Source organism: Affinirhizobium capsici, assembly GCF_977018625.1.
Genome location: NZ_CDRNXD010000003.1, coordinates 1 through 113825, shown reverse-complemented (window position 1 = coordinate 113825; position 113825 = coordinate 1). Strand labels below are relative to the sequence as shown.

114 protein-coding genes and 1 pseudogene (1 of these 115 running past the window's edge) are annotated in these 113825 nt (G+C 58.1%); 65 read left to right on the top strand and 50 right to left on the bottom strand.

Annotated features, from left to right (window positions below):
- Together AC0JZ1_RS03205 and AC0JZ1_RS03200 are read right to left on the bottom strand one after the other, a co-directional pair.
- Positions 1–199, bottom strand: the 5' end (the start) of a protein-coding gene (locus tag AC0JZ1_RS03205) for a glutathione S-transferase family protein (RefSeq protein ID WP_471881014.1). Its footprint begins 488 nt before the window's first position; the window shows 199 of its 687 coding nt (coding positions 1–199); it begins with the start codon at positions 197–199; its stop codon lies beyond the left edge, outside the window.
- A 38-nt stretch (positions 200–237) separates the two neighbouring features.
- Entirely contained in the window at positions 238–915 is a 678-nt protein-coding gene (locus AC0JZ1_RS03200; RefSeq protein WP_471881013.1) for a class I SAM-dependent methyltransferase, read from the bottom strand.
- 110 nt (positions 916–1025) lie between these two features.
- Here AC0JZ1_RS03200 and AC0JZ1_RS03195 point away from each other — a divergent pair, with 110 nt between their 5' ends.
- Positions 1026–1490, top strand: a complete 465-nt coding sequence (locus tag AC0JZ1_RS03195) for an Rrf2 family transcriptional regulator (RefSeq protein ID WP_063947960.1) — start codon at positions 1026–1028, stop codon at positions 1488–1490.
- Positions 1491–1566: 76 nt separating this feature from the next.
- Here AC0JZ1_RS03195 and AC0JZ1_RS03190 read toward each other — a convergent pair whose 3' ends face one another.
- The 3 genes from AC0JZ1_RS03190 to AC0JZ1_RS03180 form a co-directional block, all read right to left on the bottom strand.
- Positions 1567–2298: an SDR family oxidoreductase gene (locus tag AC0JZ1_RS03190; protein ID WP_471881012.1), complete on the bottom strand. Its 732-nt coding sequence runs from the start codon at positions 2296–2298 to the stop codon at positions 1567–1569.
- A 54-nt stretch (positions 2299–2352) separates the two neighbouring features.
- Positions 2353–2901 (bottom strand): flavin reductase family protein, encoded by a 549-nt coding sequence (locus AC0JZ1_RS03185; RefSeq protein WP_471881011.1) that lies wholly within the window; start codon positions 2899–2901, stop codon positions 2353–2355.
- A 72-nt stretch (positions 2902–2973) separates the two neighbouring features.
- Complete coding sequence (locus AC0JZ1_RS03180) at positions 2974–3723, bottom strand: SDR family oxidoreductase (RefSeq protein WP_471881010.1); 750 nt, start codon at positions 3721–3723, stop codon at positions 2974–2976.
- A gap of 236 nt (positions 3724–3959) precedes the next feature.
- Between AC0JZ1_RS03180 and AC0JZ1_RS03175 the strand changes: the two genes are divergently transcribed.
- On the top strand, positions 3960–4895 hold the full coding sequence (locus tag AC0JZ1_RS03175) for a hypothetical protein (protein ID WP_471881009.1): 936 nt from the start codon (positions 3960–3962) through the stop codon (positions 4893–4895).
- 19 nt (positions 4896–4914) lie between these two features.
- Here the strand turns inward: AC0JZ1_RS03175 and AC0JZ1_RS03170 are convergent, their stop codons facing one another.
- A complete protein-coding gene (locus AC0JZ1_RS03170) occupies positions 4915–5895 on the bottom strand; it encodes a helix-turn-helix domain-containing protein (RefSeq protein WP_471881008.1) in 981 nt (326 codons plus the stop codon).
- Positions 5896–6035: 140 nt separating this feature from the next.
- Positions 6036–6767, bottom strand: a complete 732-nt coding sequence (locus AC0JZ1_RS03165) for an SDR family oxidoreductase (RefSeq protein WP_471881007.1) — start codon at positions 6765–6767, stop codon at positions 6036–6038.
- A 71-nt stretch (positions 6768–6838) separates the two neighbouring features.
- On the opposite strand from AC0JZ1_RS03165, the gene AC0JZ1_RS03160 reads away from it, so the two are divergent.
- From AC0JZ1_RS03160 to AC0JZ1_RS03150, 3 genes are all read left to right on the top strand, one after another.
- On the top strand, positions 6839–7495 hold the full coding sequence (locus AC0JZ1_RS03160; protein WP_022557112.1) for a TetR/AcrR family transcriptional regulator: 657 nt from the start codon (positions 6839–6841) through the stop codon (positions 7493–7495).
- A 78-nt stretch (positions 7496–7573) separates the two neighbouring features.
- Entirely contained in the window at positions 7574–8491 is a 918-nt protein-coding gene (locus AC0JZ1_RS03155; protein ID WP_471881006.1) for a LysR family transcriptional regulator, read from the top strand.
- A gap of 163 nt (positions 8492–8654) precedes the next feature.
- Entirely contained in the window at positions 8655–9680 is a 1026-nt protein-coding gene (locus AC0JZ1_RS03150) for an MBL fold metallo-hydrolase (protein WP_471881005.1), read from the top strand.
- 181 nt (positions 9681–9861) lie between these two features.
- On the opposite strand, the gene AC0JZ1_RS03145 is transcribed toward AC0JZ1_RS03150, so the two are convergent.
- The gene (locus AC0JZ1_RS03145) at positions 9862–10749 is read right to left on the bottom strand and encodes a LysR family transcriptional regulator (RefSeq protein WP_471881004.1); all 888 of its coding nucleotides are present in this window, start codon (positions 10747–10749) and stop codon (positions 9862–9864) included.
- Between the two features lie 157 nt (positions 10750–10906).
- Between AC0JZ1_RS03145 and AC0JZ1_RS03140 the strand changes: the two genes are divergently transcribed.
- From AC0JZ1_RS03140 to AC0JZ1_RS03095, 10 genes are all read left to right on the top strand, one after another.
- The gene (locus tag AC0JZ1_RS03140; RefSeq protein ID WP_471881003.1) at positions 10907–11803 is read left to right on the top strand and encodes a DMT family transporter; all 897 of its coding nucleotides are present in this window, start codon (positions 10907–10909) and stop codon (positions 11801–11803) included.
- 534 nt (positions 11804–12337) lie between these two features.
- Positions 12338–12583, top strand: a complete 246-nt coding sequence (locus tag AC0JZ1_RS03135) for a hypothetical protein (RefSeq protein WP_471881002.1) — start codon at positions 12338–12340, stop codon at positions 12581–12583.
- Between the two features lie 116 nt (positions 12584–12699).
- A complete protein-coding gene (locus AC0JZ1_RS03130) occupies positions 12700–13842 on the top strand; it encodes a cysteine desulfurase family protein (protein ID WP_471881001.1) in 1143 nt (380 codons plus the stop codon).
- 34 nt (positions 13843–13876) lie between these two features.
- Entirely contained in the window at positions 13877–14803 is a 927-nt protein-coding gene (locus AC0JZ1_RS03125; protein ID WP_471881000.1) for a DUF4007 family protein, read from the top strand.
- Complete coding sequence (locus AC0JZ1_RS03120; protein WP_471880999.1) at positions 14800–18129, top strand: hypothetical protein; 3330 nt, start codon at positions 14800–14802, stop codon at positions 18127–18129. Before AC0JZ1_RS03125 ends, AC0JZ1_RS03120 begins: the two co-directional genes overlap by 4 nt.
- Before the next feature lie 2 nt (positions 18130–18131).
- On the top strand, positions 18132–18971 hold the full coding sequence (locus tag AC0JZ1_RS03115) for a phosphoadenosine phosphosulfate reductase family protein (protein WP_471880998.1): 840 nt from the start codon (positions 18132–18134) through the stop codon (positions 18969–18971).
- A gap of 115 nt (positions 18972–19086) precedes the next feature.
- The gene (locus AC0JZ1_RS03110) at positions 19087–21243 is read left to right on the top strand and encodes a DEAD/DEAH box helicase family protein (protein ID WP_471880997.1); all 2157 of its coding nucleotides are present in this window, start codon (positions 19087–19089) and stop codon (positions 21241–21243) included.
- A 10-nt stretch (positions 21244–21253) separates the two neighbouring features.
- The gene (locus AC0JZ1_RS03105) at positions 21254–21484 is read left to right on the top strand and encodes a hypothetical protein (RefSeq protein WP_471880996.1); all 231 of its coding nucleotides are present in this window, start codon (positions 21254–21256) and stop codon (positions 21482–21484) included.
- On the top strand, positions 21481–23610 hold the full coding sequence (locus AC0JZ1_RS03100; RefSeq protein WP_471880995.1) for an AAA family ATPase: 2130 nt from the start codon (positions 21481–21483) through the stop codon (positions 23608–23610). The genes AC0JZ1_RS03105 and AC0JZ1_RS03100 overlap by 4 nt, the downstream gene beginning before the upstream one ends.
- Positions 23611–23612: 2 nt before the next feature.
- Positions 23613–24068, top strand: coding sequence for a hypothetical protein (locus AC0JZ1_RS03095; protein ID WP_471880994.1), 456 nt, complete (start codon positions 23613–23615; stop codon positions 24066–24068).
- 38 nt (positions 24069–24106) lie between these two features.
- On the opposite strand, the gene AC0JZ1_RS03090 is transcribed toward AC0JZ1_RS03095, so the two are convergent.
- From AC0JZ1_RS03090 to AC0JZ1_RS03075, 4 genes are all read right to left on the bottom strand, one after another.
- Positions 24107–25153: a hypothetical protein gene (locus tag AC0JZ1_RS03090; RefSeq protein ID WP_471880993.1), complete on the bottom strand. Its 1047-nt coding sequence runs from the start codon at positions 25151–25153 to the stop codon at positions 24107–24109.
- A gap of 3 nt (positions 25154–25156) precedes the next feature.
- On the bottom strand, positions 25157–26923 hold the full coding sequence (locus tag AC0JZ1_RS03085) for an ATP-binding protein (protein WP_471880992.1): 1767 nt from the start codon (positions 26921–26923) through the stop codon (positions 25157–25159).
- A gap of 1 nt (position 26924) precedes the next feature.
- Positions 26925–28400: a DEAD/DEAH box helicase gene (locus AC0JZ1_RS03080; protein WP_471880991.1), complete on the bottom strand. Its 1476-nt coding sequence runs from the start codon at positions 28398–28400 to the stop codon at positions 26925–26927.
- A gap of 313 nt (positions 28401–28713) precedes the next feature.
- A complete protein-coding gene (locus AC0JZ1_RS03075) occupies positions 28714–29862 on the bottom strand; it encodes an RHE_PE00001 family protein (protein ID WP_471880990.1) in 1149 nt (382 codons plus the stop codon).
- A 513-nt stretch (positions 29863–30375) separates the two neighbouring features.
- Between AC0JZ1_RS03075 and AC0JZ1_RS03070 the strand changes: the two genes are divergently transcribed.
- A complete protein-coding gene (locus tag AC0JZ1_RS03070) occupies positions 30376–31293 on the top strand; it encodes a recombinase family protein (RefSeq protein WP_471880989.1) in 918 nt (305 codons plus the stop codon).
- Here AC0JZ1_RS03070 and AC0JZ1_RS03065 read toward each other — a convergent pair.
- From AC0JZ1_RS03065 to AC0JZ1_RS03055, 3 genes are read right to left on the bottom strand one after another with little or no spacing between them, the layout of a single operon-like run.
- Complete coding sequence (locus AC0JZ1_RS03065) at positions 31280–32344, bottom strand: TniQ family protein (protein ID WP_471880988.1); 1065 nt, start codon at positions 32342–32344, stop codon at positions 31280–31282. The two genes, AC0JZ1_RS03070 and AC0JZ1_RS03065, sit on opposite strands and share 14 nt — an antisense overlap.
- Entirely contained in the window at positions 32341–33237 is an 897-nt protein-coding gene (locus tag AC0JZ1_RS03060) for a TniB family NTP-binding protein (protein WP_471880987.1), read from the bottom strand. The genes AC0JZ1_RS03065 and AC0JZ1_RS03060 overlap by 4 nt, the downstream gene beginning before the upstream one ends.
- A gap of 17 nt (positions 33238–33254) precedes the next feature.
- Positions 33255–34892 (bottom strand): Mu transposase C-terminal domain-containing protein, encoded by a 1638-nt coding sequence (locus AC0JZ1_RS03055; protein WP_471880986.1) that lies wholly within the window; start codon positions 34890–34892, stop codon positions 33255–33257.
- A 229-nt stretch (positions 34893–35121) separates the two neighbouring features.
- Between AC0JZ1_RS03055 and AC0JZ1_RS03050 the strand changes: the two genes are divergently transcribed.
- Genes AC0JZ1_RS03050 through AC0JZ1_RS03040 form a run of 3 tightly spaced genes read left to right on the top strand, consistent with a single transcriptional unit; the run spans position 35122 to position 38089 of the window.
- Positions 35122–35508 carry a hypothetical protein gene (locus AC0JZ1_RS03050; RefSeq protein WP_471880985.1) on the top strand — a complete coding sequence of 129 codons (387 nt, stop codon included), beginning with the start codon at positions 35122–35124 and terminating at the stop codon, positions 35506–35508.
- Positions 35505–36743, top strand: coding sequence for a methyltransferase family protein (locus AC0JZ1_RS03045; RefSeq protein WP_471880984.1), 1239 nt, complete (start codon positions 35505–35507; stop codon positions 36741–36743). Before AC0JZ1_RS03050 ends, AC0JZ1_RS03045 begins: the two co-directional genes overlap by 4 nt.
- Complete coding sequence (locus AC0JZ1_RS03040) at positions 36740–38089, top strand: cytochrome P450 (RefSeq protein WP_471880983.1); 1350 nt, start codon at positions 36740–36742, stop codon at positions 38087–38089. The genes AC0JZ1_RS03045 and AC0JZ1_RS03040 overlap by 4 nt, the downstream gene beginning before the upstream one ends.
- Here AC0JZ1_RS03040 and AC0JZ1_RS03035 read toward each other — a convergent pair.
- Positions 38039–38515 (bottom strand): thiol-disulfide oxidoreductase DCC family protein, encoded by a 477-nt coding sequence (locus AC0JZ1_RS03035; protein ID WP_471880982.1) that lies wholly within the window; start codon positions 38513–38515, stop codon positions 38039–38041. The genes AC0JZ1_RS03040 and AC0JZ1_RS03035 overlap by 51 nt on opposite strands.
- Positions 38516–38812: 297 nt before the next feature.
- Between AC0JZ1_RS03035 and AC0JZ1_RS03030 the strand changes: the two genes are divergently transcribed.
- On the top strand, positions 38813–39961 hold the full coding sequence (locus tag AC0JZ1_RS03030; protein WP_471880981.1) for a site-specific integrase: 1149 nt from the start codon (positions 38813–38815) through the stop codon (positions 39959–39961).
- 821 nt (positions 39962–40782) lie between these two features.
- On the opposite strand, the gene AC0JZ1_RS03025 is transcribed toward AC0JZ1_RS03030, so the two are convergent.
- The gene (locus tag AC0JZ1_RS03025) at positions 40783–41031 is read right to left on the bottom strand and encodes a hypothetical protein (protein ID WP_471880980.1); all 249 of its coding nucleotides are present in this window, start codon (positions 41029–41031) and stop codon (positions 40783–40785) included.
- Between the two features lie 205 nt (positions 41032–41236).
- Here AC0JZ1_RS03025 and AC0JZ1_RS03020 point away from each other — a divergent pair, with 205 nt between their 5' ends.
- Positions 41237–41437, top strand: coding sequence for a hypothetical protein (locus AC0JZ1_RS03020; protein ID WP_471880979.1), 201 nt, complete (start codon positions 41237–41239; stop codon positions 41435–41437).
- A 24-nt stretch (positions 41438–41461) separates the two neighbouring features.
- Positions 41462–42244, top strand: a complete 783-nt coding sequence (locus AC0JZ1_RS03015; RefSeq protein ID WP_471880978.1) for a serine hydrolase domain-containing protein — start codon at positions 41462–41464, stop codon at positions 42242–42244.
- Between the two features lie 117 nt (positions 42245–42361).
- Here AC0JZ1_RS03015 and repC read toward each other — a convergent pair whose 3' ends face one another.
- The 3 genes from repC to repA form a co-directional block, all read right to left on the bottom strand.
- Complete coding sequence (repC, locus tag AC0JZ1_RS03010; protein WP_471880977.1) at positions 42362–43606, bottom strand: plasmid replication protein RepC; 1245 nt, start codon at positions 43604–43606, stop codon at positions 42362–42364.
- Positions 43607–43762: 156 nt separating this feature from the next.
- Positions 43763–44758 (bottom strand): plasmid partitioning protein RepB, encoded by a 996-nt coding sequence (gene repB / locus AC0JZ1_RS03005; protein WP_471880976.1) that lies wholly within the window; start codon positions 44756–44758, stop codon positions 43763–43765.
- Positions 44759–44842: 84 nt separating this feature from the next.
- Entirely contained in the window at positions 44843–46033 is a 1191-nt protein-coding gene (repA, locus tag AC0JZ1_RS03000) for a plasmid partitioning protein RepA (RefSeq protein ID WP_035211168.1), read from the bottom strand.
- Positions 46034–46410: 377 nt separating this feature from the next.
- Between repA and traI the strand changes: the two genes are divergently transcribed.
- Genes traI through trbI form a run of 12 tightly spaced genes read left to right on the top strand, consistent with a single transcriptional unit; the run spans position 46411 to position 56724 of the window.
- Entirely contained in the window at positions 46411–47049 is a 639-nt protein-coding gene (gene traI / locus AC0JZ1_RS02995; protein ID WP_471880975.1) for an acyl-homoserine-lactone synthase, read from the top strand.
- Complete coding sequence (gene trbB / locus AC0JZ1_RS02990; protein WP_471880974.1) at positions 47046–48017, top strand: P-type conjugative transfer ATPase TrbB; 972 nt, start codon at positions 47046–47048, stop codon at positions 48015–48017. The genes traI and trbB overlap by 4 nt, the downstream gene beginning before the upstream one ends.
- Positions 48007–48417 (top strand): conjugal transfer pilin TrbC, encoded by a 411-nt coding sequence (gene trbC, locus AC0JZ1_RS02985; RefSeq protein ID WP_471880973.1) that lies wholly within the window; start codon positions 48007–48009, stop codon positions 48415–48417. Before trbB ends, trbC begins: the two co-directional genes overlap by 11 nt.
- Positions 48410–48709 (top strand): conjugal transfer protein TrbD, encoded by a 300-nt coding sequence (locus AC0JZ1_RS02980; protein WP_471880972.1) that lies wholly within the window; start codon positions 48410–48412, stop codon positions 48707–48709. The genes trbC and AC0JZ1_RS02980 overlap by 8 nt, the downstream gene beginning before the upstream one ends.
- A gap of 10 nt (positions 48710–48719) precedes the next feature.
- A complete protein-coding gene (locus AC0JZ1_RS02975) occupies positions 48720–51182 on the top strand; it encodes a conjugal transfer protein TrbE (protein WP_471880971.1) in 2463 nt (820 codons plus the stop codon).
- The gene (gene trbJ, locus AC0JZ1_RS02970; protein WP_471880970.1) at positions 51154–51963 is read left to right on the top strand and encodes a P-type conjugative transfer protein TrbJ; all 810 of its coding nucleotides are present in this window, start codon (positions 51154–51156) and stop codon (positions 51961–51963) included. The genes AC0JZ1_RS02975 and trbJ overlap by 29 nt, the downstream gene beginning before the upstream one ends.
- Complete coding sequence (gene trbK, locus AC0JZ1_RS02965) at positions 51960–52193, top strand: entry exclusion protein TrbK (protein ID WP_471880969.1); 234 nt, start codon at positions 51960–51962, stop codon at positions 52191–52193. The genes trbJ and trbK overlap by 4 nt, the downstream gene beginning before the upstream one ends.
- Positions 52187–53377 carry a P-type conjugative transfer protein TrbL gene (gene trbL, locus AC0JZ1_RS02960; RefSeq protein ID WP_471880968.1) on the top strand — a complete coding sequence of 397 codons (1191 nt, stop codon included), beginning with the start codon at positions 52187–52189 and terminating at the stop codon, positions 53375–53377. Before trbK ends, trbL begins: the two co-directional genes overlap by 7 nt.
- 15 nt (positions 53378–53392) lie before the next feature.
- Positions 53393–54055: a conjugal transfer protein TrbF gene (locus tag AC0JZ1_RS02955; protein WP_471880967.1), complete on the top strand. Its 663-nt coding sequence runs from the start codon at positions 53393–53395 to the stop codon at positions 54053–54055.
- A gap of 16 nt (positions 54056–54071) precedes the next feature.
- On the top strand, positions 54072–54923 hold the full coding sequence (gene trbG, locus AC0JZ1_RS02950) for a P-type conjugative transfer protein TrbG (RefSeq protein ID WP_471880966.1): 852 nt from the start codon (positions 54072–54074) through the stop codon (positions 54921–54923).
- The gene (trbH, locus tag AC0JZ1_RS02945) at positions 54923–55402 is read left to right on the top strand and encodes a conjugal transfer protein TrbH (RefSeq protein WP_471881042.1); all 480 of its coding nucleotides are present in this window, start codon (positions 54923–54925) and stop codon (positions 55400–55402) included. The genes trbG and trbH overlap by 1 nt, the downstream gene beginning before the upstream one ends.
- Positions 55403–55413: 11 nt before the next feature.
- The gene (gene trbI / locus AC0JZ1_RS02940; RefSeq protein WP_471880965.1) at positions 55414–56724 is read left to right on the top strand and encodes an IncP-type conjugal transfer protein TrbI; all 1311 of its coding nucleotides are present in this window, start codon (positions 55414–55416) and stop codon (positions 56722–56724) included.
- Between the two features lie 141 nt (positions 56725–56865).
- On the opposite strand, the gene AC0JZ1_RS02935 is transcribed toward trbI, so the two are convergent.
- Positions 56866–57303, bottom strand: coding sequence for a winged helix-turn-helix transcriptional regulator (locus tag AC0JZ1_RS02935; RefSeq protein ID WP_471880964.1), 438 nt, complete (start codon positions 57301–57303; stop codon positions 56866–56868).
- A gap of 101 nt (positions 57304–57404) precedes the next feature.
- On the opposite strand from AC0JZ1_RS02935, the gene AC0JZ1_RS02930 reads away from it, so the two are divergent.
- Positions 57405–58316, top strand: a complete 912-nt coding sequence (locus AC0JZ1_RS02930) for an NmrA/HSCARG family protein (RefSeq protein ID WP_471880963.1) — start codon at positions 57405–57407, stop codon at positions 58314–58316.
- 353 nt (positions 58317–58669) lie between these two features.
- On the opposite strand, the gene AC0JZ1_RS02925 is transcribed toward AC0JZ1_RS02930, so the two are convergent.
- Entirely contained in the window at positions 58670–59587 is a 918-nt protein-coding gene (locus AC0JZ1_RS02925; protein ID WP_471880962.1) for a LysR family transcriptional regulator, read from the bottom strand.
- Between the two features lie 127 nt (positions 59588–59714).
- Here AC0JZ1_RS02925 and AC0JZ1_RS02920 point away from each other — a divergent pair, with 127 nt between their 5' ends.
- The 6 genes from AC0JZ1_RS02920 (at position 59715) to AC0JZ1_RS02895 (ending at position 65882) form a co-directional block, all read left to right on the top strand.
- Positions 59715–60335 (top strand): FMN-dependent NADH-azoreductase, encoded by a 621-nt coding sequence (locus AC0JZ1_RS02920; protein ID WP_471880961.1) that lies wholly within the window; start codon positions 59715–59717, stop codon positions 60333–60335.
- A 220-nt stretch (positions 60336–60555) separates the two neighbouring features.
- Positions 60556–61395 carry an alpha/beta fold hydrolase gene (locus AC0JZ1_RS02915; RefSeq protein ID WP_471880960.1) on the top strand — a complete coding sequence of 280 codons (840 nt, stop codon included), beginning with the start codon at positions 60556–60558 and terminating at the stop codon, positions 61393–61395.
- Between the two features lie 223 nt (positions 61396–61618).
- Positions 61619–62611: an SDR family NAD(P)-dependent oxidoreductase gene (locus tag AC0JZ1_RS02910; protein WP_471880959.1), complete on the top strand. Its 993-nt coding sequence runs from the start codon at positions 61619–61621 to the stop codon at positions 62609–62611.
- 38 nt (positions 62612–62649) lie between these two features.
- Positions 62650–63591: an alpha/beta hydrolase gene (locus AC0JZ1_RS02905; RefSeq protein ID WP_471880958.1), complete on the top strand. Its 942-nt coding sequence runs from the start codon at positions 62650–62652 to the stop codon at positions 63589–63591.
- Positions 63592–63844: 253 nt separating this feature from the next.
- A complete protein-coding gene (locus AC0JZ1_RS02900) occupies positions 63845–64792 on the top strand; it encodes an alpha/beta fold hydrolase (protein ID WP_471880957.1) in 948 nt (315 codons plus the stop codon).
- Positions 64793–64961: 169 nt separating this feature from the next.
- Positions 64962–65882: a helix-turn-helix domain-containing protein gene (locus AC0JZ1_RS02895; RefSeq protein ID WP_471880956.1), complete on the top strand. Its 921-nt coding sequence runs from the start codon at positions 64962–64964 to the stop codon at positions 65880–65882.
- Between the two features lie 28 nt (positions 65883–65910).
- Here AC0JZ1_RS02895 and AC0JZ1_RS02890 read toward each other — a convergent pair whose 3' ends face one another.
- Both AC0JZ1_RS02890 and AC0JZ1_RS02885 read right to left on the bottom strand, forming a co-directional pair.
- A complete protein-coding gene (locus AC0JZ1_RS02890; protein WP_471880955.1) occupies positions 65911–66507 on the bottom strand; it encodes a hypothetical protein in 597 nt (198 codons plus the stop codon).
- A gap of 220 nt (positions 66508–66727) precedes the next feature.
- Positions 66728–67072: a DUF1330 domain-containing protein gene (locus tag AC0JZ1_RS02885; RefSeq protein ID WP_471880954.1), complete on the bottom strand. Its 345-nt coding sequence runs from the start codon at positions 67070–67072 to the stop codon at positions 66728–66730.
- A 127-nt stretch (positions 67073–67199) separates the two neighbouring features.
- Between AC0JZ1_RS02885 and AC0JZ1_RS02880 the strand changes: the two genes are divergently transcribed.
- Positions 67200–68135: an AraC family transcriptional regulator gene (locus tag AC0JZ1_RS02880; protein ID WP_471880953.1), complete on the top strand. Its 936-nt coding sequence runs from the start codon at positions 67200–67202 to the stop codon at positions 68133–68135.
- 363 nt (positions 68136–68498) lie between these two features.
- On the opposite strand, the gene AC0JZ1_RS02875 is transcribed toward AC0JZ1_RS02880, so the two are convergent.
- Positions 68499–69452, bottom strand: a complete 954-nt coding sequence (locus AC0JZ1_RS02875; protein WP_471880952.1) for a GlxA family transcriptional regulator — start codon at positions 69450–69452, stop codon at positions 68499–68501.
- Positions 69453–69566: 114 nt separating this feature from the next.
- Between AC0JZ1_RS02875 and AC0JZ1_RS02870 the strand changes: the two genes are divergently transcribed.
- A complete protein-coding gene (locus tag AC0JZ1_RS02870; protein ID WP_471880951.1) occupies positions 69567–70337 on the top strand; it encodes a DJ-1/PfpI family protein in 771 nt (256 codons plus the stop codon).
- 155 nt (positions 70338–70492) lie between these two features.
- Positions 70493–71263: an alpha/beta fold hydrolase gene (locus tag AC0JZ1_RS02865; RefSeq protein WP_471880950.1), complete on the top strand. Its 771-nt coding sequence runs from the start codon at positions 70493–70495 to the stop codon at positions 71261–71263.
- A gap of 78 nt (positions 71264–71341) precedes the next feature.
- Here the strand turns inward: AC0JZ1_RS02865 and AC0JZ1_RS02860 are convergent, their stop codons facing one another.
- On the bottom strand, positions 71342–72154 hold the full coding sequence (locus AC0JZ1_RS02860; protein ID WP_471880949.1) for an SDR family NAD(P)-dependent oxidoreductase: 813 nt from the start codon (positions 72152–72154) through the stop codon (positions 71342–71344).
- 104 nt (positions 72155–72258) lie between these two features.
- Between AC0JZ1_RS02860 and AC0JZ1_RS02855 the strand changes: the two genes are divergently transcribed.
- Together AC0JZ1_RS02855 and AC0JZ1_RS02850 are read left to right on the top strand one after the other, a co-directional pair.
- Positions 72259–72630, top strand: a complete 372-nt coding sequence (locus AC0JZ1_RS02855) for a winged helix-turn-helix transcriptional regulator (protein WP_471880948.1) — start codon at positions 72259–72261, stop codon at positions 72628–72630.
- A gap of 63 nt (positions 72631–72693) precedes the next feature.
- Positions 72694–73335 carry a LysE family translocator gene (locus AC0JZ1_RS02850; RefSeq protein WP_471880947.1) on the top strand — a complete coding sequence of 214 codons (642 nt, stop codon included), beginning with the start codon at positions 72694–72696 and terminating at the stop codon, positions 73333–73335.
- On the opposite strand, the gene AC0JZ1_RS02845 is transcribed toward AC0JZ1_RS02850, so the two are convergent.
- A complete protein-coding gene (locus tag AC0JZ1_RS02845) occupies positions 73315–73926 on the bottom strand; it encodes a TetR/AcrR family transcriptional regulator (RefSeq protein ID WP_471880946.1) in 612 nt (203 codons plus the stop codon). The two genes, AC0JZ1_RS02850 and AC0JZ1_RS02845, sit on opposite strands and share 21 nt — an antisense overlap.
- A 136-nt stretch (positions 73927–74062) precedes the next feature.
- On the opposite strand from AC0JZ1_RS02845, the gene AC0JZ1_RS02840 reads away from it, so the two are divergent.
- The 6 genes from AC0JZ1_RS02840 (at position 74063) to AC0JZ1_RS02815 (ending at position 80712) form a co-directional block, all read left to right on the top strand.
- Positions 74063–74467, top strand: coding sequence for a RidA family protein (locus AC0JZ1_RS02840; protein WP_471880945.1), 405 nt, complete (start codon positions 74063–74065; stop codon positions 74465–74467).
- 130 nt (positions 74468–74597) lie between these two features.
- Positions 74598–75488, top strand: coding sequence for a helix-turn-helix transcriptional regulator (locus AC0JZ1_RS02835; protein ID WP_471880944.1), 891 nt, complete (start codon positions 74598–74600; stop codon positions 75486–75488).
- A gap of 136 nt (positions 75489–75624) precedes the next feature.
- Positions 75625–76137, top strand: a complete 513-nt coding sequence (locus AC0JZ1_RS02830) for a (2Fe-2S)-binding protein (RefSeq protein WP_471880943.1) — start codon at positions 75625–75627, stop codon at positions 76135–76137.
- Position 76138: 1 nt separating this feature from the next.
- Positions 76139–77134, top strand: a complete 996-nt coding sequence (locus tag AC0JZ1_RS02825) for an FAD binding domain-containing protein (protein ID WP_471880942.1) — start codon at positions 76139–76141, stop codon at positions 77132–77134.
- Between the two features lie 41 nt (positions 77135–77175).
- Positions 77176–79602, top strand: coding sequence for a xanthine dehydrogenase family protein molybdopterin-binding subunit (locus AC0JZ1_RS02820; protein ID WP_471880941.1), 2427 nt, complete (start codon positions 77176–77178; stop codon positions 79600–79602).
- An 87-nt stretch (positions 79603–79689) separates the two neighbouring features.
- On the top strand, positions 79690–80712 hold the full coding sequence (locus tag AC0JZ1_RS02815; protein ID WP_471880940.1) for a zinc-dependent alcohol dehydrogenase family protein: 1023 nt from the start codon (positions 79690–79692) through the stop codon (positions 80710–80712).
- An 86-nt stretch (positions 80713–80798) separates the two neighbouring features.
- Here AC0JZ1_RS02815 and AC0JZ1_RS02810 read toward each other — a convergent pair whose 3' ends face one another.
- From AC0JZ1_RS02810 to AC0JZ1_RS02780, 7 genes are all read right to left on the bottom strand, one after another.
- Complete coding sequence (locus AC0JZ1_RS02810; RefSeq protein ID WP_471880939.1) at positions 80799–82382, bottom strand: FAD-dependent oxidoreductase; 1584 nt, start codon at positions 82380–82382, stop codon at positions 80799–80801.
- A 230-nt stretch (positions 82383–82612) separates the two neighbouring features.
- The gene (locus AC0JZ1_RS02805) at positions 82613–82813 is read right to left on the bottom strand and encodes a hypothetical protein (RefSeq protein ID WP_471880938.1); all 201 of its coding nucleotides are present in this window, start codon (positions 82811–82813) and stop codon (positions 82613–82615) included.
- A 190-nt stretch (positions 82814–83003) separates the two neighbouring features.
- Complete coding sequence (locus AC0JZ1_RS02800; RefSeq protein WP_471880937.1) at positions 83004–83954, bottom strand: alpha/beta fold hydrolase; 951 nt, start codon at positions 83952–83954, stop codon at positions 83004–83006.
- 44 nt (positions 83955–83998) lie between these two features.
- Positions 83999–85132, bottom strand: a complete 1134-nt coding sequence (locus AC0JZ1_RS02795; protein WP_471880936.1) for an epoxide hydrolase family protein — start codon at positions 85130–85132, stop codon at positions 83999–84001.
- Positions 85129–86184 (bottom strand): ankyrin repeat domain-containing protein, encoded by a 1056-nt coding sequence (locus tag AC0JZ1_RS02790; RefSeq protein ID WP_471880935.1) that lies wholly within the window; start codon positions 86182–86184, stop codon positions 85129–85131. The genes AC0JZ1_RS02795 and AC0JZ1_RS02790 overlap by 4 nt, the downstream gene beginning before the upstream one ends.
- Positions 86174–87205 carry an NAD(P)-dependent oxidoreductase gene (locus AC0JZ1_RS02785; protein WP_471880934.1) on the bottom strand — a complete coding sequence of 344 codons (1032 nt, stop codon included), beginning with the start codon at positions 87203–87205 and terminating at the stop codon, positions 86174–86176. The genes AC0JZ1_RS02790 and AC0JZ1_RS02785 overlap by 11 nt, the downstream gene beginning before the upstream one ends.
- 157 nt (positions 87206–87362) lie before the next feature.
- Positions 87363–89018: a thiamine pyrophosphate-dependent enzyme gene (locus AC0JZ1_RS02780; protein WP_471880933.1), complete on the bottom strand. Its 1656-nt coding sequence runs from the start codon at positions 89016–89018 to the stop codon at positions 87363–87365.
- 306 nt (positions 89019–89324) lie between these two features.
- Here AC0JZ1_RS02780 and AC0JZ1_RS02775 point away from each other — a divergent pair, with 306 nt between their 5' ends.
- Positions 89325–89885 carry a TetR/AcrR family transcriptional regulator gene (locus tag AC0JZ1_RS02775; protein ID WP_471880932.1) on the top strand — a complete coding sequence of 187 codons (561 nt, stop codon included), beginning with the start codon at positions 89325–89327 and terminating at the stop codon, positions 89883–89885.
- A gap of 759 nt (positions 89886–90644) precedes the next feature.
- Here the strand turns inward: AC0JZ1_RS02775 and AC0JZ1_RS02770 are convergent.
- From AC0JZ1_RS02770 to AC0JZ1_RS02750, 5 genes are all read right to left on the bottom strand, one after another.
- Entirely contained in the window at positions 90645–91427 is a 783-nt protein-coding gene (locus AC0JZ1_RS02770) for an alpha/beta fold hydrolase (RefSeq protein ID WP_471880931.1), read from the bottom strand.
- Positions 91428–91525: 98 nt separating this feature from the next.
- Positions 91526–91951: a cupin domain-containing protein gene (locus AC0JZ1_RS02765; protein WP_471881041.1), complete on the bottom strand. Its 426-nt coding sequence runs from the start codon at positions 91949–91951 to the stop codon at positions 91526–91528.
- Positions 91952–92071: 120 nt separating this feature from the next.
- The gene (locus AC0JZ1_RS02760) at positions 92072–93412 is read right to left on the bottom strand and encodes an FAD-binding oxidoreductase (RefSeq protein WP_471880930.1); all 1341 of its coding nucleotides are present in this window, start codon (positions 93410–93412) and stop codon (positions 92072–92074) included.
- 630 nt (positions 93413–94042) lie between these two features.
- Complete coding sequence (locus AC0JZ1_RS02755) at positions 94043–94918, bottom strand: helix-turn-helix transcriptional regulator (protein WP_471880929.1); 876 nt, start codon at positions 94916–94918, stop codon at positions 94043–94045.
- Positions 94919–95153: 235 nt separating this feature from the next.
- Entirely contained in the window at positions 95154–96011 is an 858-nt protein-coding gene (locus tag AC0JZ1_RS02750) for an alpha/beta fold hydrolase (protein WP_471880928.1), read from the bottom strand.
- Positions 96012–96140: 129 nt separating this feature from the next.
- Here AC0JZ1_RS02750 and AC0JZ1_RS02745 point away from each other — a divergent pair, with 129 nt between their 5' ends.
- Positions 96141–96698: a TetR/AcrR family transcriptional regulator gene (locus tag AC0JZ1_RS02745; RefSeq protein ID WP_471880927.1), complete on the top strand. Its 558-nt coding sequence runs from the start codon at positions 96141–96143 to the stop codon at positions 96696–96698.
- Positions 96699–96879: 181 nt separating this feature from the next.
- On the opposite strand, the gene AC0JZ1_RS02740 is transcribed toward AC0JZ1_RS02745, so the two are convergent.
- Both AC0JZ1_RS02740 and AC0JZ1_RS02735 read right to left on the bottom strand, forming a co-directional pair.
- Entirely contained in the window at positions 96880–97314 is a 435-nt protein-coding gene (locus AC0JZ1_RS02740; RefSeq protein WP_471880926.1) for a hypothetical protein, read from the bottom strand.
- Between the two features lie 295 nt (positions 97315–97609).
- Positions 97610–97966 (bottom strand): winged helix-turn-helix transcriptional regulator, encoded by a 357-nt coding sequence (locus tag AC0JZ1_RS02735; RefSeq protein WP_471880925.1) that lies wholly within the window; start codon positions 97964–97966, stop codon positions 97610–97612.
- A gap of 98 nt (positions 97967–98064) precedes the next feature.
- On the opposite strand from AC0JZ1_RS02735, the gene AC0JZ1_RS02730 reads away from it, so the two are divergent.
- Positions 98065–98655 (top strand): malonic semialdehyde reductase, encoded by a 591-nt coding sequence (locus AC0JZ1_RS02730; RefSeq protein WP_471880924.1) that lies wholly within the window; start codon positions 98065–98067, stop codon positions 98653–98655.
- A gap of 210 nt (positions 98656–98865) precedes the next feature.
- A complete protein-coding gene (gene traR, locus AC0JZ1_RS02725; protein ID WP_471880923.1) occupies positions 98866–99570 on the top strand; it encodes an autoinducer-binding transcriptional regulator TraR in 705 nt (234 codons plus the stop codon).
- Between the two features lie 9 nt (positions 99571–99579).
- On the opposite strand, the gene AC0JZ1_RS02720 is transcribed toward traR, so the two are convergent.
- From AC0JZ1_RS02720 to traA, 5 genes are all read right to left on the bottom strand, one after another.
- Positions 99580–99888: a transcriptional repressor TraM gene (locus tag AC0JZ1_RS02720; protein ID WP_471880922.1), complete on the bottom strand. Its 309-nt coding sequence runs from the start codon at positions 99886–99888 to the stop codon at positions 99580–99582.
- 316 nt (positions 99889–100204) lie between these two features.
- A complete protein-coding gene (locus tag AC0JZ1_RS02715; RefSeq protein WP_471880921.1) occupies positions 100205–100831 on the bottom strand; it encodes a TraH family protein in 627 nt (208 codons plus the stop codon).
- Positions 100832–100843: 12 nt separating this feature from the next.
- A complete protein-coding gene (locus AC0JZ1_RS02710) occupies positions 100844–102136 on the bottom strand; it encodes a conjugal transfer protein TraB (protein ID WP_471880920.1) in 1293 nt (430 codons plus the stop codon).
- Positions 102057–102587: a conjugative transfer signal peptidase TraF gene (gene traF / locus AC0JZ1_RS02705; protein WP_471880919.1), complete on the bottom strand. Its 531-nt coding sequence runs from the start codon at positions 102585–102587 to the stop codon at positions 102057–102059. The genes AC0JZ1_RS02710 and traF overlap by 80 nt, the downstream gene beginning before the upstream one ends.
- Positions 102584–105886: a Ti-type conjugative transfer relaxase TraA gene (traA, locus tag AC0JZ1_RS02700; RefSeq protein ID WP_471881040.1), complete on the bottom strand. Its 3303-nt coding sequence runs from the start codon at positions 105884–105886 to the stop codon at positions 102584–102586. Before traA ends, traF begins: the two co-directional genes overlap by 4 nt.
- A 230-nt stretch (positions 105887–106116) precedes the next feature.
- Here traA and traC point away from each other — a divergent pair, with 230 nt between their 5' ends.
- The 6 genes from traC (at position 106117) to AC0JZ1_RS02670 (ending at position 109827) form a co-directional block, all read left to right on the top strand.
- Positions 106117–106413 carry a conjugal transfer protein TraC gene (traC, locus tag AC0JZ1_RS02695; RefSeq protein ID WP_471880918.1) on the top strand — a complete coding sequence of 99 codons (297 nt, stop codon included), beginning with the start codon at positions 106117–106119 and terminating at the stop codon, positions 106411–106413.
- Between the two features lie 4 nt (positions 106414–106417).
- Positions 106418–106633, top strand: coding sequence for a type IV conjugative transfer system coupling protein TraD (traD, locus tag AC0JZ1_RS02690; RefSeq protein ID WP_471880917.1), 216 nt, complete (start codon positions 106418–106420; stop codon positions 106631–106633).
- The gene (gene traG, locus AC0JZ1_RS02685; protein ID WP_471880916.1) at positions 106620–108563 is read left to right on the top strand and encodes a Ti-type conjugative transfer system protein TraG; all 1944 of its coding nucleotides are present in this window, start codon (positions 106620–106622) and stop codon (positions 108561–108563) included. Before traD ends, traG begins: the two co-directional genes overlap by 14 nt.
- A 15-nt stretch (positions 108564–108578) precedes the next feature.
- The gene (locus AC0JZ1_RS02680) at positions 108579–108776 is read left to right on the top strand and encodes a hypothetical protein (protein ID WP_092587938.1); all 198 of its coding nucleotides are present in this window, start codon (positions 108579–108581) and stop codon (positions 108774–108776) included.
- Between the two features lie 148 nt (positions 108777–108924).
- Complete coding sequence (locus AC0JZ1_RS02675; protein ID WP_471880915.1) at positions 108925–109257, top strand: WGR domain-containing protein; 333 nt, start codon at positions 108925–108927, stop codon at positions 109255–109257.
- 216 nt (positions 109258–109473) lie between these two features.
- On the top strand, positions 109474–109827 hold the full coding sequence (locus AC0JZ1_RS02670; protein ID WP_230808815.1) for a thermonuclease family protein: 354 nt from the start codon (positions 109474–109476) through the stop codon (positions 109825–109827).
- Positions 109828–109863: 36 nt separating this feature from the next.
- On the opposite strand, the gene AC0JZ1_RS02665 is transcribed toward AC0JZ1_RS02670, so the two are convergent.
- Entirely contained in the window at positions 109864–110037 is a 174-nt protein-coding gene (locus tag AC0JZ1_RS02665) for a hypothetical protein (RefSeq protein ID WP_230808755.1), read from the bottom strand.
- Between the two features lie 230 nt (positions 110038–110267).
- Between AC0JZ1_RS02665 and AC0JZ1_RS02660 the strand changes: the two genes are divergently transcribed.
- The 3 genes from AC0JZ1_RS02660 to AC0JZ1_RS02650 all read left to right on the top strand — a co-directional run bounded on the left by AC0JZ1_RS02660 (position 110268) and on the right by AC0JZ1_RS02650 (position 111538).
- Positions 110268–110444, top strand: coding sequence for a hypothetical protein (locus tag AC0JZ1_RS02660; protein WP_471880914.1), 177 nt, complete (start codon positions 110268–110270; stop codon positions 110442–110444).
- Between the two features lie 125 nt (positions 110445–110569).
- Positions 110570–111067 (top strand): GNAT family N-acetyltransferase, encoded by a 498-nt coding sequence (locus tag AC0JZ1_RS02655; RefSeq protein WP_471880913.1) that lies wholly within the window; start codon positions 110570–110572, stop codon positions 111065–111067.
- Between the two features lie 321 nt (positions 111068–111388).
- Complete coding sequence (locus AC0JZ1_RS02650) at positions 111389–111538, top strand: hypothetical protein (protein WP_167364002.1); 150 nt, start codon at positions 111389–111391, stop codon at positions 111536–111538.
- Positions 111539–111657: 119 nt separating this feature from the next.
- Here AC0JZ1_RS02650 and AC0JZ1_RS02645 read toward each other — a convergent pair whose 3' ends face one another.
- The 3 genes and pseudogenes from AC0JZ1_RS02645 to AC0JZ1_RS02635 form a co-directional block, all read right to left on the bottom strand.
- Positions 111658–111966, bottom strand: coding sequence for a DUF736 domain-containing protein (locus tag AC0JZ1_RS02645; RefSeq protein ID WP_018326263.1), 309 nt, complete (start codon positions 111964–111966; stop codon positions 111658–111660).
- A 350-nt stretch (positions 111967–112316) separates the two neighbouring features.
- Entirely contained in the window at positions 112317–113225 is a 909-nt protein-coding gene (locus AC0JZ1_RS02640) for an ArdC family protein (RefSeq protein ID WP_471880912.1), read from the bottom strand.
- A gap of 269 nt (positions 113226–113494) precedes the next feature.
- A pseudogene (locus AC0JZ1_RS02635) lies at positions 113495–113825 on the bottom strand (hypothetical protein); the annotation flags it as partial.

Sequence of the window (113825 nt, the reverse complement as noted above, 5' to 3'; positions counted from 1 at the left end):
TGACGGTGCCATCGGCATGCCTCAGGATGGGAAGAGATCCCATGGGAGTAAGAGCCCCGATCTCGGGCGGAGGCATTTTTGCAAGCCTATCCGGCTGCGCATACACTGTCATGTCGACGCCCTCAGGCTGCTTTTCTGCCAGGTAGATATTCACCCTTTGCGGATAAGGCCCAAAGGCGAAATTGAAGATTTCGATCACGGCGCATCCTTCACATCTAAAGTGCTCTATACGGAGCGTCAGGCAGTCATGACCCAGCCTCGGAACGAAAGAGCGGCGTAGAACAGGCTTGGATGCTTGAAGCCAGCTTCGCGAAAGCATGCTTCTTCCCGGTCCTGCGAAAGCAGCGGCAGCCGCTCGGCCATCGCCTTGGCCGAGGCTGCTGCCTGTCCGGGCGCCGAAGTCGGGCCCGCGGCAAATTCCGCAGATCTCTCAAGCCAGAGATACGCTTGTCCATCGATCTCAGTGTGATGGGCAGCAACCAAAACGCCGCCCGGCTTCAGACGCCCGCGGATCTCCCGGAGAGTCTCCAGCCGCTCACGCCTATCGAGGAAATGCAGGGTCAGGAGGCAGACCGCCCCATCGAAGGGACCGGCGGGTGCATCAACCGCTGTTCCGTGAATAAGATGCGTTCGCTCGGCGCAAATCGATGTCGTATGTCGAGCGATGTCGAGCATGGCAGGCGAAGGATCGACGCCGGTAAATCGCCAGTCCGGTCGCATCTCCGCCATTGCCCGGATCTCCAGGCCGCCGCCGGCACCCACGACGAGAATATCGGCAGGACCCCGCGCCTGTTCGGCAAGAAGCAGCGCCGCCATTTTGTGAAGGTCTGCAAGCCCTGGCACCTTGCGCGGCGTCTCAAGGACGTAGTCGCTCACGGCCGCCGGATTGAGGAATGGATTGGGATTGCTGCGCATGACAAACGGCTTTCTGTATCAGTTGAGGATACGTAACATGCTTTCGCTTCTTGTATCAAGTGGTGCTACATGATGTGCAGGATGATGATCGCATGGACCGAGGCCGGGCAATGAACAAGGATACGAGACTTTCTGACGTGCTGCATGTGCTATTGCACATGGCGCAGGTGAAGGAACCGCTGACATCGGAGGTTCTGGCCCGAAGCATGGGTACCAACCCGGCGGTATTCCGCAGGACGATGGCGGGTTTGCGTCGCGCCGGTCACGTCATGTCGGGCAAGGGGCACGGCGGCGGCTGGCAACTTGCGCGGCCCCTTAAGGAGATCACGCTCTTAGCCGTCTATGAAGCCCTGGAGCGGCCAACGCTCTTTGCCATCGGCTCGCGTGGCAGGCATCCGGAATGCAAGATCGAAGAGGCCGTCAATTCGGCGCTGGCGGAGACGATGCGGCGGGCGGAAAGCCTGCTGCTGGAGCGATTTGGCCAGGTGACGCTCGATCAACTGATGCCGTCTCAGGCAAAGGCTATATCCTCACCTTGCGGCAGTACCGTGTCCGCCACGCCGCACGGGGACTGAGTAGACCCGCATCGGCGTGCGTCACAACGCGAGCGATGCTGCAGGACCACAGCAGAGCCGGATGAGGTGCCGGGTTTCAGGCACTGGCCGTCGGTCGAACGACGATGTCGCTCGTGTCCACCTCGTCAGGCTGGTCTATGACATGCATGATGGCCGCTGCTATCGCCTCGGGCTTCAAAGCGATCTGGCGATAACTCTCCATGGCCTGCGCCGCCACCGGATCGGTGATCGTCTTGGCCAGTTCAGATTCCACCACACCTGGATAGATGCAGGTGACGCGGAGCTTGTCGTTCTCCTGGCGCAGCCCGTCCGAGATCGCGCGAACTGCATATTTGGTGGCGCAGTAAACGGCGGCCGTCGGCGAGACGGCAAAGCCGCCGATCGACGAGATATTGATGATCTGACCGGATCCCTGCCTGTTCATCAATGGCAGAACCGCTGCAATGCCATAGAGGACGCCCTTAATGTTGACGTCGATCATCCGGTCCCACTCGTCCACCTTCAGAGATGCCATGGGTGACAGCGGCATGATGCCGGCATTATTAATGATCACGTCGATCCGGCCGAACTCCTGCACTGCCGCATCCGCGAACGACCGGACGCTCTCACGAGAAGTCACATCAAGGCTTCTGTAGATTGCACTACCCCCGGCAGCGGTAATGTCCTCGGCAAGCTTTTCGAGACGATCCGTTCGTCTTGCCCCCAGCACAACGGCAGCGCCTGAAGTGGCGAGAGTGCGCGCGGTCGCTTCGCCTATCCCGCTGCTCGCTCCGGTGATAAGGACGATCTTGTTGGCGATGTTCGTCATCGGATATTCCTTCCATGGTGGTTTCAAATGAGGCAACGGCCTGGCGCACGGTGCTCACGGCAGGTGACGCCACTTGACCATACGGTGGTTCAGGTCGAGCGTGCCGTTGTCGACGGCGAAGGTCCCATCCCCGCGATGGTGCAGGGTTCGCCGTTCCGTCCGGCTTTCGTTGAGCCAGATCCTCTTCGCCTCAAGGATGAAGAGGTTGTAGGGATCGAGCAGCCTGTCATCGATGACGGCGCATTCGATGTTGGCCAGGCAATCTTCGAGAAGCGGAGCTGAGACCTGCTTCGCTGGCCTGGTCTCGAGGCCAAATCTCTCGAACTTGTCGACATCCGCGCCGGAGCAGTTTCCGATATCGACGACGGTTTCGGCCAGATCCAGTCCGGGCACGGCGATCACGCATTCACCGGTGTTACGAAGCGCCTGATAGCTGTGATCCCACGGGCCGATCACACATCCGATGAGCGGCGGATCGTGCTGAATCATCATGTGGAAACCCATGGTCATGACATTGGGCCTGCCGTTGTCGAGCGTCGATACCATCACGATCGGGCCAGGTTCAAGCAGGCGATAAACCTGCGATGCGGGTAGTTCCTTCATCTCGATCTCCTTCGGGCATCTGGATCTCCTTCGGGACCCCTGCGCAATGGCAGGGGCCAAAAGGGCGGTGCATCACCAACCCTGTTCCACGGGCAGGACGAATAGCTCGGCAACATCGACATGCGCCGGGGCCTGCGCAGCAAAGACGATGGTGTCGCCGATGTCCTCACCATTGAGGAAGGTCATCTGGCCGGCGAGGTCATCCATCTGCTGGCGGTAGCCGGGATCGGTGATGTGATCGTAGAGCTCGGTTGCGACAGCACCCGGCTGAACGCAGGTAACCCGGATATTGTGCTTCGGCCCCACCTCCATGCGCAGGCCATCCGAAAATGCTGCGACTGCATGTTTGGTGGCGCAGTAGACCGACAGTCCCTTGAAGATCTTGCGGCCGGCAATCGAGGACATGTTGAAGACATGACCTGAATGCTGCTTGATCATCTGCGGCAGGACGGCGGCCGTCGTGTTGAACAGGCCCTTCACATTCACATCCACCATCCGGTGCCATTCATTGACCTTGAACTGATCGATATCGGAGAGCGGCATCAGGCCTGCATTGTTGACGAGGATGTCGATTGCACCGTGGGTATCGATCAGCGTCTTGACGCCTGCTTCGACCGAGGCCGGATCGACCACGTCCATCTGCAGAACCAGAGCTTGACCACCGTTGGCTCCGATCTGCTGCTTGATATCCTCGAGCTTTTCGGTGCGGCGGGCGGCAATGCCGACCTTGACTCCGGCCTTCGCGAGCTTGATGGCGGTGGCAGCGCCGATGCCGCTCGAGGCGCCAGTTACGAGTGTAATCTTTCCATTGAGGATAGTCATCGTCTTCACTCCTTGTCTTGGCCACCGATCAGGCGGCGGTTGCATGTTGACAAGGAAGAAGATGGGGCGGACGGCAGGCCCCTTCTCTCGTGCTCTTGCTCCGCCTGTTGCGATCTTGCGCGAAAGTTCGCGATCGCCAGGAGATGGTGTTATGCGTAGCTACGGGAGACAAAGAGGCGGGCCGCTGTGCACCTGCAAGCGGGCGGAATGAACTGCGACGATAAGGAACTGAAGGCATGCAAAATCTAATTTGCCTGACCTCCGATAACAGCGCTGCCGGATATCTCAAGGCACATCATTCACGCTCTACATCCCAGCCGCAGATCGTCTCTTTGCCGCTCCGGCTGATCCGTACGCCCCTGGCATCCGAGGCCGCGAAGCTGGATGAGGCCTGCGTCCTGTCCCGCCTGGATGCCGCCGATCGCGCAGAGATCTACGTCGACCCCGATCCTAACAGTCAGCTTCTCATGGCCCTGCTACTGACCAGGGCCTATGCCGCCAGGCTGGATGGCGGCAAGATCCATCTCCGGCATGGACCGTTGCGATGGGCCCATGTGGATGCCGGCACGCCGCCCGATTCCGTGGCACTACCGGTCGAAGCGGATGGCGCGCATATGGCCGCCGCAACAGCAATCTGGTCCGCCTATGCCGCTCCGTCGCCCGAGGCGTGGTTGAGTCTTTCGCCTGAGGATCTGGCCCATTTTCCCGCCATGCATCAGGCGTGGGACGCGTTGCTGGACGATCTTCCGCGCGCCGATACCGGCCTCGGCGCGTGCGAGCACCTGGTTCTGGAGAGTATCGTCGCCAGGCCACGCCGAGTCGGTGATATCGCGCGCGTCTTCGCCCAATCTCCGTCACCGCTGATCGCGCTCCCGCAGACCGTTGCGCTGCTCAGTTCCCTGGCCTCCGGCGCGGCTCCGCTCATCGAGGGCCTCAACGGGCGACTTGGCGAAGACGACTTCGCCGATGATGTCGATGCCTTGGACGCCTTTCGCGACAGCCAGCTGGCATTGACGGCTCTGGGCCGCAGCGTACTCGCCGGCGAAACGGATATGGTGAAGGTCCGCGGCATCAATCGATGGTGGGGCGGAACACAGCTGAAGGGTCACACCTGCTGGCGATGGGATAACAGGTCGCGCATGCTCATTCCACCGGCCCGGCCCGAGATGTGAAACCGGGGCAGCGACGCGGTCAGCGCTTGCGATACTGCCTCGGAAGCAAGCCGGTCTCGCGCTTGAATACCTGGGCGAAATGGCTCGGGCTCGAATAACCGACCGCGATACCGACCCTGATAATGCTGAGATCCGTCTCCTGCAGGAGCTGCTGTGCCCTGGCGATCCGCTGGCGAATGAGATGGCGCGAGGGTGAGACGCCGGTTGCTTTCTTGAACAGGCGGCTGAAATGGAACTCGCTCATTCCGGTCGTGGCCGCAAGTTGCGCCAGGTTAAACGGTTCGGCCAGATGTTCCTCGAGATGCGCCATGGCCCGCCGCAGCTTGTAGCCGGGCAGCGCGGCCTGCCGCCCCTCCTCACTCGCGCCGGTGGCGTAATTGCGGATCAGATGCACGGCAAGGCTTTGCGCGATCCCCTCGACATAGAGTTGGCTGCCCTTGCCTTCCGACACAAGCTCATGATGGATGAGCTGCAGAAAGTGGGTCAGCTGCTGGTCTCGCCCACCGGAGATATCGCGCAGGGCTGGTGCTGCTACGCAGCCGAGAACATCGCAGGCCACGCGCTCGAACAGGGGGACTGACATATAGAGATGCATGACCTTAAACGGATCAGATCCCATGGCGCGCCATCGCATCTCGTAGGGCCGGTCCGTGCGGGTCAGGAAGAAATCGCCAACCTTCACATGAGCGCTCGACCACTCTCCATCCAGATCGCGTTCCTCGACCACCGCCTCGCCCGACATGATCCAGACGATCAGCGGCTCGGCAACTGCCGGCACCAGAAAAGCGTCCTGATTTTGCTGCCGCGTGTAGATCTGGACGAAGAGATCGCTCCACGCGAGACTGTCTCCGGTGAGGAGCGTTCGGCCGGTGATGAACTGCTCCAGACCGCGTGGCGACGTCCGCTCCGGCACAGTCTTTTCCGGCAAAGGCGCGCCTTCGCAGACGGGTCTGACGGCACCAAACGCCTCCGAAAGGGCAGGAGCTGATATTTCGGTCATGGCCTCTTCTCTTGGTGCGATCGGTCTGTTTTCCACCAGCGTGCTGCCGGTTAATGCGCAAGTCCGAGACTTGTTGCGGCCAGGTCGGCGGACGTCCGAGATTGGTAGGGTCGCCAAGAGCCGGCCCTGGCGTGGCACAATTACCAGGCGACGGGGCCCTCCGGTGCGACGAACTGGCCGGAGACGGCGCCATCGCCCAACAGCGCATATTGCACCGGCAGCCGCGCACCTTCTTCCGGAGTCATGTAGCCATTGCCGCCGGTGAGATCGGTCTGGACATAGCCCGGCGCAATCGAATTCACGACAATAGACGTGCCCTTGAGTTCCGCTGCAAGCTGCACCGTCAGCATGTTCAGCGCCGCCTTGGAGGCATTATAGCCGATCAGCCGCGCCTCATAATAGGGCGATGTCGGATCGCCGTTGACCTGAAGTGAGCCGAGCGTCGTGGACACATTGACGATGCGACCGGCCGCGGATTTGCGCAGCAGCGGCAACATGGCCTGCGTGACGGCTAGGCTGCCGAGGAAATTCGTCTCCATCAACCTTCGGGCCGCAGGGACAGTTCCAAGCGTCGGCGGACCGTCCGCGCCGTCGACGATGCCGGCATTGTTCACGAGAATGTCGAGCCGGCCATGCCGCGCTGCGATCTCCTCGGAAGCGGCGGAGATGGTCTTTTCGTCATTCACATTAATGACAATCGGCTCCACCGCGAGGCCGCCTCGCTCCAGTTCATCCGCCGCGGCCCATCCCCGCGCCCTGTCGCGGGCGCTCATCAACACCATGACACCGGCTTGCGCGAGTTGCCGTGCGATCTGAAAGCCGATGCCTTTATTGGCGCCCGTCACGAGCGCGATTTTCGTTCTATCCATCATAAATCACCTTTGCATATTGGGAGCATGCACGGCTAAATATATGAAGAATCATTCGCCTTTTGGATTCGCATATGGACGTCTCCCCACCACGTCATCTCAAAGCCCGCAAAACGCCGCGTCAAGCCCGTTCTAGCTCGACAATCGATGCGATTTTCGAAGCCACCATTCAGGTTTTGATCAAGGAGGGAACACATCGTCTGACGACCACGCGGGTCGCCGAGCGCGCCGGGGTCTCGGTCGGCACCATGTACCAATACTTCCCGCACAAGCAGTCCTTGCTCTACGCGCTCAACGAACGCTACCTGGACAGTTTGGCAGAGCGAGTGGAAATGACCTGCCGCAAGCTTCATGGCCGGTTGACCGCTGAAATGGTCGAGGCGCTCATTACCGCGTACTGGGAAGCAAAAATGGAGCGCAGTGATGTTACGCGCGCGCTCTACAGCTCTGCGGTCGAGTTGGACAATGAGGCGTTGATTGATGCGTTCGCAAGACGCATGGATGCCGCGACCAAGGCGATGCTGTTAAGCGCCCCAAATGCTCGCTACAGCGATATCAGTCTCGTCAACTTGACACTTCTATCCGTCATCTTCGGAACGGTCAGGAATGTCTTCGAACGCAACCTGCCACCTTCGGACCAGGACGCCATTCGTGATGAGATGAAACGCATGTGTCTCGCTTACCTCGCTGTGGCAGGGGGTGAGATGCAGGCGCCGATCCAAGTGGTTTGATGACCGCGGTTGGCTACCACCGTCTTCACACCCTGGCTATTTTTGGACGTGATCACATAGAAGTTTAGGAGCCTGCTCTTGGTACACCGCGTCGGACAATTGGAGATCGCCCTCCTCCTTGCACTGGATGCGTTGTTGCAAGAAGAGAATGTGACACGCGCTGCAGCAAGATTGAACATCACGCAGTCTGCACTGTCGGGTCGTCTCAACAAGCTCCGGCATCTATTGAACGACCCGCTGTTTACTCCAGCTTCGACCGGGAGGGGCATTGTTGCCACGCCCCATGCGCTGGCGCTCAAACCCGAGCTTGATCAACTCATTGAACGTCTCAAGCAGTTCGGGCGAAAGGCTTATATTTTCGATCCAGCCTCAAGCGATCGGATGTTCACGATCGCGGCATCCGACAATCCCGCGGCCATCGTCGCTCCCGAGCTTCTTTCGCTCGTTCACAAGCAGGCTCCCGGTATCAACATCAGATTTGTTTTTCCGGATCGCGGCCACATAGGACGGCAGTTAGAGAGCGGCGATGTTGACCTTTATATCGGCGCTGCAAACGATGCACCTCTGGACCTGATCGGCCGTAGGCTATTCACCGACGAGCTCGTGACCGCACAGCGAATAGGTCATCCGCGTGGCCGAGGACCATTGTCTCTCGACGAGTTTTGCGCCTATGAGCATCTATTAATCTCGTCCAACGGGGGAATGTTTTCAGGCGTGATCGATGAGGTTCTGGCTGAGCACGGTAAAAGTCGAAGAGTTTCTGTTTCGGTGCAAAGCTACGCGCTCGCGCCCCTGATTGTCGCCGGAACGGACTGCCTATGCACGCTGCCAAAGCGCCTGCTGGAGCGCTTTTCGCATAGCCTTGATCTGTTCAAGCCGCCAATCGAACTCGGCGAGTTTGCTCTTAAGTATTTCTGGCATCCTCGCATGACGTCTGATCCGGCGCACCAATGGCTGCGAACCATCGTGGCTGACTCATCTGCAGGTACATCCTGAGTCCGGTGATCCTCTATGATCATTTACAGCGATAGGTCGCATCGCCGGTTCTGATTGGCGCCCTGCCCGGATCTGTCAAATATTCCGAACGGCCCCACCAAATGACCTGGTGTTGACGCCGCGGACGACTCCCGGTCTCGGCGCAATAAGTCAACACACGCACATGGTGTCGGTCGTCCAATTCGACAGCCACGTTGAGAGAAATAAACCGATGCGCATAAAAATGCCTGTGATTTTCGCCGCTGCAGCATTCGCCGCAGCATTATCTGCTCCTGTGTTTGCCGGAGAGAACGTAACTGCTATCGCAAACTATCAGCAGGTTACAGACAGTTATAGTTTCCCCCTGGGAGATTTCCGTATCACTGCTCTTTCAGATGGAACTGTGCCCCAGGACCTGTACAAGCTGCTGACCGGCACGTCGCAGTCCCATACCAAGGAGCTGCTTGATAAGGCATTCCTGGCAAACCCTGTTGAAGCATCCATCAACGTATTTCTAATCCAGAGCCCAGGCAAAAACATTCTTGTGGATACCGGCTCCGGTGATTTGTTTGGTCCGGCGAATGGCGGAAAACTACTGGACAGCCTTGCAAGTGTAGGCGTCACAGCTGATGACATCTCTGACATACTCATTACACACATCCACACCGATCACACCGGCGGTCTGGTGCGAAATGGTCAACCCGCGTTTCGCAATGCCACCGTGCACGTCGGCGCGCCGGATCTGAGCTTCTTCCTCGACTCGTCGAACGCAAAGAAGGCAGTATATCCTGAGAGTTATTTTGACGAAGCAGCAAAAACGATCGGTGTCTATGAGCGGCTCGGCAAGGTGAAAACCTTTGGAGACGGCGAAACGATCCTGCCGGGCGTGCGGGCGTCTCTTCACCCCGGGCATACACCGGGCAGCGCCTTTTTTACCGTCTCAAGCAGAGAAAAATCCCTCACTTTCATTGGCGACGTGATCCATGTTGCGGCCGTGCAGTTTCCAGACCCGAACGTAACGATTCTTTATGATGTCAAACCGCAACAAGCCGCTTTAGCTCGGAAGGATGCTTTCGAAGATTTCGCTGAACAGCGCCAGCTTGTTGCGGCCCCGCATCTCCCCTTCCCCGGCGTTGGCTATATTCGTGCAGAAGGGCCGGATACGTTCTCCTGGCACCCCCTCGAATACCGAAACCGCGCCGGCAACTAAGAAGCGGTTCTGATGAATAAGTAGTAACGAGCGTGCCGGTCTGTTCTTACCGGCCCTCTTAGCTACGTCTCGCTAGAGTGGGAAAGTTCACCTTGCCATATGTGAAACGATCCTCCAATTAACCCCGCCGAGGGCCGCGCCTGAGATAGGAATTGCGAACCATGAAAACATCTCGCGGAGATCAACCCGCAAGCGCCAATCCGCCCTGTCGGGTCGTGTCCCTCTTGATCTCGGCCACGAGGCTGTCCAAGGCGGCATTCCTCAATTTACGCGCTCGACGCACGATGTAGGCTAATGCGGGTGGCTGCGGAAGCCATTCTGTCATGATTTTCATCTCGCCGCGGATATGCCGATCGCTCAACAGCGCGACGCCCATAGCCGCGTTGACGCCGGAGACGATCCCCGCGGCACTCGAACATTCGAAGACTGTCTCAAGCACCGCGTCGTCCTGGCCGATGTCGAGCGCCCACTGTCGGTAAAAGCATTCGTCATCGAACGACAAGAATGGGATCGGGCGGTCGACCGCCAGCACCAGCTCTGGATGCTTGACCCAGTGCAGTTGCTCCCTAAACAGCACGATGTCCGTTGGGCGGACCTCATGGCTGAAGACCTGGATGATCGCGGCGTCGAGCTCACCCCGTTCGAGCATGGCGCGCAGGACCAAGCTCATGCGGACTTTCGTGCGAACGGTGACGTTGGGGTGTAGCCGCCGAAACCGGCCCAGGATGCGGGCGAGATCGGTGCAGGCCGTATCCTCGGTCAGGCCAAGCGCCAACCGTCCAGCCAGTGGCGTCTTCGAGAGGCTGAGCAAGGCTTCGTCATGCAACTCCAGAATACGGCGGGCGTAATCGAGAAGGTCTTCTCCGGCGGCGGTGAATATTGGCCCCCCGGGCTTGCGGCCGAGCAGTTCGCAATCGAGGCTGATCTCCAGCCGCTTGATCTTGTGGCTCACCGCAGACTGTGAAAGCCCCAACACGACAGCCGCCTTGGTGATGCCGCCATGTTTTCGGATCGCCGAAAGCGCCCGCAATGAGTCGATCTCCAGTCTGCGTCCGTTGACTTCCTTCAACGCCCTCTCCGCTCGATTTGTTCGCAAACTACCCTACCACAATTGGCTTTTGAGATGACACAAATTTCAGACATGTCATCGCGTCATCGATATTTGTCATGTGCGCTTTGCGAGAGATGGCCCTACGATTCCCGCGTAAAGATACCCAGAGGGCGCCATGGCCAACATTTTTCCCACTTCCGCAGCGCCGAAACGGCACCCTCTGCTCTGGCCCTTTTTGGCGACACTGCTGATCCTCGGCTGGAGTTCGGGTTTCGTCGGCATCCGTTACGCGAATGAGCAAGCCAGCGTCATGCTTCTCCTGTTTTGGCGGACGCTCCTGTCGGGTCTGATCCTGCTTCCCTTTGCACTTTCGATCGGACCAAGTCTGTCTTTGAGGGTGATCCGGGATCAGGCCCTCTTCGGCATCATGTCTGTTTTCCTTTACCTCGGTGGCTTTGCGCTCGCGATCGAGCAGAGGGTTCCCACGGGTCTCGTTGCATTGATCTCCGACCTCCTGCCGCTCGCGATCGCCGCCCTATCCCAACCCATTGTCGGGGAGCGTCTTTCACCAAGGCAGTGGATAGGCACAGCCATCGCCGTCGTCGGCGTTCTCATCGTGTCCATCGACAGCCTCAGTATCGGTTCGGCTCCGCTTTGGGCATACGGCGTGACTGTGGGGTCGATGCTCATCTTTGCGTTCGCCTCGGTGCTGCATAGGAGACGTCGACATCAGACAATTGCTATCCATCAGATCCTTTGCATTCAAACCTTGACCGGATCAGTCCTGTTCGGGGCATGTGCGGCGACGCAGGGGGGCCTTACGCCGCCGATGACCGTCGAGTTTGCGCTCGGGATAATCTGGCTCGTGTTGATCGCGACCTTCCTTGCTTACGCCGTCTATTACACCAGCCTGCGACTGTTCCCGGTGGCCAAGGTCAGCGCTGCTATCTATCTCAGCCCACCGGTGACGATGCTATGGGCCTGGGCACTATTTTCAGAACCTCTAACGATCGCCATGTTCATGGGACTTGCGGTAACGCTGGTCGGCGTATGGATGACATCGCGATCGTAGGTATCAGCCCAATTCGAACAAAAGGGTTGAGGGAGCAACCGACGCCACCTCTTCGAAGGGTAGCCCGGGGAGGCTCAACAGGTTGTCCATGTAGAATGACAATTTTGAGTCAAGAAGGGGAAGTTACGCCTTGAAAGGATTCGAACCTCTGGCTCACTAATCCGAAAGTGCCAACTAGCTGGAATCCATCATAATGTGCTTTATTCATGCTACCGACGACGCGATCCACTTACTCTAATAGAACCCATTATGCGTGGTCACTGACGAATGGTGCGACGATGACCGATTTTTACGAACAAAACAGATAGCGAGATCAATCAGTGGATCGCGAACTTTGAAAAGCGTGGACTTACGGAAGCAAACCTTTAATATGAACTCTTGGAGGAGCGCGGCCGTCGCTCCGGCGGTCGACAAAGATTAGATCTCGAGAAATCGCTGTCGGCGCTCAAGCGCGCGGCTATCGCAGGGATCTGTATTACCTATGGCGATCTGGCGAGGGCTAGCAGAGTCGAGGGGATTAAGGAGCGGCATCAGATGAACTGCAAACATGGTCATCTCGATCGGCTTCTGGAAATCTGCCATGCACGACAACTCCCACTACTGACGGCGATATGTGTAAATCAGAGTGGCATGCAGGATGGTGAGCTGGAGAGGAATGCTCTTTCCGGTTTTGCCGAAGGTGCACGTCGCATCGGTCGCTCATTTGCCGATGAACTGGCTGTTCACCATTCCTGCCGCGAGGAGTGTTGGACGTGGGGTCGGATGCATCAAACCTCCTGATTTCTCAGGCTGGCTCGTCAAACAAGACCGGCCGTCGCGTATGGGTGAGTTGAGCGCTGGAACAGCTTCTTTCACCGCATTACAATATGTTCCAGTTATTCATCGTGAGTCCTGCCTTGACCTCCATCTATCTAGACGGCCATTCGACCACTCCCCTTGCACCCGAAGCGTTTGAGGCAATGTCGCCATGGTGGCACATACAAGCCGCCAATTCTCATTCTCCCCACCTTCGGGGCATGATCGCATCGCAAGCAGTCGAGACAGCGCGCGAGGAAGTTGCAAACTTGGTTTCGGTCGCTTCACAAGAAATTACGTTTACGTCAGGTGCGACAGAGGCAAATAACATCGCCATTAGAGGACTAGCACTGGCGGCCCTTGAGCGTGGCCTTACACGTCGTCGGATTGTTGTTTCCGCAATCGAACATAAGAGCGTCCTGTCCTCAGCCTATTCTCTTAAGAAGCTCGGCTTTGACGTCGTCGAGGCCCCTGTCACTTCGCAGGGCGTGGTCGATCTTGACGAACTTTCAACGTTGATCAATGAAGATACCTTAATGGTGTCCGTAATGGCAGTGAATAACGAGATTGGGTCAATTCAACCCCTTGCTCAAATTACGAACCTTGCACGCGCTTTCGACGCCTTAGTGCATGTGGATGCCTCGCAGGCCGCCGGGAAGGTCGCAATCGACGTATCAGAATTCGACCTGGCGAGCCTCTCGTCTCACAAAATGTACGGGCCAATGGGGATCGGCGCCCTCTTCGTGTCGGCCGCCTCAGCCCTGCGGCCGTTGCCTCTGCAACTCGGTGGCGGGCAAGAGGGCGGCATTCGCCCTGGAACGGTTCCAACGCCTTTGACGGTCGGTTTCGGAATGGCTGCGAAGGTGGCCCAATCTAGGCTGTCCGCCGACCACCGTCATTCTTCCGAGCTAAGCATCCTTCTCTTGAAAGAGCTACAGGACCGGCAGACAGCTTTCATCGAGAATGTGCCCGTCGTGATGCGAGTCCCTGGCAGCGTCAGCCTGCGGTTTCCTGGAATTGAGGCAGCGTCGTTAATAGGAAAAATCGGAGATAAACTAGCAATATCAGAGGGTTCTGCCTGCAACAGCGGTCAGATTAGCGAATCGCATGTGTTGTCTGCTATGGGGCTCTCGCAGGAACAAGCTTCAGAAACTGTCCGGATATTTTGTTCCCGTTACAACACACACGAAGAAATTGTGCAGGCGGCACAGCTTCTCGCCACCGCAGTCCGAGATTGCCGTTGACCACTGGCAGTGCTCTCCAGTAGCATCACCGACCATGGATGACCTTCTTGACCTTACCACCACTATTCGCGTCTCGGGACACGAGACTTTTCCCTTGCGCCTGCTGTGGCTTAAGAAGGCGTTCGACGTAGCCTCCGCTCCGGGGGGCATAGACCGACGTGTTTTCCATGAACAAAGCGCGATTGCACGCTTTGGAGTTGGCAAGAACATGGCATTGTCGATGCGGCATTGGGCGCTCGCAGCCAACGTCTTGCACGATGGCGAGAGTCATCTCACTGCCACCCCTTTCGGGCGGCAGATCTTCGAGAACGAGGGATTAGACCCGTTCCTTGAGCACCACTCTACGTTGTGGCTCATTCACGCGCAGTTCGTTTCGACACCCGACGTGGCGACAACATTCTACTACGCATTCAATCGAATCAATCAGTTAACGTTTTCTCGCGATGAGCTTGTGCAGGCCATGAGCGCCGTCGTCGCGCAACGTGGTGGACGCGCGACTGCCGACACTCTGAAACGTGATGTCGAGGTCTTCGTGCGCAGTTATGCACCCCGGAGCAGCGATCACGGGGAAGAAGCCTCTGAACCTCTCCTTGTCGAGCTCGGCTTGCTGCGCGAGCTTCGATCGAGTGGCCAACTGGAGTTTATACGTGGGCCAAAGAACACACTCTCAGACGGCGTCTTCGCGCTTGTGCTGAAGAGGTTCTGGCAACGTCACCATCCCACCGCCCCGACACTGTCGGTCGAGCAGGCGCAATATGGTCCGGGGTCACCGGGGCGTGTTTTCAAACTGGATGAGGATAGCCTCGTGCTTAGGCTGATGCGGATAGCGGACATCACCGATGGCGCAATGGCCTGGACCGATACAGCCGGGCTGCGTCAGGTCGCTTTAAAGGGCCACCTCACGTCGATCGAGGATGCGTCGCTCATTGTGTCTAGCTACCATCGGCGGGTGGCAGCATGAAAAGGCTCGCGGATGTTGTCACGGTCGAACGTCGTTTTGCATTGTCGGCTCGCCTCGATACCGACCTGAACGGCACGCCGCCCCTCACCGGTTACGTGCTGCAAACGAGCGTGCGCAAGTCACTCAATACGATGCTGAGTGGCTTGATCGAGGGCGGACAATACGCTTTTACGTGGACGGGACCGTATGGCGGCGGCAAATCATGCGCTGCGCTGCTCGTTGCAAACCTTGTCGGAGGAAATAGAAAACAACTTGCTCTTGCGGAGGAGATTGCCGGCGCCGAGCTGAGCATGTCTTTTTCCAAAGCTTTTGCCGGACGCGGGAAATCCTGGGCGATTCTGGCGCTAACCGGCCGTCGCACAAGTCTTTCGAATGCCCTCGTAGAGGCTGCGGCAGAGACATTCGCCTGGAGCGAAGATGTCAGGGCGCGTGTAGCAATGGACGACCGGGCCCTGATCGACGCGCTGGAACAAGCCGCTGGGAAAAAGGGCGGCTTGCTGATTGTCATCGATGAACTCGGCAAATTCCTGGAACATGCGATGAGCGATGGGGGCGATGTCCATCTGCTCCAGGATCTCGCCGAGCGGGCAGCCCGGTCTGAAGGACGGCTGGTCGTTATCGGCATCCTTCATCAGTCTTTTGAGCAATATGCCGGCCGCTTGAACCGGAGCGCGCGCGATGAATGGGCCAAGGTCCAAGGCCGCTTTCAAAACGTGCCCTTTGTAGCCCAACCAGACGAAGTCGCAGCCCTCTTAGCACGGGCAATTCGCTGCGATGAACGCCCGCAGGCATCAACTGAATTGGCATCGCGTACGGCACTGGCCGTTTCGCAGCGCCGGCCGGTCGATGTAGGCCTCATAACCAAGGTGCTCTCAGAAACCTGGCCGCTTCACCCTGTCAGCGCTCTGTTGCTCGGACCGGTTTCTCGGCAGAGGTTTGCACAGAACGAGCGCAGTGTATTCGGCTTTCTGTCCTCCGCCGAGCCGCACGGTTTTCAGGCTCACCTCCAGTCTCGCGAAACCGGAACCAATGCGTTTTACGGACCCGACCAGCTTTGGGACTACCTCGTCGCCAATTTCGGAACCGCGCTGTCGGTGGGCCCAGACGGCAACAGGATGACTCTGGCTATTGAGGCCGTCGAGCGGGCCGCCCTGCAGGGAGCGCTTGCTGCGAGGTTGACAAAGTCCGCAGCTATTATCGAACTCTTCCGCAATGGGTCGGGTCTTGCAGTCTCCGACGACGTTCTGACGCTTTGCGCACCGGATGCAACTCAACAGCAGGTTCACGACGCACTGGAGGACCTCGTCAATCGAGCCATTCTCATTCGGCAGCCACGCCTCGGTGGCTACGCCCTGTTTGCCGGCAGCGATTTTGATCTGGATGAGGCAATAGCAAAGGTCGGCGACAAGCTCGATTCCGGCATGTTCACCGATCTGCCCGCGCGCCTTGGCGTTGGCCCCATTGCCGGCAAGAGCCACTACTTCAACAGCGGTGCTCTGCGGGTATTTGACGTCATCTTGCAATTTGCCGATGACGTCACGGGCGATCCGAAGCCGTGGGCCCAAAAGACCGCGACTACCCTCCTCAAGCGCAAGCGAAATTCGTCCGGCATTCTTGTCCTATTAGTGCCGGATCCGACAACATTTGATGCCGAACTCGAGGCAGTCGCCCAGACCTTGAGCTTGGAACTCGATAATATTGGCTTGCTTGGTGCAGTCGCGGCGACGGATAGCATTTCGCGGCTCAGGGATTATGCGACCGATCTTTATGCGCTCGATCAGATCGAAGCATCTCATCCACGACTGGAGGGCGACCGGATCGCGAGGCGCGAGCTGACCGCGAGAAAGGCTTTTATCACCGATACGGTCCGAAGTGAGTTGTTGGAAGCCTTCTCAGTCTCTTCCTGGTGGTCATTCGCGGAACGTCAAGAAAGCCTGGCCGGCAAGAGCCTGAGTGTCGTTGCCTCTTCACTTTGTTCCCAAGCCTTCCACAGCGCGCCAATCATTAAATCAGAGTTACTTTACCGAGATAAGCCGTCTTCAAGTGCGATGGCGGGACTGCGCAACATCATGCATGCAATGGTGGCAAAGCCCGACGCTCAAGATCTCGGCATCGAAAATTATCCTGTCGAGCGCGGTCATTATCTGACGGTATTGGCGCCTTTAGGCCTTCACCGGCAGGACGACAGCGGCGTTTGGCGGTTCAACGATCCGGACGAGAGTGACGCCGGAAGGAGCTTGCTGCCGGCTTGGAAGCTCTTGTCGGAAAAGACCGTCAACCTCGGAGAGTTGTTTGATCTCTGGTCACGACGGCCTTACGGGATCAAACGTGGTGTGATGCCGATTCTGGCCATGGCTTACTTGCTCGCCCATCGAAGCCTCGTTGCCGTTTATGTCGATGGACTCTATCAGGCGGCTATTGACGATGTCGTTGCAGACCGCCTGCTCCAAGATCCCTCTGCGATTGTCTTTCGTCGCATCTCCCGCTCGAAACGAGACGAAGAGTTCGTCCGACAGTTGGCTGCACTCCTTTCAACCGAGCAGACTCCCGTGGAAGCTGAAGCCCTTCCGGTGGCTTCCGCGCTGTTTCAGCGCTTCCACGCTCTTCCACTTTGGGCCCAACGCACTTCACAGATCGACGAGAAGATCCGAAAAATTCGTGACGTTGTTCTGAAAGCCAGCGACCCTGAAGCGCTGCTGTTTTCCGACCTTAATCACGCTTTGCAGGGGGAAACCGATCCCGCAGTTGCCGTCGCCGCCGCATTGCTGAAGGCGGAAACCGCATATCCGGCGATGTTGCACGACGTGACACGGCGGCTTGCTGAGCATCTTAGCGTCAACCCCGAAACATTCGAGGGAATAGGGTTCAGATCGTCCACAGCGGCAGGCGTCTCCGGTGACCTTCGATTGGAAGCTTTCATTATGCGTGCAGGGAGTTTCGAGGGTGGCAAGGGAGACATTGAAGGCTTGGCAAGTCTTCTTGTGCACAAACCCCCACGTAACTGGTCGGATCGCGAGCAGGAACAAGCGATGTTCGAGCTGGCCAAGCTTGCGCGTCGCTTCCGCGATGCCGAAGCCTACGCCGCCGTTAAGGGCCGCGCTCCGACAGCAAAGGCGATTTCGGTAATGATCGGACTCGATCCGAGCGAGAAACCTATGTTCCACGCGTTCCACGTTTCGGACGAAGAATTCGCTCAAGCCGATAACGTCGCCGAGGAGCTCTTGGAACAGCTGAAAGCGAAAGACCTCCGCTCAGCCGTGTCATTGGCTGCTTTGGCCCGGATTGTCGAACGCCTTTCGGCCGGACAGGAGGTCGAGGGGATTTGAGCATGACGAACGAACGGCATATCCTCGGAATTTCAGGCGGACGTGATAGCGCAGCCCTCGCGGTTCACATGCGTCAGACCCGCCCGGAGGTTGACCTCGAATACTTCTTTACGGACACGGGTAAGGAGCTTGAGGAGGTTTACTCATTCCTCGATAAGCTTGAGGGTTTCCTCGGAAAGCCGATCATTCGCTTGAATCCGGATCGCGACTTCGACTTCTGGCTCAAGGAATACAATCATTTCTTGCCGTCGCCCAAGACAAGATGGTGCACCCGGCAACTCAAACTGCGGCCCCTGGAACAATGGTTGCGCAGCGATCTGGAGGCCGGCGTGACCATTCATTCCTATGTGGCAATTCGTGCTGACGAGCCGAGCCGCGAGGGTTACCAGGCCACGCATGGTAACATGCGTGTTCATTTCCCGCTGCGCGATGACGGAATCAACCGCGCCGGCGTCATCGAGATGCTGGAAAGCGCTGGGCTGGGCGAGCCGGAATATTATCGCTGGCGGACCCGCTCGGGATGCACCTTCTGCTTCTTCCAGCAGAAGATCGAATGGGTCAGGCTCTTGCGCGAGCACCCCAAGGCCTTCGAAGATGCGCGCAGCTATGAGAAAACTGCTCAGGATCACGGTTCCCCCTTCACCTGGAGTCAAGGCGAAAGCCTTGAAGAACTGAGCCGACCAGAGCGCATAAAGATGATCGAGCAGGAATTCGAAACCCGCCGGACCCGTCTTTTGGCGCGCCGCCGATCCAATCCTCTCGCCGGATCGCAGGGCCTGACGGTGGATGACATTTACGGTATCGACGAGAGTTCTGCTGGCTGTGTCATTTGCCATAAGTGACAAGAAATGGCGCTAGCGTTGCCTGCCGACCGCTCCCGGAGCGGTTGAAAGCATTTGATATCTGCTGACGCCATGATAGTATCTCCCGAAACATTCCGGGTTGGGGGACTGCCGGTTGAACGTTGTAAATGAGCTGTCGGCCATACAACGGCTGGAAGATGCTGAACCGATCTTTTTTCTTCCTGGCGATGACTTCCTTGAAGCGCTTATCCCGGCAATTGCTTGCAGCAGCTATCTCGACTGCATGATGGGCTTTTTCTCTAGCTCTTCGCTTGCCGAGATTGCGCCTGGTCTAGCGACCTTTCTGCGACACTCCGACAAGCCGTTGCGTCTGGTTGTCAGCCCTTTCGTTTCCGAACGCGACCAAGAGGCATTGCGAGAGGGACTCACCTCCGCAGAAATCCTCGCTGCAGGGCTGTTTGCCGATGGTGTGCCCGACGCTCAAGACTTGTCGCGCCACACCCTTACCTGTCTAGCTTGGCTGATCAAACAGAAGCGCCTGGATTTTCGCGTGGCGATCCAAAAAAATGGCTTGTTCCATCCAAAAGTCTGGCTGCTGGGAATTGGTGAAAAACGGCTCGTCTTTCATGGCTCCAGCAACTTGACAGGGGCTGCGCTCCGCCGAAACAGAGAACAGGTTGCGCTTGCCCGCGCCTGGATGGACACGACGCAGGACAAGACCGAGCGTCGCGTGCGACGAGAGTTCGATGATGTTTGGGGCGGCCACGACCCTGATTGCGTTGTCGTGCGTCTTCCTGCGGCAATCGAAGAAAAGCTACTATCGGACTACGGAAACGGAAGTCAGCCGACTGAGGAGGAAGCAACGGCCCTTTGGAAACGGGCGAGGAAAGCGGCTGCTCCTGTAGAAGATCCATTCCCTGCTGTTTCTGGCGGTCCACCATCGCCGGATGCCGGATTCCACATTCCTGATTGGCTGGAATACGAGACTGGCCCGTTCAAACATCAAGGTGCTGCGGTCCAGGCATGGTTAGCGGCCAACCGGCGCGGCATTCTTGCTATGGCGACCGGATCCGGTAAAACACTTACGTCGCTTATCGCAAGCTACAAGTTACATCAGGATGTTGGTCCCCTGCTGATCGTAATTGCCGCACCTTATGTGCCGCTCGTCATGCAGTGGTGCGACGAAGCCGCGTTGTTCGGCATTCTGCCGAAGAACCTGTCGGATGGTGGTGGTCCAGCTGATCGAAGGCGGCTCATCGGTGAGGCAGGTCGCAATCTCAAGCTCGGACTTGCGAGCGTTGAGGTTCTGGTGGTCAGCCACGACATCTTGACAGACCCGGAGTTTCAATCGCAACTTGCTCGTCTAACGGTGGGCAAGCTTCTGATCGCCGATGAGGTTCACAATCTTGGCAGCGCAGGTTTCTTGAGCCGCCGCCCTGAATTTTTCCAATATCGGCTTGGTCTGTCAGCAACACCTGTCCGCCAGTATGATCCAGAAGGCACGGACAGGCTCTTCGAATTCTTTGGACAGCCGTGCTTCGAATTCAGCCTAGAAGAGGCCATCGGTGTCTGCCTCGTTCCCTACGACTACTACGTCCATCTCGTCTCCCTGACGCAGGAAGAGATGGACGAATTCGCGGCGCTTTCTGAACAGATCAGGCGCCTCTCCTGGAAACTTGCCTCCGGCGAAAGCGACCCGCAGCTCGACAATCTTATTCGCAAGCGGCGATTGATTGTCGAGATCGCAACCAAGAAGCTCGAGGAGCTCGAACGACTTCTTGACTCCGAGCGCGCCAGCGAGCTGGGCTATGAGCTCATCTATGCGACCGACAAAGCACCGCGGCAGCTTGAGGCAGTCAATGGGATCCTCAGGGATCGTGGCGTTCTTTTTCATCAGCTGACATCGGAAGAGACGCGCGATCGCAAGGGGACGGGGAAGATACTCAGTTATTTTCAGTCGGGAAGCCTGCAGGTACTGACGGCCAAGCGTGTCCTCGATGAAGGGGTGAACGTTCCGCAAATCAAGCGTGCTTATATTCTGGCGAGCAATACCGTTGAACGACAATGGACGCAGAGGCGCGGGAGAATTCTCCGAAAATGCGATGCTGTTGGCAAAAGCCACGGCGTCATACATGATTTCGTGGCAATGCCGCCGGCCGAGATGCTGGGCGATGAGGACGCCAAGCAGTTGGCAAGGGGTGAACTGAAACGCGTGCAGGAGTTCGCGAGGCTATCGCGAAATTTCGGGGCTGCTGATGGGCCGATAGCAGCGCTTGAGAAGCTTCAAGAATACGCATTCGACCTATCCTGAGGGGGAAATCTTGGATTCAAAACGTGTCGTTGACATCATTCTGGAAGAGGCTCTCAAAGTTGAGGAGCGATTTCCCGGCTATCGCGAGGAAATGAAAACCCTCGTCGCGGAGATCGTCAGCATCGAGCGGAAGCATCGTTTCGTTCACCGTAATGTTCGTAAGGACATTGCCGACCAGATAAACAATCTAGGCAATGAGCTTGCCACAAGACTTGCGCAAGAGCCGGGAGAAACGAAATGAAACTTCTGCGAGCCAGGTTCGAGAACTTTCGCCTTCTTCGTGACCTCGAAATCCAGTTTTCCACTGACCCAGCGAGGAACCTCACCGTCATTCGGGCAGAAAACGAAACAGGCAAGACGACGATCCTCACGGCCATGCAATGGGCATTCTTCGGCGACGACGCATTGCCAGGCGAAGCCAAAAGCTACCGTCTTGGGCCCATTGACTGGCCATCACGGTCCTGTCCGATCGAAGTCCACGTCGATTTCGAAGTGACAATCACCAAACGCGCAGGTTTTGCGACCGAGGAGCGACGCTACCGCGTCATTCGTCGCGCCGTCGAAGCGCTGGATCAGACCAAGTGGACCCGGGGCGAGTCGACCTTGGAGATGTACGAGCTGACAGGTGCCAGCGGATCCAAACGCGAAGATCACCCGGAAAACAGGCTGCGGATCGAGTTGCCGCCGGAACTTCGGGAGATCTTCTTTACCGATGGCGATCGTGCATTGAGCTTTATTGAAGCAGACAGCATGACGATCAAGCGTAAGCGCGTGGAAAACGCGATCAAGGCTCTGCTCGGTCTCTCCATCGTGGAAGAGGCTGGCAAGCACATCAAGGCTGCGGGCGCCGATATCAATAAGCAGGTCAAGGAGACAAATGCCAGCGAGCGTGTTCGGCGTGCCTCCAAAAGGATCGAAGAGCTCGACCAAGACATTGCTGATAATGAAGCAGTCCTGACGAAAGCTATCGACGAGCAGACCCGTGCCGAGGAATATTTTGAGAAGCTGACTAGGCAGATCGAGACCGCTTTGAAGGCAGGTAACAAGGCAGAACTGGTCGAAGAGCTGCATGGGGTGCAGGCGCAGCTGAAGCGTGAGAAACTGAGGGAGCTCACGCTTGCCCGTGAGCTGGGAGATCTCATCAAAGACCAGCTACTAGCTCGACAGCTTCTGGCCGGTCACATCGAGAAAGCCACGGAACAACTCGATAAACTGAGGGAGCAAGGTGACATTCCGAACCAGGCAATTCCGGTCCTGCTGGAACGGCTGAAGGAAGGCACCTGCATCTGCGGGGAGCCGCTGTCGTCTCACGAGCCGGACGCGGAACGTCGCAAGAAGCATATAGAGGCTTTGGTGGAACAGAGCCGCAGCGCAGACGCGGCAAAAATGCTGATCACGGAGCTCTATTTCGGGGCGAAAACACTGATGGAGCCGCTGCCTACAAACGGATGGAAAGCGCGCTACACCGCTCATCTCGAAAACCGAAAGACAGTAGGCGCGGCGATCAACCAGCTCAACAGCCGCGAGGCTCAAATCGAAGCAAAGATGGCGGCAATTCCTGATATCGACGTTCAAGCGCTCCAGACCTCCCGCAAGGCTGCCCGGCGCACTGCAGATGAGCAGGGAGAAATCACCGCCAGAACCCGCTTTAAGCTCGAGCGCGCGAAGCTGGAGAGGGCGGAAGCGGTCGCCGATCGCGACAAGGGCTTAAAGGAAGGCGTGAAGGGAGATCGGCTCCGCAGCGAGTTGCTGGTCTCCCAAGATCTCTGGCTGATCTTCGATCGCGCGCTGGCACGTCTGAAATCAGACGAGCTGCAGCGCGTCAGCGGATTGATGAATGACATCTTCCTCGACATGATCGGTGCTGATCCGGACCAGGGTGCGATTATCCGACAGGCCGCTATTAGCGCCGAGTTCGACATCGTTGTCGTCGGACCTGATGATCGACCGCTTAACCCGGATAGAGACCTGAATGGAGCCTCGAGACGCGCGCTGACGTTGGCTTTCATTTTGGCGCTGACGCAGGTCAGTGAAGTCGAAGCCCCCAACATCATCGACACGCCCTTGGGGATGATGAGCGGGTATGTGAAGGCTTCGGTCCTTAGGGCCGCAATCCAGCACAGCGCTCAGTTGGTGCTTTTCCTGACACGGTCCGAAATCGCCGGAACTGAAGCGATCCTCAAGCAATATGCGGGCGAGGTCGTCACCCTGACAAATCCGGCGCATTACCCGACCATGTTGGTTCATCAACCCAAGACAAACACCAGGCAGATCGTCAAGTGCGGATGCTCGTATGACCAGGAATGCGATGTTTGCGCCCGCAGGATGGACGTTACCATCGAAGATCAAGAAGCGGAGTTCGCGTAACCATGAGCAGCAATACGAACCCCTTCCTGAACGCCGAAATCAATGCTCCGAATGAGTTTCAGGAATTCTTCCAGCGTTATTCTCAGACCACCGGTGCGAGCACGGTCAACGATTTCGATCGAAAGCCGTTTCCACGCATGGTCGATTTCTGGTTTCTAGCAATCGGCGTCGCGGTAAAAAAGGGATTGAAACCGCTGGATCTAAGCGGGGTGGCGACTTACAAGGCCGCGGAAGGCGCCGCGATCTCGTCGCCGGAATGGCGAATTCACGCCCTGAAGCTAGTTGCCATCGGGCAGACTGGCGACCCGTCGATTGTGACGGATGGCCGAGCTATGATGCGCATCGCGAACGGTCTGGCTTTCGCCGGAATGCCACATCTCATCGAGGTCCTTGAGGAAAATCTTGATGATGAAGCCTTTGGTCTCTGTGACTCGCTCGTCGAACTTCTTGCAAACTGACCGCCGTCATGAGCTTCTCTTTAAGGCTGCCGGAGTCGTCAAAGGCTGTCGATATAAATCTCGAGTGTAGAAACAGGACAGGTTATCACCCCTTCTCCGATGAGAAGCTTCATGTGATCGCCGGTAATCAACACTGTCGCTTGTCCGACTGAGCGAGGGCTCTCACTGCCTGCATACTTCACGAAAAGCTCCAGTGTGGTCGCCCCGATCGGCCAGACATCAAGACTGAATCCTGCTTTCGCCCGTGGCGTCAGTCTAAAGTCAACTTCCTCGGATTGGCCCGGGCCAACGATAAACTTCGAAAAGGGCCGGTTCTCACCACGCATGATCATACGGTCGGGTGCATAGAGCATGCGGAGGCTATCCGATCCCGCCTGTACCACCAGCCATTCAATAATAGCGGCTCCCCTGCCGGCATTGAAAACCGTCAAAGGTAGTCCCAAGGTGAATGCTCGGCTTCCGGGCGCCGGCGGCAGTAGATCAAAACTGCCCCAAAGGACCTCGCAATTGGAGGCAAGCCTCGTCGCCAGGGCTTGCGGATATGACGATGTAATCCAGTGAAGCAGCCAACCATCAAACGCCTCTCGACCGACCTCCTCTCCGGTGGATGAACCATTGAGGAGGCGCGCCGCGCAGATATTGACGAGTTCCTCACGTATGCCGACGGGAACCGTGTCGATTCCCTTGTTCGCAAGATACTTATCAAGCTTGGTCACGGCCTGCTCGGTCAAATCGAGCAGACTGATGGAACTCGGCGTTGGCACATCTACGCCGTTGAAAACGTTGGTTTTGAATACGCCCGCAGCAACCGGGCCGGCAAGCTTCAGCTCGTAGGCGTCAGCGCGACCGGATGCCTTTAGGTCGTTTACCCATCCTTCGACGTCGGATTTCCCGATAACGTTCTTCGATGACTTGACCTGAACAAAGCGCATGCGATCGGCATATCGCCATAGGATATCGACCTTGTCATTCGATGAGTCTGGCTCGATCGTCACGGCTTTCCACTCGTGATCGACCGCGACGGCATCCAGCAGAGCCACCAGTGTCTGAATGGCAAAGCCGCGAATTGCCTCACGACCTCCCATGGCCTAACCCTCGTCGGCTTCGAAGAAGTCTTTGGCCATGCGTCCCCAATTCTGGCGGACCTCTTCCAGATATGAACGCAGTTTCTCGCTCCCAGCCTCGTCTTCCATTCGAGCCCAGGCAATCATCATGGAAAGGACCTCTCGCGCGAGCGGATTGACATCAGTCTCCTTCTGGAACTCAGCGAACACCTTGCTATGAACTTCGTGCCGTGTATTGAAAGTGAGCTGAATAATGCCGCCTGCGGACGAAACGTCGAACATGGCCGGCGTCGACAGGTCGGCATGCCGAACACGGAACTTGGTATGTTTCTTGACGTAATCGACGGCGATTTCCCGCGCCACCTTCTCATCGACGCCGTCTTCAAGGATATTGGCGATCAGCGATAGCGTTCGGACCTCTTCCGTTTCCTGTTCCTGCTTGTCACTTTTACCTATGTCGCCGATACGCTCGCGCCGCTTGTTAACGGATTGTGTCGCGGAGACCTCCACCTTTGATGCAAGGGTATCGGCTTTGCGGATTACCGTCTCAGTTTCACGCATCCTCTTGATCTTGCTGCGCATCGCGTTGAGTAGTTTTTCTACCTCGTCGCTGATGTAGTACATTGGTAGGCGAGGATCCCGCTCGTTCTCCAGCATGCGCTTGTAGTCGGCAGGAGCCATATCCTCGGCCTCTGCGTCGTCATCGATTGAAAGGCGTAGAAAGCCCGTCGCGGCTTGTTTGTTGTTGGTGACCCCAAAGAGATCATCAAGTGCGGGTGGAAACTCAACTTCGATGCCCCACCAACGCTCGCGGGGATCCGCGACCTCAAACGACTTGTTGAGCTCCAATTCGCGGTCAGCACGCATGACCGAAATTCCTTGATTTCGTTTCGCATGCTTGCCGATCTTGCTGTTACCACCAGAGGCGCGAACCTCCGGGGAACAAATCGAACCTCGGATCACTACTTCATGCGCTTGTCCCCGGAACCCGACCGATAGCCTTTGCGTCGCTTCGGAAATGAATGCCGGCCGTTGGTCGTACGGCTGCTCGCAATTAGTCCCGGTCATAAGATAAAGCGGGTCGTTTGGCCGGACGAAGCTCTCCCATTGCGATATAAACTCGCCGTGGACCGCATTGTAGGCCGCGAGGCGCAGCCTGACCTCGTTTCGCTTGATGAATCGACGGTAGATCCGACCAACCATGAACTCGACATGGCGAAGCAGCGTTGTGCTCTGCTTCCAGCTGACGCGATCGAGGTTGCTCCAGACAACTAAGGTTCCATTTTCAGAAATCGGATTGAGCAGGAGTTTCAGCCACTCGGACGGAACAGTGGATGGAACGGGCTCCGGAACTTCTTTCAAGACGCCATCGGCAATCTCGATGACGTCAAGATAGGACCACAATACCCGTCCGTTTTGCCATGACCATACATCGACGCGGGTCGCCTGCGAGATTGACGAATTGGGCAACCCCATGCCGAACTTTCCGATGCCGGTGTGCTTGCTCTTGTCAAGCCGCGTACCGTTTCCGAACTGCAAAGCCTTGCGCAGCACCTCTGCCGACATGCCGCCGGCGTTATCGATGACCCCGATTTTGGAGATGCGTGGACGCGCCCCATCCCTGTGTACTTCCTCCATGCAGATGATTTCCACCTGGGTGCCGCCGCCATTTTCCAATCCCGATTGCACGGAATTGTCGATGAGCTCGGCAAGGGCGTGGGCAGTATCGCGATAGCCCGAGCTGCGCATGGCTGAAATCGAGAGATTTTGCGGTATAACTGGAAACGACATTTCAATCCCCTGCGCCCAGCCTGCTCCAGCTGGCTAGATTGTCGATTAGATTCAGATATCGCGGTACCGGGTCGCGAACAGCGTAGACTTTGATGGGAGAAAGCAACTTCTTTCGAGATGAAGCCAACCGCCCGATCACTTCGTAGAGGACGGCGCTCGAGACCAGAGGTTTCCCAATGACAACGGCGGTGATGTTGTCCAACTTTTCCGAAGAAACGAGCGCGCCATGAACACATAGGATTTGCATGTGTTCGTCGGAGTTGAAACGGGTTACCTCAACACTTCGCTGACTGGAAGCCATTTCGTCGGTCAACGCCATTGCCGGCTTTCCCTTCAGCGAAAGCATGCTCGCAAATAGCCGGGCTTGCATTGCCGTTGCGGCGTAGAAGACGATTCGATTTTCGACGGAAGCCAACGACAGAAGCTCACTGAGCAAGGTCTTGTTCCGTTCGGCATGCTCTGACAACAGGGCAACCGACGTCGCCGGCAAAGCGACTGGGTCATCTCCACCATCAAGTTCCGTCAACGGGGAACCTATGGCGAAGACCGCGATAGGGTCTGTTTCTCCCGCAAGCTGCAAGGCTGCCATGGGCTCGTCGTGGTCAATCTCGACGATTTTGCCGCCGAATGCGTCCTTGAGGGCCTTGACCGTCATGTTTTGCTCAACGGCGAGAGCCGGCGCCGCGCAGATGCCAATAAGCTTGGCGTCGGAACTCGGTATCATCAGCTCAAGGATACTTCGGACAGATGCGAGTTGAACCTGGGTGGCATCTCCGACAACCACGTATCTTGTCTTTTTTCCAAAATCGCGGAAAACTTGGTCCACATCGGTTTCGGCCTCGCGCCATTTGTCGGTCGCCTCCGCAAGGCTTGCGATATCGGCAATGACGATGGCGTTGGAGAGACCATCGAGCAGGGGAAAGCTCGTGCCTCCAAAAAGGGTATAGGTGGTGAGATCGCGCAAGCCGAGCTGATACCAGACTGATTCGAGCTCGTTTGCTGCCTCTTCCGCCAGACACTCATCCGGGGCGAGCCAAAAAACATTCCCGCCGTCCTCGTCGGATCGGAATGCCTCTAGCACTGCGGTGACGACCGAGCGGAGCTTTCCTGCACCAAACGGCATGTGCACCAAGACCTTGCTGCCGGGCAGATGAAGTTCGCGTCGAAGCTGCCGATATGCCGGCCCCTGATAGGTTCTCAATTTCGAGGCGGATGATAGGCGGCGGGAAGGCTCGGCGGAAACTGTTTTGGGCTCCAGATAGGGAACTCCATACCATTCGAACAGAGTTTTCTTGAAATTCGCCCGGGTGAAGTCCACGTCTCGCAACGTCGCTCTCGGCATTACCGTTGGCTGGCTCAACGCCGTACACAAATGAATGGCGTCTTCGTCAGTCAGATGGTCAATCAGTATGCCGATGGCACTCGGATCGTCGAGAACTGCCGCCGCCCCGCGCGAGGTGACGATTGTTTCAGCCATAACTGCCGGTGCCAAGGCCTCTTGACCAAGATGCTGCAAAAGCTCAACAAACTGCGTTCCCAACAGCGGCGTCAAGACGTCGACGCCTTGCTCCGCAAGGTGGCGTTTAAGTTTATCAGACAAGCTTTATCCCCGATCCCCTCGCGATTGCCGTGCGGAATCGCTCACAGATTGTCATGAGCGTTTCTCGCTGACAGCGCACGAACAATCAATAGTAGAAATCAGTCTAGGATTTTGAATTTCTTAGGTCGGTCCCAACATCACTGTGAAGTGGCGAGTTCCGGAGTAGCTAATCAACATCTCTGCAACCTGCCTAAACAACACCCCACGCCCGAAACCTCCCCCTCCCCGTCATCTCTCTGAGGCCGAGTTCCAAAACAATCCGCCGCGCCGCCTGCGGCGTCATGTCCAGCGTCTTCGCCACCATTTTTGCCGACAACAGTGGTTTTGACATCACCAGCTCCACCAATTCCGGCAGCTTTGACGACGCCCGCCGCCCATCCAGCTTCCTTTCGAACAGCGAGCGGGCAAGCGCCAGCCTGTCGTGTTCTTTCATGCCGATCTCGGCGGCTGCCAACAGCCCATGAGCAATGGCGAGCAGCCGGGTTTCGCGATCGCGATGCCGGCGACGATCGACCGGAATGGCTTTCAGGCCGAGATTGACCGCCGCGAGATGGCCGCCGGCGGTAATGCCGGCTTGGCGCAGGATGGAGGCAACTATCAGGCGGCCGAGCCAGGGCGCATGCTGCAGCACAGACAATTCGTTCCAGGCATCGAGGGCGACGATCGCCTGCATTATGGGCGGCAGATGTTCCGCTTGGCGCAGCACGCCACGCCATTCGTCGAGCCGGGCATCTTCGTCCCAGTCGAGATCATAGATCATCGGATCTCTTTCCGATGTCCGGCTTCCGCCGGCGTGGCTGGGCCGTGTCGCGTCCTCGATCGCGGCCGACGATCGGGCCAGCGTCGCATCGATGGCAGCAAGGTCGACGCCGGGGAGATCGTCGACGTCATCAACATCCTCCTCCTCCCCTTCCGCATCGATGGCGACAGCTCTCCGGACTGTGCCGGCGGCCTCCGCCGCCTCAGTACCGGTCGACGCGATCTCAGATGTCTGTCGCAGCGATCGTACACCCTCTGCGGACAGCGCCCAATCTGGAGACTGCGCGGCGATGCGACGGCGGGTGCGCAGTACGTCGCGGGCGATGGTGAGTTCGTGGGTCGGCGTGCGGGTATCGCGAAACGCGTCGTGAAGGACGAGGTCCTCGAGGTGGACGAGTTCGCCGTCGATCCAGAGGGAAGCGCAGGCGTCGGCGAAGTTCTGGCGCTCGAGGAAGCCGGCGCCGACGGGCGAGCGTGCGATGCACTCGTCGAGACGGGTCAGAGCGACGCCAGCGTCAAAAGCTGGTCGCATCAGGGTTGAGATGCTGATTTTCGCGAGATCGTAAGCCATTGAAATCATGGTAAATGATTTGCTAAAGGAAATCTATCTCCGCGTTTGAGTTCGCCACTGGATAGATTGCACCAGTGCACCGCTGGCCATCGATAAGTAACCCTTATCGAAAGTGATTGATTTGACGACTCTGAAGGCCTATGTCGGTCAGCCTGGATGAGCGGAAACGCTTGGTTTTCCGGCCTTTCAGGCAGATTTTTGCGAGGATCGGCGGAATAACTGCCGGTGTTAGAGCCGCTTTGAGCCCCCCTCCCCTCTCGAGCTGAAGCGGGCGCCCCAAGTAATCTCTCCCTCGGTCAACGCTTGTAACCCCTCCTCTCCCCCGAAGGCCTTACTTTCCGGCATTTACGCCGCTGATTGCCGCCAGAGCGCGTTTCACGTTGGGAATGACCACACGCTCGTTCGCCATCGCATTTCGAGTCTGACGGGGCTGTATCGAGGTGATAAAACACGCTTGCAACTGTTCATTTTCTCACGCATTCCTTATCTGTACAAAGCACCTGAAAAACGCGCGAGAAAACCATGGCAAAACGGCATGCCGCCAATCCGCCGCCGGCACCCAACCGTCTTATCGGTTATGCACGCGTCTCGACTGACGATCAGGTCCATGATGCGCAGATGGACGAGCTGCGCGCCGCCGGCTGCGAGCGGATTTTTCAGGAACATGGATCCGGTGCGTCACGGGCTCGGCCAGTGCTGACGAGACTGCTCGGCGACCTCGTCGCTGGCGATGTGCTTGTCGTTGTCCGTCTGGATCGCCTTGCCCGCTCCGTCAGCCACCTGTTACAGGTGATTGAGGACCTTGAGGAACGCGGCGTTCATTTCCGATCGATCCGCGATCCAATAGACACATCCACGCCGCAGGGGATGTTCTCCCTCCAGGTCCTTGGCGCTGTCGCGCAGCTCGAACGGGCGCTGATTGCCGAACGAACCAAAGCCGGCATCAAGGCGGCAAAAGCGCGTGGCAAGCTGCCGGGCAATCCTGGGCTTAGAGAGCGGCGGCCAGAAGCGATCAAAGCAGTGTCGAAGGCGAGAGAAAAACTCTACCTCGACGAGCTGATCTCGTCCGCCCAAACGTGGTTGCCCATGGTCCGGCAGCTCCGACCTCAGCACAGCTGGGACAATGTTGTCCGGGTGCTCAATCGCCGCGGTCACAACTGGACGGTGGAGCGACTGCGCCGCGCGGTGCATCGGATGGTTCGCGAGAAGCTGGCCGATCCCGAGCTGTTGGCGCGCTCGCCGCGGCGCGCGCCAGAAGATCACCTGATGAAACTCGTGGCGGCGATTGCCATTGCTGATCCCGGCCTGTCACTGCGCGATATTGCCGCCCAGCTGGATCAAATGGGTGAGCGACCGGCGCGCGGTGGGCGCAAATGGCAGCCTTCCTCTGTTCGCCACCTGCTGGACGAGGCACATCGGTTTGGCCTCATTCGTCATTGAGGGCGCGGAGCATCAGCCTGCCGATTGCCCGGTTTCTTGCGCGCCCCGTTTTGGGCGGCAGAGATTTCCAGCCCTCGCTTTCGACAATGCCGCGGGCCAACTGCCGGTATTCGGTTTCCGCACGTAGATTTAGGACTGACGCGGCCCGCGTTTGAGGAGGCGCCTGATGAAACGCTGGGACCGGCCCGCGCTCGAATTGGCGGAAGGCCTCACGGAAAGAGGCAGAGAGTACAGGCTTCTTGGCGGTCTCCTCAAAGAGGAGGTCGGCTATGGCCGTAATGGTCACGGCTCGCCATGCCGGTTGAAGGCTGGCCAGCGGAGCCGCGCCTGCTGTAACCGACGGTCGCTGGCCATAAGGCAGCGATAAACCCAGCGCGGCGATGTATGGCATCCCTTCCGGCCGCGGCAACCAAAGGAATCGGCTTGCCGTCTCGATACGCTCAAACTCCAACCCGCCCTTTCCGATGGCCTCGCCGACCAACGAGGCAACCAGCAGCAAGTCTGCTTGATCGCGGCGCCGGAACCTCCTTGCCGAGATAATAGCATCGCACTCACGGCAAAACAGTCTGGCGAGCCCGGCAGGCGTAGACCGAAACTGAAACAGACCACTGCGGAAACATCCGCCACAGTTAATCTCAAGCCCAGTCTTGTGCCGGGGGCAGACCATGGCTTCGACGCATGACCAGGACCGTCGGCAATAGTGGTCCCTCCCCTCCTCGGCATCCTCGTCCAGGCAAGTCGGACAAACGCCTCTATTGGCCGGATCGCTCACGAACGACCTCCTGCTGCGCCCGGTAGACTGCAGAGACAGTTGATCCAGATCGCCTTGCCGCAGGCGACAGGCAAGCGCCCATAATCGGGTTGCGGATCGTTCAGTCGGGCCGTCGTAGCCGAAGAGATGCGGCTTGGAGGCGTCCCATGCGCCACGTATCCAGTTCTCGATCTGCCGTGGCGAGCTGGAGTAATGGCTCGCTACCCGCCAACGCCAACTGCTGAGAAGTTCATCCTCATAGGGTCGTGGGGCGATCGCCAGCAACCGTACCGCTCTCACGGGTTGGCATGCCGTCGTAGGCGCCCTTCAGTGCGCCGCGCCATCGCGACCAAAGGTAGGACAAGGTTGTCAGCGTCGAAGCTCTCCAATGTGATCCTCTCATTTCCATTTCGGACGGCTTCGACTGCAACCGTCTCGATCAGGCGAAAAATTCGCACCGTGACGCCGTCGGTCATGTCCAGCACCTTGCGGCGCGCGGCCGCGGTACCAAGCGCGGAAGGCTCGCGCAGAGGCAGGATGCTGCCGAGACTTGCGAGCAACTGTGCGAACTCCTGTGTATTGGACCAGCGCTTCAGGTGAATTGCCTCAAACCTCTCCGCGAGCTGAGCATCCGTCAACAACGCCTGTCGGGCGAGATCGGTCCCGGCGCAGATCAACGGGACTTTGAGATCATTCGCCAGAAAGCGGATGACGTTGAGGAAGACCCGTTGCTGCCGGTATGTGCCGGTCAGCATGGCATGAATCTCATCGATGATCAGCATCCTGACACCCATCCTTCGCATCAAGGTCCGGCAAGTGGTCTTCAGTCGGTAGGTCATGTCTCCACTTGGAACCGGTGCACTCATCGCATTTAGGAGTTCGCCGTAGACATCGCGTTCGACGGGTTCGGCCGGCATCTGCATTGCCACGACCGGCATGTTCGTCACCCCGGTTCCACGATCAAAGATGGGCTGATGATTGCGAAGAAACTTTCGGATGATTTTCGTTTTTCCCATACCGGTATCGCCATAGAGGAGCAAACAGGGCATTCGATCTCGCGGCGGATAGGAGAGCAGATCCTCAAGCCGCGTCAGCGCAGCCCCCGCATCGGCTGTTTCCAGCCAACGATCGGCACGGATCCAGGCGACCCGTTCTTCGATCCCCATCTCGGCATACTGGCGATAGGCGGGCATGAGATGGAGGTACTCCGTCACGACCATTCCTCCACCGACAATGGTGCCAGATCGGTAAAATTGTCCTCGTCGGCATCATCTATTGTCTCCACATGCTGACCGTCGGTCGCCGCGAGCGCTCGTGACTGTCTTTCGGCTCCCCGGCGGATGCTCCGCGTTTGGCGGCTTGCCATCTCGACAATCTGTCGCTGGGCTTCGATGGTCTCGAAGATCAGATGCTCATCGACCGATTGCAGACCACGAGCCCTCAAAGCGGCGACGGCCTGCCGGTGCTCGCCGAGCGTGATCCTCGGCCGGCTGAGGTCTGCAAACCGGACCGGCCAGCTTTCGCCATTTGGCCCGTCCACGAACACGCAGGAGATGTCGCGAGGATCGTAACGGACGCGCATCTTGTCCGGCACTCCGGTCCATGGGCTCAGGACATCGTCCCAATATTTGAGGCCGAACAGGTGCAGTCCGTCTCGACGTATGACGCGTTCCTCGAACGGCAGGAAATCCAGAACGAAACGGCGTTCGTCATAGGGAAGCCGCAGTGGCTCCCGACGCGAAAGGACGGTATCGTCCCACGCTAGGCGAGGCGGAATTTTTAGCGCACGGTGGATAGCGGCGTGATAGCGGCCGACAATTTCGAGCGCCAGCCACAGCTCCAGCTCGTCAAAGGTCATCACAGCATGCTTTTGCGGATCGTAGTCGCCACGGGAGCCTATATCGCTGGACGTTGAGCCGGGCAGAAAGTGAACGGCGCCCATCATCGTGCCGATAAGTCGCTCGATATGACCGCCGTAATGTGGGCGAGCAACTGGTCGATGGATAAGATTGATGCCATGTTCGGCCGCACCCCAGGCCAGCGCTTTTCCCCGAAACTCCCGAGCGTTGTCCAGATGGATGGCGGTGGGCAAACCATGGACGGGCCAGTCGCCGACCACGTTTCGCTCCGCGAGCCACGAAGCCTTCGGCAACACCATGTGCCGGATGGCCAAAGCCACGGACGTTGAAGATGGATTCTCAAGGCTCAGGTAGAAGCCGGCCACCATGCGGCTGGCGACATCGATCGCTAACGTCAGCCAGGGACGCTGCAATGGTTGGCGATTTACAGCGTCAACGACGAAGAGATCGACCAACGTGTGATCGATCTGCACGACTTCCAATGCGTGCCCGACTGAATACTCATCAGTAACGGGTTTGTATTGCTGACAGGCGACCTTGGCACCCTCTCGGGCTTTGGCCAGCTTTCTCTGGTCGGAGCGATCAATGCGAACCTTCACGGCCTTCCAAGACGGTGCAGCCAGGTTTCGCTGACGGCAGATGACCCGGACATGATCATGAACGGCGGTGATCGTCGGCCGCTCACGGCGGCAATAGATCTCTTGGATAGCGCAGGTGACGGCATCTTCCTGTTCCGATGACAGGAGCCGCCTCCCCTTCTCTGGGCCAGGCGTTTCATCCAGCGATGAGCTGGTCACCGGTTTTCGCCGGAACTGCGCGAGAAGCTGATAGAACCTCGTCGCCTTGAGACCCAACTCCCTGCACGCGGAAAATCTCTCCGGGGCAGTCAGGTTCTTTTGAAAAGCGATCGGTCGAATGACCGCTTCGCGAGCCACGGCCTTCTGCCAAGCCGTATCGCTGATGCGCGTCCTGAAGGGTGCCTGCGCCATTGGGGCCTCCTCGCCGAGCTGTCGGCATGGCCACGATCAAATGTTGCAGATCGAAGGATGCTCCCCAAGAATGACAGTTAGAAGACGCTCTGATTAAAAGATTTCGATCGGTAGGCAATGAAAACACTCGCCATGGTAAGCAAGATTGCGGGTATTTGATCTGCCGGTTTCAGAGATTTGAAAATCACATTTGATATGTGCGAACGTGACCTCGGCATGGGAGACAGCGTTGCAAGATCGACGATTTCAATTAAGGCCAGCGGTACTCGCTGTCATCAGCACTCTCGCCGCCAGCCTTGCACTGAGCAGGCTCATCACATCGGCTTATGGAGTGGCAGAAGGGAAACCTGATGATTTTCTCGCGTACCCCATGACGGTTATTCTGCCGGGCGCTACCCTCATCTACCTGATCCGCATGCCGGCGACCCGGACATCGGAAGGTCTCATGATGCGGTTCGCGACGATGCTTCTAATCCTGACGATTATCGCCTTTCCTGCCGCCGGCCTTCATCTCGCACTCGGCTTCCCGGTTGCCTTTCTCATTGTCGAGATGTTCGAGACACGCGTTCCCGCGCCCATGCGTTCCACGGTAAAACGCTGGATCGCTGTCAGATGAACCTGCTTTTGCCTGAACCACTGATGTGGCTGCTGCGATGGGTCTTGTTACTGGGGCCGCTCGCTCTGCTGGCACTACTTGTCCACTGGCGCCGTCCCTCGCACCGCCAACAGGTGGCGGCATTATTCGCCTTTCTCTACGGACTGTCCGCCATTTTCGTGACACATTCAGTGGCGATCGCGGCCGGCTGGTGGAGCTATGGGTGGAATGCCCTGATGCTGAACGGCATTCCTGCAGACATTCTGTTCGGGGGAGCTATCCTTTTCGGCCCTGTGCTTTACCTCGCGTTTCCTCGCTCGAACCTGGTTCTACTGTGCACAGTGATCGCCGTCATGATGCACGGGCTTCTGTTTACCTCCCTGACGCCTCTGGTATCGGCCGGGCCGAACTGGATGTTCGGTATCGGCTTCGTATTTGCCACCGCACATATCCCTTCGCTTTATCTGGCCCGCTGGACGGAACGCGATATTCTACTGCCGTTCCGCGCTGCCCTGCTGGCCATCATGTATGCCTGCCTTTCGCTTGGAATTCTCCCATCGCTGATCATGGCCGCCATGGGAGGAGAATGGGCAATCACGACACATCCGGCTTGGCGCTGGGTGGGTTTGCTCAGCGGTCTTCTGATCAGCTTCGTGATCGGGCTGTCTGCGGTACAGATGCTTGCGGTTCAGGGGCTCGGCACAGCGATACCGTTGGATCCGACCCGAAGACTCGTGACGACCGGGATATACAGTTATGTCCGCAATCCGATGCAGCTGTCGGCGGCGCTGTCCTGGATCGTGCTTGGGGCATTCCTCGGCAACATATGGATCGCTGCTGCGGCCGTTATGGCCTGGGTATTCGTGGAGGGGATCGTCCGCTGGCACCACCGGAATGACCTGCAACAGCGATTTCCCCACGGATGGGGGGAGTATCGGAATGCCGTTCCGGAGTGGTTGCCACTCTGGCGTCCGCACTGCACCGCGACTGCTAGAGTCCACCTGAATACGAACAGACTGGCCGACAGACTGACGGGAATGATCATCGAACGGATCGGGCCGACGGCATTGGAGATCGACCGAGGATCCGTCGGCGCCTCCTACATGCATCCCGACGATCACACGCCCTATTCGGGCATGGCCGCGTTATGTATGGCGCTGATCCATGGCAATTTCGTCACGGCCTTCATCGGCCACCTGCTTCTTCTGCCGACCCTCTGCCTCCAGGCGTTTTCATCCAGGTCGGCAGCAGCATGAGAGTTTCAACACGCAAGCCGAGACCGCGACAAGGTTCGCTCCTGTTCGGGATCCATCACCTCATTCGTATTCGATCTGATCAGCTTTCATTCTACGCGCATCTTAAGAAATCGCATGGAGACGTCGTCAGACTACGACTTGGGCCCTACCGGATCTGGTATCTTTTCCACCCCGACGCCATCGAGCCGGTGCTGACCAAGCAGGCCGGCGAATTCATCCGTTTCCGGCGCATGATGGATGTCCTACGCCAATGGAATGGCGACAGCCTTCTTCTTGCGGAAGGGAGTCATTGGCGCGATCGCCGACGCAAGGTCTTGCCAGCCTTCCAGTCGCGACGCCTGCCCGCTTACGGCGAACTGGTGGTGGCAGAGACAGAACGGCTTTGCGAGATGTTTGCAAGCAAGGCCGATGGCGACGGCGAAGTCGTGTTTGATGTCGACCAGACGATGGCCAAATTGTCTCTCGACATCGCCATCCGCACGATGTTTGGCGCGGATCATCCGACGCTTGGGCATCAAATCGAGATGGCCGTTCAGGATCTCTCCGATGTCGCTTTTGCCGAAACGACGTCGCTGATCAACATTCCCCGTTGCCTGCCTCTGCCGATCGCGCGCCGCAAGGATCGCGCCATGAAGATCATGGAGGAATTCGTTACCGGACTGGTTTCCACCGCCCTGCAGCAGCCCGCGGGCGAGGGCGCCCATCTTATTTCCAGCCTGATCGAACATCACGAAGGTCGCGCGCAAGCGATCCGCGATGACGCCATGAGCCTGCTGATTGCTGGTCACGAGACTTCGGGCGCACTGCTGACCTGGGCATTTGCGATGCTTGCCGCCTTCCCGGTCTGGCTGGAGCGCGCGATTGATGAGGTGGACACGGTGCTTGGCTCCGAACGGCCCCAGGCATCTGATCTCGTACGGCTGCCGACGATCATGGCCATCCTCCAGGAAACCCTGCGGCTTTATCCGCCCGCGTATACGCTTTTTCTTCGCGAGGCCTTGCGGGACGTCGATATCCAGGGGCATCAGGTTCGGCGCGGAGACCTTGTGCAGGTTATTCCCTACATCACCCAACGCGATGACCGTTTCTTCGAAAACGCCGAGCGGTTCGATCCCGCTCGCTTCATGCACGCAGCGGACTGGCCGCCTTACGCCTATCTACCCTTCGGCGCTGGGCCGCGCGTCTGCATCGGGCAGAATTTCGGCCTGATGGAGACCGGCCTGGTGCTCGCGACCGTGCTTCAGCGTATGGTTCCGGCTCAGCGTGACCGGTTGCCGGAACCAATGGCGCGCTTCTCACTTCGACCGTCCGGGGGCCTTGTCTTGAGATGGCGCACGCGGCGCTGAACGCGCGCCGTTGACGAACCTGTGGCCCTGCCCTTGAGGCGGCACGAAGCAGTTTTCGCTATGGCCGAACCAGCGGTAGCGATTGCTAGCGATGAACGTATAGACGATGTCGCGGAGCGAACGGGGAAAGATAGACAGAATACGAAGAGCGCGCCACGGCATGGAGAGGTGCCCGATCAATGCCAGCCCGGCATCAGAGCGAACAAGCCCACAACCGTCTTCCACCACCAGATAGGTCGCATCGAGATCATCCACCGTCAGCCCGTGCTGGGCCGCCAGACCCATCCCTTCGTTCGACCAGGCCGAGACAAACTTTATCTTCTGATCCCGCTCGTGCCTGAGGATGAAGTGAACCCACGCTGAGCAGAGCACACAGTCTGTATCGAACACGATGATTGTCGACGACCTGTCACCGGTCCAATTCATGTCTTTCTCGCTCCGGTCGGATAAATATCTCGTCATGGTCGCCGTGTCTGACAATCGAGTACCGAGATACTACAGCCTCAAGCGAACTCGGATACTCCGGATCGCCTCAGTTCACGTTCGATTCAAGTTACGAGTTATCGGATTCCGGCGAATTAGGAAGATTCCGCTGATCTTAGATGACGATAACTGCTATAAACACAATGAAATTGATTTCGCCGGAATAAGTCGATCCACACACAGAGAATCGGGGCAAATCACGGTCCGAGCGGCCGCCGAATACATCCTTTTGGAGCGATCGTGGCCAAAGCCAAACCATCCCTGACTGCCGTCGAGCGCCGCGCCGAAGAGCTCGACACCATTGCTGCCGTCTTGCCGATGGAGCGTCGCGACGAGCTCGCCGAGCTGCTGACGAACCAGGATGTCGAAACCCTCAAGCATCTCGTCGAACGCGGCATGGGCGACAATACACTACGGGCTCTCACCTCCGATCTCGCCTATCTCGAAGCCTGGGGCCTGGCGGCCACCGGCTGGTCGCTGCCCTGGCCGGCACCCGAAGCGCTGCTGCTCAAATTCGTCGCACACCATCTGTGGGATCCGGAGAAACGTGCGAGCGACCCGGACCACGGCATGCCTGACGACGTCGACGACAACCTCCGGCGCCAGGGGTTCCTGAAATCCACCGGTCCGCACGCGCCGGATACGGTGCGCCGGCGGCTGGCCAGCTGGTCGACCCTCACGAAGTGGCGTGGTTTTGACGGCGCCTTCGCCTCCCCTGCCCTCAAGTCTGCCATTCGGCTCGCGGTGCGTGCCGTCCCACGACAGCGCCGCCGCAAGAGCGCCAAGGCTGTCACCGGCGACGTGCTGGCCAAACTGCTGACGACCTGCGCGACCGACAGCCTGCGCGATACCAGGGACAGAGCGATCCTGATGGTTGCCTTCGCCTCCGGCGGCCGGCGGCGTAGCGAGATCGCAGGCCTTCGCCTGGAACAACTGACCGTGGAAGCTGCAATCGAGATTGAAGGCGGCCCTCCCCTCCCCTCTCTCGCCATCCATCTTGGTCGCACCAAGACGAAATCTGGCGAAGAGGACGAGGTCGTTTATCTCACAGGTCGGCCGGTTGAGGCGCTCTATGCATGGATCTCGGCGGCGAAGATCGACAAGGGCAGCGTCTTCAGGGGGATTGGGCGATGGGGAACTGTTTCGAAGCGCGCGCTCGATCCGCAGTCGGTCAATGCCATCCTGAAGCAGCGGGCGGAAATGGCCGGGTTGGAGCCGGGGGAGTTTTCGGCACACGGGTTGCGATCCGGCTACCTAACCGAAGCGGCCAATCGCGGCATCCCTCTCCCAGAGGCCATGGAGCAGTCGAGGCATCGGTCTGTTCAGCAGGCCTCCAGCTATTACAACAACGCCGCGAGGAGGACCGGACGGGCAGCAAGGCTCCTCTGATAGGCAAAGCCGACCCCTTGTGGACCTCCTTAGCGAGTGCGAATTTGCCTCATGACAGTTGATCACAACTCAGTACCGGATAGCGCGCAAATCCAACTCAGCTCTGAGGAGTCAATCGTGCTATTCGAGCTGCTATCGCGGTGGTGTGACGACAACAATGCGTCAACACCGGAGACCTGTTGTTTCGAAAGCACTGCCGAGGGCGCTGTACTTCGTAGATTGTTGGCTGACCTTGAGAAACAATTGGTCTCTCTTTTCAAAGCCGAATATCGCGACTTGTTGGATCGCGCTCGCGATCGATTGAAAGGAAACTGGGACTATCCGACATTGAGAGGCTGATTACTTGACCACCCTTGCTACCGAAGTGTCGGTTGCGACAACAGGGCGACGTGAGCCTGCTTCTGACCCAAACCCGCCATTGGCAGTCGCAAAAATTGGCAGCCGAACTCAGGTTCTTTGGGAATTAGTTTCAAGCGTCTGAATAGCTGGCGGTTTGTGTGGAAATCATCGGATAGATTAACTGGCGCAGAGAGACGCCCGCAGGGCTGATTCATCGGCTGCACGCATAGTCACCAAACCTTTCTGATATGGATCATCGCGGACGAACCGGTTTGCGAAAAGGCGTACTCCATCCCCTCCTTCTTCCAGAAGGCCGTCGTGCTTTCGATCTCTTTATATGGTCAAAACTGACAGGAGGCCCGAGCCGAGCTTTCAGCGCATCCATGAGGCCGGCTGGCCGTTTCGTTGAGTATACGCAGGCCTGATGACCGTTGGGACCGACGGCTATCCAAAACGAAAGCGAATCCGTGTTGTCGGATGGTTCACGCTTCCAGCCCACCACGTCGACCGATACTCCATTGTACCCCCGCGAACGCGGAACGCCATTGTGACGTATCGGCCTCCGACATGCGTTGCCATCCGAGCTCGTCGCCTCTGGCCGACGCATCCTTGATGCTGGAAACTGTACAGATACCGATGAGACGGCTGACTGTCATTTCCTCGGGAGCGGCAGTGGAAACTCCGGCATATACCGCGACCACCGTGGCGCTGATAATTGCAATCTTACGCACGAGAACCCTCCCTTTTTGACCGCTTCAGGGATATCGTCTACGGCCCGCTGTTATTGGTCGTAGGCATCTTCGATCATGCCCTATTCGACTCGGCATCTGCCGGAGGCCATCCGTTGAGCAGGACCCTCCATCAAGGCGTCGAGCGGCGACCACTCGGAAAGCCGCCACGATTGGATGCTCATACCTCGGCCGGAGAGGAGATACTATGCTCATTCGACATTTCATGTTCTTGCTTGTTCTGAGTATTTTCGCCGCAAGCACCGCCAGCGCCCAGCCGTGGGAGGACATCGACCCGGGAAACGCTGGCTGGTCAACGGCGCGGCTAGAGGCAGCCCGTCTGCACTCGAAAGCACTTGGACCGACCGGGGTTATGATCGTTCAGGACGGTAAGGTGGTCGCCCGATAGGGCAACACTTCTCTAAAGGTGAATATGGCATCCGTCCGCAAGAGCCTCCTCAGCGCGCTTTACGGCATTGCGGTCGGCGAGGGTCGTATCAGGCTTTCGGCCAGCCTTTCCGAGCTTGGGATCAATGACAAAAGTCCCGCCCTTACGGTTGAGGAGAAGACCGCGACGGTTCGCGATCTGCTCATGGCCCGGTCAGGCATCTATCATCCCGCCGCCCACGAGACGGCTGATATCAAGCGCAAGCGCCCTCCCCGCGGTAGTCACCCCTCAGGGTCGTTCTGGTTCTACAACAACTGGGATTTCAACGTGCTGGGGACGATTTATCGGCAACAGACCGGCGAGGACATTTTCGAGAGTTTTCGGGACCGGATCGCTGGGCCGATCGGAATGGAAGATTTCTCGGTTAATGACGGTAGATACGATTTCGAAAAACTGTCCGATCATGCCGCCTATCCGTTTCGGCTAAGCGCCCGCGATGCCGCCCGGTTTGGCCAGCTTTTCCTGAACGACGGAAGGTGGGGCACCAAACAGATCATCCCGACGTCTTGGGTCAGGGAATCGACAACGCCTTATTCGTGGGCTAAACGGATACGGCAGGGTTACGGCTATATGTGGTGGACTCTACCAGAGGATACGTGGGGTTCTAACGCATTCTACGCTTCCGGTTACGGAGGGCAAATCATCGCGGTCGTGCCATCAAAGCGGCTGGTGGTGGTGCAGACCGTGGATTTGCATCAGAGCCCGAAAGGGGTGCGTACCAGCGCCTTCATTGACCTCCTCAAAAAGATTGCTTCCTCGGCCCCATAACCTTGCGTTGCAGGCCACCAACGCACCACCTGCAATCAAATCGCATATTCAACAGCTTCAACCTATTGATTCGGTGTAGAAAGTACCGAAAAAAAACGGCTGACAAGCGCGCGTTGTTCACGCAGTCATTCGATTTCCACCATCGCCTACTCTCATGAGAGCCATGAGCATCGGCCCGAGCGAAAATTCCCCGCGCTCAGAGCGCCTGGTGAGATCCCGCAGATACCCCCCGGCGGACGTTATGAAATTCGACCGCTCGAGAATGCAGGCCATCGCCACCGCGGCATTTTCTGGCCCCATGGCGTTGCACGCCTCCTCGTAGGCAGAGGGGCTGACGCCGAGCATCGAGCGCACAACAACGGCGGCCTTCATGAGCTCGCGCCAGTGCTCGATGCGCCCGCCGGGCCCATAATCAGTGATCTGGGGGCAGGCACGGAGCACCATTCCGAGCGGGAACGCCTTGATCGGCTCGCGTTTCACCTTTTGTGGTTCATTTGACTCATCCCTCGTCAGAGAGTTGTTCGCCAAGTTTTCGCTATGCTCTTTTCTAGAGCTAGGTTCAAGTTCATTTATGGATTCGGTATTTGAATTCTGTAAGTGGCGGTCATTCTGAATGGCATTGCCGTGCATTTCATTAGTTTTAAGCTGCGTTTTCAGGATGTTGAGTGCTTCTTCCCGCAGGAGCTCCATTTCATCGAGCGTCGTCTCGACCTGGGACCGGTTCGGTTGGCGCGGGAGGCCGGCAAGGATTCTGACATACTCGGACTCCACCTGGTCCCAATTGCCTGTCGCGCCCTCTTCCACGGCTGCCGAGATCAATTTGCGCACATCGCGACGGCAGATCGTCAGCGCCTCCCGTGCGCGGCGGAAGCGAGTGCGCTCGGCGGCGACGTCTTGCGCCAACAAGGCGAGCTCCGTGGCACGAGCGAGCAGTGGCGTCAGGTCAAACCCATAAGCCTGCTCGATCTCGCCGTCCCGGTTGCGGTGCGCGTAGCGTTTACCGTTCGGGCTGTCGCGCCGCAGGATAAGGCCGGCATCGACAAGTGCGGCGAGTTGCCGGCGCAGCGTCGTCTCGGTAATCCCGTGGGCTCGAACGGACAGCTGCGCGTTGGATGGGAAAACGACAAGCCTGCAGCTCGTATCGAGCTCTCCGTTCGGGTAAAACGTCAGGAGCGCGTCGAGAACAGCCAAAGCGCGGTCCTGAAGTCCAAGGCGTTCGCGCGCCTCGCAAACATCGCGAAACACTTTCCATTTTTCAATCCGCACGCCCGGATCTGGATCCGCAATCGCCATCTGGCCCTTGACCAAGGCAAGCGACATCGGCCGCCGCCCAAAGGGCGTCGTCACATGTCCCGTCTGCATTTTTCTCTCACCTTTCTTTAGGCAAAAGAAATCCGCTCACCAAACTGGCGCCAAGACTCTTGACTGTGATTCCGGGAAATGCGATTCTCGATCCTGCTAGAGATGACGAGAGAGGCTTCCACGGTTCGCCGTTCGGGGGCCTTTTTCTTTTGCGGTTTAGTCTCCGTTGGTTTTGTTCTTCAACCCCTTGTACTCCTCGTACAAGCGGTCCATGCGAGAAGACAGCCATTCGCTGAAGGGCTTGGCTTCGACACTCGTGAGCTCGATGGCAACCTTCTTTGCTTTGGCGGTCATCGCGAGATTCAGAGAGCCATCCGACGATACCCAGCCCTTTGCTGCGGCATCGGCTTTGGGCTTTTTTGCAGCCGATTTGGCCTTGTATCGCTTCAGATAGTCGTGGAGCGCATCGAACCGCTCTGCCTCGGCGAGCTTGTGAAAGTCGGCCGACGCTGCATGCTCAGCAGCGACCTTCGAGAGGGCAGGGGCCAGTATCAACTGCCGGAGGCTGAGCCATCGGTCACGGCCAATTTTCTTCGATGCACCTAGGGCCTGAATAACGGACGCTGGCACCGCTTCGACGACTGCGAGCATCTTCGAGAGCATCGCCTCGTCGATGGCGAGCGATGACCGAACCGTTTCCTTGGTCATTCCAGACGTGATCAGGTTCTGAGCGAAGTAGGCGCGTTCAATGAACGACAGGTTCGAGCGGGCCGCGTTTTCCTGACCCTGCACGATCGCCGAAGTGATATCGTCGAGTTTCTTGACAATCGCCTTGACTGGAACTCCAAGCTCCCGAGCGACCCTGAGACGACGGTGACCGAACACCACCATATAACGCTTGGCATCGGTCGAGCTTGGGCGAACTAGAATAGGCGTCGTTTGACCCGACTCCTTGATCGCCTGGAGCAGTTCCTGAAACTCCTCTCCATCATCTGAAAGGCGATCAGATACGAAAGACACATCGACCAATCGTGGATCGAGGTCCACGATCACCTCGCCTTCCATAAGCTTCTTGGTATTTTCGGCCATGTCCTCGATCGAGCGGACAACCGTCTTGGCCGCCCCGGTCATGCCATATCCAGGCTTGGTTGGCGTCTGGCTCGCCGTTATCGCTGCCATATCAAGTTTGGCGAAGGGATTTTCACGGGACATGGACACCCTCCAAAACAGATATCAACGCCCGCAACCCATTGTTCGGGCTATGCAAAACAGCAAAAAAAACGGCTGACAATTGGCTCATTTTCGCCCCCAGACGCCGTGGATGAGTTCGACGATTTCCGCGTTTGCGGCATTGAGACTTTCTATTGCTCGGTCGTAAGTCGCCCGGACGAACTCGCCTCTTTCAACCTCGTACAATGTTTGCTTCTTTATCGACGCATCAGAGATGGCCGTGGATTTCACAACATGGTTCCTCAGCATCTGCTGCGCGAACATCGACTGCATGAACCCGACCATCTGAGTTTGCGGAATATCCGTCGGCTCAAAACGGGTGATGAGATATCGGAACCACTGCACACGCATCTCGGCCCCGGCCTCTGCCACCGGTCCCATGATGCCGCCGAGCATCATTAGAAACTGGCTCATCGACATGATGTCCAACATCTGAGGATGAATGGTGATGAGGATCCCGGTTGACGCCATAAGCGCAGTGATAGTCAGATAGCCTAATTGAGGCGGGCAATCGATGACCACTACATCGTACCTGTCATCGACCTCCTTTAGAGCGCTGGCGATCCGCATATAGAAGAGCCGCCCATCCTCTCCTCTCTTCGAGGAAATTGCCAGCGGCACATCGTATTCGTACTCCTGCAAAACCAGGTTCGCTGGCACGACATCAAGGCCTGGGATATTTGTCGGCTGGATGACTTCGGCGATTGGCTTGCGTTCATCGTCAAATCGAAGTGCCTCATAAAAAGAGGCGGTATCATCAAGCTCTGGCTGAATCCCGAAAAGAGAGGTGAGGGACGCCTGTGGATCAAGGTCGACCGCGAGCACGCGATGGCCTGTGAGGGCGAGATACTGCGCAAGATGTGCGGCTGTAGTCGTTTTGCCGCTTCCGCCCTTGAAGTTGACGACCGAGACAACTTGCAACGGTTCGCCTTCCCGACGTCTTGGCACGTAGTACCGCTTGTCGGACTTTTTGTTCGCTTCGAGATAGTCCCGGAGCTCGAGCATCTGATCGGCCGTATAGTACCGTCGTCCGCTGACCGATTCGATTTCCGGCCCTTTCCCGTCAGAATGGAGCTGCCTGAGATGGGTCTGCGTTACCCCTATGAAGTCCGCGACTTCCGCGAGCTGGAACTTGCGCAACCCCTTGCGAGCGTCAGGTGGATACTGCTGGCTACGCAACATATGCAATGCGCTGGAGATCTTCGACCCTTGCTGGGCGATCTCAATATCAAATCTGTTTTGCAGCTCATTGCTCATTTTGCGAACTATTTCCCGGAGGTCTTCACTTTCGAAAAAATGGCTCTAAGGCCATCATTTGCGAAACTATCATCCGATTCCCACCGCGCTGCAAGACATTTAAGGTTAACAACAAGTTAACGTACTTGGCGCGACCTGGCCCGGCACGCCGATTCCGCGAGATCTTTCCGCCAGTTAGGCAGATTCCTTTGACGGCGTATAGTCGGTGGAAACTGCAGATCTGCAGTTGCAGGTCCTGCGCTTATTGCTTTCCGTCGACGCCTCATGGGCTAGTGGCTTCCTCCTGCGAGAGAATCACCCTCTGCAGATCTGCAGATGGCCAACCGTGGATTGAGGTGATCTTCATCCCGCCTGACGAAGTTCAAGCGGAGATAAGAATGCAGGTTCTTGCAATCTCGCCCGACCGATATGTCGAGCATCAAAATCTTCTGAAGCAGATGCATCAGCTGCGCGCCAACGTCTTTGGCGGGCGGCTCGAATGGGACGTCACCATCACGGATGGTGGCGAGAGGGATCAGTACGACGATCTAAACCCAACCTACATCCTCGCCACCTTCGGCGGAAATAAGGTCGTCGGCTGCGCGCGCCTCCTTCCCGCGGCCGGCCCAACCATGCTGGAACGGACCTTCCCGCAGCTGCTCGCCGATGGTTCGCTCCATGCGACGAGTGCGATGATCGAGAGCTCTCGCTTCTGCGTCGATACGACCTTGCCCGCCGGCAGGGGAGGGGGCCAACTCCACTTTGCGACGCTGACCATGTTCGCTGGAATCATCGAATGGTCGATTGCGAACGGCTACGACAAGATCGTCACGGCAACCGACCTCCGCTTCGAGCGCATTCTGAACCGGGCTGGCTGGCCGATGGCGCGGCTGGGTGAACCAGTGGAAATTGGCAATACCGTCGCCATTGCGGGCACACTCCCGGCGGACCAGGAGAGCTTCGAACAGGTTCGCCCGCCGAACTATCGGTCCGCTCTTTCTTCTGCTGATCATCACCCCGAAAGGAGCGCAGCGTGAACCAGCTTCGTTCACACCCGCGCCTGGTCCGCAAGCTGCAGGACGCGCTTGGCGACCAGCTCTGTGTCGCGCTCGAAGATGCAACTGTGGTCGAGATCATGCTCAACCCTGACGGCCGATTGTTCATCGAACGCCTCGGTCAGGGTGTGGCCGAAGCCGGGATGATGGCGCCAGCGGCCGCGGAAGTGGTCATAGGCAGTGTCGCCCACGCGCTGCAGTCGGAAGCCGACACGGATCGACCGATCATTTCCGGCGAACTGCCGATCGGCGGACACCGGTTCGAGGGGCTGCTGCCGCCCGTCGTCTCGGGACCTGCCTTCACGATCCGCCGCCGCGCCTCGCGTCTCATTCCGCTCGACGGCTATGTGACCTCAAAGGTGATGACCGAGGCCCAGGCGTCGGCCATCCGCAGTGCAATCGACGCCCGAATGAACATCGTCATTTCCGGGGGAACTGGCTCCGGCAAGACTACGCTCGCCAACGCAATTATCGCCGAGATTGTCGCGACCGCACCCGACGATCGCATGGTGATCCTCGAAGATACCGCCGAAATCCAATGCGCCGCCGAAAACGCCGTCTGCCTTCATACCAGCGATACCATCGATATGGCGCGATTGCTGAAGAGCACCATGAGACTGCGCCCGGACCGTATCATCGTCGGCGAGGTCCGCGACGGAGCGGCGCTCACGCTCCTGAAAGCCTGGAACACCGGTCATCCCGGCGGCGTCACCACGATCCACTCCAACACGGCAATGTCTGCGCTACACCGGCTGGAACAACTGACCGCCGAAGCCAGCCAGCAACCAATGCAGGAGGTGATCGGCGAGGCGGTCGATCTGGTCGTCTCCATCGAGCGGACGGGAAAGGGGAGGCGGGTGCGCGAGGTGATCCACATCGAGGGGTATCGCAACAGCCATTACCAGACCGAACACTATGCCCAGATCGACGAGGACAGCCATGTCGCGTAAGACCTATCCCATTCTCGCAGCGATACTGTTTGCTGCCGTCTCCTTCACCCTTTCCGAACCGGCATTGGCGTCCTCAGGAGGTGGCGGTCTTCCGTGGGAGTCGCCGCTGCAGCAGATCCAGCAATCGATCACCGGACCCGTCGCCGGCTTCATAGCGCTGGCCGCGGTCGCGATCGCCGGCGCCATGCTGATCTTTGGTGGCGAACTCAACGATTTTGCCCGTCGCCTTTGCTACGTCGCCCTGGTCGGCGGCGTTCTTCTCGGCGCCACCCAGATCGTCGCTCTTTTCGGTGCAACCGGTGCCTCGATCGGCGAGCGCCATGCCGGGCCAGTTGCTGCCCCCACCGCCTTCACGCCTCAGCCGACGCCGACAGCAGTAGGGGAGGGGGCTCGTGGCTAAACCTGGTTCTAACCTCGTCCGGTCGCGAGTGCATCGTGCGCTGTCTCGTCCCAACCTGTTGATGGGCGCCGATCGCGAGCTTGTCCTGGTGACGGCGCTCGCCGCCGTCATCCTGATCTTCGTGGTTCTGACCTGGTATGCGGCGCTGTTCGGTATCGCCATCTGGTTGGTCGCGTTAGCTGCCCTTCGCATGATGGCCAAGGCAGATCCGCTGATGCGGAGGGTCTACGTCAGGCATATCTCCTACAAGACCTTTTACCGCGCGACGTCGTCGCCGTGGCGCCGTTATTGAGGGGTACGACATGGTTGCCCTCAAATCCTTCCGCCATTCCGGACCTTCCTTTGCCGATCTCGTTCCGTACGCGGGACTGGTCGAAAACGGCGTCATTCTCCTGAAGGACGGATCGCTGATGGCTGGGTGGTATTTTGCCGGCCCCGACAGCGAAAGCTCGACCGACGCCGAGCGCAACGAGGTGTCGCGACAGATCAATGCCATCCTGTCGCGCCTCGGTTCGGGCTGGATGATCCAGGTCGAGGCTGTCCGGGTGTCGACTGGCGATTATCCGAACGAGGAAGCCAGTCATTTCCCCGATCCGGTGACCCGCGCCATCGATGCCGAGCGGCGGGCGCATTTCCAGAAGGAGAGGGGGCATTACGAGAGCCGTCACGGCCTGATCCTGACCTGGCGTCCACCGGAGCCGCGGCGGTCCGGACTGGCACGCTACGTCTATTCAGACGTTGGCAGCAGGTCCGCCACTTATGCGGACAAGGCGCTTGAAACCTTCCTCACCTCCATCCGTGAGGTCGAACAGTATCTCGGCAATGTCGTGTCGATCCAGCGGATGATGACACACGAAACGCCGGAGCGTGGCGGCTATCGTGTCGCCCGCTACGACGAGCTCTTTCAGTTCATCCGTTTCTGCATCACCGGGGAAAATCATCCGGTGCGTCTGCCAGAGATCCCCATGTACCTCGACTGGCTGGTCACGGCGGAGTTGCAGCACGGTCTGACGCCACTTGTCGAGAACCGGTTTCTCGGCGTGGTAGCGATCGACGGGCTTCCCGCGGAAAGCTGGCCCGGAATTCTCAACAGCCTTGACCTGATGCCGCTCACCTATCGCTGGTCATCTCGGTTCGTCTTCCTTGACGCCGAGGAAGCCCGCGCCAGGCTCGAGCGCACCCGCAAGAAATGGCAACAAAAGGTGCGGCCATTCTTTGACCAGTTGTTTCAGACGCAGTCGCGGTCGCTCGACCAGGATGCCATGCTCATGGTGGCCGAGACCGAGGACGCGATCGCAGAGGCGTCGTCGCAGCTCGTGGCGTATGGCTACTATACGCCGGTCATCATCCTCTTCGATGAGGATCAAATCCGTCTTCAAGAAAAGTGTGAGGCGGTCCGCCGGCTGATCCAGGCGGAAGGTTTTGGCGCACGGATCGAGACAATAAACGCGACCGATGCCTTTCTCGGCAGCCTGCCGGGCGTGTCCTATGCCAATATCCGCGAACCGCTGATCAACACGCGCAATCTCGCCGACCTCATCCCGCTCAATTCGATCTGGTCCGGAAGCCCGATAGCACCGAGCCCATTCTATCCGGTCGGAGCGCCCCCACTGATGCAGGTCGCAAGCGGGTCGACGCCCTTCCGTCTGAACCTGCATGTCGACGATGTCGGCCATACGCTGATTTTCGGACCGACGGGTTCGGGCAAATCGACGCTGCTGTCACTGATCGCAGCCCAGTTCCGACGCTATGCTGGTGCGCAGATCTTCGCCTTCGACAAGGGCGGCTCGATGCTGCCGCTGACGCTGGGGATCGACGGCGATCATTATCAGATCGGTGGCGATGCTCAGGAAGCAGGGGAGGGGAGGGCACTTTCGTTCTGCCCGCTAGCCGAGCTCTCGACCGATGGCGATCGTGCTTTCGCCTCCGAGTGGATCGAGATGCTGGTGGCACTGCAGGGCGTGACGATCACTCCGGACTACCGCAATGCCATTTCACGGCAGGTCGGCCTGATGGCAGAGTCCCGCGGCCGCTCGCTCTCGGACTTCGTCTCGGGTGTCCAGATGCGGGAGATCAAGGACGCTCTGCATCACTACACCGTCGATGGCCCAATGGGACAGCTCCTTGATGCCGAGGAAGACGGGCTGGCGCTCGGCGCCTTCCAGTGCTTCGAAATCGAGGAACTGATGAACATAGGCGAGCGCAATCTCGTGCCCGTGCTCACCTATCTCTTTCGACGCATCGAAAAGCGCCTGACCGGTGCACCCAGCCTGATCATCCTTGATGAGGCCTGGCTGATGCTCGGCCATCCGGTGTTCCGGGACAAGATCCGAGAATGGCTGAAGGTGCTGCGCAAGGCCAATTGCGCCGTGGTGCTCGCTACCCAGTCGATCTCGGACGCCGAGCGCTCCGGTATCATCGATATGTTGAAGGAGAGCTGCCCGACCAAGATCTGCTTGCCGAATGGTGCGGCCCGTGAGCCGGGCACGCGCGAGTTCTACGAACGTATCGGCTTCAACGAGCGGCAGATCGAAATCGTTGCGGCCGCGATCCCGAAGCGGGACTATTACGTCGTCTCGCCCGAGGGCCGGCGCCTGTTCGACATGGCCCTCGGCCCCGTCGCGCTCTCCTTCGTCGGAGCGTCCGGAAAGGAAGACCTCAAGCGCATCCGCGCCCTTCATCTCGAACATGGGGCCGCATGGCCTCTTCAATGGCTCCAGCAAAGGGGGATCGCCCATGCCGACACGCTCTTCCCAACCCGATAGGACATTGCACACCGCGCTTGGTGCGGTCCTCATGCTCTCGTCTGCTCTTCCGCTTTCTGCGTGGGCCGGTGGCGTCACCGGACAGGCGACGGAATGGACACAGCTTGCCAACAATACGGAACTGATCAGCCTGGTGGGCAAGTCCGCCGAGCAGGTGAACAACCAGATCACCCAGATCTCGCAGCTGGCCGAGCAGATTCAAAATCAGCTCAACATCTACAAGAACATGCTGCAGAACACCGCGCAGCTGCCGGACCATGTCTGGGGCCAAGTCGAAAGCGATCTGAAGAACCTGCAGACCGTCGTCAATCAGGGCCAGGGCGTCGCCTTCTCCATGGGCAATGTCGACGATGTGCTCAAGCAACGTTTCCAGAGTTTCGCCGACATGAAGAGCAACCTTCCTGATGGAGCGAGCTTTTCCTCGACCTACCAGAACTGGTCCGACACCAATCGCGACACCATCGCCGGCACGCTGAAGGCCGCCAATCTGACTGCGGACCAGTTCTCCAGCGAGGAGAGCACGATGTCGCAGCTCAGGTCGATGTCGGAATCTGCCGACGGCCAGATGAAGGCGCTGCAGGTCGGCCACGACATCGCAGCACAGCAGGTCGCCCAGATGCAGAAACTGCGCGGTCTCGTTTCCCAGCAGATGACGATGATGGGCACGTGGTATCAGTCCGAACAGGCACAAAAGGATCTGGCACAGGCGCGGCGTGAACAGTTCTTCAGCGGAACCGAGCGTGACATCCGTGGCGGCCAAACGATGGAGCCCCGCTGGTGAGCCCGCGTCTGATCCTCATTCTCGCTTTCGTCGCGGTCGTTTCCGCGGCCGGCGCGAGCGTCATCACCTGGCTCGTCGTCCAGCCGCAGACCACGCCGATCTCCGGATCGGGCACAGCCGCAATCAATTCGTCCGCCGATGAAGAACAGCGCCGACATCGCGACCAGTTCTTTGGCGGAAATTCCGACCGTGACATCCGCGGCGGTCAGGAGATGAAGCCCCGATGGTAGCTGCTTCTTCTTCCCGCACGCTCGAACGGATGTTCATCGCGATCACGCTCATCTTGGTGGCAACCACGCCAGCGCTGGCGCAACAGGGTCAGGTCCTGACCACACTCGAAAACTCCGTCGTCACCGCCGCCAAGGGCTGGGAGACGACCGTGGTGAACGCGGCGCGGTCACTCTTCTGGATCCTTGCCGGCATCGAGATCGGGATCGCTGCAGTCTGGCTAGGGATCAATGCCGCATCGCTCGACAGCTGGTTCGCTGAACTCGTCAAGCGGATCATGTTTATCGGCCTGTTCGCCTTCATTCTCGATCAGGGTCCGGCATTCGCAAAAGCCGTCGTCGACAGCCTCTACCAGATCGGCGCCAGTGGCGGCTCGGCTTCACCTGCCAATATTTTCGACGCCGGCATTCGTGTCGCGACCAAAATGTCGGAACAGGCGAAGTTTGGGCTCTGGGAAGACAATGCACTCGCTATCGCCGCCGTCTTCGCCATGGTGGTGGTCGTTGTCTCGTTTTCGCTCGTTGCGGCGATCTTCGTGGCCGTCATGGTCGAGATGTATGTCGGACTGCTCGCCGGCATGATCATGCTCGGGCTCGGTGGATCCTCCCATACGAAGGATTTTGCGATTAAATATCTCGTCTATGCCTTCTCCGTCGGCATGAAGCTGATGGCGCTGGTGATGATCGCCAAGATCGGCTCGGACATTCTTCTCGGTCTGGCGGAGGCGCCAACCGCGACCTCTGAACAGTTCATCACCACGCTGGCGATTGCCGGTATCTCCGTCGTCGTCTTCGTCATCGCCATGTATGTCCCGCCAATCCTGCAGGGTGTGGTCCAGGGCGCGTCTGTCGGCGGCGGTATGGAAGCCATCCGTCACGGCGGGCAGGCGGCATCCGCGGCGCTTGGGGCCGGTTTCCTGACGATCGGTGCAGCCAACAGAGGATTCGGGGCCGCCAGTGCCGCAAGAGCAGGGGGAGCAGCTCTCGGAAGTGCCGCGCTGCGCGGCATGCAGGCCGGGATTGGCGGAGCGGCTGGCGCGGTCGGCTCGGCAGCGAAAGAAAAGGCGATCGGTTCGCCGGGCGCCTATGCCGGATCGATGCTCGGCCTTGCCAACGCCAAACTCGACCAACCGACCGGCCGGCCCGGCACACCGCCTCCACCACCGCCGATCAACGACAGCAAGTGACGGGACCGTGACAGAATGGCCGGACAGAATGTTCCAGATAATCCGTATATCGCGGCACGCAACGAGTGGAACGAGCGTTATGGCTCGTACGTCAAAGCGGCCGCCGCCTGGCGCGTGGTCGGCATTGCCGGAATGACTATGGCCGTGATCGGTTTTGGTTACGCGCTCTACCAGAGCACGCAGGTCAAGCTGATCCCTTACATCGTCGAAGTCGACAAGCTCGGCACGGCTGTCGACGCCGGCTTCCCGCAGCAGATCGAATATGCCGATCCACGGGTGGTACGCGCGACACTCGGCAGCTTCGTGTCGAACTTCCGATCCGTCACGCCGGATGCGGTCGTGCAGAAGCAATATATCGACCGGACCTATGGGCTGCTCCGCACCTCCGATCCGGCGACCGAAAAGGTCAATGCCTGGTTCCGCTCGAATTCGCCGTTCGAAAAGGCGAAGACCGCAACGGTGGCGATCGAGGTCAACAACATCGTCGCACTATCGAACCAAAGCTACCAGATCGACTGGACCGAGTTCGAACGCGATCGCCGCGGCAAGGAGACCGCCACGCGCCGCTTCCGTGGGATCGCCACCGTGACACTGACGCCGCCCCAGGACGAGGGCGTCATCCGTCTTAACCCCATCGGTCTCTATCTCCGCGACTTCGATTGGACAGCTCAGCTTTGAAAGACATGGCCCGAACATGAACAGATCAAACGAACCCTCGCGGATCACGGTGAGCACCGGCATCATTGCTATCGCTGTTGCTGTCTCTTCCACCTTCCCGTCTCATTCTTTCGCCGCTGATGGTGTCACCGCCAATGAGGTGAAAGGCATGGGGATTTCGACACAATGGCGTGGAAGTCGCGGGCTCGTGACGAAAGGCGCCGATGGGAAGGTGATCTTCCTTTTTGGCGAGGTGCAGCCGTCCGTCGTCTGCTCGCCTCTGCAGGTCTGCGACATCGAGCTTCAGGGCGGCGAGGTCGTTCGCGATGTGCTTGTCGGCGACACGGTACGCTGGAAGGTGGAGCCGGCTACCTCGGGTGCCGCCGGTGGGCAGGCGATCCATCTGATCGTCAAGCCGTCGGAGCCGGGTCTCATCACATCGATGGTCGTGACAACGTCGCGGCGGACCTATCACATCCAGCTCAAGTCTCATCCAACCCAGTATATGGCGCGTGTCGGGTTTGAATATCCAGAGGATGTCTCGGCAAAGCTTGCAGACGTCAACGCGCGGCTGGAAGCCAGCACCATTCCAGGCGCCGGCGTTCCCGCCGAGCAATTGAGCTTTGCCTATTCCGTCTCGGGCAATGCCGGTTGGCGGCCGACGCGGGTCTACTCGGATGGACAAAAGACCTACATCCAGTTTCCGCGGTCGATTTCCGGTCAGGATGCGCCGGTTCTCTTCGTCGTCTCCGGCGGTCAGAACCGCATCGTCAACTATCGCATGAAGAGCAACATGATGGTGGTCGACTACAATATCGATCGTGCTGTCCTCGTCTCAGGCGTCGGCTGGAAACAGCAAAAGGTGACAATCATCAGGGGAGGGCGGTGATGCGGAATCTCCTTCGCCACACCGCGAACAGCCTCGGCCCCATCCGCTGCCTCGCCATAGGCAGTGGCCTCGCCATCCTCCTTTCCGGTTGCCAGTCAATGGAAACCGGCGGTCTCGCCACGAGCGCTGCACCTCCAGAGATCTCCGGACCGGCGGCCGGTGCGATCGCCGGCGACATGGTCAGCCGTCTCGCCGAGCAGATCGGACAGGGGAAGGCAACCGTTGCGCTCAAACAGGATGGTTCTCCCTTCGGCCAGGCACTTGAAGCTGCGCTGAAGGGATGGGGTTACGCCGTGGTCACCGACCAGAAGACGGATAGCGGCTCGGCCGTCATTGCGCTCGCCTATGTCATCGTCCCCTATGACGGTCAGGTGCTGGCGCGGCTTTCGACGAGCAGTGTCGAACTCGGCCGGGCCTACACAGTGACGACATCGGGTGCGACACCCGCAAGCCCCCTGTCCCTCATGCGGCGCGGGTGAGGGAGGATATCATGGTGCAGTCTCTCAAACTCGGTGGTGCGCAAAACAGTCAGGCCGCATCCGGCATAAAGCGGGTAAACCGCGTGCCGGTAATCCTTGTCATTGTGCTGTTGATTGCCTTTCTCGGCATCATCTTCTTTGGGCTCGCCTCACGCGGGCTCTACTTTGGCAGGGACAGTGCTCCGGACGCCAGTTCGGGCAATCCAGCCTCGACCTATGCCGACCAGATCAAGCGAGGTGTCAGCGACGGCATCATTGGCGAGCCACAGCAGCAGACGACGTTCCAGCCGACGCCCGTCGAGACGAAACAGGCCGAAGAGAAGGCGGCCAATCCCTTTTCCCCGCAGCCCGAGCAGGGAGAGCAAAACCGCGGCTCGGAACTGGAGCCGGAGGAGGTGTGGCGGGCGCGTCTCGCCCGTGAGCAACAGGAACAGCTCCTTCGCGAGCAGCAACGCCAGCGGATGGCCCGGTTGCAGGCGCGGAACTCCGCCTATGACGCGCCGCTTGCTATCGATCGCGGGAAGCTGGAAGCGCGGTCGGAAAAAGATGAGAGCGCCGCGGCCCGAATGACGACGACAGCCGCCGCGAACGGAAACGCTACGGATCTTTACGCCGCAGCATTGCGCGCCGGTCTTGGCGGGCAGAACGTCGATCAGAACGGACAGACCTCCAAGGAAGACTTCTTCAATGCCGATCTCAAGGATCTCGGATATCTGCCGAACCGCGTCGTGCCACAGCAGTCGGCGTTCGAGTTAAAGCGCGGGTCGGTCATTCCGGCGACATTGATCACCGGCATCAACTCCGACCTTCCAGGACGTATCACCGCACAAGTCAGTCAGAATGTCTACGACAGCGCGACAGGCCATCGCCTGCTGATCCCGCAGGGCACGAAACTGTTCGGTCGCTATGACAGCAAGGTTTCGTTCGGCCAGAGTCGCATGCTCGTGGTCTGGTCCGATATCATCTTCCCGAACGGATCGACGCTGCAGATCGGCGGGATGGCCGGCACGGATGCGGAAGGCTATGGCGGCTTCAATGACAAGGTGAACAACCACTATCTCAAGACCTTCGGCTCAGCGGTCATGATTGCCCTGATAGGAACGGGCATTGATATGGCCGTGCCGCAAAGCTCCACGCTCGCGACTCAGGATACGGCATCCGATGCAGCTAGGCGGAATTTTGCCGAGACCTTTGGGCGAGTGGCCGACCGGACGATAGAGCGAAGTATGGATGTGCAGCCGACGTTACAGATCCGTCCGGGCTATAAACTCAACGTGCTTGTTGATCAGGATATTATTTTCCCGGGCCAATATAATCGATGAAGGGAGGGATACTTTCTGTCTATTTGAGAGAAAGGAGGAACTGGCCCTGGACAGCCGAGGCTTGACATTGGCCAAACGCGTCGAAATTGGATTACCGTGAGGGCGATAGAGAACTGGAAAAGCCTGTTCAAGTGGCGGGCATTAGGATTCTTCTGTTGCGTGGCCTCGAACCGCCTCATCGAAAGCAACCCTGGAGGCCTCTATTTCCTGCCAGGTATCACGGATCCACGCGGTAAACGCGCCTAAGGGCTCCAGCATTGATTTTCCACGGGCGGTAAGTTCGTATTCCACCCGAGGAGGCACTTCCGGATAGTAATTGCGAGCGACGAGTCCATCACGTTCAAGGTTACGAAGGGTGAGTGTCAGCATGCGCTGAGAGATGTCCGGAATGCCCCGCATTAGCGACCCAAAGCGCAACGGAGCATCCGCTGAGAGTGCCAGCATCGAAATCACCAGGATCGTCCACTTATCCCCGAGCCGCGCAAGCACGCTTCCCGGCGCACAGGGCGTAAGGACCGGTCCGCGCGCGGTTTCTATAATTGGTCGCCCGTGGATTTCGCGCATGCTTTTATCTTTCATTCGTTACAGTCCTGTGCCTGACGATCAAGAATGTGCCGTCTTGTGCTGGTTTCCAATAGGTTCCAGATAGTAACCAACGAAGCTATCAAAAGGTAACCGTCATGGAAAACGATCCTGAATATCTCATCTTCGGCGCGACCGGACAGCAGGGTGGCGCAGTCGCGCGCGGGTTGAACGTGAGGGGCAAGAAAGTTCGTGCTTTTGTGCGCGATCCAGAAAGCGAAAAAGCCAAACGATTGGCTACGGAAGGGATCTCCCTGATCAAGGGCGATCTATTTGATCCTGCGTCGATCGACCACGCGATGGTAGGCGTCTCGGGTGTTTTCAGCGTTCAAGCCAGCTCGCCTAGTGGCGAGGTGACGGATGCGCAGGAGATCGAGCAAGGTAAGGCGATTGCTGACAGCGCTGCACGAGCGGGGGTCCGGCATCTTGTCTACTCATCAAGCGGCGCGTCCGGAAAAGGTCGAACAGGAATGGGTCATTTCGACAGCAAATCTGAGATCGAAACCCACATCAAATCACTATCGATCCCCTACACGATAACCCGACCTGCCACGTTCATGGAAATGATGATGTTGCCCGGGCTTGGCCTTTCCCACAATACTTTTACCTTCTTCATGCATCCCGAGCAGAGCATGCAGATCATCGCTTTACAGGATCTCGGCCGAATTAATGCAACGATACTGTTGGACCCGAACAGCTATATCAATCAAGCCATTGAGCTATCGGGTGCGTCGGTGACGGGTAATGACATACAACGGGTCTTCTCGAGGGCGGCCGGGCGAACCATCAGATATCAACGCTTCTCGGACGCTCTGCTTGCAGAAAACGGTTTTCTCAGGGATCTGACTCGCCTTGTCGATGATGGAACCGTGGCGGGACGTGCCGACATTGCGGCACTTGAAGAAGAGTTCGGCCCCATGACCTCTATGGAGGAATGGCTGGACGGTCCCGGAAAAACCCTATTTCGGGCCGCTCTTTGCCAAGGCGCCGGAGAGGTGGCCCTTCGCTGAACGCGATTTCGGTCTTCCGGAACGAGCGGCCGTCTACAGAGGCGTAGCAGAGGGCCGCTCCGCCTATAAATGTCTCCGGTTTGCATTCCGCAAGCGCTGACCTCACCTTACCCGCCCAAACCTCTGCTCATTACAAGAGCGTTGAGGACTGTTTTTCATGGCCGGATGCCACCGGGCCCGTCCGAAGTTTTCGCGTCTTGGTTGATCCCGGGTAACCCAGCAACATGGAGGTGGTGGGTTAGGTGCTTCATCGGGTTCCCCTGGAGGTCATCCTCCTGCCCGAGGCCAGTTGCTTCGACCCGATTTGACTGCCACACTCGGATTTGCCGCGGTAAGACGCCGCCAAGGCTACTCTAATTCGTCGCTTGCCAGTCTTCCGTCACCAGTCGCTGACGGAGGTCGTTCAAAAGCCAGTTGCCGGCGCGGCCGAGTGGACGATTACGAACGTGAGCGGCATAGATCGGTAACGCGAAAGCAGCCGGTAACGCGTCCGATAGAGCCAGCTCCTTGAGCCGGCCGGCCTCAAGGTAAGGCTGGACGAGGTCTTTTGGCATCTTGCACCAGCCGAACCCGGCAAGCAGAAAATCAAGGCGTCGACCGAGATCGACAAATCTCCAGACCTTGCTGCTGAGGACTCCATAACTCTGCCCAGCGCTGTCCAAACCGTCGGCGAGGACCAGTTGGACATGAGCATCCAGGTCATCATCGGTCAACGTCCTTCTCACGAGGGCAAGTGGATGATCAACGGAGGCGACAGGCACCAGCTTCTCCTCCATAAGCGGGTAGACCATCAGATCTTCGGGCGCTGAGGGCAATAGAAGACACACAGCAAGCGACGCCGACCCTGCCCGCAACCGGCGTTCCGCACCGCCTAATCCTTCGGTGATAAACGTCACGGGAAGGTTGGGGAAGGTGGCTTGGAGCGCTCGCATACTTTCTATCAATGGCTCCGTAGGAACGAGGGGGTCAATCGCTAGACTTAGTGAAGGCTCTAAGCCCTGCTTCGTTCCTGCCGCCACGGCTTCGAACCGCGCCGCACTTGCAAGAACCGAGCGCGCCTGCTCGACAAGCACCTGCCCGACCGGAGTGAGGGCGGGTCGCCCTCCATTTCGGACAAACAACTCGATCCCCTGGGTCTCTTCAAGCGCCCGGATGGTCTGGCTGATCGCGGATTGGACACGGCCGAGGCTCCTCGCTGCCGCCGAAAAACCTCCCTCATCGACGACGGTTACGAGCACTCTAAGCTGGTCGAGTGTCAGTCTCCCAATCACGCCCATCTCCCTGACTGATCATATCCATCACAATTACATCAGTATCGTAGATCGATGTCATCCCATAGATTTCCGTCACACGCACTTTACGCAGCGCTTTACAAAGCCAGAACCTGGAGATCTTCCTGTGCCAAAACTGCTTGTCATCGAATCCAGCCCTCGCGGTACGCATTCCATGTCACGAGGCTTGACCGCAGCCTTCGTGGACCAATGGCTCGAAAACAATCCTGAAGGTACAGTGATGAACCGCGACCTGATGGAGACAAATCTTCCATTCGTGACGATGCCCTGGCTTGGCGCATATTTTACACCGCCCGAGCAGCACACAGCCGAAATGAAGGACATTCTGCGCCTGTCAGACGAACTTGTTGACGAGGTCCTCAACGCAGATCACATCGCCATCGGGACGCCCGTTTACAACTACAATATTCCAGCAGTTTTGAAGGCGTATGTCGATCACATCGTGAGAAAAGGCAAAACGCTAGGCTTTGGTGGCGAGGGATTGGTCAAGGGCAAGGCGTGCACAATCCTGATGGCATCAGGCGGCGTCTACACAGAGGGCTCTCCCATCCGGGGTCGGGACCTGGCAACCACCTACCTGAAGCTGATACTCAACGTGATCGGCATCGAAAACGTGACCGTAGTGGCTGGCGGAAATGCCAAGGCGGTCGACATGGGCCAGGTATCAAGGGGTGATTTCTTGAGCGGCTTCACATCTCAAATTGCACAGGCGGCAAGCCGCGCCTGACTGGCGAAAGAGCGCCTCAATCATCGTTAGTGGGATTCGAGATCTTTCCGGCACGTCCACAAATCATCATCAGGAGCGCGGCGCCCAACCGATGACATTGCGAGCAACATGCAGAAATCTCCTATACGTGCCCGTACTCCTTAGTCATCTTTCAGACTGAAACGGCGGCGCGGATGCATGTCCGCGTCGACGATCATGGCGCCTGTTTAAGGAACTACACGTGAGCAGTCATTTTTTCACCACCCAGGACGGTACGCAGATCTTCTTTAAGGATTGGGGTTCGAAGGACGCCCAGCCGATCGTTTTCCATCACGGCTGGCCGCTTTCGGCCGATGACTGGGACGCCCAGATGCTGTATTTCCTGCATCAGGGCTATCGGGTCATCGCCCATGACCGCCGTGGCCATGGCCGTTCCAGCCAGACCGAGACCGGCAACGAAATGGATACGTACGCCGCTGACGTCGCAGCGCTTGTCGCCCATCTCGACCTCAAGAACGCCTTCCATGTCGGCCATTCGACTGGCGGAGGCGAAGTCGCCCGTTACGTCGCAAGGCATGGCGGCAATGGCCGCGTCGCCAAGGCCGTGCTGATGGGCGCCGTTCCGCCGATAATGCTGAAGACCGAAAGCAATCCGGGCGGACTGCCGCTCGAGGTGTTCGATGGTTTCCGCACCGCTCTTGCCGCCAACCGTGCCCAATTCTTCCGCGACGTGCCGACCGGTCCTTTCTACGGCTTCAACCGTCCTGGTGCGAATGTTTCGGAAGGCGTCATCCAGAATTGGTGGCGTCAGGGCATGACGGGCGGCGCCAAGGCCCAATACGACTGCATCAAGGCGTTTTCGGAAACCGATTTCACCGAGGACCTGAAGGGAATCGACTTGCCGGTCCTCGTGATGCACGGCGACGACGACCAGATCGTGCCGATCGCCGACTCGGCGCATCTGTCAATCACGCTTCTGAAGCATGCAACTCTCAAGGTTTACGAGGGGCTTCCGCACGGCATGGCAACGACCCATTGCGACGTGATCAACGCGGATCTTCTCGCATTCTTCAAGCAGTGAAAATTTCATGACGAGGTGCTCTGGCGTAGGCTTGCGCTGACGTGAGCCGACCAGAGCAGAGGTCCTGCCGACAATCCGCTTTGGAGACGCCCGCCTGGCTTAAGCGTCAGAGCGTTCCATAATAACCCGGCGCGGACGACACTACCGAACTACTGCTGGCGCTGATGGAGTCTCGCTCGACACCATGCACCCCCAGAAGGTCACAGATAGAGGAGCCTACGAGTTGGCCGCCAGACTGAACAAACAATCAACCGCTGAAGACGTTCTTGCCGGAGTGTCGCTTGCCGGTCGCCAATTTCTTGTCACCGGAGTATCTTCCGGGGCCGGAGCTGAAATTGCGCGTACGCTGGTACGGCACGGGGCTTCTGTTACCGGGACCGCAAGGGATGTTCAGAAGGCAGCCTCCCAGCTTGGCCAGGTAGCATCGAGCGCCGCATTTCCAGGCGGCCGCCTTGATCTCGTTCAACTTGATCTGGCGTCACTTACGAGCGTTCGCTCTGTTGCGGACGCACTCGTTTCCAAGTCGGCTGAATTTGACGGCATTATCGCAAATGCCGGGGTGATGGCGACGCCCTTCCAACGCACCGAAGACGGCTTCGAAATGCAGTTCGGCACGAACCATCTCGGGCACTTTGTCCTGATCAACCGGATCGCGCCTCTCATCGCAGACGGCGGCCGCGTGGTGGTTGTATCCTCCAACGGCCATCGCGGCGCAGACGTCGATTTGGATGACCCTAACTTCGACCATACCGACTACGACCGATGGCAAGCCTACAATCGGTCGAAGACTGCCAATTCCCTTTTCGCGATCGCCTTCGACAAAAGGCACCGCGGACGGCGGATCAGGGCGTGCGCCGTTATGCCAGGGACCGGCATGACGCCGATCATGCGTCACCTGTCACCCCAGGAGGTTAAAGATGTCTTCGGCCTGATCGCAGCTGATCGCTCGAAGGCAGGCATTGATGCTCTCGAATTGAAGTCAGCTGAACAACTTGCCGCAACCTCAGTCTGGGCAGTGGCGGTTGCCGATCCCGCCGAGGTGGGCGGCAAGTATCTTGAAGACTGTCACGTAGCTGAGGTCGATGATGTTCCAGGCATTCGTGACGGTGTGATGTCTTATGCCATCGATCCGGCGCGCGCCGAAATGCTCTGGAAAAAGAGCGAAGAGCTCGTTGGCGAGTATTTCGATCAGGCAAAGCCCTCTGTTTCAACCTGAAACGTAGGGCGCAGCAACCACATCTCAACGGAGATCTCATGAATACCCTGCATCTTGTCGCGCCAGCATATCGGGCAGCAGCGGAGGTCATTCCAATCTTCGATTACGACACTCAGCCGATCGAGGAGATCCGTCAGAACCTGGAGAAGGCGTATGAAAGCGCCTACGGACGCCCCGACATTGATCAATTTGAAGAAGTCTTCATTGAGCGCAGGCAAGCGGAAAAGGTACGGGCACTGCTGTTCCGTCCGACCAACGGGGACGCTCGAGGTGCAATCTTGCATCTGCATGGAGGTGGCTGGATAGCTGGTTCTGCTGACATGTTCGCTCCCTTTTGCACAGAGGTTGCCGACCGCCACAACGTTGTCGTTTTGTCGGTGGACTACCATCGCGTGCCGGAGGTTGCTGGTCATGTTGCTCTCGAAGAGAGTATCGCGGCGCTGCGCTGGCTTCGGGAGCAAGCCAACTTTTTGGGGTTCAAGCCTGAGACTATCGTTGTAATGGGAGACAGCGCGGGCGGGAGTCTCGCCGCCGGAGTGGCCCTTTTAGCCCGCGAGGCGGACATCCCGCTCAAGGGTCAAGCGCTGATATATCCGGCACTCGATGACCGTCGCGTCGAGTCGGATGCGTTGATGAGAAATCCGTTTGGGGGTGAGTTCGTTCTCTCACCAAGCTATTTGAAACAATTATGGAGCGCCCGGCTTAAGGATGTGCAGATCGAAAGCCTGCCGTATCTCGCGCCCGCGCGTTCCGACGACCTCTCGAATCTAGCGCCGGCATTCATAGCAGTTGGCAACATTGATTTTCTCGTGGACGATTCCATCGAGTATGCCGGCCGTTTGATCCGCGCAGGGGTGAAAACTGAATTGCATGTGTATGACGGCGTATTTCACGGTTTCGACCTCGTACCGGGACCGGAAACCGACGCCTTTAAAGCCGATCTTTTCAGAGCAATAGAGAAGTACTTCTCCGAGGTGTGACCGAATTTGCATAGGGATGACGGGTCTCTACGTCCGATGTAGTCACTCTGCAGACGGGCGAGACGAGCTCACCGGCTGCCAATCAGGCTGCCACGCAGACCGGCACAAGTCGCAACCTGGTGGTGGTTGTGAGAGCAACGATGCGAAAAGGAAGGAGCTGCAAAAATCTCCTATACCGCGCCAAGGTCTGCAGTGATCATTAAAGGTAAATGTAGGGCTCGATCCGTTCTTTGAACTCTGGAGGGTTTACGAGATGACCATCATAATCAAAGCAGCTGCACTAGTAGCACTATTGTTGGTGCTGACCACGCAAGCGCGCAGCGAGAGTGATTTTCCCGTCCCTGCGGGCTTTCAACAACGCGTTGTAGAGGTCGATGGGATCGACTTGAACTATGTCGAAGGCGGCCAAGGCCCTTTAGTGCTCCTGGTGCACGGGTTCGGGCAAACCTGGTATGAGTGGCACACGATCATGCCCGAGCTCGCCCTCTCTCACACAGTGATTGCGGTCGATCTCCCGGGTCTTGGCAGGTCCGAGACTCCAAGATCATACGTTGGTCAAGATGTTGCCGAGACGCTGTATCAGTTTGCAAAGCTGTTTGCCTCGGATCAGCAGTTCGACGTCGTCGCTCATGACATCGGGATATGGAACACTTATCCTATGCTCGCAAAGTATCAGACGAAGATACGCCGCGTTGTGTTGATGGAAGCACCCATTCCCGACGAGAGCATCTACCAGTTTCCGGCTTTTACGCCCCAGGGTGAGTCGCTTGTATGGCATTTTAGTTTCTTCGCTGCATCGAACAGGCTCGCAGAACGCTTGATCACTGGGAACGAGCGGTTCTTTTTCGAACACTTCATCAAAGAGCATGCAACAAACAAAACAGCTTTCACCGATGAACTGCTCGACCTCTACGCGAAATCTTATTCCAAGCCTTCGGCCCTGAATGCTTCCTTCGAATATTATCGAGCACTAAACGCAACTGCGAACGGCAATAAGTTGCTCGCGAATGCCAAGCTCCAGATACCGGTGCTGGCTATCGCGGGTGGCGGGCACGGCGGCATGGGTTCGTTTCAGCTCGAGCAAATGAAGCGTTATGCAGCGACTGTCGAGGGGCGGGTACTGCCTGGATGTGGCCATTGGTTGCCCGAGGAGTGCGCCCAGGAATTGAACGCCGCGGTGGTCGAGTTTCTTAATCGCTAGCGCGGCACGCGAGCGAAAAATTGCCTTCGATGCCGTTTGTGATGGTCAGTGGCCGCAGACAGCGTTCTAGGCCCGTCCAGTCGCAACAACCTGTTTGCTTTCTCCTCAGTGCTGCCGCGCGCTCAAGGCAACTTCGCGCCAATTGCTCATTCAAGACGAAGGTTAGCCATTGAACGCACCGGGCCCATTTTGTCGCCGAGAAATAAGCGATCTTGCCGAGAGCCTTGCGCCCTCCGCTGGTTTTAACGCGACGAGACTACCACAAGTTCGCATCGTGAAGATGGCGCCGCTTACCACTGACGTTTTCTTATTCTTGAAGCCGGGCATTGCATTCCTGCTGCAAGCACCATGCGATGCGACGTCGAACAGCGAACTCATGCTGAGTGGCCACAACGATGTCTTCGTTGCGTCTGTCCCGATCCCTGTTCGAACAACAGGGCGATCGGGTCCCGTCAAAACACGCCTAGTGGTCCATGTTGACTTCGAAGCGGTCACTCTGGACCGCGTATTGCCCTCAATCGTCGATCCAGATCAAAAGGGCTCACAAACCTCCCCACCAAGAGGTCTCGTATCGAGTGAAATGAACCAAGAAACCGAGGACGTGCTGGTACGGCACTTGAGGGCGTTAAGCGATCCAGTCGACGCGGCAGTACTCGGCAACGGCATTCTAGCAGAGCTGTGCTATCGAACACTAACTGCACCTTCGAACGCCGGTATCTTGAAGGCGCTGCGTCCAAGCAATGATCAAGGCTGGATCATGACAAGCGTCGAGCAGTTGCACCGATGTGCGTGCGCGGCCGTTTCAATCCCGGCACTCGCCGGAAAGGCCGGAGTGAGCGCTTCATCATATTATACGCACTTCAAACAGTTCACCGGCCTGAGCCCGTTACAATACGTTAAGGCAGTCCGCCTTCAAATGGCCCGGCAGCTAATCATGGAGGACAAGCTAAAGATGGGGGAGATCGCAAACCTCGTTGGATACAACAGTCCTGCACAGTTCAGCCGCGAGTTCAGCCGCTATTTCGGTCACGCTCCCGTCGACGAACGCAAACAGGTTTGGCTGTCACAGCAGAAAACAGAGGCCCCTTGACGCGCCATTGACGCCGCGTCGCTTCACCCTAGCGAGCAATGAGATAAATAACTGACACCGCTTCATATGCTGCTGCAACAATCAAAACCGCAGTGATCAAACCGTAGAGTTTTAACGTCGCAAAACTGCCCGCCTTGAAACCTTCCCGCTTGCTGTTGAAGCCATAGCTGTCGTGCTTCAAAAACATTTGGCTGTAGATCCAGGCTGCAAGCGCTGCGAGGGTGTAGCCCGCGCCTTCGAGACACAGGGTGACGTAGTGAATGAAGATCGACAAATCTGCATTTCCGACCGGCGTGAAGAGAACACCCCAGAAAAAGAAGCGGAGGCCTGTCGCGAAAATCCCGAAATAGGGGATAATGAAAGTCGGCAGCGTCGTCTGGATCAGCGAGGCCCACAAAAGATTTACGCCGAGGGTGACCGACATCGCATAGACCACGTTACCGCTTGAATATGCCGACGTCACGAATGACCCCAGACCCCCAGCCTCGTCTTCTGGCCGAAGCACCGCGAGGCTACCGGGCCGAAGCTCCGGCACGAAAAGCGTCAAGGCAATCCCTGCCAGAAAGAGACCGCCAAAGCTTGCGACCAGAACCGCGAGTGCCGCCCTGTGGCGCTTGATCTGCACAAATGGTCCCGCAAGATCTCGCAAAACACACGACCCCTTCACCACTGCGCTGGAACGGGGGGAGCGATTGGCGCTCCTCCGTATGGCAGTCCCATACTTCTGCTGCCACCCTTTGCCGCCGGACAAAGCATGCACCGCCGCCGGCAAGTGATCAATGCCCGTCCATCATTCATGCCCAATTGTTGTCGTAAGCGTTGCTCTCATGGCCGACACTGCACGTTCAACGGACCGGGACCGGCTGTAAAACCGCATCTTGAAGAGCGGATATTCGCAGTTGGTCGGCACTTGCGTAATCGGGATCCGTGAGCATTTTAAGGAAGGCGTGCCGGTTTGGATACCGCACGAGGGCAACAACATCCCAAGCCTGTCCTTGTTCCGCCGCGAGTGCTGATAGGGTTTCTCCCGCGAACACAATTTCTGCCCCAAAACGCGCGGCGATTGGGCCTGCAATGCCCAGGTATTCGAAATAGCGTTCCCTGCCGCCATCGACTTTAAAACGCGCGAGGTTCAACATGACCAGCGGCTGACCATTATCCTCGTCAGCGAATTTTTCGAGGTTTGCCATCGGGATCGTAATCATTGTTCACCTGTTCCTTAATGGTTGAAGCCTTTGACTGAGAACTCAGGATAACCGATCGAGATTACATGGTCGATAATTGAAACGCCGAGAAACTTTACGTATCGTATGAAACATGGATCCTTTTCTCGATATCGTCGGACTGCTACGGCCACGAGCCATGCTGCTTGGTCGCGGACTGGACGCCTGCGGCCGGTGGGGAATTTCCTTTCCCAAAAGAGACGATTTCCTCTTCTTCTGGGTCGAACACGGCGAGTGTCTGCTTTTACGTCCGAAGCAAAAACCGAGCCTTATGCGGTCTGGTGATTTTGCGCTGATCCGTACCTCGTCTCCGTTCACCCTCGCGTCAGATCTTTCCGCCGCTTCTATCAAAAGCGAAGTTCTTGTCGCTCAAAAAAAGCAAAGAAGGCTGACTCTTGGATCGGGGTCCGACCGTCCGATCAGGCTGCATATGGGAAAGTTTATATTCGAGAGCGCCAACGAGGACCTGTTGACGAGCATGCTGCCGTCGCTTGTTCACGTGGAAGCAGGCGAGCCTTCCCTAGACCGCGTACACTCCCTTCTTGCTTTAATAGACAGTGAGGCTCAGGACCCTGGCCCAGCAAGCGAGTTCATCCTCCTACAATTGATCAAGCTAGTCCTGGTCGAGATATTGCGCACTGGTCCCCTCTTGTCCGGCGCTGCCGGTGGACTGCTTGCTGGCCTGCGCGACCCACTCGCGGGCCGCGCCATTCGAGCCATGCACATGGATGTGGCTCGGACCTGGACCGTAGACACTCTCGCGGGCCTCTGCTCCGTATCTCGCTCCACCTTCGCCACGAGGTTCCGCACCGTAGTGGGTGTCGGGCCGATCGAGTACCTGCTGCAATGGAGAATGGCGCTGGCCAAAGACGCGCTTCGGGCGGGGAGCCGCACCGTGGAAGAGATCGGGCTGGCCGTGGGCTTCCAATCCGCAAGTGCCTTCAGCACAGCGTTCAGAAGATCCGTCGGATGCTCCCCGACACGCTTTGCGAAAGGCAGTACATCAGGGCTGGCAGATCGAGTAGCTTGAGGCTAAGAAACCTTAACTCGAAGATACAGGTCAAGTGTTTAACTCACCCTGTTGATCGACGACGACGTTTAGAACGGTTTGTCGTCTATTTCTTCGGCAATGCATAAGAGTCGAGATAACCGCAGACAATGCAACGATAAGTGACGACGTCATAGAGTCTTTTTCCCTTGAGCTTCAGTCCGGAGATGAGGCTCTTATCGGGCTTTCCAGCAACCCAAGTCTCCGGCGACAAGATGCCGACGTCGCCCATTTCAAGCAAGAACCCCTCTTCCATATCTGAGCTGCATTTACTGCATTGATGGGACATGTTCTTGACCTTCTAAACACGAGTATTGGCCGCCTGCTATGGGTGTCTCACCCTCGTCAGGCCGGGAAGCTATGCCGCATTTCATTGGGACCAACCCCGTAATATCGCAGCATAGCGCGGCGCAAACGAAGCTCGCTTCCGAATCCAACGCGGCGGGCTATTTCCTTTATCGGGTGCTCGCTCGTATGCAGCAGTGCGCGAGCAAGGTCACATCGTATTCTCTCGATTGCCTTGGCGGGAGATACGCCAGTCGATTGTTCGTATCGTCGGTGAAACGTTCTTAGCGACTGCCCGCAATATTCGGCCATGGCTTCGACAGTCCACGGAAAAGCGGGTTCTGTGGCAATCTTCTGGAGCAGAGCGTCGTAAGGGCTGGCACTACCCTGCTGTAGGGTAAGCGGCTCACTGTATTGCTTCTGTCCGCCCGCGCGCCTCATATAGACGACAAGACGGCGCGCGACACGGGATGCCAGCGCTGCCCCGTGATCATTCTCGATGAGGTTCAGCATGAGATCGATCCCGGCCGTCACCCCCGCGGTCGTCCAGAATTGGCCGTCGCGCAAGAACAAGGGGTCGGGATCGACACTGACGTCGGGATAATCCGCGGCAAGGCGTTCGCACGAACGCCAATGCGTGACCGCCTTGCGGCCGTCAAGCAATCCCGTTTGAGCCAAAAGAAACGCCCCCGTACAAACCGAGCAAACGCGGACGGCGTTGGAGCTCAAATCGCTGACGAAGTCGATTAGGCCCGGGCTTTGACGTCCGGGGTAAACTCCCGGACCTCCGGGTATGACCACCATGTCCGATTTCAACCCAACAGGGACCTCTTCCGCTGCGATCGGAAAGCCTGATGCAGTCTGCACGAGTTGAGACGTCGGTGAGACGATCCGCACGTCGTAAGCAGGCGCGGCACCTTCTTCGTTGGCGGTTGTGAGAGCCTGCGCCGGCCCCGCAATATCAAGTATCTGAACGCCCGGAAACGCGAGTATCAGAACGAGTCTCGCTGGCATTTTTTGATCGTTCATTGTCATAGACCGTTGCCCCGCATCGAAGGATATTACCCACAAGACAAGTCGATCAACAAGCTGGAGACGATAGAGATGTTGCTTACCAGAAGAGGCGCCATGACAGGCGCTGCGGCTTTGACGACCTTGAAGATCAGCGGAGTGAAAGCGATGGCAGCCGAAGAAGCAAGCTCGAAGAATAGAAGTAGCGCGGTTCACTGTAACATCGTCTGCGTGCCTGACATGGTTCAACTTGACGCCACTGGCCCGTTCGAAGTCCTGGCTCGCGTGCCGGGCTGGAGTGTGGAGCTGGTGGCGGAATCCATGCAGCCAGTCATGACCGATCGCGGCTTACGGCTTGTTCCCGACGCGACGCGATCCGAGAGCAAGAAGTCCGACATTCTTGTCATCCCTGGCGGCACGGGGATTGACGTTGCGATGCTTGACCCGGCCTGGATCGAATACGTCAGGCGTGAGGCAGCGGGGGCGCGCTACGTCTTTGGTGTATGCACCGGTTCACTATTGCTCGGCGCGGCCGGTTTGTTGAAAGGCCGGCGCTCCGGCGGTCACTGGCAGGCGCGAGATCTCCTTGCCAGCTTTGGCGCGATCGTCTCCGATGACCGGCTCACGGTTGATGGCAATCTCTACACATCCGGGGGCGTGACATCGGGGATCGACATGGCGCTCCGGGTCGTAGCCGATGTCGCCGGAGAGATCGTTGCCCGAAAGATCCAGTTGGCGATTGAATACGATCCAGCACCTCCGTTCCCCGGCGGAACACCGCGTTCCTCGCCCAGGGAAATTGTCGACCTGGTTCTGGAAGACTCCAAGGGGCGGCGTGCCCTGCGCGAGCGGCGGGTCGAGCAGGCCGCGGCGCGCTTGCTCGAATGAACAGTCGCCGAGACGCCAAGCTGCAGTAATAACGTCTCCTCATGCAAGAATCTACAAGACATGCCCGTCCGCGGGCTTGTTTGTAAGCCGTCGCGCATAGCGCTTCGGTCGATAGCCCAATCCTTTAACGCAACATAATGGAAAGGAAGACAATCATGTCCAAAATCGCAATCGCTGCTGCACTCGCAGGCTCCCTTTTTGCCGGATCCGCCAGTGCCGCCGAAAACGCAAAACCGACCGTGGTTCTCGTTCACGGCGCCTTCGCTGACGCATCAAGCTGGTCGGGTGTCACCAAAATCCTTCTGAAGGATGGTTATCACGTTGTGGCCGTCGCCAACCCATTGCGCGGCGTGAAATCCGATGCGGACTATGTCGCCGACATTGTGAAAAGCATTGAAACCCCGGTCGTTCTCGTTGGCCATTCCTATGGCGGATCGGTCATTTCCGCTGCGGCCAGCGGCCAGAAGAGCGTTAAGGCTCTGGTTTACGTTGCCGCGTTCGCTCCAGAGGCGGGCGAGTCCGCCGCTGACCTTTCAGGAAAATTCCCGGGCGGCACATTGGCTTCTGCACTCGCCAAACCTGTTCCGCTTCCCGGCGGTGGATCGGACCTCTACATCGAACAGAAAGCGTTTCATAAGCAATTTGCCCACGACGTTCCTGCCAATGAGGCGGCAATCATGGCTGCAACCCAGCGCCCGATCGCCGAAGCTGCGCTCGGTGAAAAGTCACCTGAACCGGCATGGAAGACGATACCGTCCTGGTTCGTTTATGGAGACGGTGACAAGAATATCCCTGCAGCCGCGCAGAAGTTCATGGCGGAACGCGCCAAATCGAAAGACACGGTCGTCATCAAGGGTGCATCTCATGTCGTGATGACGTCACATCCTGAGCCCGTCGCAAAGCTCATCGAAGAGGCCGCGAAATAGGCCGCCTTTGTTCCGGACCGACAGCTGGCATGACTAGCCAGCTGTCGGTCCGATAACGCGGCTGCGCGATGAGACGTCTTAATTGGGCATCCGATACCGCGGCGCCGCCTTTTGGTCGAACATTGCGCTCATGAGCTCAGTCGACAGTGCTTCGTGGTTCTTGAGCACGGTTTCGTCCTGAAGCGATGGTGCGGTCACGGTTTCTCCCAGATCAAGCCCCGCAAGTGCCGCGTCAACGCAATCTTCTGTGGTCATCACGATTGATTGAGGCAAAGGATCAAGGTCCGCGCCACCAGCGACGTCCCAGCCTTCGGACACGACAGCACCTGGCAACACTAATTGGACGCGAACAGATGAGCTGTCCACCTCACTCTGCAGGCTCCTGGTGAACAGTGCTACATAGGCCTTGGTCGCGCCGTAGACGGGAATCCCGGGGTAAGCGGCAATACCGGCTCCGGAGCCAATATTGATGAGGGTGCCTCTGCCTCGCTTCTTGAAGTTTACGAGCGCGGCCTTCGAGAGGACTGTCAAGGCTGTTACGTTGACCGCGATCATCTCATCGATGACGCGGCCTGGCGTTTCAGTCAGTGGCTTCAAGATTGAGAAGCCCGCATTGTTGACGAGGAACGTGACGGTTGCATCGTCCTCGATGCGGGCATTGACGCGTTCCAAGCCGGAAGGAGCTGAGAGATCTGCAGTCAATATGTCGACCTTGACCCCGAAGCGCGTTCGAAGGTCGGCGGCGATTTTGAGAAGACGATCCTGGCGGCGAGCAACGAGAACGATGTCATGTCCCCGGGATGCGAGCCGCTCGGCGTAGACCTTGCCAATACCGGAGGAGGCGCCGGTGACGATGGCAGTGCCAGGCTGTGCATGAGAGGGCGTGTTCATAGGAGTTCCTTGACGGTTGATGAAAAGATCGCCGCAAGGTATGATTTTGAAACCAGGTGTCAATTACGCACCTTGAGTAACCCAGGTGCAGTCGAGGAAACCTAGTGTCTTATACAGAGCAGCAAGTACTGGAAACCATTCCCGGTGTCCGGCCAATACTCGAACAGATCGCCAATAAGTGGTCGATCCTCATCCTCACATTTCTGTGCGAGGAGCCAAAACGTTTCAATGCGCTGAAGCGACGGCTGGGTGATATCTCGCAGAAGTCATTGACCGAGGCGCTTCGCCGGCTCGAACGGAATGGATTGGTCGAACGCCATGTCACGACGACCTCGCCGATCGCGGTCGAATACTCGATCACGCCCTTTGGCCGCACGTTACAGGATCCGTTCCTAGCGCTCTACGATTGGGCCGTTGACAATCAGGCCAGGCTTACGGCGGCGCAATCGAAGTTCGATAACATCAATACGCGATGACCTTGGCGTCATTGGCCATCGACGAAAACAATCAGGCGCCCTGCTTAAACCCGAGGGACCATCATGTCAGATCTTTCGACTTACCTGGACTATATCTGGCCAGCCTATATCGCCTACCTGATCGCGCTGATAACTCCTGGGCCCGCGAATTTCGCGATCATGGGTGCCGCAATTTCTCAAGGACGGCGTGCGGGTCTCATGATGGCGCTCGGCGTCTTTTGCGGGTCGTTGACGTGGGCGTGTGCCGCAGCATTGGGGTTAGCGACGCTTCTTCGTACCTACGCATTCGCACTCGAAGTCGTGAAGGTCATTGGCGGGCTCTATCTTCTCTTCCTCGCATGGAAGGGCCTTAAAGCGGCGCGTAAAAGCTCCGGCGACCTGACGATAACCGAAGGCGGCGTTCAACACAGCGGCACGCAACTCTGGCTACGCGGTTACGCGATCCACGTTACCAATCCAAAAGCCGTGTTCGCATGGCTTGCGATCCTCTCACTCGGGCTTCCCCCGAACGCGCCTGGCCCGGCGGTTGCGTTGATCGTGGGCATTTGTTGTTCTTCGAGCCTGGTGATCTTCAGTGGCTACGCCTTGATCTTTTCGACGCGTCACGCCCTGAACGCCTACCTGTCTGCCCGCCGTTGGATCGAAATCACGATGGCGGCTTTTTACGGATTGGCCGGCGTGAAATTACTCACGAGCCGGATCTGATGGCGTCATGCTGCAAAGAAGTCCGGTGGCGAGTTCACGAAAAGTTTCGACCGCCTTGGGAAGGGTCTGTTCCGGCTCGCTGCTCGCTGCGACCCAGAGTGCCGCATTGAGTGCCGCGCCGCTTAGCAATCGCGCAGCCGCTTCCGGATCCAGAGCCTTAAGCCTGCGCTGCTTCAGCAGTTGTTCGATGGTAAGTCTCGTCACTTGCAGACAGCTGTCTTGGCTGGGCCATTGCGAGGGATCGCCCAACACGGCCGGCCCGTCAAGAAGGACGATGCGTTGCACCTCAGGCTCCAGCGCCATCTCGATATATGCCGAAGCCTCGGTGAGCAGTCGTTGCCAGCCATCCTCAATGTCAGCTGCCCTCTCTCTCGCACGTACCGCCATTTCAGTGTCGATCTGGTCTACGACCGCTGCGAGCAGGCCACGCTTATCGCCAAAATTGGAATAGAGCGCCCCTCTGGTGAGACCAGCATCAGCCGTTATGTCATCCATCGACGCGGCTGAGTAGCCATCTCGGGCAAAATGCTTGCGCGCGGTCGAGACCAAGCGGGTGCGGTTTGCCTGCATCGTTTCGCTGCGTTTTGCCATCAAGGCCGTCCTTTCATATACGAGGCGTATCTCGGTATTGACATACGCCTCGTATATAATTACATACGCTTCGTATATCAACCCGGCAGGCTCTTGGAAGGAATATCCTGGTGCCTCGAAATTTAAGGAAGTGAAGATGACCAAGCACCAGGCAGTATTTCCAGAAAACAGGCATTCGCTCTATGATGTTCACCGCTACTCGGCCGCCATCCGGTCAGGAGACTTGCTGTTCGTTTCCGGACAAGTGGGGAGCCGCGACGACGGGTCGCCAGAGCCGGATTTTGAAAAGCAGGTGAGGCTGGCGTTTCGCAATCTCGAAGCGACGCTCTCCGCAGCGGGCTGCACGCTGGATGACCTTATCGATGTGACAACCTTTCACACTGATCCTGAAAATCAGTTTGAGGCGGTCATGGCGGTGCGCCAGGAATTCTTCACGAACTCACCTTATCCGAACTGGACTGCTGTCGGCGTCAACTGGCTCGCCGGGTTCTCTTTTGAGATCAAGGTGGTGGCACGTATTCCGACCGGCGCATCATCCTGAAGCGAGTGTTTGTGGGGTGGCGCCTCGCAAACCCGAAGACTCTTGGCGGGCTCCGTGGAGACGGAGCCTCGTCGAACCGGGTCAAAGTCAGTCGAAGGTCCTGATTAGCATCTCGCTCGGAGGTACGTTCATGCCGTTTCTTGTTCAGGGCAGGGATTTAAAAGAGCAGACTTCGCTCACGCAGATCGTGGCGTGCAAGGGCCCACCGCTTGTTCCGCTAACAGGTGTAGGCGCGATCCAAAGAGTGTCAATCGGAGCAGGCGAGACTGGCGAGATCGTCAGGGTGGATCATCACGTCACCTTCCACCGGCAAGGGGTGACCAAGTTGCGGTCGGTCCACGACGGGGGGATCGCCAGGGTTGATCGTATCACACCGGGCTCAATACACATTCGGCCCGCAGGCTCATCCCACGCCTCAAGTTGGAACGAGGCCGCTGAATTGACCCTTGTCAGCCTTGAGCCGCGCTTCATCCGTGAACATGCTGCCGACCTCTTCCAGCGGGACGTGAACTCTTTTTCGTTCCGGCCCGTGATTGGAATGAAGGACGAATTTCTTTGGCAACTCGGGATGAAGCTGCACGGGTTATCGTCTGATGTTGATCCGCCGCGCGCCTTCATGGAAGCTGTCATGGCAACAATGGCAATGCACCTTGCCTCGACCGCAGGGTTTTCGCCACAGCCGGTCCGGGCGAGGGCACTGTCGCGCTCGGCGCTGAGACGGACGGCCGAGTTTGTGGATGCAAATCTTTCTGTAAACATTTCCCTTTCGTCGCTTGCGGCGCTGACGGGCTTAAGCGTTTATCACTTCTCGCGGCAGTTCAGTCGCGAAATGGGCATGGGCGTGGCGCGCTATATCCAGCAGCGCAAGATGCAGCGGGCCGCGCAGCTTCTTGCCGACGCCGAACTAAGTATCGCTGAAGTGGGCGAGGCAGTCGGTTACCATGACTCAAGTTCCTTCTCGCGAGCGTTTCGCAGCGTGTACGGAGTGCCGCCACATGCGTTCCGGCTTGGGGGCCGATGAACAAAAACGCAAGATCTGCAAAGAGTAGCAAGTCCCGTCATTGATCGCTTGCACAAGCGCCGTCTAGCTTCGCTGAACGCGGAGCCGCCTCTCATGCGGGTCCAGTTCTCCCACGTCTTCCGGAGGTTCGGAGCAGATGGCTGAAGAGAAACGAGCTGGCATCGCTCTGAAACGCGGGACGGCGCCGGTGGCACTTAAAGTCAACGGAAAGAGCTACAGTCTCCAGCTCGCGCCATGGGTGACGCTGGTGGACGCGCTGCGAGAGCGGCTTGGCCTCACCGGCACTAAGGTCGGCTGCAATCACGGCCAATGCGGAGCCTGTACTGTCCTGATCGATGGACGGCGTGTGCTCTCATGCCTGACGCTTGCGTCGCGCTGCCAAGGGCAGGAAGTGACCACAATAGAAGGTCTCGCTTCGTCCGACGGGACCCTGCATCCCATGCAAGCAGCGTTCGTCGAAAACGACGCATTCCAGTGTGGCTATTGCACGCCCGGACAGATTGTCTCGGCGGTGGCGCTTGTCCGTGAAGGACGGCTCGGCTCCGACGATGAAATACGCGAATTCATGAGCGGCAACCTCTGTCGTTGCGCCGCTTACCCGAAAATCCTCGCGGCCATCCGCGACGGCGCCAGAACCATGGCTGGTTGACATGCATCCATTCACGCTACAGACCCCGGCGCACGCGGAAGCCGCAATCCTCAATGCTCAGCAAGACGAAGGCGCGCGGTATATTGCCGGTGGAACGAACCTGATCGACCTGATGAAGCTGACGATCGAGCGCCCTTCGTCACTATTGGACATCACTGGACTTCCCGGCCTTGAAGGGGTTGGACGAGACGCCGACGGCAACTTGCGTGTTGGCGCACTGGCCAAGATGAGCGAGGTGGCCGATCACCCCTTGGTGAGAGACTCCTGGCCGGTCATTGCACAAGCCCTCAACAAAGGCGCCTCGGCTCAGCTTCGCAATATGGCGACGATTGGCGGAAATTTGCTTCAGCGGACACGCTGCCCCTATTTCCGGGACATCGCGACGCGCTGTAATAAACGGAATCCGGGCGAGGGTTGTGATGCGATCGGCGGCATCAATCGCGAACATGCCCTGCTGGGCGTGTCCGACCATTGTATTGCCTTGAACCCATCAGATCTCTGCGTCGCGCTTTCGGCCTGTGAAACCGTGGTCGAGACCTTGGGACCTGCCGGTCGCCGGATCGTTCCATTCGAGCAACTTTACCGGAAGCCGGAGGGCACACCCCAGATCGAGCATAATCTGTCGAGGGGAGAACTCATAACCGCTGTTATCGTCAAAGCCAATGCCGCTTCACGCCATTCAACCTATCTGAAAATTCGCGACCGGGAGTCCTACCAGTTTGCCGTCGTTTCTGTAGCGGCAGGAATAGAGACCACCAGTGACGGCACGATCGTCGAAGCACGGGTCGGTCTGGGCGGCGTCGCGACGGTCCCCTGGCGCGCCAGAAACGTCGAGAGTTTTTTGCGCGGCCGTAGGATAGACGACGAAACCGTGACCGAGGCCGGCCGGCTCTCCATGGCTGGAGCCACACCACGGGCACATAACGAATTCAAGTTGGCTCTCATGGAAGGCGTGCTCGCGGATGCGCTCTTCTCGTTGAAGAACTCCAATCGTTAGGTTCGAAACGGCCTCAATCGTCCTAACCCGAGGATATCGAAATGAGCAACGGCAGAATAACCCGCAGAGGCTTTCTTGGAGTTTCGACTGCTGCAGCATTCGTGCCTGTTGCAGCACGCGCAGCCACGGCCGATCCAGGGACAGCGGCCGAGGTCGCAAGCGATGAGGCGAAAGGATCCCCAGGCCTGGAATTTGGCTCTCCAGCGAGAGTGGATGGACCAGCTAAAGTCACGGGCTCGGCCCGGTATGCGGCTGACGAAGTCTTCGGCGCCGATGTGAGCTATGCGGTGCTCATAACGTCCGCCGTGGCGAAGGGCACCATTCATTCGATCAAAAAGGAAGCGGCCCAGTCGGTGCCCGGCGTGCGGCTCATCCTCGATCATACCAACATGGACATGTTGCCGCCGATCGACGCGGTCTATCCCGAAGGACAGTCGCACACGGTCTTCCAACCCTTTACAACCAGTGAGATCCGTTATTCCGGGCAGCCGATTGCCATTCTCGTCGCGGATGACTTGGAGACCGCCCGCTATGCAGCATGCCTGATTAACGTCGAGTACGATCTCGCAAATCATGGACCTAAGTCCACTATCAAACTGGCCATGGATCCTCCGAGTCCGATAGCCGTTCCGGTCGAAGAAGCACATCATCAGACTTTCGGCAATGTCGATGAGGCCTTCGACAAGGCCGACATCGTGGTCGATGCGGAATACGAGACGGCTATCGAACATCATAACTCCATCGAGCTCTACTCCTGCGCGGTGCGCTGGAGCCCGGATGAGAGGACCCTCACTGTCTATGAGCCATCCCAGTGGCTTTACGGCCTGCGCGCGCACCTGGCGCAGCAGTTGGGCCTTGAACAAAATGCCGTTCAGGTCGTCTCCCGTGTTGTTGGTGGCGCGTTTGGAGGCAAGGCTCTGGCGATGCCTCATACCGTCGCGGCTGCAATGGCAGCACGCCGTATCAAGCGAACAGTCAAGCTTCACGTCACCCGGGAACAGATGTTCACGATTGGCAGTTACCGGCCAGGCTCTGTGAGCAGGGTCAAACTGGCCGCGCAGAGAAACGGCAAGTTGCTCGCTGTTGCTCATGACTATTGGGCTCAGACGTCGCGCTCGGATCCTGCTGGTATTCCAGGGGCAGAAGCAACCGTCGCCATGTACGACGCTCCCCATGTACGCGGCCGGGATCATTCGGTACCGACGGACGCTAACGCACCGGGACCGATGCGGGCGCCAGTGGAAATGCCAAGTTTCTTTGCGCTGGAAAGCGCCATGGACGAGCTGGCGGTCGCGCTTGATATTGATCCGATCGAGTTGCGTATCCTTAACGAACCCACCGTTCATCCAACCAAACGTGTGCCGTTTTCAAGCCGATCACTTACAGAATGCTATCGTCGGGGGGCAGAACTGTTCGGCTGGGCAGCCCGCGACCATCAACCCGGGTCAATGCGTAATGGTGACTGGCTGGTGGGCTGGGGATGTGCTTCGGCGCTTTATCCAACCTACGTTGGCCCGGCTAGCGTGCGCATGAAACTTCGTCTCACCGACGGCAAGCCACATCTGGAAGTCCGCCTGGCCGGTCAGGACATCGGCACGGGACTTGCCACGATTGTCTCGCAGGTTGCCGCTGCTGGCGTCGGCCTTGCAATCGAACACGTGCAGGCAATTATCGGTGACAGTAATCTGCCCTTCGGGTCGATGGCCGCAGGGTCTCGGGGAACGGCTAGCGTGTCGCCGGCGACGTTGATGACTGCAAATAAAATTCGACAGCGCCTGCTCGAAGCTTCGGTCTCTGACGCGCAAGGTCCGTTTACCGGCCGTAATCCGAATGATCTCGACGTAAAGGCTGGCACGATCAGCGATGGCAGAATTGAGACAACGATCGCCGACGTGCTTTCCCGCGTGCACGGGAACACGATCGAGGAGCAGCTTGATTGGGCACCACCTGGAATGCCGCCAGAAACACGCCGTTCCGTCCAGGCCGGCACGGAGGGTGCGGTCGGTCCGGTCACCGACACCCATGCCATGTATGCTTTCGGCGCTCAGTTCGTAGAAGTCCAGATCCACCGCATGACGAAAGTGATCCGTGCTCCTAGAATGGTCGGAGCGTTCGCCGCTGGGCGTATCATGAACCGGCGGACTGCGCATAGCCAGTTGATGGGCGGGATGATCTGGGGTCTTGCCTCGGGTCTTCATGAAGAAACGTTGGTCGATCCCCGCAGCGGCCGGTACGTGAATGGCAACCTCGCCGAATATCTTCTCCCCGTTTGCGCCGACGTAAAAGATGTGACTGTGGAGATGCTGGACGAAAAGGACGAGGTTGTGAACCCTTTGGGAATAAAGGGCGTCGGCGAGCTCGGTGTCGTGGGCGTTGCGGCGGCAATTGCCAATGCTGTCTACCACGCCACGGGCAGGCGGGTTCGCCAACTGCCGATCAGGCTCGACCATCTTTTCGAACCGAGCTAGCGGGGAGAGCGCATACCCCGGGAGCGATCCCGCGATGTTGCTGCCTAAAACTCGCTCACAACCACAACATTTTGGAGGTGCCGCACCATGAAAGCCATGTCCCTTAGCGCGCCCGGCGGTCTCGACCGGATCCAAATGGTCGAGCTCGCTCCGCCATCCGCACCTGGAAATGGTGAGATCACAATTCGCATCCATGCAAACTCTCTCAACTACCATGATCTTGAAGTGGCAGCGGCGATCAAATCGGCCGAGTTGGCTGAAACCGCGGATGCCCGGATACTGCTAGGTGATGCCAGCGGCATCGTGACGGCAGTCGGTCCGGGTGTCCAAGAATTCTCGCCGGGAGATATTGTTGTCTCATGCATATTCCCTCAGTGGCAGGATGGGCCGCCACAAGTCAGCGACTTTTCCCAGACACCCGGTGATGGGGTCGATGGTTATGCGCGCGAATACGTGACGGCTCCAGCGACTGCCTTTACACACGCGCCCAAAGGCTTCACTCCGGCAGAGGCGGCCACGTTGACTTCTGCCGCCGTCACCGTATGGCGCGCCTTGATGGTTAATGGCCGGCTGAAGGCCGGCGATCGTGTTCTGGTTCAAGGTAGCGGTGGCGTTTCCATTTTCGCACTTCAGATTGCCAGAGCTGCCGGTGCAAAAGTTATCGCGACGTCTTCTTCGGATGACAAGCTCGAGCGGATGAGGGCGCTTGGGGCGGCCCACACGATCAATTACCGGGCCAACCCCAACTGGGGAAAACAAGCCTTCGAATGGTCGGATAATCGAGGGGTGGACCACGTTGTTGACGTCGGGGGTGGCGAGACGCTTGCAAATTCAATTGAAGCTGTACGCATCGGCGGACACATCGCCATGGTCGGCATCCTTGGCGGGAAAAGCGCGACCGTCCCTGTCATCCCGATCCTGGCGAAACAAATCCTTCTGCAGGGTTGCCTTGCAGGAAGCCGGGCTGATCAGATGGCTCTTGTAGAATTCGTCGAGAAGGTGAACCTCCGCCCGATCATCGAACGGAGGTTTCCGCTTGCATCTTTGGCTGACGCGTTCGCCTATCAGAAGGCTGGTAGTCATTTCGGCAAGATCGTCATTGAGATCTGAGATCGAGGCGCGCAGTCCGCAACGGTATGATGGGCTAGGCGTTCACGGCCCCGAACTCTGCGATAAACCGAAGGGACCGGCACCTATCAGGCATCTGCTGTTGATCCCAACCGGTCATTGGCTCGGCTTTCAGATCTGCCAAACCATTGCGACGCAGCCTCGAGAAACTCCTGCTGGTCTATAGGCGCCTTGCCGACCCAGGCGACAACGCCGTCAGGTCTTATGAGTATCGCCTCCAAGCCCAATGGGTTTTCGAGTTCGCTCGCTATATAGGTGATCCGCGGGGAGAACTGCCGCGAGAGTTCCTGCAGAGGCGATCCCGCTGCAAAACTCAGCAACAATCCTTGGCCCTTTTTGAGATGTTCGCCAAGCCTCGATCCGTCAGCAAGCTTGAAATCCGGTGTAATGCGGCCGACCAGCGGATGGGTTCCCCCCAGATCGTAGCGAAGGGAGATCCCCCATACGCGTTCGGCAAAATAGGTTGCGCCATCAGGCAGGTCGATGAGATCACGGAAGATGGCCTCGAGAGCGCGTGAGCTTCGGCTGGGGCGCATGATCGCCACCTGAGCCCGCGACCAATCCAGAACCTGGGCTCCAACCGGATGCCTCTCGATGGTGTAGCTATCCAGTAGACCGCGCGGCGCGTCGCCGCGAATTTCCGCGGCCAGTTTCCAACCCAGATTCATTGCGTCTCCAAGCCCGAGGTTAAGCCCCTGACCGCCCAAAGGCGAATGGATGTGTGCCGCGTCACCGGCAAGCAGCACTCTTCCCTTGCGATACGTGGTCGACTGGAATGCGCGGTCCGTCCATGTTGTCGCGAGCCTGAGCGTCGTCAAGGTGACATCGGTGCCTGAGATATAACGTAGCACCTTTTGCACATGATCACGTGTAAGAGGCTGCTTGCGATGGCACGCGCCTCCGTCGAAATCGACCATAGCTACAGTACCAGGCTTTTGGTAGGTAAACATGCCGGTGGGAGTGTAATGGCGGCCCGTCGGAAGCCGGTCCGGATCTTCCATCTCAACCTGGACGGAATAGCCGGTGAATTCGGGATCGGTCCCGACGAATTCAAAGCCTGCGACCTTGCGCACGGTACTGCGCCCACCATCGCAACCGACAAGCCAAAGCGCTCTAAAGATTTCACCACCGGCGCGAACAGTCACTTCCGTGCTCGACTGCTCAAAATCCTGGATACAGACGCCGCGCCTTATCTCAACGCCCATTGCGACTGCGCGAGCGGCCAGCACGGATTCGATATGCCACATTGTGCTTGCCATGTTGGTGGCAGCTGGAGTTGGCAAGCGATACTCCCACCGCCCCGTATCGATCTTGTCATGGAAGAACTGGATGCCCGCAAAATGCCCGCCCGGGCGACGTGCCTGATGCATCCAGTGTGCAGCAGTAGAAGCTCCGCCATCACGCGATGGCATTTCGGCACAGAGCGGCGCGCTGATCTCGTCGAGCATCCCGCGTCGATAGAAGGCCTCAATGGTTGAAGAGGAAAGACCGCGCATGCCGAACGGGAGTTGCTTTAATGGCGAGTTCGGGTCTTCCGCTCTTTCCAGTACAAGGACCGACGCTCCTGCCAGCCGAAGCTCGCATGCGAGAAACAGCCCGACAGGGCCTGCACCGGCAATCACCACGTCATAAGTTGAATGAAGACTATCCATAAACTGCTCCTGATGGTCGTTCGACCGGAGCGGTTCATCATTTTGAGAACCACACGGACGAACAATGGGACGCCATACAGCGTCCAATGCTCGTCGTGGGACTCATGCTTTACGCAAGGACAGAGCTTCCGTTTCCGAAAGGATTTGGGCTAGACCACACCAAATCTGCCTTTTTCGACACTCGCATTATAGCTCTCAAGGAAATGCCCCGCAATGGCACTCAATGTTGATCATGGCACATTGCCGCAACCAATGTGGTCGCGGCGTTGTGCGGTGGCCAAGGCGAGGCCGCCAGTGCCAGCACCGACATCGACGATCGAGTGACCCTCCACCGGGGACAACTGATCCAGTAACCGCAGCGCGAAAGGTTGTGTGGTGCGCTCTCCCATACGCTCGTACAGATCAATTGCATCCTGAGGATTGCTGTTCATTTCCGATGCCGCCTTAAGGTTTCTAACGCCGCGGAAGAGAGCGCCTGTAGTCAGAGCCTTGAAGTTCCAGAGCGAAAGTTTTTCGAGGGAGAAAAAGATAGAAATTTTTAGCGTTCCCCGTGCCATGACACGTCGATGCCGTCGCCGTTGAGGGGCTGCTTCGCTGCCTTCTGCCGCTATTCGAGCACCCTTAACGCATTGGTCGGAGGTCGTTCAGGAATTTCACGAGCATATCGTTGAAACGAGCCGGCGCCTCGAGTTGCGGCCAGTGACCGACATTTTTCAGCTGCTCAAAGCCCAGCAATCCGGGAAGCCCTTTTGTCAGGGTGTTCGCATCGGGCCGCGTTAGCATATTCAATCCATCTCGCTCCCCGGTCAGGAAAAAGCTCGGTTGCCGGATCCTCGCGCCAGCATAAAGCCGGCTTGCTCGCGTCCAGAAGGGGTCGAGCGCCCGGTAGTAGTTTAGCGCTCCGTGGAAGCCCGTTTGGTTGAAGATCGAAATCTGGTCCGCGATGTATTCCGGATCGATGGTGGTCGGCTGCTTTGGATCCGGCCTCAGCAATCCTTTGTCAGGATTGAAGGGATCCCATCGTTCGCTTTCAGGGGGCTCCCCTGAACTCCAGTAGTAATTCGACGGGATGCTGGCACTGGCGTCAGCCCAGGCGATATTCGCCTCGGGCTTCATTTGGCCGAACATGTAGAAGTCGGATTTTCCCTGGCCCCGAAGCCGGTCGAGAAAGCTTGGGCCTCCCGGTTGCAGATAGGGGACGCTCACACAGAAAACGGCGCTTATTCTGTCCGGTCGCATCATGGCAGCATTCCAGGCGACGGTTGCCCCGAAATCATGCCCAACTAAAACCGCTTGATCTGCTTCGAAGTGGTCTAGGATACCGATGACGTCACCTACAGTTTCAAACGGGGTGTAGAGGAGGTGGTCATCAGGCATGTCGCTTTCCCCGTAACCTCGCATATCAAAAGCAACAGCGCGGTAGCCATCATCAGCAGCTGCCTGCATGGCCGAACGCCAGCAGAGCCAGGTCGCCGGGAAACCGTGGCAAAAGAGGATCAGAGGGCCATTTCCTTGCTCCACGACGTGCAACTTGATCCCTCTCGCATCAACATGATGGTGTACCGGTTTCATTCAGATGTCCTCTTTCAAAGTTGCTCGAGCCCGTGGCGTCTGGATCACGACCGCTCGCGTATCGTCCTGAAGCTGGCGCGAAGCTCGTCTGCGAACAACTCGGGTCGCTCCCACGCAGGAAAGTGGCCACCTTCGTCAAGCTCGTTATAATATGACAGGGTCGGATAACGTTCCGCGACCCAGCGGCGACTGGTCTCATGGATATCAAGCGGGAACTGGCTATAGCCGACCGGTACCTTGATCTGATGCTCCTTGAAACTTCTCATGCTGTTCCAGTAGATGCGCGCAGACGACGCTGCGGTTCCGGTCAGCCAGTACAGTGTGATATTATCCAGCAGCGCATCGCGGCCGATCAATTCTTCCGCATCTCCATCGACGTATTTCTGGACCAGTTCGTAAATCCAGGCGGCTTGACCCACGGGAGAATCGGTAAGGGCATAACCGATCGTCTGCGGGCTCTGGATCTGTTCGGTCATGTAGCCGTTTTCGTTGCTCGTGAAAGCATCAAGGCGGTCAAGCGCCTTGCGCTCCTTCGCGTCCCGCGCTTCCATTTCCTCGACGATCGGAAACATGTTGAAGTGAACCGCGCGTACCGCCGGCAAACCAATGCCGCCCAGAGCGTTCGTGATCGCATATCCCCAGTCACCACCCTGAGCAACGAAACTGTCGTAACCAAGCCGGTGCATCAATTCGACCCAGATTGTCGCTACCCGTTCGGGAGACCAATCAGGCTGGATGAGCTTTTGGGATAAGCCAAAATTTGGAAGCGACGGCAACACGACATGGAACGCCTCCCTTGGGTCACCTCCGAGTGCGCGCGGGTTCGAGAGGAGTCGAGCCGTATCCAAAAATTCTATCACAGAACCTGGCCAGCCGTGCGTCAACACCAATGGTAATGCGTCGGGCTCGGGCGACTGAACGTGGAGGAAATGGATATCAAGATCGTCAATGCGCGTAACGGAGGGGTTGAAGCCATTCAGACGGGCTTCGCAGCGTCGCCAGTCGTAGTCGCTGGCCCAGTAATCAACCAGCGCCTGCATTCGCGCGAGCGGCACGCCCTGCGACCAGTCAGAGACGGTTTCCTTATCCGGCCACCGGGTTCTGGAAAGCCTCTCACGAAGATCGGTGAGGGCGGCCTCCGGAAAATTGTAAGGCTGTGATTGGATACCCTCGCTCATGATGCCTCCTTTTCAGTAAGACCAATATCGATGCTATGGTGCTTGCTCTCCAACGACGGCTGGTCGATGAGCGCGACGATTTCAGGATAGCCGTAGAGCACCGCCAGATCGCGGGGCGTCATTCCCGAATGGGATTTAAGATCTGTACGCGCACCAGCCGCGATAAGCGCACGGGCAACCTCTGTGTAGCCGTGCCAAACGGCGTCATGCAAAGCACTAAACCCGTTATAGGCGCCCTGCACGTTGATCTCCGGTGCGCAGGCTCGGTCCTTGGTTGGGCTTGCCAGCAGCCGTACGATGTCGGCATGACCAAAGTAGGTTGCATCATGAAGCGCCATCCCGCCCATCAGACCGATTACCCGCTCTGGGCGAGCACCGGCACTAAGCAGCAGGCGAACAATCTCGGCATGGCCTTCACGCGCAGCGATGCCAAGCGGCGTATAATTGTCATCCGCACTGCCCGAAACCGGCATTGTTTGGTCAATATCCGCTTTTGCGGCAATTTGAGCGGCGACCGCGTCCCTGTTTCCTGTGCTAACGGCCTTGATCAGCGTCAGAGATGCGATGTGCTCTGCCGTTTGGCGATCATAAGCTTCGAGGAGCCGAACAATTTCATCGAGCCCATCGTTACGGGCGATGTCGAGCGCCGACTGGCTCCAGTAATTGACAGACCCGGTCCGTGCTCCCCGAGAAAGCAGCCTTTCAACGACCTCGACATGTTTGTAGAGGACTGCGTCGATAAGGGGGCTATTTCCTAGACATGCAGTTTGCTGGTCTATGAAGGCGCCGTGGCGTAAGAGTAAGTCAACTAGATCGGGGTTGCCCGACTGGACTGCCTTGTGAAGCGCGCTTGCACCCATGCGGGGCTCCAGCGCGTGTATGTCGGCACCCGCGGTGAGCAGAATCTCTGCGATATGGAAATGCCCATGCCCCGAGGCGACCATCAAAGGCGTAAAGCCTTCCGGTCCGCGTTCGTTGACATTCGCGCCACGGCGAAGGAGGTTGACCACCTTCTCAAGATCGCCGGTCCGGACTGCGAGATCAAGCGTCATGGCGTCCTCCACGGTTACGCTCCCCAAGATCCAGGATCAGGCCCCCAACCTGGTTAAACCGGTCCAGATAGGCCTCTGGCTCAAGCAACTGATAGGGCAGGTAAAGGCCCGGCAGTGCCGAGGCTTGGCCGTCGAGTCCGAGCAGGCGCTGCAGCACCAGAGCAACACCCAGGCCGGTGAGCGGCATCTGCCCGAGCGGATGGACCATGGCGCGATGGACAAACAGCGGCGCACCCGAATGGTCCTGCCCTTCCATCTCAATGATGATCTCCGTCGAGAAAGCTTCTCCCCTGCGGCGCGATGATGTCGTTCCAATCGCAAGCTTGAATTCAAGGGCGGGCACGTCCAGTGCGGCAACAAGGCCGATGACGTCGTTGACCGAAAACGCAGTGGCTTCTGTCTCAGTCCCGTCGGCGGCCTTGAAACTTGTTTTGAGTTCATCTCCGGTCAGCCAGTGAAACCTCCCGCTTTGGCGGATGAGCGCAGACGGCATCACAGCGTTCTGCCGGTCGAAGTCGGCAAAACCGGCAGGCCCGGTCGAATCTTCTTCGTCCAGCAGCGCACCGATTGATATCCGCTCGATTTTCCCGAAGGCCTTAGCAAAATTCAGGATCGGCATCGTCGTCGCACCAACGAGCCATTCCGTCCCAAGGACGACCGGTGAGGTGCTTGGGCGCTGAGTAAAGTACGCAATCTCAGGCCCTATCTCAAACAGAGCTCGCGAGATGCTGATGTGGGGCACGGACCGCGACTGGGCAAACCGGACAGTCGCCAGCCGGTCTTCCGTGAAGAACACAGCAACGGCACTTAACTGTCGGTCTCCGAGACCAAGGTCGCTCGCGGTCAAATCTATTGCGACTGCTTCGGCCGATCCAAGTTCTCGCGCGAACTCTTCCGCCTTTTCAAGGTTTCGTCCACTGATCAGAAACCGGATCTGGGGGTGTTCCTCCCGCAGCAGCCTTGCTGTCCAACGGCCGACCTTTCCTGTTCCTCCGACCAGAAGAATGGGGGGTGGTGACATATCCGCAACCTCCTCATGGCAGTTCAGTTTGTACGGTGAGAACGAAGTTACTAGTAGTAAGTTCCAGTGCCGGTGTTGCCAAGGCACTCGCGCGTCACCTCCTCAAAACAGTTGGACGAAGTGCGACGGTCTAGAGGCCTCCTTGTGGGCCGATCGCCTATTCACGCGTGATGACAAGTTCCACGAGGTTGGGTGAGCCGGAATGAATCCCTGCTCTAACGGCTTCTTCAATCTCTTCAACGCGTGTGACTTTGCAAGCCGAGAGGCCGAAGGCCGTGGCGAGCGCATTAAAATCAATCGTCGGATCGACGAGCTCCATGCCGGGGATGGTTGAGTTTCCTTCGTGCTCGTAGCCTTGAGCGACGGAATAGCGCTTGAGAATATTATACTCGCTGTTGTTCATGATCACGAAAGTGACAGGGAGTTTCAGCTTGGCAGCGGTCCAAAGGCCCTGCGGCGTGTAGAGCGCGGACCCATCCCCGAGAAGAGCGACCACTGGCTGTGACCCCAGCCCCAGGGAAACACCGACTGCTGCAGGTAGCCCCCAGCCCAGGATCGCGCTCCGCATGAAGAAATATTTCCGCACAGCGAAGCGGGTCATGAAGCTCCGTACATGGTGCATGGTGGCCGGCGCTTCGTCGACGACCGCGATAGCGGGACCAACGGCTTTCAAAGTCGAACCTGCCGCAACAAATGGTGTAATCGACGTCTGACGGCTCTCTGACATCAGTCGGCTGTCGAGGTCTCGCAGGGCATTCACGCGGGCAGCAGCGGCGAGCTGATACAACGATCGAGCCGCTTCACGGAGCGGCGCCGCTGCTTCGATCAGCAGAGCACTAAGCGCTGCCAGCGATGGCTTAAGATATCCGACGCATCCCAAGGCCGCCGCATAGGTACGACCGATCTGTGTAGCGTCCTCGGAGAGCTGAAACAGCTTGCACCCGTGCGGAACCGCACCGCCGGGCGTATAGAGGTACGAGAGGAACGGATCCTCGCCCACCACGAAGACGGCATCATATTCCCCAAGAGCCGCTCGCATCCCGTCCGCGCTGGAGGGGAGGTTTCCGGACCATAGAGGATGATCTGTGGGGAAAGACATACTGCCCGGCCACGATGGGCCGAGCACGCGGCAACCAAGCATCTCAGCGATCTCGACGACCTGGGAAGCAGCATCGCTGACTGCAACTTCATCTCCAGACACGATCGCTAATCTTCCAACCTCGACGACCGCTAATGCTCGAGCGAGTTCTTCTAGGCCTCCCGCGGATGACCCCCTGTTAATGGCCGATCCGAGGCCCGCATCTACTCGCGTCTCAGCCGTCAATATGTCGATGGGGAGGGAAAGGAATATCGGGCCCCGCGGCGGGGTACGGCTATCTTGCAGTCCGCGCCTGATCAGGGCGGGGATCTGGTCAGGGTGTTGAACCTCGCGCGACCATTTCACTGCAGGTTCTGCCATCTTCAGCACATCGCCGTAAAGAAGCGGATCCATGAAGCCATGACGAGTGTCCTGCTGACCCGCTGTCACCAGCATGGGAGTCTTTGCGATCGCAGAGTGTTTTAGCGCGCCCATTGCGTGTCCAAGGCCGCCCACGGTGTGAAGATTGACGAAAGCGGTCTCCCCGCTTGCCTTTGCAAATCCATCTGCCATAGCAACGACGGCAGCTTCTTGCAGTCCGAGAACATAGCGCAGATCAGGGTGCCGGCGCAGGGAGTGCATGATCGGCATCTCTGTCGTGCCAGGATTGCCGAAGATGTATCGGACGCCTTCCCTTTCCAAAACCTCCAGCAGCAGATCTGATCCAAATTTCATAGCAATTCCAAACATTGTGGGTCATCAGTCTGGCACCCCAAAACCTGCCAATTTGCGCCACACAATGATGACGCTGTAGGTGGAGGTCTTGTAGATTCTTGCACATTCATCCGACGCCTCTCTGTCTCACTGCGCGCTTGTTGATCATTGCGGCTGCAGCAACACCGACGCAATTGAACTAATTCAAGAGAGTCTGAGCATTTTTGGACGAGCGGCGATTGATTGTGGCTATGTAATTTTGGTGGAATGGTTCGTCACACCTTTCCCGCCGAGCGTCACACGAGGTTGTAGAAATTGCCGAAGAAAATGCCAAAGAGCGATCGCCGCACTCAGTTGCTAGAGATCGCACATCTGATTGTACGAGAGGATGGCACCGACGCTCTCACGCTAGCAACCCTGGCTGACCGGGCAGGGGTGACCAAGCCCGTTGCCTATAATCACTTCGGCACGCGAGCCGGACTGATGATCGCGCTATATAAGGAAATCATGGATCAGCAGGTCCGGGCGCTGGCCCAAGCGCTAGAAGATACGCCGGCCAGTCTTCGCGATGTCGCTGAGGTTCTGGCGGAAGCATACATGTTATGCCACGAAACCATCGGGCCTGAGTGGCACGCCATCGGCGGAGCGTTGAGGGGCGATGCTCAGATGGACGCAGTCCAGCGGGAGATGATCGATGGGCATGTCGAATTCTTTGCGGCAGCGCTTGCACCTTACTCGAAATTGCCTCCTGAGGCAGTTCGTCGGCGCTGCCTGGGTATTATCGGCGCCGGGGAAGCCTTATCGGACGCTCTCGTTCGCAACCGGGTCCGGAAGGATGAGGCCATCCAGGACTTCCTCACGTTGATTTTATGTTGGATCGGGGCATAGCCTAGCTCACAATAAGGTCGGGCCGAATCCCCAGGTCAAGACGGTCGCTGTGCCTACGCTTCCGCTGGCGCATCGCAGGAGCCGACGCTTTCATTCTCATTTCAGAAAAGGTTGCGATTTAGGCCACCTCGGTCAAAGCGCGAGCAGTAGCGTTGCCCGCCCTGGATCATGCGGTGCGGTGTACCACGCTATTCTGAAACCAGGCGGTTTGGGGGACGTGGCGCCGCAGCGACCGGTTTTAGAAAATATATGATGATGGGGTTCTGAAGAAAAAACATGCGTTCACGCGCTGCACGGCTCGGAATTTTCCTCGCACGCCCTCGCGACGGTCAGGAATTCGTGGTGCTGTCATACCTTGTGATGGCGATTAGCGGGCTGTCAAATGAGGATGCGGCACGCCGCCTACCGATGATCGTCAGCCGGCCCATCGATTTCGCTAGATTTGAGCAGCTCGATCTATCCATAATGCCCGGCGGGCATCACCTGCTTCGTCCATCCAAGGCGCAACGGGCGTGGTGCCTGAACTTGGGGACATCGCAAACGCGGAGCTCGATCCTTCACCGAGACTGCTCCATGTCGGAGCGACAGACGTGCCGGAAACTAAAGAGCGGGCCGGCAGGAAGGCGCATACAAAACTCGTGCTCACTGATATCTGGATATCGCGATCGAGGCGGCCCATGACCAGAGAGCACAAGGAAGCAGTTGCGCGTCCAAGCCACGCAACTGCTTCCGATGCTAATTCGTCCATGAGGCAAACGCTTACGCGCTTTGGCCGGCGGCCTTAAGGACAAGATCAGCTACCTCGCGAGGGTGGGAGATCAAAGACAAGTGGCTTGCTGCGAGCTCGATCGTTTTAGCGCCCATACGCTTGGCCAGGTATCGCTGCAGATCAGGATTTATCGTTCGGTCCTCACTCGATACGGCATAGAAACTCGGTTTCGAACGCCATGCGGCTTCCGTGACCTTTCCTGCCAGTAAGGGCTTTTGAAAGGGATACTGCGTGGCGAACAGCACCCTGGCTCTTGCTTCCGGAACATCGCCAGCGAAATCACGCAAAAACGCCTCTTCGCTGAGCCTGCCTTCCTCCCCGTCATAAACAATACCGGCACTCGCGGGAGGCGTGGGATAAGACTTTGCGAGGGCCGCGAAGTCTTCATTGGCATCAGGCGCACGAGCCGCGATATAGACCAGTGCCGAGACATTTTGATGCATACCTGCTTGCGTGACAAGCATCCCACCGAAGGAGTGGCCTACCAACACGGTAGGTCCATCTTGGCGAGCAAGCACACGTTCCGCCGCGGCTACTGATTCAGGAAGCGTCGTCAAGGGGTTCTGCACGGATGTGACCGCCAGCCCCTTTGGCTGCAACAGGGATATGACGTCGTTCCAGCAAGAGCCGTCCGCAAAGAGACCGTGGACGAAAACTATGTTGCGTGCTTTCGGTGGACGACCTAGAGCCGGGGCAGCCATCGCCTTCGCCGAAAAGATCGATGCCGCTGCTCCAGCGGCCAACGTTGAAAAAGTGCGTCGATTCATCAACATTTGCGGTCTCCTCTCTATCGACACTGATAAGCTTCATAATGTGTTTCGCTTTAACTTCTGGCGCCGTTGTCTTGATGGGTGAACGGCCTCCGCAGGGCTTAGTGTTGATTTCGATCTTCGGGTTCCCAATCAGGAGGTCCAAGTTGAAATTCTGTGAAATCGAAACCCGGAGCGACTGTGCAGCCCGCCAAGGCAAATTTCCCGAGCGGAGTGGCCGACTGCCAAACATTTCTAGGGACGATAATCTGAGGGCTTTGGAGGCGCTGTATGTCCGGTCCCAGTATCACGCTTGAGACCGCGCCCCCCTCCTGCCACGTGCTGATTTCAAGTGGGGAACCCAAATAGAAGTGCCAGACCTCAGAAGCGTTTTTCAGTCGGTGCCAATGGGACTTTTGACCTTCTTCCAAGAGGAAATAGATGGCGGTCGAGTGGACTCTCCGCGCAGCGTCGTCGTCGTCGCGGAAGGTCTCGGTATACCAGCCTCCTTCCGGATGAGGCTGCATCGAGAGCGACTCGATAATCATCTGTACGGAGGCATCCGGCCCCTCTCGCTTGGAAAAGGTCACTACGGTTCTCGACGTTGGCGCTTTCAAGGTGATACTTGGAGGACACTGCTCCCAAGGATTGGCACAAGGTTCCGATAATTAGCGTGCGATGCGCCCTGTTCCCGATCGAAAGAGATCGTCAGGATCGACCCTGCTCTTGATCGCCTTCAGACGCTCGGTCGAGCTTCCGAAAAATTGCCGCGCGCGTTCCCCTTCATCGGGGGAAAGGAGGTTTGGGTAGCCGCCGGGAAGCGCGACCGTCGCCAAAGACCCAGATACGGCTTCTGACCAAGCGCGATGACCGGACGCTTCACCGTTCGCCGCTCCGTCCCAGGCGGAAATAATCTCGATAACAAAATGCGGTGTGCGAAGGGCAAAAGCCGTCGCCGCTGGATCGATATTTGTTGCCGCTCCGTGAAAGTCATGAATGACGAGTGCCGAAAACGGTGAGGTGAAATTGAGAGCAGCCTCGATGAATATCTCGGCCACGTCTCGATCAAGCCGCTCGACCGTTTGCGTTGGCAGGCTGTAATGACGCCCCTTTGGCCAAGCTTTCTCGGCCTCCTTGTCGAAGGTCATCTTGTATGGCATCCAGCTGCTTTGGATCGTGTAAGCCGACTTATCTGCCTGCAGAGCGCTCACCAGAGCCTCTCCGATGTTGCGATCGCCGGTCCATGTCGGAGAAACGAAAAGAACCGGGTTGCCGTTCGGGCCGGTCATGAAGGCCATGAACAGGTTCAGGTCCGCAGGATGTGCATCAATGAGGTCCTGGCACAACAGTAATATGCGTTGCGCATCTTCCATCGCGTAGATGTGCATTGAAACCAGAACCTCGGGCACGTGATATAATTTGAGACGGCACGCTGTCACCACACCGAAACCGCTGCCACCACCTCTCAGAGCCCATAAAAGATCACGATCGTCCTCTTCGCTGGCGACTGCGGTCGTACCGTCTGCGAAAACGACTTCAGCACTCTCCAACGTGTCAGATGTCAAACCCAGAGTACTTGTCAGCCGGCCATAACCACCGCCGAGAACCAACCCAATCACGCCCACGGTTGAGACCGTTCCTAAAGGGGTTACAAGATGCGTTGGTAGTTTCTCGACCAGGTCGCCCGAAAGGGTTCCGCCGCCAATCGTCACGGTCTTGCGGTCGCTGTCCAATGCTATAGAGGTCAGCGATCGCAAGTCGAGGATCAAATTTTCTTTTACGAAGCCGCGTCCCGAAAGATCGTGACCACCTCCAAGGACCGACATTGGCGTGCGGTGTTCTGCAGCGACCCGGACGACGGAGGACAGATGGCCCTTGTCTCGAATTTTGACGATCGCCATAGCCTGTGCGTCGATAGCGGCGTTGAAGAGCAGCCCGCTTGTGTCGAAAGTCAATTCTTCGCCGCGAGCTGCTAACTCCCGCAGTAGCGGATTCTGGTTGGTAAGCATCCTATCCTCGTTGTTCATGACGACCCGATGGCCTCTTGCCCAGCGGGCGAATCCATACGCGGCTAATCGAGAACAGGATTGTAGATTTGTGCATGTTGTTCGGCGGCCAGCCTGCTCGTAGGGAGTGCGGGAGGCGGGAGCCTGAACTTAGACCTGTGGCCAGCCATGCAATCAATTCAAACTTTACTGGGGGTTTTTATGAGCCCGCTTTTCGAGAGAGCGCATGTACGCTCGACGGTCGACGAGATGCTACGCAAGCTCGAAAACCTCGAATTCCGCATCTCGCTAAGGTGTTTCCCCTCTCGCAGCACGCGACGCTCATGTTTTTGCGGAGAAAGCGAAACCACTTGGAAGGGTCATCATGGTGCCGTGATAGCCGGCAGTCGGAGGTCCGGGTGATTGAGGGAAAGATATTCGCCGGAAGCACAGAGTTCATGACCCGATCTTCCAATGGTCGCGGCGAGGCCGTACCAACGATCTGGATCGGGTTTGACTTTGCTGATCACTTTACTAATCGAACCTTCACGGAGGTGGTTCAACGCCCTCTCCCAAACTCTCCCCACAATGTCTGATCATGGTGAGCTTCCTTTTAAACTACGCGCGCGTGGTATCCTTTTGCCCGAGAGAGAATCACCCAAGATGATTTCTCCCGAGCTTCGATAAAATGCCGGGGGTCAGTCCGTAGTTCCTACGCATCCAGCTTGACATGTGACTTTGATCGACAAATCCCGCAGCGAGAGCTGCCTCAGCGAGTGAGCATCCCGACAGGATAAGCTTCCGCGCATGTCGTAGCCTTATTCGTAGAACATACTGATGCGGACTGACTCCAACGGTGCGCCGGAACAGGCGCGGGAAGTTGAACCTGTTTTGCTTCGCTAATTCGGCGAGATCGCTAATCGTAAAGCTGCAGCCGACGTTTTCATGTACGTAGCTGTTGATGTCCGCTATGACTTGGTTAGATAGCTGCCCCCGCGGGGGAAGCCCATTGATTGGACCGCAGTACCTGCTCGCGACAAGCTCGACGAGGTCGTCTGCAATCAGTTCGCAGTCACCCTCTGTAGAACAAATGCTGAGCCAATGCGAAAATTCTTCAACAGCAGTGCCAATCGTGGCATCAAAGTCGCTTAGTCGCGGGTCGAATGACTGAACAGAAAGACCGCTCGAAGCTGCCGAAATTGCCAGGCGCTGCTTTGGGATCGAGACGATAATCAGTTCAGCGGGGCCCCCGAATCTCCCTTGAAATTCCACGCCTTCGGGGATGACAGTAATATTTCCACAATGTGCAACGTGATTAAGCGTCTCGCGGCCGACAAGGCAGTCGACGGGCACCGCATTGTGTCTGTTAAGCATTATCAGGTTCTGCTCACTATGCCCTGTTACGTCGGCTCCGCTTCTAACCTGCATTTTGAACGCGGTTACGTTGTCTTTACCCGTCGCGACAGCTGTCCTGTCAACGTCAATCAGCGCACGATCTGCGTCTCGCAGCCCAAGAGATGAAGCTGGCAATAGCGCCTCCAGTACTCGCACAGCGAGCGTTGGTCATCAAAGTACAGTCTCGGAAACCTTGATCACCAGTAATCCAAACAACTTGAACTCCAGGTCGCGTCAGCCCCAGTTTGATGGCAGCGACGGCCGGGCTCGGTTGTTCAAATGGTCGTGGGGGCCAGGTTACCGATGCAATCAACGCGAGGCACCGTCATCGCCAACGACACTACCGGTGAAGACGACGGGGCAAAATCTTCTAAAGGTTTTCATCGAGGAAGCCCCGCATGATCTGGGCAATCTCAAACGCATGGGTTTCGAGGGCAAAGTGGCCGGTATCGAGGAGGTGCACATGCGCATCAGGGAGATCCCTCTTATAGGCTTCTGCCCCTGCCGGGATGAACGCTGGATCATGACGACCCCAGACCGCCAGGAGGGGAGGCTGGTATGTGCGGAAGTAATTCTGGAAGTCCGGATAGCGCTCAAGGTTCGTTCTATAATCTAGAATGAGATCGAGCTGGATTTCCTCTGCATCGGGGCGACGCATCAGGGCTATGTCGAGCATGTATCCGTCCGGTCCAAGCCGTTTAGGATCAGCCCCTGTCCGATACTGCCAGTTTTCGATCACCTCTGGAGAAAGAGAGGCCCGGCAGGCTTCTCTGGTTTCCGGATTTGGGTCGCGCCAATAGGCTTCCCAAGGCCCCCACTCGTCGCTGAAACCATCGAGATAGGCATTACCGTTTTGGCTGATGATCGCCGTGACGCGCTCCGGATGCGCGAGGGCAAGGCGGAACCCAATCGGCGCTCCGTAGTCGAAAACGTAAAGAGCATAACGTTCCAGACCCAGCGCTTCAGTAAAGCCTTCCATGACCTTCGCGAGATTGTCGAATGTGTAATCAAATTTTCCGCGCTCGGGTGCATTCGTGTATCCGAAGCCTGGGAGGTCCGGCGCAATCACGCGGTACCGGTTGGCAAGGAGCGGGATAAGATCACGGAACATGTGGCCGGATGAAGGAAAGCCATGCAGAAGCAGGAGAACCGGAGCCGACCGTGCTCCGGCTTCGCGATAGAAGACCTCCACATCACCAACTTGCTGGCGCTTGTAGCTCACAGTCATTTGCTACTCCCCTGTGTCAATGTCTCCGGCACATCGCCGGAACCGACAGCAAAATACTACCGATCGGTCGTTTGTAAAGAGGGGGCGGATATATTATGTTTAGGAACGTAAGTTGAGAAGGCTTGAGCCATGAAAGTTACGAGAGACGAAATTGTAGCGGCAGCGCGCGAACTGTTCCGAGAAAAAGGATATGCCGGTGCTTCGATGCAGGACCTCGCCGACCGGATAGGCCTGAAGAAGGCGTCGCTATACATGCGATTTTCGAACAAGGAAGCCCTGGTCCCCGAGGTGCTTGACGCTCTGCTGTACGAGACGCTCAGCCAAGCAGAAAGCTGCGCCGGTGGCGACCCGTGGCAGCTCACCTATGAGAAGGCACTCACGGCTATCGCGGGTGACCTGGCGGAGCGAAAGCGATGCGTCGGTCTTCACCTTGCTTATGGCGTCAGCGACGAAACCCCCGCCGCAAAAGAAGCCGTCCGAAACTTCTTTCAGAAGCTTCGGGAGCAACTAGTCTCTATTTTATTATCCGCCATGCCTTCAGACCGTGCTCAGCTTGTTGCGGGTGACGCACTCGCCCGAATTGAAGGCGCGACCCTTCTTGTTGCGGTCTTTGGCGAAAAAGATGCGATGGTGCGGGCGGTGCAGGCGTGCAGCCGGGATGCTGATGCTGCCGTACATAAACACTAGCAAGACTAGCCTCACCGATGCCAAGACAATAGCGGCAGACGGCCCGAGCCGAAAATCCGATAACGGTTGAGGCCGGCAAATCCTTGTAATGAGAAGATAAGGCCGAAATGATCTGTCGCTTCGGCTTCATCGCGGTGGCTGTACGGAGTGGTGACCTGCCGCCAAAGAGTATGGGCGCCGGCTAGGCTGCATCTACAGATACCGGCGGCCCCTCCGGTACGGGTTCAGGGGCGTCGCTAGGCTTGCCGTCTTCGTTTTGCAAACCGAGTTGTAGGAGGATAATCTCTTTGATTTGGTCTTCGATCGCTTCACGATGCTTTTGGTCCATCGCGGCGAGCTTGTCTTCATTTAGCTTCCGATCCTTTAAGAAGAAATAGCGGATACGCTCTGCCGGCGTCATGTTAGAGACTTTCAATAGCTCGTCGGCCGTATCTGATTTCTCCTCGGCCTTGAGAGCGGTGCGACTATGCTTTTGATACGGAACCACGCCATTGCTTTCCATCGACCACAGAGCATCCGCAAGTTTCGAACCAGGCCTAGGAGTGAAGGAGACAGAGGGGAGATTTCCGCCAATGTTTCGTTTCTGAATCGCCTGGGCTGCATCTTTGTTTGGCATGCGAGCGTTTGGCTGTAGAACCAGCGCGGAATTTCTACAGTTACCTGCAACAGGCACTAATGGACCTCTTCTCGTTGTACCTCTCGGTGGCCATTGCACATGGAGCTTGCTTGGGCTGACCCTTCGTCGCTCATCGGCACGCCTCGCGTCACGGATACGCTGCGCGTCTCGCCTGTTGAACTGCGGCACAGCGGCAGCATGATTCCGAAAAATGGAAACGCATAAAGGTCGGCGGCATAGCCTGAAAAATTTAACGTAGCCCGGTCCACAGCGACGAGTAGGAACTGGCAGGTCCTCAACTCGGCTCAGCTGGGTCGGCGTTGAGCGCGCCCCAGTGTCGTCTCATCCACTGGGCGATGCCCTCGAGCGAACCGATTAATTCTTTCGCGATTGGCGTCGCCTCATACTCCACATGAAGAGGGGTGACAGGATACACTGTTCGCGTGACTAAGCCACGGGCCTCGAGCAACCTTAGTTGCTTCGTGAGTTCTTTTTGGGTGATTGGCGTGGCTCTGCGTTGCAGATCCCTAAACCTAACCGGTCCATCAGAGATGATAAGACGGTAGAGAATCGGGATCGCCCACTTTCCCGAGATCGTGGTGACGAAGGCCGACAACGGGCAACCTAAGATGTCTTCGTTCTGCTTTTCCATGAGCTTACCCACATTTTTGAATGGTATGAAAAAGGTGCCTACTTCCCTTTTGATACCGCATTTAATACGTGGAGTCACCACGATTTCGGAGATCAGATATGGGCAAACCGCTTTCAGACCAAGCCTTGGACCAGCTGTTCAAGAGCGCGCGAAGCTTCAATCGGTACACGGAGCAACCGGTTACAATGGAGACGCTGCAAGCCTTGTACGACCTCTACAAATGGGGGCCTACATCTACAAATCAGCAACCTCAGCGTGTCGTATGGTGTACTACCGACGAAGCAAAGGAGCGCCTCGCCAAACTATCCTACGAAGGCAACGCCGACAAAGTCAGATTGGCGCCGGTCACCGCAATCCTCGGAATGGAAATGAACTTCATAGAAACATTACCGAAGCTCTTTCCTCACACTGACGCGCGTGGCTGGTACGGGACGGATGAACGCTTCATCGCGGATTCGGCATTAAGAAACGCTTCTCTACAAGCTGCCTATCTAATGATCGCTGCCCGCGCGCTGGGGCTCGATGTTGGGCCGCTCGGAGGCTTTGATGAAAAAGCCGTGACGGCAGAGTTTTTCCCGGCAAGTTCGGTGAAAGCCAATTTTCTTGTGACCCTTGGATATGGTGATCTGGATAGCGTTTATCCTCGCGCTCCTCGTTGGGAGTTCAATGAAGCTACTAGGTTGGCCTAAGCGATCTCGCAAGCTTCATGTCCACGCGCCAGAATCCCGCTGGTGTTTTTCTCAGCGTGAGATCCCATGAGGCTGGAGCGGTTAAGCGCCAGCCTAAGAACCTGGTTCCATAAGTACAATTATGCAACTTATAGCTGTATTTATACATCACTCAGACTACAAGGAGTTTAGCGTGACCTGTCCCACCTGACATTGGCACGGAGTATGAAAATGCAGCACTGGCTCGACAAGCTGACAGATCTTGCAGCACTTCGCGGCGACGAAACCATCCTGAAGGACGCCCTAAGCCACTTCGCCGAGCAGGCGGGGTTTGGCGGCTATGCTTATCTTTATATTCGACCGGGTCACACGGTCGCCGCGTCCAATTATCCCCAGGAATGGCGGGCTCTTTATTTCAAAAGGAAGTTCGAGGCGGTCGATCCGATAGTCAACCGTGCCAAGTCACTGAAGCAGGCCTTTGTGTGGAGCGGAGAACAGGAGCGAAAGCGCCTTTCAAAGGAAGAGCGGGAATTCTTCGATCGCGCCGCTGATTTCGGCATTCGCTCGGGAATTACCATTCCCATCAGGGCTGCGAACGGCTCGACCTCCATGTTCACGCTGGCTTCAGACACGACCGAAATCCACCTTGAGCGCGAGATCAATCCGGTCGCAGCGGCGGCGGCCGTTGGCCAACTCCACACCCGGATGTCGTTGCTCCCGCTGACGCCGACCGATCAATACCCGGACTACCTCGACCCAAAAGAGGCTGCCTATCTGAACTGGATCTCGGTCGGCAAGACGATGGAAGAAGCTGCCGATCTCGAAGGCGTCAAATACAATTCGGTGAAAAGCAAGCTTGAAGAGGCTAGGAAGCGCTTCCAGATCCATACAATGCCGCACCTGGTGGCGCTGGCCATCCGGGCCGGGCTGATCTGACCGCGTACTTTAGTTGACCGAAACTTTTGGGATGAAACCCAGAAGTACAACCAGCGCGTTCACTGCGCTCATTTGCGCATGCATCTCGATCATCGCTTCGATGTATTCGAGATGCTGCTCGCCTCCTGCAGCCTTTCCGGTCTTAATGTCGTCCGGCAATACCTGGAACAGTTGATCGGCCCTTTCAACAAGCTGTCTGTGCAGCCGAATGGCATTTACGGTCAAGGTCTCGATGTCTGCGCTTGAAAGTCCGCGCGTCAGCCCGATTACCGGGCGTAGTTCACATGTGTCCGACACTGCGGAATCTTTCAAATCCATTGGTGATCCAACCCCAAGATATTGTCTGCGGTGCGCCCCCGCAAACGTTAATCTCTGATCCCAAGCCGGGGGTTGGAAACTGTACTCGGACAGTCCTGCGACCTTTAGCACCGGAGCACCTGGACATACGTCGCAGGCCCACCGGCCAATGGCCAGAGGATTCTGGTGTCGCATCGGCCGACACCAACCGCCGAGTAAGGGTTTCCACACCCCTGGGCAGCGCGTACCGCCCTGCCAGGTCTTATAAAAGCTCTAGACTGTTTCCGCTAGGGTATTGGAAAAACAATCGCTTTGCAGATCTGCAGAGATATTCTCATTAAGGCGATGCGCCGATACCCGAAAGATCGATCCTGATGCCTGCCCTGTTCGGATCAGACGCCGCCGTGTCGGTCACGGTTGCCGGCGCGGCGTAATCTTTAATGAGGTCAGTGCCATTTTGAGTTTCTTCGGAATCTTCCCTGGCGGGGCGAATGATTTTCTCCTGCCCTGGATCCTCCGCGCGGAACACCGCCACCCCTTCGAAATACCCCGTCTGCCAGGCGATGACCGCATCGTCCATGACCTGGGGCAGGACTTCCTCCGCCGTCGGATTCCCATACCATTTCATGACGATGCGAAAGACCTTTGCAAAGAGCGCCGTTCCCATTCGGATATTCTCGCAAGGCTCGACCATCTCCGGCTTCAACTGACCGGCCTCGACGATGCCGAGGCCTGCCGGATATTGAGTGATACCCACACGAACGGTGTTGCGACCGAGATTGTCGCGGATCAGAGCCAGTGCCTCTTCCGGCGTTGTCGGCTTTGGCACCAGCACCACGCGCGTGCCAGAGCGTACGGTGATGGCGAGAGGATCCTGAGATCCTGCCTTCGCGATGAACTGCTCGACGATCGCGGGCTTCAGAGACGGATCGGCGCATTGGTGGATAAGGATGGCATCGAGCATCCCAGGTACTCCCTATGTGTTGAAGGCGATAGCGACGGGCAGGCTGAAGAGGCTTGCCCAGGCCGACACGCTCGCCTTCTGGATGGCGACGACCGACGTCTTTTCGGTCCACCAGCCGTTGCCAACGGCAACGACCACCTCGGGCGAGTCCAACATCGATTGCAGGACCGGCCAGAGAATAAGCTGCTCGTAGCAGATCAGCGGCGCGATCCTTGCTCCGTCAACCTCAACCACCGGATTGCCGAAGAATTCAGCCCGCGCGCCACCACCCTGTCCGGTCCATTGCAACCACGGTTGCCACATCGAACCCGGGACCGGCATGCGCTCGCGATAAAGGACCTTTGCCTCATCGGCCGAGATCGCCACCATGACATTGTCGTAGCCCCTGGCGTCGATGACAGCCGCACCTGCGATGACGGTGAGGTCGGAGCCACGGAGACCCTCCTGCCAGACCCGCGCCACGGTCGGCGTCCAAAGCCCGAACGCACTTTCAGGCAGCACCGCGACACGAACATCCTTGCGTGACTCCGCGGCCTTGCGCACCCTCGCAATCAGGTCACGGTGATACTGAAGCGAGCCATCGCGCCCGAGGTCTGCCCCCTGTTTCAGATCGACGGCTACCCAGCCGGGTGCTAGTTTCGGGAGCGTCCAGTTCGTGGCCGACCAGACGAAAAGTCCTCCGAGGACTGCGACCGCGATTTGCCATCGCCGACCGGTCATGACGACCAACAGGATCGCGGTCGCGCCCAGTCCCCACCATCCCCAGCCAGGAAACAGCACCCCGGCAGCTGTCAGGGGATGGCCCCAACCGGTAATGCCGAATGGCGGCAGCCCTGTCAGCGCCATGGCCACGAAATAGCGTAGCGCCCTCACCGCGTCCGACCCTTTCCGCCCGAAAGCGTCTTCGCCATGAGGTTTCCAGAACACTGCATGGACGATCACGAAGGATGCGGAAGCTATTACCCATAGCACGAGACCGGGCCAGAGATCGGCGGCATAGAAGTTGGCGACGCCCTGCGGCAACGCACGGGAGGCCGCCAGGAAATAACCAGCCGCCACAAGTGCCGCGATCGTGCGCGACGGCGCCATCGCCCAGAGCAAGGGAAAGAGCACGGCGAACGGCAGAAGAAGCACCTGCCCGCTCCAGCCGATCCACCCACAGGCAATGGACGCGATGATCAGGAGGATGGCTTTCCAGCGATCTGTCGGATGATTTTCGCCGCGATCAAGGCTCGAAGGTGAGGACCGGTCGCGCAATACCGAGAAGACCGGAATCCGGAACCGGGCCAAAGTATCTGCTGTCATAAGAACTCGCAAAAGGTGAGTGAAGGAACAGATGATGCGGCGGCACGACACCGCCGGGATCAGGCAGTAGCACCCTGCCCTCCCCGTCCTCATGCGACACGGAAGATGCGGGAACTGAACGACTATCGATCAGCACATGATCGGTGATATCGACACGCTGTCCGGGAAGTGCTGCCACGGTCTTGATCAGCGGCGCAGAGCCGCCAGCGCAAAGGCCCCGGCGCAGATATCCGCGCCGCCATGCTTCTGCGAAGACGGCCGTTGTCGGCGGGCATAAAAACACCAGATCACCGATGGCGACTGGACGCTGAAGCTCTTCAATACGCCAGAGCCCAAGCGGCTCGCTTGGGGTCAGGTTCAGGCGATAGCCGCCCGTGAACGCCGTTGCCGCCAATGCGGACGTGGTGACGGCGGCGCCCGCTAGAAAAAGGAGAACTCGCCCCCGCCTCATTGCTTCAGTACCGGCGTCTGGCGCTGGGTAAGACGCTGTTCCTCGGCTTGTCTTAGCGACTGGACGGTGCGCTCGTGAGCCGCAAGTTGCTGTGCCGTGCGCATCACCGGCCAGGCTTGTTTCAGTTGCTCCTTTTGCTCCGGCTTCATAGCCTCAGAAAGCTTTTCGTATAGCTTTCCGGAGGGCTCGCGGGCCGCGTTGCTCAACATACTCCGTTCGCCGAACCGCTCGGTGACGGCTTTGTTGAAACCGTCGATCTCAAGCTTGGTCTCGCGATTGCTGAGCGCATAGGCCATCGCCGCGGATAAATCGTTGCGGTCGATAGCATCGCGCACCCGCTCCAGCACAACACGCGCTGCCGGTGACAGCGCAGGAATGTCGATCGAGACCCGCTGACGCAGGCTCTGCTCGTCCGCTTGGTGCCGCATTGTTGCCGTCTCGCGCATGTGCAGATATTGCTCAAGATCGCGCTTGAGAGCAGGCACATTGACCTGGGCGATGCGACGTGCCTCGCGCTCTGCCTTGCCTGCCAGAATGCCGGTCTTGCCTTTCAATGGACCGATAGTCTCGGGCTCCGACGCGAGCCTTTGCAGGACCTGCTTCGCCATCAACTTGTCTGCCAGGACAGAATCGAAGTTCATCGATCGGAAGGCGGTTTCAGGATCGGCAAAGACATAAGCGAAGCGCGCCGAGACTTCTTCCCATTGCCGCTTCAGGGCGAGATCGTTGCCAAGCTTGTCATCGACCGTATCGGCAACAGAGCCGGAAAATGTCTTGATTCCTGCGACCATGGGTGCGGCCTCCTTCATCGTTTGGGTCTTCGAGGTTTGGGTGAAGCCAAGGCGTGCGGCGAAAGCGCCAAGCCGCTGGCCGAGATCGACAAGCTTCGCCCTCTGGCGCAGAGTCCAGTCAAGCCGGTCGCGGACCAGCGTGCGCGCGACCTGGACGATGTGCAGGCCGCGGTTTTCCGCGAAGCGCAGCGCCTCGCGATAGAGCTGGCGTTGCTCGTAATCGAGCGTCGTCTCCTTGGCATTCCTTCGGGATAGAACCTTGGCCAAGCCCCCATTCAAGGCGAAGGACCGCGTCCCATAGTAGAGCTGCAGATCCTCACGATGGCGGGTCATCGCCACATAGGTCAGATGCCGATCCAGGGACAGGGAAGCGAGCACCTTGACCTTGTCGACGGTGGCGCCTTGCGACTTATGAATCGTCGTGGCGTAGCCGTGGTCGAGATTGTTGTAGAACCGCTGTTCGACGACTACCTGTCGGCGCTGATTGCACTCACCCACCGATGCAACGATGCGGTTTGTAGCGGCCTCTACGACATGACCGATCATGCCATTCTTGAGCCCAAGCGTTCCCTCGTTCTTCAGGAAGACGATCTGGTCGCCGGCGTCGAAACGGCGTTCGCCGTCAGCCGTTTTGAAGACATGGCCTTCACCGACAATGCCGCGTTCCACCAGCTTCTCGCGGGCCATGACGTTGAGCATGCGAACATCGCGGCGCAGATGGGCGAGGATCAGCGTCGTTTTGGTCTGATCGTAATCCTGGTTCCAGTCGGCGATCAGCCTCTCGACGGCTTCGGCCTTCAGGCGCGAGCCAAGCACCCTGCCCTGACCCACATACGCAACAAGAGCCTTTTCGACATTGCCCTGCGCAAGATCGAGCGATGCCCTCCGCATCCAGTCGTCGCGCTGCCGATAGATGGTTTCGAGCTCGGAATAGCCGATGCGATCGACAATTGCGCGGAAGGCCGCGCCCGCCTCGATCGGCTGGAGCTGTTCGGGGTCGCCGACCAGCACGATCTTCGCGCCTGTTCTTACTACCGCATCGACAAACCCCGCCATTTGTTTCGAGGCAACCATGCCGGCCTCGTCCATGACGAAGATCGTCTTGTCGTCTAGGACGTCACGGCCGCGGTTCCAGCGCAGCTCCCATGACGCAAGCGTCCGACTCTCAATACCTGCTTCCTTCTCAAGACCCTCGGCCGCCTTTCCCGCAAGGGTACCGCCGACGACGCGATATCCGGCCATTTCCCAGGCCTCACGGGCCGCCTTCATCATCGTGGTCTTGCCGGCCCCGGCACGGCCGACGACGGCAGCGATGCGGGAAGGTCCTGCAATGCGCTCGATCGCTGCTTTCTGCTCGTCGGACAGCCGCTCATGGCGCCGGAACGTCGCATCCAGTACAGCCTCGGAGACGGCATGCGTCTCCTGAGCCGACAGCCACATGGCCTGCCGCGCCATCGTCGCTTCCAGCCGGATCATCGCGCGCGTCGAGTAGCGCGCTGGCAGTTTCTCTCCGGTCGCAAAATCGATCGTATCGCGCTGCAGCCGCAGCACCTCCGGGTTCAGGATGATCTTAAGCATCAGTTGCTGGAAGACAGCAGGATCGTCGAGATAGCGATGCAGGACCTTGGCGACATCGCGCTCATCGAAGACGCTCTTTTCCCGCGTGATCAGGTCGAGCGCGATGGGAGGATTCTTCAAGATGCGGCGTGCGTTTTCCGTGCGTCGCTGCTCGTTCAGTTCGACCCGTTCAAGCTCCGGCCGGACGCCCTGTTGCTCTGCCTTGCGCTCGATTGCCTTGGCCCCGACGCCGAGATGAATGGTGGGCTCAAGTTCGATACCCTGCTTCTCGTAGGAGCGTCCATCGATGCGTAGATCGATTCCGCCAAGCGCCAGATGATGGTTCTGTCGTTCGAACCAGCCGTCGCGCAGCACATTGAAATCATCCGTCGAGCCTGCCCAGAGTTGGTAGAGGATCTTGCCGGACTTGGTCCGCACCGGCTGGCCATCCTCGCCTGTCACAGCGACCTTCTTCGACCCGAACCCGTCCCCCGTCAGCGGCCGCAATGTGGTCATCAGGTGGATATGCGGATTGCCGGGATTGTCGTGATAAACCCAGTCGGCAACCATACCCTTGGCGAGGATGTGTTTCTCAACAAAATCCCGGACAAGGGCGATGTTCTGCTCCGCCGACAGTTCCAGCGGGAGTGCAATCGTCAGGTCGCGGGCAAGCTGCGCATCCGCACGTTTCTCGAAAGCTTCGGCCTTGTTCCAGAAGGCTTCCGAGGCGCCGGCGACAGAACGATCCGCGGTCAGTGAACGAACCCATTTCGGGGCATCGGCAGGGAGTACAAACTCCTCGTGGAGCAAACCTTGCTTGCGGGTGTAATCGATGGTGCGCGCCTCGCGCTCGTATTCCATCTTCGCGCAGTGCCGGTAGGCCGCAGACAGCACGACGCTACGGCCGGAACCCCGGCTGACGATGCTGGCTGAGAAATGGGCGATGGCCACGGCAATTAGTGCTCCCGTTCGAACAAAGTTCGTCGGGAGTGGCGGCCGAGAAGCAACGCGTCGCATCGCGACGTATAATTGCGCCCTTGGAGCCATTCCTTCGGAACGGCCGGGATCATTCACAAAAGCATCGCCCTTGGCGATCTGCAGATCTGCAGATGTCATTCTGGGGCCATCCGGGAGAGTCTGGGCGTCGCTAGTGCAACGCCCAGACGTAAGGAGCAACCGGAATGAAGAAACCGTCATCGAAGATCAGGGAAGAAATCGCCAGATTGCAGGATCAGCTCAAGCAGGCCGAGACCCGTGAAGCCGAACGTATCGGACGGATCGCGTTGAAGGCCGGCCTTGGGGAGATCGAGATCGACGAAGCCGAGCTTCAGACGGCTTTCGAGGAGACCGCAAAACGGTTTCGTGGAGGCAAAGGGAGTGCGACCGGGAAGAAGGAAACCGGGGACGGCCGAGCCCCAAGCGGGTCGTCCGCGGCGCAGCCGCCTAGGGCGGATACGGGCGGGTCTGCTGAGGCTTGAACGGATGGCGAAATCAACGACGACAGAGGCGCGCAAGAAGGACACACGCGAAAAGATTGAACTCGGCGGCCTGATCGTCAAGGCAGGCCTTCGCTACGAGAAGCGTTCTTTGCTGCTCGGCCTGCTGATCGATGCTGCCAAGCGGATCAGGGGCGACGAGACGGAGAAGGCTCGACTGGCGGCAATCGGGGCGGAGGCCTTTGGCAATGACGGCGAATAGGCTGCTTTTGGCAATCCTGCCCGCGGTGATCATGGTCGCGGCCATGATCGTGACGTCGGGCGTGGAGCATCGACTGGCGGCGCTCGGATCATCGGCGCAGGCAAAGCTGATGCTGGGAAAGGCGGGGCTAGCCCTGCCCTACATTATTGCCGCCGCCATCGGCGTCGTCGCGCTGTTCGCCGCCAATGGTTCGGCCAATATCAAGGCTGCCGGTCTGAGCGTACTGGCTGGCGGCGCTTTGGTCGTCATCAACGCGATTTTACGCGAGACGATCCGCCTCGGCAGTATCGCCAGCGACGTGCCAGCGCGACAGTCGGTTCTTGCCTATGCCGATCCGGCAACGATGATTGGCGCCAGTGTCGCCTTCGTCGGAAGCGTCTTCGCCTTGCGCGTTGCGATCAAGGGGAATGCCGCCTTCGCAATGGCAGCACCGAAAAGGATCGGTGGTCGGCGCGCGATCCATGGCGAGGCCGACTGGATGAAGATGCAGGAGGCCGGAACGCTGTTTCCAGAGCACGGCGGCATCGTCATCGGCGAGCGATATCGCGTCGATCGCGATAGTGTTGCCGCTCTGCCGTTCCGGGCCGATGACAAACAAAGCTGGGGCGGCGGTGGCAAGGCGCCCCTACTCTGTTTCGACGGTTCCTTCGGCTCGTCGCACGGGATCGTCTTTGCCGGTTCGGGCGGATTCAAGACGACCTCGGTGACGATCCCGACCGCGCTCAAATGGGGAGGCGGTCTGGTTGTGCTTGATCCGTCGAGCGAGGTTGCGCGCATGGTCAGTGAACACAGGCGCCAGGCGGGCCGGAAAGTGATCGTACTCGATCCCACCGCGTCGGCTGTCGGGTTCAACGCGTTGGACTGGATCGGTCGTCATGGCAATACCAAGGAAGAGGATATCGTCGCCGTCGCCACATGGATCATGACCGACAATGCGCGCACGGCGTCCGCTCGAGACGACTTCTTCAGAGCCTCGGCGATGCAGCTTTTGACGGCGCTGATCGCCGACGTTTGCCTGTCGGGGCACACAGCTGAAAAAGACCAAACTTTGCGCCGTGTCCGGGCCAATCTGTCCGAACCCGAGCCGCAGCTTCGGGCACGCCTGACGAAAATCTACGAAGGGTCAGAGTCCGACTTCGTGAAGGAAAATGTCGCCGTCTTCGTCAACATGACGCCGGAGACATTTTCCGGTGTCTATGCCAATGCCGTTAAGGAAACGCACTGGCTGTCCTACCCGAACTATGCCGCTCTGGTCTCCGGCGACAGTTTCTCGACGGACGATCTCGCAAACGGCGAGACGGACATCTTCATCGCGCTCGATCTGAAAGTGCTGGAAGCCCATCCAGGCTTCGCGCGCGTGGTCATTGGCTCGCTGCTCAACGCGATCTATAACCGCAACGGCGATGTGAAGGGTCGCACCCTTTTCCTGCTCGACGAGGTGGCGCGCCTTGGCTATCTGCGCATCCTCGAAACCGCCCGAGACGCAGGCCGCAAATACGGCATCACGCTGACGATGATCTTCCAGTCGCTCGGCCAGATGCGCGAGGCATATGGCGGGCGTGACGCGACGAGCAAATGGTTCGAATCCGCCTCGTGGATTTCTTTTGCGGCAATCAACGATCCCGATACCGCCGACTACATCTCCAAGCGCTGCGGCGACACGACGGTCGAGGTCGATCAGACTAATCGCTCGTCCGGATTGAAGGGGTCGTCGAGATCGCGGTCGAAGCAACTCAACCGCCGGCCGTTGATCCTTCCGCATGAGGTTCTGCGCATGCGCGCCGACGAACAGATCGTCTTCACGTCGGGCAATGCACCGCTTCGATGCGGGCGCGCCATCTGGTTCCGGCGCGAGGACATGAAGGCCTGTGTCGGAAAGAACCGGTTTTACAAGAGCTCTTACGGCACGCATGAACCTGTTGTGCGATAGATCGAGGGCGCAACAATGAGATATTGGGAAGCGTGCGAGGCACAGGTGACGGCGACCGAGGCGATCGAGGAATGCCGCAAACATGGCATCACGGCGGGGGTTCGCGAAGCCGACGGCGCGCTTATCGATAAGGACAGTGGGGAAGTCATCGGGCATCCTGACGGCTACGGAGAATTCTACGGCGGAGATGTCCTCGGCTTCCTCGGATATTGATCGACGCCCGTTTGCACCGATGGCGCCTGGTGTTTACGGGAAGATCGTGACCCGAATGGGCGAAGACCGCAGGGCATCGTTCGCCCCGGCGAATAGAGCTGTACGCCGCAGGCGGACCGCCCATAGCCTTCAGCGGAACTTCACGAAAATGAATCGGTCAGACGTCATCGATTCATATCTCTCGTTGGACGAAAATTGGCGGCCGAGCGATTATGCTGCCATGCTCACTCAACCCTATCAGCTTTATGTGGAACGCACGGACGAAGCCCGTAACATGGCTCGCTTCTATGCCATGACGATTGAGCCCAATCTGTTCGGCGAGATCTGCCTGACACGCCGCTGGGGCCGGATCGGTGCGCATGGCCAGATGAAGGTCCAGCGTTTCGCCAAAGAGCGAGACGCTGTCACAGCCTTCCTCGATCTTCTCCGACAGAAGCGAGGCCGTGGATACCGGGTCACGCCTTCGGCAGCCCGTCATTGACGGTCGGCGATCCCTTGCGACCTTTGGCTGACATCCACACATCGACGATGATGAAACAGGAGCATTTGACGTTTGGCATATCCACCTGATCTCCGGCTTCTCTTCCGGAAAAAGAGAGGGCAACGCAATCTCGCGATCCTCGCGATAATCCCTCCCCTCGTGAGCGTCGCCGCCCTGGCGGTCAGTGCTCCAACGATAACGCTGGCTGCACCACATATGACTTCGGTAAAGTTTGAAAAATGCACCGACGGCGATCGGATTAGCTGCGTCATCGATGGCGATACGCTGTGGATCGATGGAACGAAAGTCCGGGTTGCAGACATCGACGCACCCGAGATCAGCGAGCCCAAATGCGCCTCGGAATTTGCTCTCGGTAACCGCGCGACCGAGCGGCTGATCGAACTTGTGAACCAGGGTCCATTCGAATTGCAGGCATGGCCGGGTCGTGACAAGGATCTCTACGGTCGCGCTCTGCGGGTTCTTGTTCGCCATGGCCATAGCCTCGGCGATATTCTGGTCTCGGAAGGGCTGGCCCGGACCTGGACAGGACGTCGCGAACCATGGTGCTAGGACGGCAAGGCCGGTGAAGGCCGAGCCTGTTGGCGCTCACTCGCGCCGGTCCCATTCGGTTTCGATGTTGAGCTCAACGTCTGCGAAGAACGGAATCTTAATCGCGATCTTCAGGCCGAGCTTGCCCTTGCGGAAGAGGTGACTGACGACTTTGCCAAGTGTACGTAGACGGCGGCCGGTGGCGCTGAGAAATTTTGCGAGCTGTTGCATCATGGATCTCCTGTTGATTGCGTTTCATTGCGGGGATGAAGAGCGGACAGGGAAGGAGGGCTGCACCCGCAGGGCCGAAGCGGAGCGGGGACCTGATGGCGACTGAATTTTGATGCGCGAGGAGCGATAAGCGGGGAAATTCTGGCGTCATCAGGTTGCAGGCAGACGCCCGGCACGCACCATCCCTGATGTCAATGAAATCGGATCAGTAGGAGATCTTCAGGTACCGCGTGACGCACACGACGCGACTTGAGGCCTCCCCCTCAGAAAGGTGGCTCCGCATCGACGCTGCCCTTCATCTCGGCAATCACCAGCGTGAGTTCCGCCTGTGCGAAATCGAGCTCGGCCTCGATCTGGCGACGCTCGCAAGGATCGACAGCGTTACGCAGTTCGGCGCGTTATCCTGACAGTCAAGCATAAAGACCGCTTCTAGTCGCTCGCGGTCGTCAGTCAACGGCAACTCTCTTGACGAACATGGTGCGTCTGAGATGCTATCTGAAAGAGAACCAACGCATAAGGGGAAAGTGGTACGGTGTTGGAAACTGAGCGGTTAATCCTTCGTCCATCGCGTCGGGCGGATATTCCAAAGCTTTTCGAATTTCTTGGAGACCCCTCTGCAATGCTGAACACGCATTGCGATGAAACGCTGCGTGAAAGCCAAAGAAGAGTAATGGTTCATGAGTGGCGGAGACGCCGAGATGGCTGTGCTCCGTGGGTCGTGGTCCGGCGTGAAGACGGTTGCATCATAGGCTGGGGCGGCTTGTACGAAGATCCGTTCGATCCAGGTTGGGATTATGAGGTAGGATACTATTTCCGTCGCGAACTGTGGGGACGCGGCTACGCCTCCGAACTGGTAAGTGCCGCTTTGCACGTTGCAGACAATCAGCTACGCCTCCCGGAAGTCTGGGCTATGGCCCACCCGGAGAACGGCGGATCAAAGAGGGTTTTAGAAAAGGCTGGTTTCCAGTTCGCTCGCGATCTTCCTGATCGGAATCGCCTGCTGTTTCGCAGACCCCGCGCCACCGAATAACAATTTCCCTTCATGGCGCAAAGCTGCCGATATCGGCAGTCATCTCGCCTTGCCGCCGATTTCGTTTGTGTAAGGCCCCCTAGGGGGCAGCTCCGCACTGATCAGCACATCGAATACTGCCTTTGCCTCGGCAAGTTTGGCCTTGTCCGTCGCCAGCTCGGCGGCAATCTGCCGGCAGTCGTCCTGTCAATAGTTGCTGCAGTTCGTCACCTTATTCTGACTGCCAATTGGAAAATCAAGGCGCTGAAGGAAAAACGTTCGAGTTCGTAGGTCATCGTCTGATCTCCTATGTGAAAGACGATCAGCGGCGCCGGAAAGGGAATGACGATGTCAGGGATCGCTGAAGCGACCGGCAGCGCCGGGGAGTGGGGGAGCCGATTTCGTGTTGGCGGCTCTGCTGCCAATTCGAAATTGGGGGGACCGCTCATCCTTGACGACGGCAGTCCCGTCGGCATCATCACCGGATACTGAGCAGGTTTTCGCCTCTCCATATGGCACCAAAAAAGCCGGACCTGGCTCGATGCCGGGTCCGGATTTGATATCTCGGTAGAGGAGAAGGCTCCGCCGATGGCGGAGCCCCGTGATGTCAGTCAGTCCCGGTTCGGGCGGGACCAGATGAGCTGGAGGCCGTCCTCGCCTTCCACCTCGGCGAGCGTGGCGTAGATCGGAGCCGGGAAGCTCGGATCGTCGAGCTTGACTGAGAGGTAGTCGCGGCCTTGCTCGGAGGTCTTCTGCCAGGCCGCGCCCAGCTCGACGCTACCGGCGTAGACGCGGAATTGCGGGCCCTTGTCGGAGGGGTTCTCGACCCGGGCGATGCGGGCCTTGACGTTGAGGGCGAGGGTGCGGATGGAGCCGGTGAAGCCGTTTTCGGTGGAGGTGAAGGTGCCGATGGTTGCCATTGTCGTATTCCTTTTCTCGTGTTCGGGCCGCGCCCATCGCGGCCTCGATGGCTGTCGAAAAGACCGGTGACGATCGGACCGCACCCCTAGGGCCGCAATGAAATGGAGGGCGGCAAGTCGCAGATTTGTTAGCGGGCGAGGAGGAGGGCGCAGCCTTCCGGGGTAAGAAATCTGCGACTTGTCGTTGCGGGAAAACGATCGAGGCGGAGCCGGTCTCCGGTCAGACATGCCTCATCGAGCCCGCAGATGGGTTGCCGGAAACTCTGACGGGAAGGGATATGGCAATGGCGTTCAGCCGCATTTGCCATTTGTACCAACGGCATGTCGCGCCACGCACGCTGGGACCGCTCTCATTGTCTGCTTGGCTGCAGCGAATGCAGAAAGCTCACGGCCCGTTGCGCGTGAGCCGCAGCCTGAAAGATCGCCCGCTTGTCGTTGGCCAGCACCGAGAGCCACGACTGCAGGTATGACGCGTGATCCGGCCGCGGCTCGAGCTCCGGCGCGATACCGAGGTCGGCGCAGAGGAAGCAACTCCCAAGTTCGGCAATGAGTTCTTCCCGCGCCCGCTCCGTCCGGTCCTTGGCATAGCGCGACAAGTCACGTCCGACGCGATCCTCCGCCGCCGTCCAGTGGGTAGCCTCATGACTGAGGACGGCAGCGTATCCGGCTGCATCGCGAAACGCCTCGAAGGGCGGCATCTGGATATAGTCCGTCACTGGGGAATAGTAGGCCTGGTTGCCACCATGCCGGATGACCGCGCCGGTATTGCGGAAGAAGCGATCAGCGCTTTCGATCCGCTCGATCGGATCAAGGACCTCGGCGGGCGGCGCATAATAGCTCTCGGGCAAACCGTCGATCTGCTCGACGTTGAACACCGAATAGGCCTTCAGGAACGGGATCTCCCGATCGATCTCGTTTCCGTTTCCATCCGCTTCCGACTTGGTAAAGCGGCTGGCGAAGACAACGGTCGACCCGCTCTCCCCCTTGCGCACCGCCCCACCTAATTCGAGGGATTGCTTGAACGTCATCCACATCGAGGAGGTGAAGCCGCGTGACATCTGCTCCGACCATAGGAGGAGCACATTCATGCCCGAATAGGGAAGGCCGTTGTGGCGCACGGGCCGACTGATGCGGCTATGCGTGTTGGCGGCGCTCCACGGCTTCATCCAGGGCCGCACTCCTTGTTCGAGTTCCTCGACGATCCGATCGGTGATCCGCGTGTAGATGTCCGCGCGACCCGCTTCTGATTTCTTTGTCATGACTTTTCCTTCCTTTTCAGAGACCGCGCCGATCGCGGTCCGTCACGGAGGTCCGAAGCCAGGGGCCAATGGTGTGACCAGGCACCGAAGGCCGCAACACCGTGGAGGACGGCAAAGCCGTTGCATGGGCACCCGGCTCCTGCAGGACAGCCGAGCGGGACGGGCCGCGATCGAGCGTCGCCAGTTTTCCTTCTCGACATGAGAAAAGGCCGGCGTAGCGCCGGCCTCGGATCAGAAAAAGAAGGCGGAGTGCGACCCCGCCGAGTGTGTTATCCGAAGGCGGCCATCTGAACTTCCGCCGCTTTGCGGTCGAGCGATGCGCCCGGGTTTTCGACCGGTCGGTCGAAGGGCTTCCAGGTCTCGCCAACGACCTGTTCGTAGGCGGCAACCGCGCCCTCGGCTGCCATGCGCAGCGCATGGGACTGGATACCCATGTCAGCCGCGAATTCCCGCTTGCGCTGGGCGGCGCTGTCATAGCCGACCGGACCGTCGAGATCCTCGTCGCGGGCATCGTTGGATGCCTTGGCGGTTGCGTCGCGCGCCTCGGTGACGGCGCGGGAGTAGAACTGCCCGGCGCCATGCGCCGATCCGACGAAGGCC

Bases quoted from the DNA above. Each gene is read 5' to 3' on its own strand.
- AC0JZ1_RS02675 (WP_471880915.1), top strand. From the start codon at position 108,925: ATGAATCGGTCAGACGTCATCGATTCATATCTCTCGTTGGACGAAAAT.
- AC0JZ1_RS02645 (WP_018326263.1), bottom strand. From the start codon at position 111,966: ATGGCAACCATCGGCACCTTCACCTCCACCGAAAACGGCTTCACCGGC.
- AC0JZ1_RS02720 (WP_471880922.1), bottom strand. From the start codon at position 99,888: ATGGATTTGAAAGATTCCGCAGTGTCGGACACATGTGAACTACGCCCG.
- AC0JZ1_RS03195 (WP_063947960.1), top strand. From the start codon at position 1,026: ATGAACAAGGATACGAGACTTTCTGACGTGCTGCATGTGCTATTGCAC.
- AC0JZ1_RS03100 (WP_471880995.1), top strand. From the start codon at position 21,481: ATGAAACTTCTGCGAGCCAGGTTCGAGAACTTTCGCCTTCTTCGTGAC.
- AC0JZ1_RS02930 (WP_471880963.1), top strand. From the start codon at position 57,405: ATGGAAAACGATCCTGAATATCTCATCTTCGGCGCGACCGGACAGCAG.
- traR (WP_471880923.1), top strand. From the start codon at position 98,866: ATGCAGCACTGGCTCGACAAGCTGACAGATCTTGCAGCACTTCGCGGC.
- AC0JZ1_RS02830 (WP_471880943.1), top strand. From the start codon at position 75,625: ATGGCTGAAGAGAAACGAGCTGGCATCGCTCTGAAACGCGGGACGGCG.
- repB (WP_471880976.1), bottom strand. From the start codon at position 44,758: ATGTCCCGTGAAAATCCCTTCGCCAAACTTGATATGGCAGCGATAACG.
- AC0JZ1_RS03085 (WP_471880992.1), bottom strand. From the start codon at position 26,923: ATGTCGTTTCCAGTTATACCGCAAAATCTCTCGATTTCAGCCATGCGC.
- traC (WP_471880918.1), top strand. From the start codon at position 106,117: ATGAAGAAACCGTCATCGAAGATCAGGGAAGAAATCGCCAGATTGCAG.
- AC0JZ1_RS02900 (WP_471880957.1), top strand. From the start codon at position 63,845: ATGACCATCATAATCAAAGCAGCTGCACTAGTAGCACTATTGTTGGTG.
- AC0JZ1_RS02780 (WP_471880933.1), bottom strand. From the start codon at position 89,018: ATGAAATTTGGATCAGATCTGCTGCTGGAGGTTTTGGAAAGGGAAGGC.
- AC0JZ1_RS03015 (WP_471880978.1), top strand. From the start codon at position 41,462: ATGGCATCCGTCCGCAAGAGCCTCCTCAGCGCGCTTTACGGCATTGCG.
- AC0JZ1_RS02835 (WP_471880944.1), top strand. From the start codon at position 74,598: ATGCCGTTTCTTGTTCAGGGCAGGGATTTAAAAGAGCAGACTTCGCTC.
- AC0JZ1_RS03175 (WP_471881009.1), top strand. From the start codon at position 3,960: ATGCAAAATCTAATTTGCCTGACCTCCGATAACAGCGCTGCCGGATAT.
- AC0JZ1_RS02740 (WP_471880926.1), bottom strand. From the start codon at position 97,314: ATGCCAAACAAAGATGCAGCCCAGGCGATTCAGAAACGAAACATTGGC.
- traF (WP_471880919.1), bottom strand. From the start codon at position 102,587: ATGAGGCGGGGGCGAGTTCTCCTTTTTCTAGCGGGCGCCGCCGTCACC.
- AC0JZ1_RS02905 (WP_471880958.1), top strand. From the start codon at position 62,650: ATGAATACCCTGCATCTTGTCGCGCCAGCATATCGGGCAGCAGCGGAG.
- AC0JZ1_RS02935 (WP_471880964.1), bottom strand. From the start codon at position 57,303: ATGAAAGATAAAAGCATGCGCGAAATCCACGGGCGACCAATTATAGAA.
- AC0JZ1_RS02815 (WP_471880940.1), top strand. From the start codon at position 79,690: ATGAAAGCCATGTCCCTTAGCGCGCCCGGCGGTCTCGACCGGATCCAA.
- AC0JZ1_RS02765 (WP_471881041.1), bottom strand. From the start codon at position 91,951: ATGATTATCGAGTCGCTCTCGATGCAGCCTCATCCGGAAGGAGGCTGG.
- AC0JZ1_RS02735 (WP_471880925.1), bottom strand. From the start codon at position 97,966: ATGGAAAAGCAGAACGAAGACATCTTAGGTTGCCCGTTGTCGGCCTTC.
- AC0JZ1_RS03200 (WP_471881013.1), bottom strand. From the start codon at position 915: ATGCGCAGCAATCCCAATCCATTCCTCAATCCGGCGGCCGTGAGCGAC.
- AC0JZ1_RS03190 (WP_471881012.1), bottom strand. From the start codon at position 2,298: ATGACGAACATCGCCAACAAGATCGTCCTTATCACCGGAGCGAGCAGC.
- AC0JZ1_RS02850 (WP_471880947.1), top strand. From the start codon at position 72,694: ATGTCAGATCTTTCGACTTACCTGGACTATATCTGGCCAGCCTATATC.
- AC0JZ1_RS02840 (WP_471880945.1), top strand. From the start codon at position 74,063: ATGACCAAGCACCAGGCAGTATTTCCAGAAAACAGGCATTCGCTCTAT.
- AC0JZ1_RS03070 (WP_471880989.1), top strand. From the start codon at position 30,376: ATGGCAAAACGGCATGCCGCCAATCCGCCGCCGGCACCCAACCGTCTT.
- AC0JZ1_RS03165 (WP_471881007.1), bottom strand. From the start codon at position 6,767: ATGATGGATAGAACGAAAATCGCGCTCGTGACGGGCGCCAATAAAGGC.
- trbG (WP_471880966.1), top strand. From the start codon at position 54,072: ATGAACAGATCAAACGAACCCTCGCGGATCACGGTGAGCACCGGCATC.
- AC0JZ1_RS02845 (WP_471880946.1), bottom strand. From the start codon at position 73,926: ATGGCAAAACGCAGCGAAACGATGCAGGCAAACCGCACCCGCTTGGTC.
- repC (WP_471880977.1), bottom strand. From the start codon at position 43,606: ATGCAGACGGGACATGTGACGACGCCCTTTGGGCGGCGGCCGATGTCG.
- AC0JZ1_RS02665 (WP_230808755.1), bottom strand. From the start codon at position 110,037: ATGCAACAGCTCGCAAAATTTCTCAGCGCCACCGGCCGCCGTCTACGT.
- AC0JZ1_RS02860 (WP_471880949.1), bottom strand. From the start codon at position 72,154: ATGAACACGCCCTCTCATGCACAGCCTGGCACTGCCATCGTCACCGGC.
- trbH (WP_471881042.1), top strand. From the start codon at position 54,923: ATGCGGAATCTCCTTCGCCACACCGCGAACAGCCTCGGCCCCATCCGC.
- AC0JZ1_RS02785 (WP_471880934.1), bottom strand. From the start codon at position 87,205: ATGTCACCACCCCCCATTCTTCTGGTCGGAGGAACAGGAAAGGTCGGC.
- AC0JZ1_RS03045 (WP_471880984.1), top strand. From the start codon at position 35,505: ATGAACCTGCTTTTGCCTGAACCACTGATGTGGCTGCTGCGATGGGTC.
- traG (WP_471880916.1), top strand. From the start codon at position 106,620: ATGACGGCGAATAGGCTGCTTTTGGCAATCCTGCCCGCGGTGATCATG.
- AC0JZ1_RS03150 (WP_471881005.1), top strand. From the start codon at position 8,655: ATGGTGTCGGTCGTCCAATTCGACAGCCACGTTGAGAGAAATAAACCG.
- AC0JZ1_RS02810 (WP_471880939.1), bottom strand. From the start codon at position 82,382: ATGGATAGTCTTCATTCAACTTATGACGTGGTGATTGCCGGTGCAGGC.
- AC0JZ1_RS02805 (WP_471880938.1), bottom strand. From the start codon at position 82,813: ATGAACAGCAATCCTCAGGATGCAATTGATCTGTACGAGCGTATGGGA.
- AC0JZ1_RS03115 (WP_471880998.1), top strand. From the start codon at position 18,132: ATGACGAACGAACGGCATATCCTCGGAATTTCAGGCGGACGTGATAGC.
- AC0JZ1_RS02825 (WP_471880942.1), top strand. From the start codon at position 76,139: ATGCATCCATTCACGCTACAGACCCCGGCGCACGCGGAAGCCGCAATC.
- AC0JZ1_RS02880 (WP_471880953.1), top strand. From the start codon at position 67,200: ATGGATCCTTTTCTCGATATCGTCGGACTGCTACGGCCACGAGCCATG.
- AC0JZ1_RS02865 (WP_471880950.1), top strand. From the start codon at position 70,493: ATGTCCAAAATCGCAATCGCTGCTGCACTCGCAGGCTCCCTTTTTGCC.
- AC0JZ1_RS03040 (WP_471880983.1), top strand. From the start codon at position 36,740: ATGAGAGTTTCAACACGCAAGCCGAGACCGCGACAAGGTTCGCTCCTG.
- AC0JZ1_RS03020 (WP_471880979.1), top strand. From the start codon at position 41,237: ATGCTCATTCGACATTTCATGTTCTTGCTTGTTCTGAGTATTTTCGCC.
- AC0JZ1_RS02870 (WP_471880951.1), top strand. From the start codon at position 69,567: ATGACAGGCGCTGCGGCTTTGACGACCTTGAAGATCAGCGGAGTGAAA.
- trbJ (WP_471880970.1), top strand. From the start codon at position 51,154: ATGCCGACACGCTCTTCCCAACCCGATAGGACATTGCACACCGCGCTT.
- AC0JZ1_RS03035 (WP_471880982.1), bottom strand. From the start codon at position 38,515: ATGAATTGGACCGGTGACAGGTCGTCGACAATCATCGTGTTCGATACA.
- AC0JZ1_RS02670 (WP_230808815.1), top strand. From the start codon at position 109,474: ATGACTTCGGTAAAGTTTGAAAAATGCACCGACGGCGATCGGATTAGC.
- AC0JZ1_RS02820 (WP_471880941.1), top strand. From the start codon at position 77,176: ATGAGCAACGGCAGAATAACCCGCAGAGGCTTTCTTGGAGTTTCGACT.
- AC0JZ1_RS02680 (WP_092587938.1), top strand. From the start codon at position 108,579: ATGAGATATTGGGAAGCGTGCGAGGCACAGGTGACGGCGACCGAGGCG.
- AC0JZ1_RS02650 (WP_167364002.1), top strand. From the start codon at position 111,389: ATGACGATGTCAGGGATCGCTGAAGCGACCGGCAGCGCCGGGGAGTGG.
- AC0JZ1_RS02750 (WP_471880928.1), bottom strand. From the start codon at position 96,011: ATGACTGTGAGCTACAAGCGCCAGCAAGTTGGTGATGTGGAGGTCTTC.
- AC0JZ1_RS03055 (WP_471880986.1), bottom strand. From the start codon at position 34,892: ATGGCGCAGGCACCCTTCAGGACGCGCATCAGCGATACGGCTTGGCAG.
- AC0JZ1_RS02875 (WP_471880952.1), bottom strand. From the start codon at position 69,452: ATGCCAGCGAGACTCGTTCTGATACTCGCGTTTCCGGGCGTTCAGATA.
- trbC (WP_471880973.1), top strand. From the start codon at position 48,007: ATGTCGCGTAAGACCTATCCCATTCTCGCAGCGATACTGTTTGCTGCC.
- AC0JZ1_RS02975 (WP_471880971.1), top strand. From the start codon at position 48,720: ATGGTTGCCCTCAAATCCTTCCGCCATTCCGGACCTTCCTTTGCCGAT.
- AC0JZ1_RS03185 (WP_471881011.1), bottom strand. From the start codon at position 2,901: ATGAAGGAACTACCCGCATCGCAGGTTTATCGCCTGCTTGAACCTGGC.
- repA (WP_035211168.1), bottom strand. From the start codon at position 46,033: ATGAGCAATGAGCTGCAAAACAGATTTGATATTGAGATCGCCCAGCAA.
- AC0JZ1_RS03160 (WP_022557112.1), top strand. From the start codon at position 6,839: ATGGACGTCTCCCCACCACGTCATCTCAAAGCCCGCAAAACGCCGCGT.
- AC0JZ1_RS03060 (WP_471880987.1), bottom strand. From the start codon at position 33,237: ATGCCCGCCTATCGCCAGTATGCCGAGATGGGGATCGAAGAACGGGTC.
- AC0JZ1_RS02800 (WP_471880937.1), bottom strand. From the start codon at position 83,954: ATGAAACCGGTACACCATCATGTTGATGCGAGAGGGATCAAGTTGCAC.
- AC0JZ1_RS03170 (WP_471881008.1), bottom strand. From the start codon at position 5,895: ATGACCGAAATATCAGCTCCTGCCCTTTCGGAGGCGTTTGGTGCCGTC.
- AC0JZ1_RS02715 (WP_471880921.1), bottom strand. From the start codon at position 100,831: ATGCTCGATGCCATCCTTATCCACCAATGCGCCGATCCGTCTCTGAAG.
- AC0JZ1_RS02745 (WP_471880927.1), top strand. From the start codon at position 96,141: ATGAAAGTTACGAGAGACGAAATTGTAGCGGCAGCGCGCGAACTGTTC.
- AC0JZ1_RS02640 (WP_471880912.1), bottom strand. From the start codon at position 113,225: ATGACAAAGAAATCAGAAGCGGGTCGCGCGGACATCTACACGCGGATC.
- traI (WP_471880975.1), top strand. From the start codon at position 46,411: ATGCAGGTTCTTGCAATCTCGCCCGACCGATATGTCGAGCATCAAAAT.
- trbL (WP_471880968.1), top strand. From the start codon at position 52,187: ATGGTAGCTGCTTCTTCTTCCCGCACGCTCGAACGGATGTTCATCGCG.
- AC0JZ1_RS02775 (WP_471880932.1), top strand. From the start codon at position 89,325: ATGCCAAAGAGCGATCGCCGCACTCAGTTGCTAGAGATCGCACATCTG.
- AC0JZ1_RS03180 (WP_471881010.1), bottom strand. From the start codon at position 3,723: ATGACTATCCTCAATGGAAAGATTACACTCGTAACTGGCGCCTCGAGC.
- AC0JZ1_RS02760 (WP_471880930.1), bottom strand. From the start codon at position 93,412: ATGCTTACCAACCAGAATCCGCTACTGCGGGAGTTAGCAGCTCGCGGC.
- AC0JZ1_RS02730 (WP_471880924.1), top strand. From the start codon at position 98,065: ATGGGCAAACCGCTTTCAGACCAAGCCTTGGACCAGCTGTTCAAGAGC.
- AC0JZ1_RS02710 (WP_471880920.1), bottom strand. From the start codon at position 102,136: ATGACAGCAGATACTTTGGCCCGGTTCCGGATTCCGGTCTTCTCGGTA.
- AC0JZ1_RS03140 (WP_471881003.1), top strand. From the start codon at position 10,907: ATGGCCAACATTTTTCCCACTTCCGCAGCGCCGAAACGGCACCCTCTG.
- AC0JZ1_RS02955 (WP_471880967.1), top strand. From the start codon at position 53,393: ATGGCCGGACAGAATGTTCCAGATAATCCGTATATCGCGGCACGCAAC.
- AC0JZ1_RS02885 (WP_471880954.1), bottom strand. From the start codon at position 67,072: ATGGCAAACCTCGAAAAATTCGCTGACGAGGATAATGGTCAGCCGCTG.
- traD (WP_471880917.1), top strand. From the start codon at position 106,418: ATGGCGAAATCAACGACGACAGAGGCGCGCAAGAAGGACACACGCGAA.
- AC0JZ1_RS03080 (WP_471880991.1), bottom strand. From the start codon at position 28,400: ATGGCTGAAACAATCGTCACCTCGCGCGGGGCGGCGGCAGTTCTCGAC.
- trbI (WP_471880965.1), top strand. From the start codon at position 55,414: ATGGTGCAGTCTCTCAAACTCGGTGGTGCGCAAAACAGTCAGGCCGCA.
- AC0JZ1_RS02770 (WP_471880931.1), bottom strand. From the start codon at position 91,427: ATGTTGATGAATCGACGCACTTTTTCAACGTTGGCCGCTGGAGCAGCG.
- AC0JZ1_RS02790 (WP_471880935.1), bottom strand. From the start codon at position 86,184: ATGACGCTTGATCTCGCAGTCCGGACCGGCGATCTTGAGAAGGTGGTC.
- AC0JZ1_RS03135 (WP_471881002.1), top strand. From the start codon at position 12,338: ATGAACTGCAAACATGGTCATCTCGATCGGCTTCTGGAAATCTGCCAT.
- AC0JZ1_RS03075 (WP_471880990.1), bottom strand. From the start codon at position 29,862: ATGATTTCAATGGCTTACGATCTCGCGAAAATCAGCATCTCAACCCTG.
- AC0JZ1_RS03125 (WP_471881000.1), top strand. From the start codon at position 13,877: ATGGATGACCTTCTTGACCTTACCACCACTATTCGCGTCTCGGGACAC.
- AC0JZ1_RS03095 (WP_471880994.1), top strand. From the start codon at position 23,613: ATGAGCAGCAATACGAACCCCTTCCTGAACGCCGAAATCAATGCTCCG.
- AC0JZ1_RS02795 (WP_471880936.1), bottom strand. From the start codon at position 85,132: ATGAGCGAGGGTATCCAATCACAGCCTTACAATTTTCCGGAGGCCGCC.
- AC0JZ1_RS03120 (WP_471880999.1), top strand. From the start codon at position 14,800: ATGAAAAGGCTCGCGGATGTTGTCACGGTCGAACGTCGTTTTGCATTG.
- AC0JZ1_RS03090 (WP_471880993.1), bottom strand. From the start codon at position 25,153: ATGGGAGGTCGTGAGGCAATTCGCGGCTTTGCCATTCAGACACTGGTG.